We start from the raw sequence: 111,950 nt of genomic DNA, 5'->3' as shown, positions 1-111,950 counted from the left end.
TGTTGATGAGGACGACAGGACGGTTATTGTCGACAAAGAAGAGGCGACATTAACGTTAACGACGTGCTATCCTTTTGAATTCATTGGACACGCCGCTGAACGATATGTGATTCAATCGGAACTAGTGAACGTGATGGATATGTAGGTAACTCCGCCAGATAAACGAATGAAGCATATGAAAAAGTCCTGCCGTCTAGCAGGACTTTTTCATATGCGGGAAAGGGATGTAGAGGGTCGTAAACGCGGTCTGATCTCCTGGACAAGATGATCGCCTTTTCCTAATTCATTTAATTGTAATAAAGTATGCGCAATGTTTTCTTCTACTTCATACGTTAGTCCTGTGTTGTAATCAATTAGAAAATACATCTTTCCATCTTCAACTGTTCCGGATAAGAGCTCGTACTTATCGTATTCAAAATGGACCTCTGTTCCGTATTGCGTCATCTCAAGGTACGTTTCGAAAGGGGTGACGGGGAATACTTCTAGTTTACTCATGTTCATCCTCCAGCTATTTTAATAGATTTTAGTAAGCAGTCTATCCGAGTTTATCCTACTCTATACATGAAAAAGAGATTTAAAGAATGAAAGTTTTGTAGAGTGGGTTAAGCTCAGATATTTGGAGGTTAAAGCTAACATTTTGACTTATAGCTTATAGTGCTGTATCTTATTCCCTAGTAATTATATATGAATAATTAACATTCTTTTATTAGGAGGGAAATCATGAAGAATGTATTGAGAGGCTATTTGAATGCTTCGTTAATAGTAAAAATCACCGTTGCGCTAGTTCTCGGTATTATAGTTGGTCTTGCTTTTGGCAAGGATGCGGCCATTCTCGCTCCGCTTGGAGATTTATTAATTAAATTGCTATCATTTCTTATTATCCCATTAATTCTATTTACATTGATTGTTGGTGTCAATCAAACGAAATTGAATAATCTTGGCCGTATGGGAGGTAAGGTGTTTCTATACTATGTTTTGACGTCTGCTTTAGCTATCATCGTTGGACTAACAATAGCGACGTTATTTAATCCAGGTACAGGATTATCAATCGATCCTAACCAATCATTTGACGTTCCGGATAATCCTGGGATTGTAAGTGTTCTTTTAAATATCGTGCCATCAAATATCGTTACAGCGTTTAATGAGATGAACCTACTTGGTATTATTTTTACTGCTTTTGCTTTTGGTATCGCGATTTCTGCGCTGCGAAACTCAGAAGAACACGGTCAGCTCGGTGAGCACTTATATAAAGTAGTTGAAGGCTTGAATGAAGCGACTTTTAAAATTATGAATGTGATTCTGCAGTATGTTCCAATCGGGATTTTTGCAATCATTGCGAAAACAATTGGAAATCAGGGGTTGGATACAATTCTCTCGCTCGGAAACATGATCGCTGTCCTTTATATTGCTTTAATTGTACAGATCGGAATATATGTACTGTTCTTGTTATTATTCAAAGTAAGTCCGAAAGAATTTTTTAGTCATGCAAGTAAGCCGATGATCACCGCTTTTGTTACGCAAAGTAGCTCTGGCACATTGCCACTTACGATGAATGCGGCGAAAGGGCTAGGGGTTTCGAAAAGTTTATATAGTTTTAGTTTGCCACTAGGTGCCACGATTAATATGGACGGAGCGGCAATCCGAATTGCGATATCTGCGGTGTTCGCTGCAAATGTCGTTGGCTCACCGCTAAGCTTTACAGACATGTTGATGGTCGTCATCGTTGGAACACTTGCCTCAATTGGTACAGCAGGTGTCCCTGGTGCAGGAATCGTCATGATCGCCACCGTGTTTGCTCAGGTTGGGTTACCGATGGAAACCGTTGCTTTATTAACAGCCGTGGATGCCTTAGTTGGAATGGGTGCCACTGGTCTTAATGTAACGGGAGATCTTGTTGGTGCTTCGATTATTAATCGAAAAGAAAGATTGGCAAAAGGGAAGACAGCTGAGTAATAAAAAGTCGGGCGATGCCTGGCTTTTTTTTCTGCTAAATTTTATCTTAAAAAGGATAAAGACGATAGTGCCTGTATTTGTATCCGCTTCCTAAAAAAATTCAGGCTAAATCTCACCCCGTGTGTAAGAATAATCCATTTACTTTTAAGAATCTAAATATTAAGATAACAATAACTTTAGAGCTTTCATGCAGAAAAGGAAATGGGGGATACGGGTGTCAGATCAACTTAAGGGGATTTGGAAAGATTGGAGATTGCATTTACTTGTGTTTGGAATTGTTGCATTAACAGAATGGATTGGCGTTTTTCAATTTACAGTAGGGCCAGGCGTTATTCTATTATTGCCAATGCTGTACGCCATGCTTATTGGACTCGGTCTGTTTTTTACACCAGTTGTTAAAAAAACGCAGGCGCTTCATGCTGAACCGTTAATTGTGCTTGGTGTAACGTTACTTATCGCAAAAATCGGCGTGATTATTGGACCGTCTCTACCGAAATTAATCGAAGCAGGTCCCGCTTTGCTTCTGCAGGAATTCGGAAATTTAGGTACGATATTCATTGCTTTGCCAATTGCTGTTTTTCTTGGACTGAAGAGAGAAAGCATTGGCATGGCGCATTCTGTAGCAAGAGAGCCAAACGTTGGGCTGATTGTTGATAAATATGGCTTTAATTCACCTGAAGGACGAGGCGTTATGGCCATTTATATATTTGGCACAGTCTTTGGGGCAGTATTTATGGGAGTGATATCTGGGTTCCTTGCGACAATTACACCGCTCCATCCATTATCGTTCGCAATGGCTTCTGGGATTGGAAGTGGAAGTATGATGGCCGCTGCAAGTGGTTCGCTCGTTGCTGCTTTTCCTGCATTTTCAGACGACATTATTGCATTCGCAGGTGCGAGCAATTTGCTGTCGCTCTCAACAGGCTTATACATGAGCATTTTCATAGGTCTTCCTTTAACAGAAAAAATGTATCAGCTGCTAACAAAAGAAAAGTCACCTCAGGCGAGCGTGAGGAAAGGAGCATAGGATGCTATTAAAAAATGTACAAGAGTGGACGTTATTATTAGTGATTTTCGGCTTGATCGCAGCTGTGGGAAACTGGATTGGGTATAGTGTGTTTCCGGTTTCTGCTTTACCTGGTATGCTCGTTTTAATTGTCATTTGTTTAGCTGGACTTATTCTTCAGCACGTTCTCCCTATGAACATTCCAAGTGTTGCTTACATTGGAATTATTGGGATTCTTCTTTCGATGCCCATCATGCCAGGTTCTGAATATGTCGTAAAGTGGACGGAAAATATTAATATTCTCGCCCTTGCAACTCCAATTTTAGCTTATGCTGGTATAGCAATTGGACGCTCTTGGACAGATTTTGTAAAGCTCGGCTGGCGAAGTGTTGTGGTCGCTATGTTTGTCATGGTAGGAACGTTTCTAGGTTCTGCTCTCATTGCTGAAGTAGTTTTGAGAATGCAAAACATTATCTAATCAGAAAAAACTTCCCGTGCGGAAGTTTTTTTATTGGAGATGAGCAGGACTTTTATATACGACAGAGTTTTTCGAGGCATTCAATTGAGTGACAGTAGGTTTTCGCCACGTTTCCTGTTAAATCAGGAACGGGTAACGAAAATAGGGAGAGGGGTGAATCATTTGTAAACCAATCCTCTCGATTGGGAGGCTCATGACTGACGTCCTTCCAAACAGATAAAAGGGGGCTATAAATACGCGGCCCTTCTGTTATCATGCAATTTTCCATGGTGCGCTTTTCTCCCGGTATTCCTTCCTTTACTGGATGGAAAAAATGTGGCCAAAAGTCTTTTCGTGAACCAGTATGTGGATGATGTGATGCCCAATCTAAAATGGCATTGAAGATTTCTTGCTTAGAAAAGAGAAGCTGGTAGAGACGCTTTCCAAGATGGATCCGTTCCTTAACATAAAGAAAATGATTGGCTGTTTCCCCAATTAGCTGAATGGAGCTATTATCATTTCTTGGAAATAAAATCACGTTCATATTGAAAACATTTTGTAGTTGAAAAGGCAATGTTTTAAAAACTGATTGATGGAAGACGTTATCCTTTATTACGCGTGAATCGATGTAGTGTTGTTCATTAATAATGAGAGCTGTTGATAGGATATCACGGTCCTTTTCAATCCAGAACCTTCTCCAAACAACACTCATAAAAGAAGAGACGTGAAAAGTAGATAGTAGATGAAAAAGTGGTTTCCTTCTTTTAACACTTTCTTGATAAACAAGAAGTTGAGGATAGGCATCCTGAAAAATAAGCCAGTTTCCTCGTTCCAAAAAAGAGAAGAAGGATATCTGCTGATCTACAGATAATAGGTGAGGGAGATATTCTCCTTGTAGATCAGTCATTGTCCATCCTGCATTCCGAGATACGAGATGGGCAAGGAAAGCCCAATGGATTTCTGGGTGTTGGAAAAAGAAATTTAAATAAGCTCTTGTGCGAGTGACGTTATTCGCATTTGCACGCTCTGTTGTTTCACGAATGGCTTGAACGAGCTGCTGCTCCTCGGCAGATAATGACGAGGGAGTTGAATGAGTTTTGCTTGCGTTTTTTAACTCGTACTTGAGAGTAGCAGATAAACTCTTTTTCTTTTGTGGTGGAAAGAAAGGTAATAAGGACTTCACAATTTTTCCACTCCCTTGTTTGCCTTTCTATATACGTATGAATGTAGAATCAGAAAAGAAGAGAGTTTTTCGCATGATCTTAATAATAAGGGATACATACTCGGGTGAGTAAGATTAAATCTTTCATATTCGAAACACAAAAACTGGTGATGATTGTGGGGGGGTCATCTTCCTTTTTCTACCACTAAACTCTGGAAAAGTGTATGATAGAAGTATTCATATGATTAGCACTTTCGTATTTTACTATTTGGCTCATTCACATGAGTAGAAATGAGCACGTTGAGGGAGGCCTAATTGCTACATGTCTCATGGCCGATTGAATAGGGAGCTCCATTCTGAAGAGCTTCTCGAGATTATTTTTGATTATGCGGCTCGTATAACGATTGAGAACAATCTGGATCGACTCCTGATGCTTATGGAAAATATGGGAAGGGGTATGACCATTGCTGACAGATGTACACTCTGGCTATATGATGAAAAAACAGATGAATTGTTGGCGAGGATTCCTCATGGGATGGAAAAAATTCGTGTTCCTGCCACGAGCGGACTAGTAGGCTACGTCTATCAAACGTCAAAGCCACTCGTAATCGATGATGCTTATGAGGATAAGCGGTTTTGTCCGGAGTTGGATGTGAAGACAGGCTACCGAACAAAGTCTGTCATGATGATCCCTCTGACGAATAAGCAAAATCAAAGGCTTGGAGTCTATCAGGTCATCAACAAATTAACTGCTGATGAAGTATTTACAGCTCAGGACGTAAAGTATTTAAGCCTTGCAGCTTCTTATACAGCTCAAGCGCTCGAAGCTGTGTTAACGAACATTGAGATGGAAGAGGCTCAACGAGAGATCATTTTTAAAATGGGGGAAATTGGGGAAGTTCGTTCAAAGGAAACAGGAGCTCATGTTAAGCGAGTAGCGGAGTATGCAAAGTTTCTAGCGATGAAATGCGGATTGAGTGAAGAAGAAGCTGATCTTATTAAAGTAGCTTCACCAATGCATGACATCGGGAAGGTAGCCATTGCCGATGCGATATTGAATAAGCCTGGTAAACTATCAGAAGAGGAGTTCATGGCGGTAAGGGAACATGCTAATATCGGCTATAACCTTTTGAAAAATTCTAATCGCAGTATACTAAAGGCAGCGGCCGTTATTGCCAAGGAGCACCATGAGCGCTGGGACGGCAAAGGTTATCCAGATGGACTAAGTGGCGACGACATCCACATCTATGGACGGATTGTTTCTGTTGCTGATGTTTTTGATGCGCTTGCTACGGATCGTCCTTACAAAAAAGCGTGGAACGCAAAAAAAATTCTCGCTCATTTTAAAAAGGAGCGAGGAGGCCAGTTTGATCCCAATCTTATTGACGTTTTTTTAGCAAATATAGACGGTTTTCTCCAGATAAAAGAGCAATACAAAGATTAAGAAGCAAGAAGAGCGCCCGCGGCGCCCTTCTTTATTTTTGTAGAGAATGAAGGTTAGAAAGTTCCTGTGCGAGCGTTTCAGCGATGGCTTTCATCCCAGAAATACCTGCTTTTTTCTCTGCATCGGCATTGTAGTTCGTATTTGTATTCACATCATAAGTAAACAAATCGCCACGCTCATTTTGAATGCATTCAATTCCTGCAAAAGCGATGCCGTTGGCTTTTAAGAATGCTTCATAATTGGTCAAAACAGGATGATCGAAGTTTTCAATGATTTCAAATTTAGGAGCGGGTTCTTCTGTTGTCGGACAAAAAGAATCCCCAACTTGACAAGCATCAGCTGGACATAACTCAAAACCTTCAGACGTATCGACACGAACGGCATAGAGGAATTTCCCGCCGACGAACTCACAGCGAGTAATCGAAGCGTCAGGAGCCTGAATGTACTGCTGAAGCAATGTGATCCCATCAATTGAATCTTCAAAAGCATCACTCATCACATAGCCCTTCAACGTCTCTGGATTGTTAAATAGCTGAACGCCGAGACCTTTTCCAGCTCGGTTATGCTTCGTAATAAATGGCTCAGAAAATGCATCAGCTGCGTTCACAAGATGATCTTTTCCGACAGCGGCAATCGTTTTTGGTGTAACCACCCCATGTTTTCTAAGGGCTGCGTATTGGGCAACTTTACTGACTTCAAGGGCTAGTGCGCGGCTATCGTTTAATACTCTTCGCCCATGACTCTCAAGCCATGATAGTACTGCTGCAGTATATTCGGGTGCATAGCGATGATCACGAGTGTGGGAGGAAGCACTCATCCGATTATAGAAAACACCATCTGGTGGTACGTCACTTAAGTCAAAATTCCCTTCGCTCAGAAACCAGTCTTCATATGGGACGTTAAGCTGGTCAAGTTCATGCTTAAGGGGTTTTGTCCATTCCTCGTTCTCATGAATGATATATACTTTTGGGCTCATGTAATAACCTCCTTTTTTAATAACCGTTAAAACCTATCATTTTACTCAAGTATAAAGGAGTTTTCATAAGAATCCCAGTGAAAACGTTCACCTGCCTCAAAATAAAAAAGCAGAGCTCGTTGGCTCTGCTTTAAAAACTAAATTGCCCAGTTTCCTTTGCGGAACACTGGTTCACTTGTCCCGTCTTCTTTAATTCCGTCAATATCCATTTCTTTTGAACCGATCATAAAGTCGACGTGCGTTACACTTTCGTTAGCTCCTGCCGCTTTAAGCTCTTCTTTCGACATGTTTTTCCCACCTTCAAGACAGAAGGAATAAGCATTCCCAATCGCAAGGTGATTCGAAGCATTTTCATCGAAAAGCGTGTTGAAGAAAATGATTTCTGCATTCGAGATTGGTGAATCATGAGGAACGAGCGCTACTTCACCGAGATAGTGAGCGCCTTCATCCGTTTCGATCAGATGTTGAAGTGTTTCATTGCCGTTCTTCGCTTCTGCTTTTACAATGCGTCCTTCTTCAAATGTAAGCGTGAAGTCCTCAATGACTGTTCCGCCGTAGCTAAGGGGCTTTGTTGAGGAAACAACGCCGTTCACACCAGTTTTATTCGGAATTGTAAACACTTCTTCTGTTGGCATGTTCGCAACAAAATGATCGCCTTTCACATTCTCGCTGATTCCGCCAACCCACTGATGAGCCTTTGGAAGTTCAATAGTGAGATCTGTTCCCGGCGCACGATAGTGAAGTTTGCTGTAATGCTTATTGTTTAGATAATCCACCTTTTGTTCAAGGTTAGCACTGTGCTCTTTCCATGCCTGAACCGGATCGCCAGTTGAAACACGAGTGGCCTCGAAAATGGCTTCCCATAACTTGGCTTCCTGTTCTTCATCTGGTGCGTCTGGGAATACTTTCTGAGCCCATCCTTTAGAAGGAACGGCAACTACTGACCAACTATTATGATCAGACATCATATAGTTGCGGTACCCCTCCATCGCCTTGCCTGCTGTTTTGCTTGCATTCGAAATGCGTTCAGGGTCTACACCTTTTAAAAGGTCTGGATTAGAAGAGGTGATTGAGAGAAAAGCCGCTCCGTTCTCTGCCATCTCTTCAAAGCCCTTCGCTTTCCAGGTCGGAAATTCTTTGAATGCTTCGTCAGGTGCTTTGTCAAACTTAATACGAGTTAAGGTTTCATCGTTCCATTCAACGTGGACATTTTTAGCTCCAGCTTTATAAGCGCTTTCAGCAATGTTTCGAACAAATTCGGCTGATGTCAGAGGAGCGTTTACAACAAGAGTTTGTCCTTGTTGAATATTTACTCCTACTTTAACCGCTAAATCTGCGTATTTCTGTAAATTCTCTTGAAACGTAGCCATAGTCGAAGATCTCCTTTTTTCACGTAGTTATACTTCTAAATTGTAGCAGATTTCTTGATTTTTAGTAATTTATTCCCTGATTACCTACTCATAAAGCAAGTTTCTGGCAATAAACCGTCCATTTCGGATATGTTATATGTAAAGTGAAAACTTCCATCAAGAGGAGGTAGTTCATTTCCTTCTGATGGTTAGACGAACCAATCGAACCTTTGGTAGCACTTAAGGGTAGAATAAATCTTCTATATTGGAGTGGTAGAGAATGAGTACGAATTATGAGCTTGCAACATTTGCTGGAGGGTGTTTCTGGTGTATGGTTGAGCCATTTGAAGAAATGCCGGGCATTCAAAGCATCGTATCTGGCTATACAGGCGGAGAGAAGCCTTATCCAACATACGAAGAAGTCATTTCGAAAACTACCGGTCATGTTGAGGCCGTTCAAATTACATTTGATCCAAACGTCTTTCCATACACTAAACTACTTGATCTATTTTGGCGTCAAATTGACCCAACAGATGCAGGCGGACAGTTCTTTGACCGTGGTGACACGTACATCACAGCGATTTATTATCATAACCAAGAGCAAGAGAAACTGGCTGAAGAGTCTCGTAAAGAGCTAGAAGAAAGTGGACGCTTCTCCAAACCGATCGTGACAAAAATCCTCCCAGCCAAGCCATTTTACCCGGCTGAAGATTATCATCAGGATTACCATAAGAAAAATCCTGCCCACTACAATCGCTACAAAAAAGGATCAGGTCGCGCTGATTTCATAGAGAAAAACTGGGCATATGAGAAAAACGATGACGAACTTCGCAGTCGTTTAACAGATATTCAATACGAAGTGACACAAAAAAATGGAACAGAGCGTCCGTTCCAGAATGAGTATTACGATAATGCCAAACCTGGTATCTATGTTGACATTGTTTCTGGTGAACCATTATTTAGCTCAACGGATCAATATGATGCTGGCTGTGGCTGGCCAAGTTTTACGCAGCCGATCAACAATCATTTTGTGAAAGAAAAGAAGGATTTCAGTCATTTTATGATTCGAACGGAGGTGCGAAGCAAGGAAGCTGATTCTCATCTCGGTCATGTATTTAATGATGGTCCTTTAGAGAATGGTCTTCGCTATTGTATTAATTCAGCAGCAATGAAATTCGTTCCAAAAGAAAGTCTTGAAGAAGAAGGATACGGCGAATACCGAGTTTTATTTGAATGAGAAAAGTTGATGTTGCGATTGTAGGTGGCGGTATTGCTGGAATTCTTGCGGCAAGAAAATTAACCGAAGACGGGGTTAATGCCTTAGTACTTGATAAAAGCAAAAGTGTCGGTGGCCGGCTCGCAACGAGAAGAATAGGAGATGGTCGAGCTGATCATGGGGCACAATTTTTCACCGTTCGAACAGATCAGTTCCAGCAATTTGTCGATAAATGGGAACAGAACCAATGGATATCAAGGTGGTTCGGAGACAAACATGCAAGATACAAAGCAACAAACGGTATGAATCAATTAGTAAAGAACCTTGCTAGTGGAGTACCGCATCAATTAAATAGTAAAGTTGAGCGAATTGAGCGGTCTGAAGAAGAGTACGTCGTTATTTTGGAGAAGGGTGAGCGAGTCCAGGCAAGCCTTGTACTATTTACCCCACCTGCTCCCCAGACCCTACAGATACTTGAATCGAGTGACGTTCATGTATCGGATCAATCGCATCAGTCGCTCAACCAAATAACATTCAATCCTGCGGTAGTTGGCCTTCTGACTTTAAAAAAAGAAGACGAAACCAGGCTACCTCCTGAAGGGCATAAGGATTCAGATTTGCCTGACGGCATCGAGCGTATGGTTGATAATCGTGTAAAAGGTATTTCGGATGAACGTATTATAACGGTCTCTGCATCTCCTGATTTCTCAAAGAGTTTTTATCACTATGAGGATGAAGCTGTTTTGGCTGAACTGCTGAAAAGGATAGAGCACTTGCTTCCCTTTGAGTCGTTGGTGTCTCAACAATTAAAAAGATGGCGTTATGCTCAAGCAGTGCACTTTCATGATCATCCATTTCTCAACGTTTCAGAGAAAGAGGCTGTTTTTGTAGCAGGGGATGCATTCTTACATGAAAATGATCAAGCCGGACGAACGCGAATCGAAAGTGCTGTATTATCAGGGTTAGCTGTAGCAGAAGAAATAAAGCAGTTGATGAAAAGGAAGACTTCCACGTGAAGTCTTCCTTTTTTCTGTATTCATCTTGTTCGAAAGTTTTGAAAACAGCATCTTGTTTCGTAACTTTTGCGTTATAATGAATGCGGTGGAAAAATTTTCATACTTGAAATAAATCAAGGTGAAAAGGGTGAAATAATGAATGTAATAACAGAAAATGACCATATAATTGAAAAGATTTTATCGCTTTTTCGATGGGTTTTTCTCCTCATTGCAGGGGTATATTATTATATTTTATTACAGGGAAATAGCTTTGCTTTTTTGAGTTTGCTTATATTTGGTTTCGTTTATATGGCAGTCGCTGAATATGCGCTACATCGAACGCCTTTAAAGTCAAAACGATACCACTACATGACGAAAGTGAGTGTCGCTTTTGATTACGTCGCTTTTCTATGGCTTATTGTGTTAACTGGAGGCGGAGGGAGTCCGCTCTTTCCCATCGGATATTTAATTATCCTCCATGTTGCAGTGTATTGGAAATTTAGCGGAGGTATGATTGCAGCGCTGTGTCTAGGTGTAGGTTATACAGTAGTTCTTATCTTTAGCGGCTATTCGTTTAATGGGGATAATCTAATTTCATACCTTCTAGATTTTATGTTCCTTATATTTATGGGGATTCTTGGCGGGATTATCGTTTCGAGAGAACGGAAGATGCGCTCTAAGAATACTCAATTAGAAGATATTGCGCGGAAAGATTTTTTAACGGATCTATACAATCATCGCTCCTTTCAAGAAGATTTGCGTCACTGTGCTGAGCGAGAGAAGCCGATCCTCGTTGTTATTGCCGATTTAGACTATTTTAAATCAGTAAATGATCAATTTGGGCATCTAGTTGGCGATAATGTACTCCGTAAAATAGGCGAAGTATTAAACAAACAAATTGGAACAAAAGGCAGAGCGTATCGATATGGCGGAGAGGAATTAGCTATTTTGTTAGATGCTGAGGATGTAGAAGAAGCGCGAGAATGTTTGTTACATATTCAGGTAGTTATCAGAAATATGACCTTCACTGCAAAGGGTGAAGATTTTAGTGTGACAATGAGTTTTGGAACAGCACTTTATCCTTTAGAAAATGGCATTATTCCATGCATGAAGCTCGCAGATGAGCGGTTATATCTGGCAAAAAAACAGGGGAGAAATCGAATTTATTGGTATGATCAATATACAGAAAAGGATCACGTCTACTAGCGTGATCCTTCTTTATTTATGATCGAAGTAACGATATGTTTAGATGAATTTTCGAAAAGTGAAAAGTAGTTCAGCACATGCCGACTTGGAAACAATTCTTTCTGAATGACGGATGCCGGCTTGCCATCGTTATGTTTTGCAAGAACCTGGTCTTGAATGGAAAGAAGATAGTAAAGCTTTTCTTCTATTCGTCTGCGCCCGTTCTGTAATATACCAGCATGCGAACAAAAAACGGTCTTAAAGTCTTGTGATAATACTTTTTGGAGTGATTGAATGACGTCTGGAATTGATTCAAAAGGGAAAATGCTTTTTGGCTGACTCATAACGTAGAGATCCCCTGTAAACAGCCAGCCTCGTTCCTTCTCAAGAAGGACCATGTGATCTGGCGCGTGACCGGGCGTGTGAAGTAAATCAAATGTATGATGTTTTGTTTTGAATCGATGTTCGATTCCTTTAGCGTCGAATGGTTTTCGGGAGCCCCAGAAAACGCGGCGATAGAGGGGGAGATGAGGTCTCGCACGACACAAAGGAATGCCTTCAGGATGAATATACATCGGTATTTCTGAAGAAAGCATCGACGCATTGCCTGTATGGTCTTCATGATGATGCGTTAAGATTATTTGGGTATAGCTCTCCTTAGAGAGAAAATCCATTATTTCTTTTTGAAGGCGGCGAGGTCCGCAGTCGATCAATAGCTCATCTACAAGGTACATATACACGTTCATCCGAACGCCACCAAGCTGAAAAGTCCCTTTTACAGCCTTAACACTCTCAAATTCTGAAACGGTGAGCACGATCCATCACACCTTCCGCTAATCTACTTCCAGTATAGCGATTTTAGAAGAGAAAAAAACCTTTTCTCCTAGTTGGGTGATGTGTTTCTGGTGGAGTGGGGTGGATATTGGCTAAAATTTGATTTTATTGTCCAAGTTCCATTTTTATTGGCCAAACCGCCCCAACAGTAAAAAAGAGCTGCCGACTGTCGGTAGCTCTTTCTAGTGATTGAAGCTTACTTCGCGATTGCTTCTAGCTCCACTTCCATATTTCCGCGCGTTGCTCTTGAGTAAGGGCAAGTTTGGTGTGCCGCTTCAACAAGTTCGTTTGCTGTTTCTTGATCGACACCTGGAATTGTAACGTGTAGCTTCGCGCTAAGTCCGAATGCGCCGTCTTCTTCTTTTCCGATTGATACGTGCGCTTCTACTACCGTATCTTTGATTTTAATTCGCTTCATGCGTGCGACCATATTTAAGGCGCTATCGAAACAAGCTGCATAACCTGCTGCAAACAATTGTTCAGGATTTGTTGCTTCTCCTCCCTGACCGCCAAGTTCTTTTGGCATACGAAGGTCCATGTTGATGACGCCGTCGGTTGATTCTACTTTGCCCTGTCTGCCGCCGTGTGCCGATGCTTTTGCAGTATATAACGATTCCATAATAAAACTCCTCCTAATAATTTAAGTTGTGCACAATTTAATTTTACAAGATTAAATATATCTCATCGTTATTTATCTGTCAATAGAAAGCGATCATGTTGACATAACAGCCAAATCGGGATAAGTTGATTGTGCACAACTTATTGTAAAGAAGGGGTTATCATGAACCGTAACGAACAATTAAAACTAGAGAATCAGCTCTGTTTTTCTGTATATGCTTGTTCAAGGGAAATTACGAAGATGTATCGCCCTTATTTGAACCAGCTTGGTATTACGTATCCTCAATATCTCGTTCTCCTAGTTCTTTGGGAAAAACATGAAACAACCGTTAAGGCGCTTGGCGCGGAGCTTTATTTGGACTCAGGTACGTTAACTCCCCTACTAAAAAGAATGGAAGAAGCGGGTCTCGTGATGAGAGAGCGTTCGAAAGAAGATGAACGAAGAGTGATGGTTCGTTTAACACCAAAAGGGGAAGGGTTAAGAGAGGAAGCTTCGATCATTCCAGACGCTATGGCGGCAAACAGTGGTTTATCAAAAGAGGAATTCACGAAGGCGTTATCTGGCTTTCAACAGCTGTTGGACCATATTCATTCCGTGAATGAAAAATAGTAGCAATTTTCCAGATTAAGTTGACATAAGTTATTGGAATTAAGTATAATTATCTCGAATTCAAGATATTAGAAGTTAAGGGTGAACGTTATGAATGATAAAGATCGTGAGCTTTCACTAAAGCTATTCATTGTCCTGGCTAGATCGAATCGCTCTGTTACCGATCATATTAAAACGGATATTCAAAGCTATGGATTAAATCCAACGGAATTTGCTGTACTTGAGTTGCTTTATCACAAAGGAAATCAGCCGCTACAGCAAATCGGTGAGAAAATTCTACTTGCGAGTGGAAGCATCACCTACGTTGTTGACAAGCTTGAAGGAAAAGGGTATTTGAAGCGCAATCCATGTCCGAATGATCGAAGGATCACACATGCTGTTATCACGGATGAAGGTAAAAAGTTAATGGATCGAATTTTTCCTAACCATGAGAAACAAGTCCAGTCGATCTTTGCCGGTTTGGATGAGTCAGAGAAAGAAACGGCCATTACACTACTGAAAAAACTCGGTCACTATGCAGAGGAGCTATAAATTCCTCTTTATTTCTTAATATGATCCAAAAAACCAGCTTCTCACATTATGTAGAGAGGCTGGTTTTTTTGAGTACTTTTGTTTCCTGCATCGCGGTCACGCCAAGCAGGCCAAATAAAGAGAAGCCAAATGTGTTCACGAACCCATGGAAAAAGACCATTAAAGGGATACCGAGAATGACGGTTTCATTCACATGAGCAAACCCATAAATCATAGCGGAACTCATCGAGAATAGCAGAGAAGCGAATGAAATTGAGAGCAACATTTGAACGGAATAATCCAATGTTGGCACTAAATAGACGAGACAAAGAATCGAAAAAACGATGAGCGGTGTTACGAATTCAACGACTGAAATAAACTCAAGAACGGGCAACGAATCCGATAGTGTAATACCAACCGCAATGAAAGGTGGGCCGAATAGAACAAAGATCGCAATCGTTTTAAACCACGGCTGAATGGAAGGTGCTTTTTTTAGAAGCATTTTCCCGATGAACGCCATCGTAATGGGTGTAATGAAAGCGGCATAGTGGAAATGAATAGATGTGAGTAGGACGATTACATCACTAAAATGGAGAATCTGGATGCCTGTCCGATGTAGAATGAGCCAGAGTCCCCCAATGCTTATGTACATTAAACCCAGTTGAATGAGAACTTCAAAAATTGTGCTTCTCTTCCATGTTTGGAGGAGACGAGAAAATCCGTAGAGCGCAATTAAAATCGTTGTAAGAAACCACGGAACGGCTAGAAGTACAGCGAGCGTTCCCTGTTCAATAAAGAAGGAAACACCAGCAAGAACAGCTGATGGAAGCTGAATCCAGGTGGCATAACGATAAAAGGAGTTCTTTCCCTGTGGGACGAGATTTAAGGTTAACGGCACAAGTACAAGATAAGCGAACATTAATAACATCATGACATATTGAAGTGTATCGATTGGAGTAGTGAGTAATTTCGTGACAACGAAGGCTACCCAAAGAAATAGACCGGCAAAACTGCTTGTTTTCATTATGATTTCACCTCTCTTTTAGTGTACGATGAAGAGAAGTGATAGAAAAGGAAATTCTGGGAAGAGAGGCGATTGAAATGGATCGAAAGCCAGTACTAGGTTTTGTTGGGATTGGTGTAATGGGAGAAAGCATGGTTCGAAACTTGATTAACGCGGGATACCACACGCTTATCTCAACGCGAACAAAAAGTAAGGCAGAAGCGCTTATTCAAGAAGGGGCAGAATGGCAAGATGAAGTGAAGGACGTGGCAGCGCATGCTGACGTAATCATCACTATGGTCGGCTATCCTAAAGATGTAGAAGAGCTCTACATAGGTGAGAAAGGGATACTAGAACATGCTAAGCCACATTCGATTCTAATTGATATGACAACTTCTAGCCCGGCTCTTGCTGAAGAAATCTATCAGCATGCCCTATCAAAACAGCTCTACGCGCTTGATGCTCCTGTATCAGGAGGGGACGTTGGGGCGAAGGAAGGGCGACTCTCCATTATGGTTGGTGGAGAGTTAGAAGTGTTTGAAAAAGCTCAACCGATTTTCGAAGTAATGGGACAAAATATTGTTCTTCAAGGCCCAGCAGGCGCGGGACAGCACACAAAAATGTGTAATCAAATTGCCATCGCAAGTAACATGATTGGCGTTTCTGAAGCGATTGTTTATGCGGAAAAGGCGGGATTGAATCCGACAACAGTTCTTGAAAGCATTGAATCTGGCGCAGCTGGCAGCTGGTCGCTAAGCAACCTTGCGCCAAGAATGGTTTCAAATCGATTTGAGCCTGGCTTTTACGTGAAGCATTTTATTAAAGACATGACCATTGCTCTTGAATCTGCCAAGCAAATGGGTATGCTGACACCTGGCCTTGAGCTTTCGAAAAAGCTCTACGAAGATCTTGCTGAGCGTGGAGAAGAAGATAGTGGTACACAGGCACTTGTGAAACTATTTCGCGATGCCTAATTGAAAATGAAAGACCCGGAGCATATGCACCGGGTCTTTCGTTGATTATAAAGGGAAGTTTCCCTCTGCTATCGAATAAACTGTGGTAAACGCTTATTTATCTTCTTTTTGGCGTTTGTCGATTTCTTCTGTTACAACAAACGCAAGGTCATCATTTCCGAAAAGGGATAGGACGCCAATCACCGTTTGATCTGGGATATGCTCTGATTCTTCTTTTGGTACAACGAGTTCAATGCTTTGTTTAAGAGCAGGGTTATTCACCTGATCTGGATAAGCTTTTGCGTAAAGCGTTTCTGGATTTAAGTCATTGTTTACACACCACTGAGCAAAAACAAGAATCATCATGTTTTCATCGCGCTGATAGTTTTCAATAACTTTGTCTTGAATTTCTTTTTGGTCCATAGGACGACCTCCGTTTCATTACTCTACCGCTAGTGTACTCGCAGCTAGAATATGTAGCAAGTCTGTCATTTGTAAAATGATCATGAAGAATGTTCCAGCCTCAAGAAAGAGGTGTCACGACCTGCTATGCTGAAAGGAATTGAACATCATGGAGGCAAAAAGATGAGAAAAAAAGAGATTCGTAGCTGGATGATGTATGATTTCGCTAATTCTGCTTTTGCAACGACGATGATGGCAGCAGTACTCCCTGTCTTTTATTACGATGTCGCTGCCAAGAATATTGACCAAAGCCTTGCCACATCATATTGGGGCTATTCGCAATCCATTGCCGTTCTAATCGTAGCTTTTCTTGCCCCGATCCTTGGTGCTATTGCTGACTATTCTAATTCAAAGAAAACATTTTTGCGCTTTTTTGCTTATATGGGAATGATTGCAAGTGTTTTAATGGCTTTCGTTGGTGAGGGCGGATATTTATTTGCTTCTATTCTACTAATCTTTGGAACAATCGGTTTCTCAGGTAGCAACGTCTTTTACGATGCATTCCTACCCGAGATCGCAAAAGGGGAGGAGATGGACCGTATCTCAGCAAGAGGCTACGCTTTTGGTTATATTGGCGGCGGGCTTCTGCTTCTCGTTAACCTGATGATGATCCTAAATCCATCGTGGTTTTTCCTTCCGAGTACGCTTGTCGCGACGCAGCTTTCATTCGCAAGTGTTGGAGTCTGGTGGTTTGTGTTCTCGATTCCAATGTTCAAAAACGTGCATGAAGTTGAGCATAGTCAGCCGAGATTAAGCGGCTCCTATGTGACAATTGGTTTTAAAAGACTCCGCACAACGTTTAGGGAATTGAACCACTATAAACAGCTTCTTCTTTTTCTAGTCGCTTTCTGGTTATTTAATGATGGCATTTCCACTATTATTAAAATGGCGACGATCTATGGAAGAGATATCGGAATAGGAGCGAATGATTTGATTGCAGCGCTCCTCATTACGCAGTTTGTAGGCATACCGTTCGCCTTCTTATTTGGCTACTTAGCGAAGAAAATTCGCCCGAAACGAGCGCTTATGCTAGCGCTATGGATATATGTGGGCATCGTTTTACTAGGATACTTTATGACAACTGCTACGCATTTCTACCTACTTGCGATCATGGTCGGCTTCGTTCAGGGTGGTGCCCAAGCATTAAGTCGTTCGATTTTCGGAAGTATGGTTCCGGATCATCGCCATGCAGAATTTTACGGTTTCTATGGAATTTCAGCTAAATTTTCAGCGATATTCGGTCCGTTTCTCTTTGCCTTCGTTGGTCAGGTAACAGGCTCAAGTCGACTTGGGATCGTATCGCTAGTTGTCTTTTTTCTAGCAGGCATCTATTTACTTAGTAAAGTGAATATCGAAAAAGGGAAAGAGCAGGCGAAGGTTGTGATGGTGAATGAAGGAGTGGATATGTAATTAGCAGAATCGCGGAAATAAACTTATATTCGCGGAATTAATAATGGTTTTCGCGGAAAAAAGTGAGATATCGCGGAATTATTGAGAAAATCGCGGAATTAAGTGGTTTTCTCTACAGTTCCCACCAAGTAACAGACCACAAAGAAGTCTCTGAGCAGACACACTGCTCAGAGACTTCTTATGATATGAAACCCCTTACAAAATGGGGTCGAAGTGCTTTAACTCAAGTGAAAGCGTGCAATCTTTTCCTGTGTCATACGAGCGGTTGCCGATTTGTGTTTTTAATTCAGTTAGGCAGTTTTCTTCGTTGTGCCAGTAATCATAAATAAGAGGCAGGATACTTGTTGCTTCTTCTTCCGCTTGCTCAAGCAGCTCTTCAAAGGTCGCGGTGGATTCCTCGTCTTTAATAGCTGGATGGATCCAAGTGGTGCCTTCACGATTTAAATAATCTTCATTGCCAATTTGTTTTCGATAGGAAAAGGAAGAGACTTGTTTCTTTAAAAGTTGATTTTTCCATCCGTGTGGATCGAATAATATTTTTAGCGCAAGTACCATATCCCGATAAGATTGAGTAATATAGTCGTCTGGCATACGTTCAGCTGTTTCTGGATAAAAGGTTTGGATCAATTCATACAGCATGAGTTCAATAGGAGGATAGAGTGATTTGCCAATGTGAATCTCTTGGTAAACGGGTGTTTTCCACGTTTCTACATCTTTGTATTCTTTCATCAAAATGGTATCTATAATAATTTCAAGCTGTTGATGTCGGTTGCCTTCAAGACCGGCACGATAGTGGATATAAGGATGCGTGTTTCGATCAAGAATATGATGCGTCACAAAGCCAAGGATATATGCGCGAAGCATCGGATCGTCCTGCTTTCCGTATTCAATCATCTCCATGAGGAATGAACCGCAATGATCTTGATGAAGAACAGATCCCGCTTCTTGAACAGGCTTATTCTTTTTCCAGGGCCAGAAATTATGATAAAAGAAAGGGTCAGGTCCCTGTGCACCAAGTCGAAAGAAAGGCAGGTCACCTTTGATCGTATTCCATATGCCGGCTTCCATCGCAGCTTCTTCTCCGAATAAAATATGTGTCCAGACATTTGGCATCGATTTATCCCCTCCTTATATGTCTTTCTATTAGTATACCTGAAGAGAACTTGTCTTCTTGCCATAATCTTCAGAAAACATTTCTCTTTCTTTTTCCCTTAAATTCATAAATTCAAGCATATTAAAAGCCCGGCGCAGGCCGGGCTACACTTATTTCTTTATTTACTAAAAACGTCTTCAATATCATCAAGCATCAAGTTAGCCGAAATGACGCCACCAGACGTATTCCAGATCGCATCACTCACCTCATGAACGTTACCGTCTTTGACAACTTGAAGATTGTTCCATAATGGATCATTTGTCCATTCTTCCGCAGTGGAATTCGCTTCGCCATCTCCCGCTTCATACGTGAAGTAGAAGAGCACGTCGCCATCCATTTCTGGAATACGTTCTTTCGTTACTTCTTCAGCAAAATCTTCTTTTTGCTGTGATTTTGGACGATCAAAGCCTAGCTGCTCAAGGATAACGCCAGAGAACGAGTCTTTGTAATAAATTCTTGTTTGTCCAGCTAGAAAACGAACAACCGACACTTTTTGATCAAGCTGATCGCCAAGTTCTTCACTCATGGAGTCAATGCGGTCGGTGTAAGCACTCATCACTTCTTCGCCTTTGTCTTCCATATTTAGTGCTTTAGCGTAGAATTTGAAATTCTCCTGCCAGTCGCCTTTCAACGTTTCTGAGTAAACGGTTGGAGCGATCGCGCTAAGCTGATCATAGATGTCTTCTTGACGTAATTTATTTCCGATTATGAGATCAGGTTTAAGTGCAGCGACAGCTTCAAGATTCACTTCACTTTCTGTTCCAACGACTTCAACATCTTTCATATCGTCCGAAATATGCTCATACCACGGGTCGCCGAGCCATGATTGTACTGCCCCAACTGGTGTTACTCCCATAGCAAGTAGTGCTTCTGTTCCTTCATTAGTTAAAATGACAACTTTTTCTGGCTTCTCTGGCACCTCTGTTTCGCCCATTGCATGTGAAACTGTTCGAGTAGACTCTTCTTCTTGCCCACCAGAGTTAGTAGCGTTTTCATTATTCCCACCTGTGCCGCACGCAGCAAGGATCATAAGTACACTTAGACTAACGATGAGCCATCCTTTTTTTAACATATGTATATCCTCCTTGTCATTGATAATCGTTTTCATTTACGATGTAATCATACTGAATTGTCACAAATTAGTCAACAGGTAAATGAGAGTGATTCTCATATTCATTGACACGTTTTCATTCTTTTCTTAAACTTAAAAAGGATGATAAAGAAAGGGATTAACCTTTATGACGTATAAATTACACTCAATGAATAAAAAATGGTTCGGATTAGCAGTTGGCTTGTTGCTTGTCATAATACTGATGCTTGCGAGCGTGGTCTATGGCTTAACAAGTATTACATGGACAACGGCCTGGCAAGCCTTTACGCAGTTTAATGGAAGCAATGAACATATTATTATTATCGAAAATCGCGTTCCGAGAGCACTGATCGGGGCTGCCGTAGGCGCAAGTCTTGCTGTCGCTGGTGCTTTGATGCAGGCGATTACTCGAAATCCTCTTGCTTCACCATCCATATTAGGCGTAAATGCGGGGGCGAGTTTTGTGATAGTGATTGCGGTCACCTTTTTCTCTGTTACGTCACTCGCAGCATTTAGTTGGTTAGCGTTTCTTGGAGCTGCGTTCGCCTCCATCGTCGTGTACGTGCTTGGCTCATTTGGTAGAGAAGGGCTTACACCGATGAAGCTGACCCTTGCCGGTGCGGCCATTGCGGCGATGTTTTCCTCATTAACGCAAGGAATGCTTGTGTTGAATGAGAAAGCGCTTGAAGATGTTCTCTTCTGGCTTGCTGGCTCGATTGAAGGGCGCAGTCTAAATATGCTTTACTCGGTTATTCCTTATATTGGACTTGGCTTAGTCGGTGCGCTTTTGATCAGTCCGAAAATTAACACTCTGGTGATTGGAGAAGATGTCGCAAAAGGACTTGGGCAACGTACCCTGCTTGTCAAAGCTTTCGCAGCACTTTTTATCGTTTTTCTTGCCGGAGGATCAGTAGCCGTAGCTGGACCGATTGGTTTTATTGGCATCGTCGTCCCACACGTTGCTCGTTTTTTTACAGGACCGGATTATCGTTGGGTCATTCCGTACAGCGCAATCATTGGGGCGATTCTTTTGTTATCAGCTGATATTGCCGCTCGGTATGTGATCATGCCACTTGAAGCGCCAGTTGGTGTACTAACGGCTGTTATCGGAACGCCATTTTTCATTTATATTGCTCGAAGGGAGTTTAAACAGCTATGATGAAATACACTTCCTTTCGAATGAAAGCTGTTTCTTTTCTACTAGATCGCCGCTCGCTTTGGGTGATAGCGGGACTGACTGGCGCTGTTATCATCATCGCATTACTTAGTATTGGCCTTGGGGAGATATTTATGACCCCGGATGAAGTGGTGAAGGCGCTATTTGGTTATGGGAATGAGATGAATGAGCTTGTTGTGAAGCAGTTCCGCTTTCCTAGGATCGTCATGTCCATATTGGCTGGCGCGGCCCTTGCAGTATCTGGCGCTATTCTTCAAGGAATGATTCGGAACCCACTTGCGTCACCTGATATTCTTGGCATCACTTGGGGCGGTGCACTTGCAACGATTGGTTTTCTTACGATCTTTAGTGATAAAGCGAATGCCCTTACGGTAAGCATTCAATGGTTGCCGCTCGCTTCCTTTATCGGCGCTATTTTAGCTGGATTTCTTGTGTTTGGTTTATCATGGAAAAATGGTATTTCACCGATTCGTTTAGTATTGATTGGAATCGGGTTAACGGCATTATTGCAGGCGCTAACGACATTATTGATGATTATCGGTCCTATTTACAGAGCGTCTGATGCAAACATCTGGATTACGGGCAGTGTCCACGGAACGAACGGCCAGGATGTTCTGACGCTGCTGCCGTGGGTAGTCGTTCTGATGATTATTTTAATGGTTTACTCAAGAAGGGTGAATTTGCAAGAGCTTGGGGATGATGTAGCAAGAAGTGCAGGAGCGATGCTTTTAAAAGACCGCATTGCGTTACTGTTAATTAGCACGGCGCTTGCAGGAGGGGCTGTTGCATTTGCTGGTGGAGTCGGATTCGTAGGTTTAATGGCACCGCATATTGCGAGAAAGCTCGTCGGATCGTCTTTCGGTGTAGTTGTGCCGGTGGCTGCGCTTGTTGGTAGTATACTTGTGATGATTGCTGACTTAATTGGCCGCACGCTTTTTTCACCTTTGGAGGTTCCGGCTGGTGTATTCACAGCGGCGATTGGAGCACCGTATTTTATCTATTTATTGATTCGATCGAGAAACAAATGATGAGGAGGTGGCGACGTGTACGCACTGCAAACGAAAGATTTAACGCTTGGATATGGAGAACAAACCGTTATTGATCAGCTGAACTTATTGATTCCTAAAGGAGAGATGAGCGTTCTCATTGGTGGAAATGGATGTGGCAAATCAACGCTATTACGAAGTCTAGCTAGACTTCTAAAGCCGCATTCTGGAGGAATTGTTCTTGATGGGGAGGCTATTTCGAATAAGCCAACAAAGGAAATCGCTCGGAAAATGGCTATCCTTCCACAGTCACCAGTCGCACCTGAAGGCCTCACAGTTCTGCAGCTCGTTAAGCAAGGACGGTATCCTTATCAAACGTGGTTTAGTCAATGGTCTGAAGCGGACGAAGATGCCGTTCAAAACGCGCTAAAAGCAACGCACATGGAAGAGTTTGCTGAGCGTAATGTTGATTCCCTTTCTGGAGGACAGCGGCAACGTGCCTGGATTGCGCTTACACTTGCTCAGGATACGGATATTATATTACTTGATGAACCAACAACGTACTTGGACCTCGCTCACCAAGTGGAGGTACTCGATTTACTTTTTGAATTGAATAAAGAAGATAACCGGACCATTCTAATGGTTCTTCACGACTTAAACCTCGCTTGTCGCTATGCCGACCATATTATTGCTGTAAAGGATAAGGGCATTTATGATCAAGGAAAACCAGAAGAGATCGTGAATGAAGAGCTTGTGAAGCATGTGTTTGGGCTTCAATGTAACATTATAGAGGATCCGCTATTCGGTACACCGCTTTGTGTACCACATGGCAAAGGGAGGAAGGTAAATGGTCGCTGAGCACCCGGTGTTTACGAGAGAAGAGATAGAAAGACTGGAACAGTTTCGCCTGACTGTGGGTGAAAGCAGTGCAAGCTTTGTGCAGCTACACGATGAGCATCACTTAAAAGGTCTTCTTGAACAGCTCGTGGAGGAAAGCCATTTTCCATCTATAATTGTGGCGGGATCACAGTTTATGAAAAGATATGGTTTTATGACGGTTGTGCCGATACTGTATGCTTTTACGATGTGGGATAAAGCGATTCTGGCAGGACCTAATGAGCTTTGCTATGAAGTTGATACAGATGCGGAGCCCTGGATGATGAAGCTTATGATTGATAACGACGTAGACGTCACCATTATTCAGAAAGATCGTGTTGAAATAAGAGCAGCACTTGCCAATAAACTGATTAACGAGAACCTTGCTCCGTTTGTTGAAGCAATGGTGAAAGCGACGAAATTATCAGCGGCGATTTTATGGGAGAATGTGGCCATTTACTTGTTCTGGCTCTATGAAACTCTGATCCCATCTGAGGGAAATGAGGTACAAGTGCGTCGAGCTAAAGAAGACTTTCATTACCTTCTCAAGGAGTTCAACTGCACAAGTTTCACCTGCGGCGCAAACCCGTTCATGCCGTATTATTCAGAGAAAGTGAAGCGTGAAGAAGGAGAGATCCGCTTCCGACGTACATGCTGTTTGTACGATCAAATATCGGAAGGTGGCGCGTGCTGTAAGACGTGTCCTAAAGCGCGCTAGGAGTGGTGACAGGCACCACCCGGTTTAGCTCGAATACTGTCGAAATAGCTTGGCGTCCCCTGAAAGGGGACGCCAAGCTATTTTTTCGGTTTTCTTTTGTAGGTGTAGCTTCTTATAAAGAGATAAAGACCGGTAATGATAATTCCGCCACCAATCCATTGCATCGTATGCAATGTTTCGCCAAGGATAAAATAGGCGAGAATACTAGCCCCGATCGGTTCAAATAGGATGCTCATTGAAATGACATTTACGCTCACCCACTTCACAGCCCAATTTAATAGAGAATGACCGAGAAGCGTTGGGAATATCGCGAGCAAGATGAAATATCCCCAGTCTGTAGATGGATAAGTAAAGAACGGGTAGCGTAATACAACGTTATAGATGATAAGCGTAAGAGCAGCGATACCATACACGATAAAGGTGTATGGCATCAGATCCAGCCGCTTTCGAATGTTCTGACCGAACAAGAGGTATCCAGTTACCATGGCACATGCTGTCAGAGCTAAAAGATCCCCCCACAGAGCCATTCCACTAATCTTGAAATCCCCCCAGCTGATCACAATAGAGCCGGTCACAGCGGTCACCCCTCCAGCAATAGCTAGAAGGGTGAGTTTTTCTTTGAAGAAAAGATACGTACCGATAAAGGCAAACAGCGGCTGTAATGTGACAAGAACAACAGAGCTTGCAACGGACGTGTAGTTGAGTGACTCAAACCAGAGAATAAAGTGAAAGGCGAGACTAACGCCTGCAAGACTTCCGAATCCCCAATCAGAAGCTTTAATATGACTAAAGGCGTTTCGATAGCCTCGTAGGATAATTGGAAGCATAATAAGTATGGCAAAAACGAGACGGTACATCGCAATAATCGAAGCTTGAGCAGTTGCTAGCTTGACGATGACGGCGGAAGTGGAGATAAATAGGATTGCGATAATAATGGCGATGTATGGCTTCGTATGTTGGTTTTTAAACAATGGGATTCAATCCTCCATTACGACTTAAACGAGTTCTGCTTCAGCCTCGGCTTTTTGATCATGCTGCACACAGCGATTATACCCGCCGATGCGCTGTTCAATTTGCTCTCCTAGCTGAAAAAGCGCTTCTTCATGACCAATGCGGCTTACTAGCTGTACACCGATTGGAAGGCCTTCTTTACTAGTTCCAATTGGAATTGTAAGAGAAGGGAGCCCCCACACATTCGCATACGCAATGTAAGGCATATAGTTCAAGAAGGTTTTACGAATGGAGAAAAGTTCTTGATACAATTCTCCGTGAAGCGGTGCCGGTGAATGATAGACTGGCATAATTAAGATTCGGTCGTCCAAATAATCTTCTAAAATTTCATCTCCACGCTTTAGAGAAGCATGGATTTGTTTGATTTGTTTTTGGTTAGGCTTGAAAAGCTTCGTTCCAATAAGCGCCCACGATAAGTAGGGATGTACATCTGAACTACGGAAAAGCTTTTCCTTCATGTATTCACCGATTGGACTTGCTTTATCGTTTTCCAACATAAGCTTAGCCATATCGGCTCCCCCGTCAATCGACATCATTTGTTGCCACATGAGAGCGGCTTCTTCAAAAAATGGGGGATTTGCCTGCTCTTCAGAAAGCTCGCCATCAAACGCATCCCTTATGGTTGTGATCAATTGAAACGTTTCGCGATTAATCGGATAGCGATGGTGAGGAACTGGGTAGACGAGTTTAAAATCTGCAAGGTTACGTTCAGGTGGCTGTTTGTGGGCGATAATCTGGTTAATTAATCTCGCATCTTGGACAGACTTGCTCATCGCACCAATTCCTAGCATGCGTTCTTGCTCTGGCTTATCAACAAAAGGAAAATTTCCTTCTTGAGATACCTGACGATTGCCGGATTTAAAGCCAATAATGCCATTAAAATGGGAGGGAAATCGAATCGAGCCGCCGATGTCAGCACCGAGACCAACTGCGGCACCGCCTGCAGCGATCAAAGCGCCTTCCCCACCGCTAGATCCACCTGCTGTTCTTGAGGTGTCCCACGGGTTATTCGTTCTGCCGTAATGCTTATTATCCGTTTCCTGACAAAAACAAAGGGCAGGTGTATTCGTTTTTCCGAGTATAATGGCACCTTCTTCGCGAAGGCGTCTGACAACTTCAGCATCTTTCTTCTCGCGAGAGCCTGCACGATACCCGAGGCCTCCTGTTGTTGTCATGTTCGCTACATGAAAGCACTCTTTTACACTAATCGGAACGCCAAATAGTCGCCCTTTAGCATCTCCTGTAGTGAGGGTATAATCTGCTTTTCTAGCTTCTTCTATAGCTTGATCAAAGCGATCTTCTACAAGGCAATTTAAGGCTGGGTTAATGGCATTCAGATGATCAATATACGTTCTAACAGCATGGTACGATGAAATTTCTCTGTTGGAAATCTTCTTCGATAGGGACAAGGCATCCATTTCTAATAGTTTCATGCTATCCCTCCATATTTTACCGGCCTACCCTCCGGTATCAATACATTACTGTATTCGTCTTGAACGTACAAAATCCTTTAAATCGAGACGTCACTCAATAGAAAAGGCATTTCATCTATGTCGAAATGCCTTTTCCCTTCAGCTTTACAACGCAACGGAAGATTCTGAAGGAAGAACACCATAAAACACGTTACGCTCATTTGTTTTCGGATGATAGTAAACGAGTAAAATGGTTTTCTGTATTTGCCCGTCTTCTGAGCTCGGTAACAGATCGATTACTGTATGCTTATACAGGTCTCGTTCAGATAGGTTTAACGCTTGATAGTCTTCTCCAAGCAAAGCTGGTTGTTCATTTACAAGCTTCAATAGGGCGTTTTCTTCTTCTTTCTCAAGGCGATCACGCCACCACACCGTACGAGGCTTCTTTTTGGATTTTGATAAGTAATCGATTTTCATAAGTGATGTGACACGCTCATGATGAGCTGGAGCATGCTTCTCAATAAAGTCAGCCAGGCGTCGGAATAAATCTTCTAGCTGATGCCCAATTCGTGACCAGCCTTTTCCTTCCCAATGGCTGCCGAAACCTTGGAAGAAATCAAATGGAGATTGGAAAACTTCTGTGACAAGATACTCAATTGTTGCGTCCATACGATGATCATTCCAGTATTTTTCTAGCACGTCTTCTACCTGTTTAATGCGAATAACGTCATCAAAGGAAAGAACGTTATTTCCAAGAATTTCATAAGGTGCATGATCCATGTAAAGGTAGCCATGTTTCTCAGCGCTTAGACGGACACCTGTGCCGCGTAGCATTTTCAAAAAGCCAAGCTGCAGCTCTTCCGGACGGAAGGAGAAAACGTCGTTAAACGTTTTTCGGAAAGAAGCGTAGTCTTCTTCAGGAAGTCCAGCGATTAAATCAAGGTGCTGATCAATTTTGCCGCCGTCTTTCACCATTGTGACTGTTCGCGCAAGCTTCTCAAAGTTTTGCTTTCGCATCACGAGTTCATTTGTTGTATCGTTGGTTGATTGAATACCTATCTCGAATCGGAAGAGTCCGGGCGGAGCTTCGCTATTGAGAAATTCTAGTACTTCCGGTCGCATAATATCAGCCGTGATCTCGAACTGAAACACACAGCCCGGGCGGTGTTCATCAATAAGGAATTGAAACATATCAATCGCGTAGTTTCGTCTAATGTTAAATGTTCGATCAACGAATTTAATCGTTTTTGCCCCGTTATCCATTAAGAAACGCAGTTCTTCCTTCATTCGATCTACAGGAAAATACCTTACGCCAACTTCAATAGAGGATAAGCAGAATTGACAGGAATAAGGACATCCCCGACTCGTTTCAACGTAAGTGACGCGGCGACCAAGATCAGCAAGGTCTTCTTCGAATCGAAAAGGGGATGGAATCTCACTTAAGCTTAGTTTTGGTGCTGGTGGATTAATATGATTACTTCCATCTTTTCTGTAAACAATTCCTTTTACGTTTTCAACTGATTCTCCTGTTTCAATTGATCGAAGCAGTTCTTTAAACGTCACTTCTCCTTCTCCCATGACAATATAATCAGCTTGAGGTATACGGTCGAGCCACTCATACACATCATATGACACTTCAGGACCGCCAAGTACGATCGTGAGCGATGGATTTACTTTCTTTAACATTTCAATGACTGGAATCGTCTCTTCAATATTCCAGATATAGCAGCTAAATCCAATGACATCAGCCTTCATACTGTGGAGGTCACTTACAATATTCATAATCGGATCTTTAATCGTGTATTCTGCCATTTGTACATCATAATCTGGGGCAGCAGAGGCTTTCAAATACCTTAATGCGAGACACGTATGGATGAACTTCGCATTTAACGTACTTACTACAATCTTCATTTTTTTCCAACTCCTGATCGTTAATCTCTCTATTATATCACCTTCATTACAAATAATTTAGATAGGATAGCGTGATCGCTTGTGGGTACATTCGGAAAATATTTGAAATGAAAACGCTTTCGTGAGAAAATAAGTGAAAAAATAAGGAGTGAGCTAATTGGAACTTGCTTCAATAACGCCTGAACACCCTTTTTCGGAACAAGACTTTGAATACACAGCATTACTGCCGAGTTATCGTGTCGATTTAAGGAATCCGAGGAATGAACAGCTCGATCGCTTTGTGAATGCAAATATGGTAAGCGACTGGTCGCAAATGTCTTGGAAACAGGTAGGAAGGCCGTTTGAAGTGAAGAAGCTCGCGAAAGAGCGTCTAGATTGGGAATCTGAACATAAGCAGGTTATGCCTGTGAAAACCTCTTGGGAGTATTTTAATCGCTCATTTCACAATCTATTTATGCAAGATGTACCTGCCGAACAGCAGCGCTTGAAGTCTTCTCTAAAAGATAGCTTCAAAGGCTTTCATCTTCGTGATGTCAAGAATGGCCTGGGGGAGATGGTACGCTTATCTCTCTGGAATTATGTGCACCGCATCGAGGATGGGATTTGGGATCCGCGTGGAAAGCGAGCGCTTTTTGAAGGACTTGATGTAAAAAATCCTCGTATTCTCTTTCTTGGTGCTGCCGAAGGGTATGAAGCAATGCAGCTTCATGCGATGTATCCGGGTGGAGAAGTTGTCATGGTAGATTACGATGCCTTCTGTAAAACAGATCGTTTTGCTCATTTTCCGAATACGTATCCCTTCCTTGGAACGAATCCACAAACGGGCGGGCCAAAGGTTTGGTACAAAGATCAAATGAACATTAGCTATCTTGTAAAAGACATTCGTGAACTCGATTTTCATAAAGAGTTTGATATTGTTCTAAGTGTAGGGTTGCTTGAACATGTGCCGGATGGACATAAACCAGCTATTTTAAATTGGCATCGCAAATTTGTAAAAGATGATGGATACGTTATTATGACAACACCTCGAAATCAGATGAAGTCGCGTCTTTATTATCATGTGATGGCTGATATGATGAATCATACGTATCGTGAGCTAATGGATATCCGTCAAATGGGACTCTATGTGTATGAAAACGGCATGGATATTGTAAGGCACGGCTATATTAAAGTGCATAACGGCATTATTGCAAGAGCGCGCTGATTGCTAGCGATTCTTGCTTAACTATGATAAAAGTGAGGTGAGACAACGAATAGGAGGGATAAAATGAGTGTACATTCATTCACTGCAGAAACGCTTCAAGGGAAAGACATGCCGCTATCAGAATATAGCGGAAAGGCTCTTTTAATCGTCAACACGGCTAGTAAATGCGGATTAACACCACAGTATGAAGGACTTCAGGAGCTGTATACGTCGCTTGAGGACAAGCCGTTTGAAATTCTAGGCTTTCCTTGTAACCAATTTGGAGAGCAAGAGCCTGGATCGAAGGATGATATTGAGGAATTTTGCTCCATTAATTATGGCGTGAGTTTCCAAATGTTTGCGAAAATCGATGTAAACGGTAGCGATGCTCATCCTCTTTATCGCTATTTAACGCACGAAGCGCCAGATGTTGAACACGGCGACATTCCCTGGAATTTTACGAAGTTCCTCGTAAATCAAGATGGTCATGTCATGAAACGCTATGAGCCAAAGACAGAACCAGCTGCTATTAAGAAAGATATTGAGGGAATGCTCTAAAAAGGTTCGGAATTTGTCGAAACGGGGTATATCATTTCTGAGGTGATAAATCAAAATGAAATGGTGGATTCCGTTTTGCTATATGATTGGCACGTTTTCAGGAGCGATGCTCAGTGGATGGAGCATGGACCGTGAATGGGATGTGTTTCCTTCATTTGCGATGGCAATTACAGCATTTTTCTTAAGCACTTTATATATTGTCGTTCGCGACATCGTTCCAAAAGTCTTTGATGAGACCCTACGCAATTAGTGCGCAGGGTTTTTTAATACCCTATTAACAGCTCATGTCGAATGGATGGAAAGGTGGTTTGGCTTCGTATAGAAATTCCGATCGACCATGCTCCCACCTCCACGCTGCATAAGCAGCAAGACACGCATCAAAAGAATGCGATGATTCGAGTGCTTTTTCTGGAATTCCTGTTACCCCATCTTGTTCGAGAAAGTACTTTAGCTGATAGCGATGTTCTGTTTCTGATTTATAAGCGAGAATAGATTCGATATTGGGTTCTCGCAAACCGATCGCGGCTCCAGGATGCACTTCCACAATAGTAGCATGTGGTGAAAGCGTCCTCGAGAGTGAGATTCCTCTAAGCGTTAAATAAACCATTCGCGTCATCGTTGGCGTCATAATCGATCCGCTTCGCATCCCGATTTTAACGACCGCTTTTCTAAGTGCTCTGTCTGCAGGTCGATCGCCGCCACCTGGTTGGTAAGAAAGGGGGGCATCGATTCCAATGATTGTGTTATGTGTGAGCTTTCCTTGCTGATAAATGTCCTCATCTGTTGCCCCTTCGATGAGCTGATGAAAGGAAAGCGCGGAATCATCTCCATGAAAGATCGCTATAGAGGTATCTTTTGTATTAGATGGTCCTGATAAATCAATTCCGATAAAGCGTTTCATAACATCTCTCCTTTCGCTTAATTAAACAATAAGTGGAAAATGGGTTCATGTAAACGAGTAGTGTACGTTATAATGGGGGAATAGAAACGGACTGATTCGTATGATAGATATCAAGCAAAAAGTATTTAAATTTGTTGGTGGACGAATTCTTAAAACGGGACTGGCTGCATTTTTGACGGCGTGGATTTGTGATGCGCTCGGCCTTCCTGTTCTCTTTGCTGTGATTACAGCCATCGTAACGGTGGAGCCTACTGCATCGGACTCCATAAAAAAAGGGATCGTGCGTTTTCCAGCGGCTGCAATCGGAGCCGGATTTGCCATGTTATTTGAATCCATGCTTCATCAATCACCCTTCACTTATGCGCTAGCCGCAACCTTCACACTTATTGCCTGTCATAAGCTTGGACTTGATGACGGTATGCTTGTTGCAACGCTAACAGCAGTTGCGATGATTCCCGATACATCAGGAGAGTATATGATATCTTTTGTAGGAAGATTGAGTACGACGCTCATTGGGATTGTTGTTTCAACAGCAGTAAACTACTTTGTTATGCCACCGAAATTCCATACTATGATCAATCAAGGTGTAAAGCGACTGTACCGCAACGCTGGTGATTTACTAGATCAAATTATCGCAGATCTTCCGCATGCCAAAAGACAAACACTCGTATATCAGCGCTTAAGTCGTGACCTTGAACGAACATACAAATTAATTGCCTATCAGCGGGAAGAGTGGAAATACCGCAGGCACAGCATTCATGAAGTTCGCACCTTTTCTGTTGTTCTTAAAAAACTGGAATACTTGCAGAAGATCCTTTACCATCTTGGAAATATGCTATTTACCGATACGAAAAATGGCATTGATCCCGAAGATCATCGCATCATTATTGAAGCCGGTCGTTCGATCTCCAAAGCTTTTCATAACCCTTCCACGCAGCTGACACAGGAGCATATCGATAGCATTGAAAAGCTTGATCAGCTATTTCATGATCTCGATGATTCAAGAGATGAAGCGACAGATCCCCGCCATCATTTTACAGGAAAAATGATTGTGATATTTGAGTTGCTTTCCTTGAATGATGTGATTGATGATTTGTCGATTCTAGAAGAAAAAGAGAGTCGTTACATGAACAGAGGTGAAAAACGTGACGCTGATCTTTGAAGAAAAGTGGGACCGTACGATAGCTGACAAAGATCGTAAACGAATCCAGGACATTTACGACGAGAACCCGATCCAAGAAGGAAAGCTTCAGTTTGTTCCAATTCGAGTAGCTTTTAATCATCGTAATGAACTGCTGGCTTCTGTTTGTATTCTAAATGGTATGGGTGATTGGAAATTAGATGATCGCCTGCTCTCTTATTTTGAAGATAACAGCTTAGTGGCAACAGAACGGTTTACCCATAAGTTAACTGTTCCATCTCATTCAGCTGTACCATGGACGTTTATTTTTCCACCAGAGACAAGGATTCGACAGGCTTCTCTCAAGAACTGGAGTATTTCCTGATTATTTTACAAGCGAAAACAAATTTTAGGCCACTTTTTACTATATTTCGTTGTTATTCGACGTTATCGATCTGAATCGGTAAAGTCGAATGACAACGAACCGAGTAGAAATGTGGCTTTTTTTGTTTTATAACAGTTTTCCTTTTTGGAGGGTGTTCTAATAACCTGTACCAATTAAAGGAACAATATGGTATAGTAAATTTGAAATTTTCTAACTATTAAAGGGGGAGAAGTTGCATGGGAAAGAAAAGAAGACTTAGTTTATTCGTTATTGTACTATCTATAGCGATGGTGCTTGGAGCTTGTGGAGGTTCTGATTCAGACGGAAAAGCAAACGGATCTCCTTCAGAGCTTAGTTTATTAACGGGAGGAACGGGAGGAACGTATTTCCCACTTGGCGGTGAACTAGCAAATATAATTCAAGATGGAACCGATATTGAAAGTGCCAATGCTCAGTCATCAGGTGCTTCTGTTGAAAATATGCAAATTCTCCAGGATGGAGATGCGGATATCGCATTTACTCAAACAGATATCGCGGCATACGCAACAAACGGTGAGTTAATGTTTGAAGATGGAAAAGTGGACAACATCCAGGCGATTGGAACACTATATCCTGAAACGATTCAAATCGTAACTCTTCAGGAGAGTGGCATTGCTTCTGTGGATGATTTGAAAGGAAAGAAAGTTTCCGTTGGAGCACCAGGTAGTGGCACATACGCGAATGCGGAGCAAGTGCTAGCTGCTCATGATATTACGATGGAAGACATCGATGCTCAGCATCTTGCATTTGATGAGTCTACTGAAGGGATCCAGGATGGCACAATCGACGCTGCTTTTATTACTTCTGGTACACCGACTGGTGCAGTAGAAGGCTTGTCTGCAGTGAAGCCAGTGAACATTCTTCCAATCGAGCAAGATAAAATCGATAAGCTAATTGAAGAGCACCCGTATTATGCAGAAGATACGGTGAAAAGTGGAACGTACGGTCTTGAAAGTGATGTGAAAACTGTCGCAGTTCTTGCGATGCTTGTAGCTCGTTCAGACCTTGATGAAGATTATGTGTATCAAGTAACGAAAGCGATCTTTGATAACTCTGATAAAATTACGCACGCTAAAGGTGAGTTTATTACAGCTGATACAGCGCTAGAGGGTGTTGGGATTGACCTTCATCCTGGTGCTAAGAAATACTTTGATGAAAAAGGTGTCGAGTAAAGTAGCGAATCTACAAAAAAGGATGTGACGGACGCAGGTGAAAAGCCTGCGTCTTCTTACTATGAAACCTTCCGATTCAACGAAACAATTCATGTACCAAACGACAATTGCGGTTGCCCTTATTTTAGTCGTTTTTCTTTACCCATTTTTTCCTGTAATGGCGCTCGAAAAAGGAGAGTCAGGCAAAGTTCTGGCATATGTTCCTTTTGAGGATGATTCGGCTAACTTCGACATTCGCTATACGCATTCTGTGCACAAAACACCTGTTCAGGAGTCTTATTATGTATCTGAATCTGGTGAGATTGTGCAATACGAACTCTCATACGAGAATTTTGCCATCGGAATGCCTTCAAATGCGGATGCAGGGGAACGATTTGTACAGGATAAGGATGGATACAAAATTAAAGATATGAACAGGAAATTTCCGTTTATTGATATGAGAACGGGTCAGGTCGTCGCAAATCACGTGCTTCTTGTCCAAGATAAAGAGATTGAATTAAGTCGGATCATTGAGCCTGGTTCATGGCTTCACCTTGAATCAGAAACAATCAGTTTATGGCAGTGGATGAAAGGAGTGAACGTGCTTGAGTGAGAAAGATCAGCCTCCGAAAACGAAGCAAGACAAAGAGCAGATGACAGATGAACAAACGCAGGAATTAATGGCGAAATTCGATCCCGAAGCAGGTCATCGTAGGCTGACAGGTATAATCGGATGGATCTCACTTGCTGGTCTCGTAGGCTTCTCCGTTTTCCAATTATACACAGCTATTTTCGGCGTTTTTACAGCACAGCTTCAGCGATCCATTCATTTAGCGTTCGCGCTCGGACTAATTTTTCTATTATTTCCTGCTTCCAAAAAGAAGCTGCGTAATAAGACAAAAGGGAAGTTTCAAGTTGCCTGGTATGATGGTTTACTAGCCATTATTGGTGTTTACGTTGGGATGTATTGGCCTTTAAATTTCGATGAACTTGTGTATCGGATTGGACGCCTTACAACGCTTGATTTAATTGTAGGGCTTTTAGCTATCCTGCTTGTTCTTGAAGCAACGCGACGGGTGGTAGGGCTTCCGATTACCGTGATTACGTCTATTTTCTTGCTTTACTCTTATTTCGGACCTTATATGCCGGGATTTTTGCAGCATCGTGGATTGAGTATGGATCGCATTATTCGCTCGATGTACTACACGACAGAAGGAATTCTTGGAACGCCGCTTGGGGTGTCTTCCACATTTATTTTCCTTTTCCTCCTCTTCGGAGCTTTTCTCGTCAAAACAGGGGTTGGTCAGTACTTCAATGATCTTGCTCTCGTTATTGCAGGAAAACGGGTTGGAGGACCGGCAAAGGTAGCCATTTTCTCAAGTGCGCTTCAAGGAACCATTAGCGGAAGCTCAGTTGCGAATGTTGTGACCTCGGGTTCATTTACGATACCAATGATGAAGCGACTTGGGTATCGGAAGGAATTTGCTGGTGGAGTAGAGGCAGCAGCATCTACAGGTGGTCAGCTTATGCCGCCAATTATGGGCGCAGCGGCGTTTCTAATGGTGGAATTTATCGGTGGTGGCATCACCTACTGGGAAATTGCCAAAGCGGCTGCGATTCCTGCGGCCCTATATTTTACGGGTATTTGGATCATGACTCATTTTGAAGCAAAGCGCATTGGATTAAGAGGTTTGACGGAAGATGAAATGCCAAACCGAAAAGCTGTACTTGCGCGGATCTATCTTCTTTTTCCAATCGTCGCTGTTATCTTCTTCTTAATGTCAGGCACGTCCGTTACGCGTGCAGCTCTTTATGCGATTTTGTCAGCGATTATCGTTGGAGCAATTAATAAGGAAACTCGTATGGGAATCGGCGATTTCATTGATGCCCTCGCGAATGGGGCAAGAACCGCACTTGGAGTGGCGGCTGCAACCGCTGCAGCGGGGATGATCGTAGGTGTAGTTACTCTAACAGGACTTGGGTTAAAGCTTGCGAATAGTCTTGTTTCGCTTTCTGGTGAAAATTTGTTGCTCACCCTTTTCTTTACGATGATTGCCTCCCTTATTCTTGGGATGGGGTCTCCAACGACCGCAAACTATGTTATCACGTCAACAATTGCAGCTCCGGCATTGATTGTATTATCTGTCCCTGAGCTATCGGCGCATATGTTTGTGTTCTATTTCGGTATTGTCGCAGATATTACACCGCCGGTTGCGCTCGCTGCATTTGCGGCAGCAGGTGTATCGGGGGGTGAGCCGCTTCGGACAGGGGTTCAATCAGCTAAGCTCGCGATTGCGGCATTTATCATTCCATACATTTTTGTGCTCTCACCCGAGCTCATGATGATTGATACAACGTGGCAAAGTCTTCTTTGGGTACTTTTCACGTCATTAACGGGAATGATTAGCATCGGCGCAGGTATGATTGGTTATTGGTACCGCCGAACTGTTTTAGTTGAACGGATCGCTGCAGTAGCGGCAGGCGTAATGCTTATTTATCCAGATGGTTCTACAGATCTCATTGGACTCGGGCTATTTATCACTCTGTTAGCTCTTCAGTTCTTGATCAAGCAGGACGGTGGAAAGAAAGAAGTTGCGAATGCATAAATCGAAAAGTCGCTCCTACTAAGAGGGCGACTTTTTCTATGTAAAAAACGCTAAGATCTGCTGATTCCCGGTAGAAGAAGAGTGTGATATGATGAAAGCGTCGTCATAAATAGAAATTCGTTTGAAGAGAAAGGACTTCCCTTCTTTTTATCGAAGTGGAACCTGTTAGCTTATACTCTGAAGGAGGATCACAATGGATTATCGAATTGAACGAGACACAATTGGAGAAATCAAAGTACCAGCAGATAAAATGTGGGGTGCTCAAACTCAACGAAGCAAGCAGAACTTTAAGATCGGTGACGAACAAATGCCGCTTGAGGTTGTAAAGGCATTTGCGATTTTGAAGAAGAGCGCAGCACTTGCAAACCAGCGTCTTGGCAAGCTTGAAGATGAGAAAGCTGAAGCCATTGTGAAAGCAGCGGACGAAGTGATCAACGGCGATCATAATGAACATTTCCCACTTGTTGTGTGGCAGACTGGAAGCGGCACGCAGTCCAACATGAATATGAATGAAGTACTTGCATACCGTGCAAATGAACTTTTACAAGAACAAGGAAGCGAAGCACGCGTTCATCCAAATGATGACGTGAATAAGTCCCAATCTTCCAATGATACATTTCCAACAGCACTGCACGTTGCGGCAGTTCTTTCTGTTGAAGATCATCTTTATCCAACCCTTATTGAATTAAAAGAAACGCTTTATCAAAAAATGAAGGATAATGAACATATTATTAAAATCGGACGTACTCATCTTCAGGATGCTACGCCACTCACGCTTGGACAGGAAATTAGCGGCTGGCATCGCATGCTGGTAAAATGTGAAAACATGCTGCTTGAGAGCGTTAAGTATATGAAAGAGCTTGCGATCGGCGGTACGGCGGTTGGAACAGGATTGAACGCACATCCGAAGTTCGGTGATATGGTGGCCGAGGAAATTAGCAAAATGACGGACAAGACGTTCGCATCCGCTGAGAATAAATTCCATGCGCTTACAAGTCATGATGAAGTAGTGCATGTCCATGGCTCGTTGAAAGCTCTAGCGGCAGATCTTATGAAAATCGCAAACGATGTGCGCTGGCTTGCAAGTGGACCGCGCTGTGGTATTGGTGAAATTACAATTCCAGCTAACGAGCCAGGAAGTTCGATCATGCCAGGGAAAGTGAACCCAACACAAAGTGAGGCGCTCACAATGGTAGCGTCGCAAGTGATGGGGAATGATGCGACAATTGGTTTTGCGGCAAGTCAGGGGAACTTTGAGCTGAATGTCTTCAAGCCGGTCATTATTTATAACTTCCTACAGTCTTCTCGCCTCCTTGCGGACGGCATGAAGTCGTTTAATGATAACTGTGCAGTTGGCATTGAGCCTAATGAAGAAGTGATCCAAGATTATTTGAAGAATTCACTTATGCTTGTGACAGCTTTGAACCCACATATCGGTTATGAGAACGCAGCGAAAATTGCGAAGAAAGCCCATGAAAATGGAACAACGCTACGTGAATCTGCCCTTGAGAGCGGTTTGCTCACAGCGGAGCAGTTCGATGATATCGTACGTCCTGAAGATATGATTGCACCAAAAGAATAATAGGAAAAAGCGGGATCTCTGGGATCCCGCTTTTTTGTACGGCGAAAGCAGCCCAAAACCTCCGGCTGTTTCAGCCTTTAGATTGAGACAAAAAGCGTCTCATTCTAAAAGGTTCCACCATCCTACGGATTTTAACGGGCTGCTTTCGCTTTTCTTTCAGGAGTGGAAAGCGTTTACACTTTCCGAGGTAAAATGGCCATGATGCCTTTGTAGATCAAGACAAGTGCAAATAGCAGCGCTGCTAGAAAGCCAACAACTTCGAAGACCGGATTAAGACTTTCGAGGAATGAATCTGCCTCAGACAAACGAAGTAATGCAAACCCAGCAATCATAGCGGCTACGAAAAGCAATGTTCGATCCAACATATCAGCACTCCCTTTGAAAGAAATATTTTTAGTGCCCTACAAATATATGCAGTGTGAGACGAGCGAAGAACTATTTTATTTTGGGGTCTGACCCCTCTCTGTCCCCCTTTATGTACATTTATTCTCTTCCAACAAACAAAGAGTAAAATTCTTTTCATTTTGTTGACGGAATGAATGAGTGCGAGACGTCTATATAAGTGAAAGCAGTGAGGTGAGAGAAAGTGAAGCAAAAGCTTGTCGAATGGCAGACGGAAGAAGGATTTCGTGATGTGGTAAGCAACTATGCGAATGGACTTTATGCGGTCGCTTATAGTGTTCTTGGGGACTATCATCTTGCACAGGATGTTGCGCAGGAAGCGTTTATTAAGGCCTATTTGAAGCGAAAGACGTTGGAAAGTCCTGAGAAGGTGGGGAGCTGGCTAACAAGTATTGCTCGAAATTTGAGTCTGGATATGAAGAGGAGACGAAAACGAATGGTTCAACTACTGGAGCATTCATTTCATGAGAAGACACTTGCAAATATGCTTGAAAAGAAAGAGACAGAGACAAGCGATTTGGTTTGGCATGCGCTGAATGAATTAAATGAAGATATTCGCACCCCTGTCGTTCTTTACTATATGGGTGGCTATTCGATGGGGGAAATTGCTTCGATGTTAGAACGCTCCACCTCTGCAATTGAAAGTTGTATTCGAAGAGCTAGATCAAAAATGAAAAAGGAGCTGTTTGAAATGGTTGAAAAGAATATGAGCGAGCAAAACGTTGGGGAAGAATTTGAGCGAAAAGTGTTTAAGGAAATACGTCTCCGTAAGGCGCTTTTCGATCAAGTTGAATTAACGAACGCAAACTTCATGAATTCGAACTTAGCACAGTCAATCTTTTCTGACGCTTATATGGTAGAAGCGACCTTTACAAATATGAATATGAGCGGTATTTCTTTCCGAGATATTGACCTTAGCGATCTGAAAATCGAAGATGCACAAATGGGAGGGGCTGTTTTTCGTAATATCGGATTACCCCCTGAAGATCACTTTGCGGCAGGAAGAAGAGAGGAGCACATGCCAATTCTTTTCGAAAACTGTGATCTGCATGGGAGTAGGATAACGGATTGTAACTTAAAAGGTGTGAAGATCGAGAAATCTGAGGTAGAAGGTATGACAATTGATGGGATTTCGGTGGAAGAGCTGTTGAAGGTTTATGAGGAGAAGAACGAAAAATAAAAGAACCGTTGATCTCAACGGAGATCAACGGTTCTTTCTATATCAATCATTTATTCTTACTTCCACTCTTTCACTTTATCAGTGTCTGTTACAAATAAGAAAATCTTACCTTTATCCATTTCTTCTTCATAGCGTTCAGATTCATCTTTGGAAAAGCCGATTTCCTGCATTTTGGTGCGCAGTTCGTCGCCTTTCTTAATAAAGACATTTTTCAAGCTGCTGAGACCCATTTCCTTTTTGCCGATTGTATTCGCATCAACGCTGTCTGCTACGCGCTCTGTGCGGTCATCGTCATGGGAAAGCACGTAAATATCATCGTTAGCTACACCGATATTTTCTAACTCTTCAATGTCGCTTTTTAATTTCTCATCATTCTGGTATTCGCGTACTACTGGTCTACTCACAATATTGCCTCCTTCAAAGATTGTTCTGCTTTTTTTGATCTCACATGTACTATACACGCTCAGAAAAAGTTCTAAACGGGAAAATTACACATCAGTGTGCTGCGTGATTATAGCAATGTAAGGCATAATAAGTTCAAAAGGGATTGTGATAGGGTATAGAAAGAATAGAACAATCCAATCAGGAGGCGATCGAAATGAGTTCAGAACAATTAGGCGTAAAAAAAGGGAAGCTTGCTCCGTGTCCAGATAAACCAAATTGTGTGTCGAGCCAAAGCACGGATGAGAAGCATGGGATGAAGCCGATGCCATACAATGGGACGGCAGAGGAAGCAATCGCAAAATTAAAAACAATCCTAACCAATCGAAAGCGAACAGAAATTGTAGAAGAGGGGACAGACTACATAAGAGCAGAGGAGAAATCAAAGCTATTTAAATTTGTCGATGATATTGAGTTTTACATTGATACAGCAAATGAGAGCATTCACTTTCGTTCTGCTTCACGGACTGGATATTCAGATATGGGAGTTAATAAGAAGCGAATGAATGAAATTAAAGAAGAATTTCAGAAAGCATAAAACAACAGGTGCCTATGCGGCACCTGTTGTTGATTTATCAGAAGTCATTCGCTTCCTCATTTTCTTCTACTAGTGTATCTTCATTCTCATCTTCTCGGTCATCTTCTTCTCGTTCGGAAGAAAGGAACCAGCCTCCTAGTGCAATCGCAACAAGAACGCCCCAGAATGTGATTTTCCATGCGGGTTCTTTTGGGAAATCCTCAGCAAGAATGCCGAGGTTTGGATGAGCGAGCGTATAAATCGCAAGCTTTACCCCTACCCATCCAACAATCACGAAAGCAGCGGTTTCTAAACCTGGCTTACGGTGCAAAAGCTTCACAAAGTAATTAGCAGCGAAGCGCATAATGATTAGCCCGACAATTCCACCGGTTAAAATAACGAGGAATTGTCCACCATCCATACCGCCAATTTTCGGTAGCGTTGTATGAGGTAGCGTTAGCGCTAACGCCACAGCAGCTAGAATGGAGTCAACGGCAAATGCGATATCAGCAAGCTCCACTTTTAAAACCGTCGTCCAAAAACCAGGCCCTTCCTCAGACTTTTGATTTTCCTTCTCCTTCTCTTTTCGATCGCTGAGTAAAAATTTTTTCGCGATGTGATTTAAACTGAGAAACAAAAGATAAATCGCTCCAATGGCTTGAATTTGCCAAATATCAACGAGAAAGGAAATGATGAAGAGAGAACCGAAGCGGAAAACAAATGCTCCTCCAAGGCCATAAAACAACGCTTTTTTACGTTTTTGTGGGTCAAGATGCTTCACCATTATGGCCATGACAAGGGCGTTATCTGCTGCCAGCACACCTTCAAGACCGATCAGAACGACGAGCACCCACCCGTATTCCAGTAAAAGACCAACATCCATGGTTATCTCTCCTTTACCTTCTCATTAGTATTCCCAGTTGGACAGTCCCATACTAGAAAATACATGCTTTAAAAGGTAGATCTATCCTATAATCGATTTCATTCCGACAATCCTTGAAATCTTTTATCGTTTTGAAATGATGCCAAAATGGTATAAGGTAAAGAGTGGAGGTGGAAACATGCGTTTAGAAAATAAAAAAGTAATCAGTCTTGTTCATCATGAATTTGAAGATTTGGAGCTTACTTATCCGTACTATCGTTTAATTGAAGAAGGGGCCACGGTACATTACGTTGGTGAGAAAGCAGGAGAGAAGTATATTGGTAAATATGGTGTTCCCGTCGTTGCCGATTATGCTTATGAAGATATTAATCCTGCCGATTACGACGCGATCCTTGTTCCTGGTGGATGGGCGCCTGATAAGATTCGCCGTTTCCCTGAAGTATTGAAAATGGTTCAGCATATGGAAGAAAATAAGAAGCCAATCGGCCAGATTTGCCATGCTGGTTGGGTATTAATTTCCGCAAAAGTACTAGAAGGAAAGAAAGTGACAAGTACGCCAGGCATTCGTGATGATATGGAAAATGCCGGTGCGACTTGGATTGATGAGCCCGTTGTTATTGACGGACATCTTGTATCTGCGCGTCGCCCGCCAGATCTTCCACAGTACGGAAAAGCCTTTGCTGATATTTTAGCGAAATAATATAAAAAGCTCACTCTAAAAAAGGAGTGAGTTTTTTATATTATTCTGTTACGCGATCCAGTTTTCCAGTTGCAGGGTCAATCACAAGCCCGTGAACAGGAAGATCCTTTGGAAGAAGCGGATGATTCTCAATCATTGATACGCTACCGCGCACGCCATCTTGAACCGTTGTAAATCCTTGTAGCCATGAGTGAAGGTCAATCCCTACGTGCTTCATAGAAGAAACAACTTCTTTTGTTACACTGTCTTCCATTTTGTGTAGCAACGCATCAGGATCTACTTTGCCCATTCCACAGTCATGATGCCCAATAACCCAAACTTCTTCCGCCTGAAGTTCATATACGGCTACAAGAATACTGCGCATAATACTGCCAAATGGGTGACTCACTACAGCACCGGCATTTTTAACGATTTTCACATCACCGTTTTTTAGATTCATCGCACGTGGAAGAAGCTCTACAAGACGCGTGTCCATGCAAGAGAGGATCACGATTTTTTTATCGGGAAGACCTGTTGTTTCATAAGGGACATACTCTTTATTAGCGACAAATTCCTCATTAAATTTTAATACTTCATGAAGGGTATCCATAATATTATCTCCTTGTCCTTTTAATTTTTTTCATTTGGCATGCAGTTTGGTACACTAGTGATAAAGATCCTTCAGTTAAAGGAGTTTATCGATATGAAAGATATACCAATTGATCATCTGGTTCAACAAATGAATGCACGAATGAAACAGCTCACATACAATGTGGAAGAAAATGATGCAGATGTCGATGGCATTCGAGAAGAGCTGATTGCCATTAAAACTTATTGTGACATGCTGCTACAAGCATCGGGAAGTAATAGGTCTAAGCCTGCTGCCACCGCTGGAATTAAACCGATTCAGCAGCAAGCTGCCGCACCAGTTCAACAGTCGCTTTCATCAAAGCCGATGAAGGACGATGATGCGAACGAGGACTCGATTTTTGATTTTTAAGCGAAGCCGCCAAAGAGCGGCTTTTTTGTTTGCCGTTTTTAAACGCCGAACGCCTTCGGATAAACAACTTCTCCGCTAACATCTTTTAGCGCGTCTTTCTTAAGTTCTTTTACCATGAACGCATCTCCTGCATTAAAGGGACCAGAAATGTTCTGTTCAGAAGCAGGGACAAAGCCGAATCGTGGATAATAGTCTTGGTGACCAAGCACGACTACGTGACGATATCCAAGCGAAGTAGCTCTCATTATGCCATCATTGATCAACATGCCCCCAACTCCTTCCCCCTGTAATTCGGGAACGACTGCGACAGGAGCAAGGGCTAGGGACGTGAGATTTCCTTTTTCTGTTGAGATGGTGATTTCACTAAAAAGGATGTAACCAACCGGATTCCGTCGATTATGTAGCGCGACAAGCGAAAGCTCAGGAACAAAGTGCGCAGACTCCCGAATCCTACTGACTAGCTTAATCTCATCTTCTCCACCAAATGCTTTTTGTAAAATGGTTGAGATGTCCTCATGATCTTGTAACTTTTCTTCACGAACTTCAATCATGTTTCCATCTCCTTTTCTCTATCTTATTTTTTCAAAAATGAAAATAAAAAGCAACAATATTGCAAGAGATGTTTATTAGCATTCTGATAGGGAATTACCACCAATATTGGAAGGGATTTGTATAAAAGAGGGGGCCAGAAGATATGTTTCAGAAAGTGAACCGAGTTCTGGGAAAAGCCGAACAGGCCATCCTCAGCTACTCGGTTATTTTTATGACATTGATTCTTGTGGGAAACGTGATTAGTCGCACTGTTTTTCAAGCGAGCTGGACGTTTGCTGAAGAAACAGGACAGTTTTTTATAATTATTGTAACATTTATCGGTGTCAGCTATGCAGCGAGAAAGGGAAGGCACCTGAGGATGTCGGCCTTATTTGAGCTGTTGCCGAGAAAAGGTCAAAAAGTTCTTACCTTAGTAATAACGTTGCTTACATCACTTACATTATTTTATTTAACCTATATCGCTTTCGAATATGTAGGGACGGTACATGAACTAGAGCGCGTAACACCAGCGCTAAGAGTTCCCGTTTATTTAGTAGCGGCATTTATTCCAATCGGCTTCTTCTTTGGTGGATTGCAATACCTACATCAGTTTGTCCTTAACATGAAGCATGAAGAGATTATTCTAGCAACAGAAAAGGAAGAAGATTTTCAAAGTGAACTAGACGAGAGAGGTGACGGCGTATGATATGGGTGATGTTACTCATTATGTTTATTCTGTTATTCATGGGATTCCCAATGAAGATACCAATGATTGTTGCACCGATTGTGCTCCTCATCGTCTATTTTCCTGACCTCGATCCGATGGTGTTAACTCAACAGTACTTTAGCGGTGTTCAGCCGTTCGTGTTACTTGCTGTTCCGATGTTTATTTTTGCTGCCGATATTATGTCAGTTGGAACGACGGCTAATCGTCTTCTTGAATTTGTTGGTCGATTTATTGGTCACGTTAAAGGTGGCTATGCGATTACAACGGCTGCGACGTGCACGCTGTTTGGTTCCATATCAGGTTCTACGCAAGCAACGGTTGTAGCGGTCGGGAAACCGATGCGTCAGAAGCTTCTTCAATCAGGCTATAAAAATTCGCAAGCTATTCCACTTATCATTAATGCGAGTGACGTCGCCTTGCTCGTACCACCCAGTATAGGCATGATTATGTATGCCGTTGTAACGGGAACCTCGGTTGGAGAACTTTTCATAGCTGGTATTTTACCAGGTGTGATCATCTTTCTGTTTTTTGCTGTCTATAGCTACATACTCGCACGAAGAAAAGGAATTGAAGGACAAGAGAAAGCGACCTGGAAAGAACGTCTACAGGCAACAAGAAGAGCGCTTCTTCCATTAGGATTCCCGGTCATCATTGTCGGTGGTATTTATAGCGGCTTTTTCAGTCCAACGGAAGCAGCTGCAGTAAGTGTTTTATATGCGGTGGTTTTGGAAGTTTTTATCTATAAAAAAATCAAAATTACCGAGCTACCGAAAATTGCTGAGTCAACAGGTGTTGTAACGGCTGCAGTTTTTATACTCGTAGCTGCTGGTACCGCACTTTCCTGGGTGCTTTCTTATGCGAAATTGCCACAAGAGCTCACCAACGCTGTATTAGGAACAGCCCCAACGGCGATTAAGGTGCTGCTAATTGTCGCCCTCTTTTTCTTTATTGGGTGTATGTTTGTTGACCCTTTAGTCGTCATTATTATCTTAACACCGATATTCTACCCTGTTGCGATGGATGCTGGTATTGATCCGATTGTACTAGGGGTTCTCATCACTCTTCAGGCGGCTATAGGATCGGCAACACCACCGTTTGGAGTTGATATTTTTACGGCTGTTGCAGTGTTTAAACGGCCTTATCTTGAGATTATTCGGGGCTCTGGCCCGTATCTGTTAATGCTACTAGCAATCTCATTACTATTCATCTTTTTCCCAGAAATCATTACGTTCTACCGATATTTATAAAGGAGGGACAACATGAAGAATAGGCTCTGGCTTATTCCGGCTCTTTTGCTCGTTATTGCGGGCTGTTCCCAAGTTACAGAAGGGAAAGAAGCCGAATATATTTTCAGATTTGCTCATGAAGAATCACCTTCAAGTGTGCAGGCAGACTACGTAAAGGAATTTGCTGACAAATTAGAGAAAAAATCTAACGGTCGAATTAAAGTTGAAAGGTATCCGATCGGACAGCTTGGCAATGCCACAGAACAAGCCGAGCTTCTTCAAATTGGAGCTATTGACTTTGCGATTGCTTCCCCGGGAAATACAGGGACGATCGTACCTGAAAACCAGCTATTCTCTCTACACTTCTTATTTTCAGATGAGATGGATGTGAACAAGCAGGTGTTAAATGAAAGCGACGCGCTGTATGAAGACCTAAATAGCCTCTACCTAGAGAAAAACATAAAAGTTCTCGATTATTGGACAGAAGGATTTATGAATTGGACAAGCAATCAGGAGCTCGCGGTGCCGACTGATTTCAATGGATTTAAAATGCGCACCATGCCATCTCCGCTTATTGTCGCAGCATATGAAGCTTATGGCGCTAATCCAACGCCAGTACCATATATGGAGGTTTACAGCGGATTACAGTTGAATATGATTGATGGACAGGAAAATCCGATGTTTGCAATTGAAGAAATGAATTTCTATGAAGTGCAAAAATACTTAACGCTTTCGAAACACGGTTTATACATTACAACAACAGCTGTTAACCCTGACTTTTATGAAAGTCTTCCGAATGATATCCAACATATCGTTGATGAAACTACGGCAGAGATGCAGGAGCGTTCATTTGCCATTCAAAACGAGTTCAACCAGTCAGCACTGGATCACATTAAGTCAGATAGTGATATTAACGTTGCAGAATTAAATGAGGAAGAGCGCCAGAAATTTGAAGAGCAAAGTCAGGAAGTAAGAGAGTACTATAAGCGTCTTGTTGGGGAAGAAGGTGCAAAAATACTTGATAAATTAGAAAAAGATATCCAAAAAGCAGAGAAAAACTAATAAAAAAGCCCTCGAACGAATCGAGGGCTTTCGTGTGCTTATTGGAAAAATGGATATTGACGGCGTTCTTGTTGAACGGAAATCCATTTAACAGTTGTAAATTTATCGAGTGCCCATTCACCACCGAAACGGCCAAGGCCTGACTCTTTTTCACCACCGAATGCCATATGTGCTTCATCGTTCACCGGCTGGTCGTTAATGTGGACCATGCCCGTTTCGATTTGCTGAGCAACCTGAACACCGCGGTTTAAGTCGCGAGAGTGAACTGAGCCACTAAGGCCGTATGGAGAGCCATTTGCAATTTCGATCGCTTCGTCTACTGTGCTAAATTTAAGGATTGGCGCAACAGCACCGAAAATTTCATCTTTTGCGATCGGCATGTCATTCGTTACGTTTGTTAAAATAACTGGATGCATCACGTTACCTTCTACTTCGCCACCAAGAATCTTCTCAGCGCCCTGTTCAAGAGAAGCGTTTAGTGACTCTTGAATGCGTTCAACTGCGTCGTTGTTGATGAGTGGGCCAACAGCTGTTTTCGCGTCAGAGGGGTCGCCTACTTGAAGAGAAGCTACTTTTTCTTTGAAGGCTTCAACAAATTTGTCGTGAATGCTTTCATGCACGATAATGCGGTTGATCGCCATACAAATTTGACCCTGGTGCAAGAATTTACCGAACGCCGCTGATTCAGCTGCCTGATCGATATCCGCATCATCAAGAACGATAAACACGTTGTTACCGCCGAGCTCTAGCGCCGTTTCTTTAATGTTCTTACCTGCAAGCTCACCGATATGTTGACCAACTTCAGTTGAACCTGTGAAGGAAATCAATTTCGGAATCGGGTGTGTGACGAACGCATCGCCGATTTCAGAACCTCGTCCAGCTACGACGTTTAGTACGCCTTTCGGAAGTCCTGCTTCTTCAAATAGTTCAGCAATTAAGAACCCAGCAGTTACTGGCGTTTCAGATGCTGGTTTTAGAACAACTGTGTTACCTGTTGCGATCGCTGGTGCAACAGAACGCATAGAAAGGTGAAGCGGGAAGTTCCACGGTCCGATGACACCGATGACGCCTTTTGCGCTTTTATATATGCGGTTTTCTTTACCTGGTGTATCAGAAGGTGCGATTTGTCCCTTCATACGGTATGGGAACGATGCAGAGTCTTTTACAACGCGAGTAGCTGCTGCCCATTCAACATTTGCTTTGATTTTTGTACTGCCAGATTCTTTCACTAGCCAGTCAACGATTTCTTCTTTTCGTTCTGTCATGAGCGCCGCTACTTTATCAAGAATTTGCTGGCGCTTGCCTGGTGTTGTTTGTGCCCAGGATTTTTGTGCTTCTTTTGCCGTTTTATAAGCTTTATCTAGATCTTCTTCAGATGCTGAATTTAATGTAAAAATTTCCTCGCCTGAAAATGGATTATAATTTGTTACAGTTTTGTCACTAGAACCCTTAACCCATTCACCGTTAATATATTGCTTTGTATATGTGTTAGCCATGAGTCATCCTCCTTTAGTGTACGTTAGAGAAGGTTCCCGAATGCTTAAAGGATTAAACATACTAGCATACAAGAATGTTTTTCCAACATAAAAAAGGCGTGAAGGGACAAATTGATAGTAATCCCTAAAGAAAGGAGGGAGACAGAATGCCGGAACCAATCCCGTTTTTTTATCCAGCAGAGGCTGATGCTATAAAAAATGCACATGATGCTTATAACGTATATGTAAACGACGATTATGTGGGCGATAAAATTTTGTTCTCTCACTGTGAGAAAATTGAAGATCTAAGCGAATATTTGAATCAAAAAGGCTTCTATAATTTCCAAGCGGAGGTTGAAGGAGATCATTACCACCTGCAAATGAATGAGCAGGATCAGGGGGAGCTTGTGAAGGATGAGCTCCACAGCTACCTCCGACTGCACTAGCGATGGATTCGCTCCCAAATACGAAGCTTTCGTTCAGTCTGTCTCGCCGCTTCCTGTGCTTCTTCCACCGTTACTTCTATAAAACGGATCTTCCGACCAGGTGGTAGCTGAGCAATAAGTGGCAAATCAGGACCAATCACCGTTCCAATCCGTGTGTACCCACCTGTCGTCTGTCGATCCGCAAGCAAGATAATCGGCTGACCGTTCCCAGGCAGCTGGATGCCGCCAACCGGAACTCCATCAGAAATGACGTTCGCTTCATGATTTGTTTCCAAATCAGACTGAAGTCGATAACCCATTCGATTGGATTGAGGTGAAACTTCATGAGTGGAAGCGAAAAATTGTTCCACAATGTGAGCTGAAATCTGTTCATGGTGTGGTCCTTTCACGACGCGCACTTCAATATCACGATCATAATCAGGAATCTCGGTGAAAAAAAGCCCGGTTCCTGCTTTTTGTTTCGCAGGTTTACCAACGAGTTTATCTTCCTTTTGAAGGGGACGTCCGAGACCAGCTGGCTCATAAACAGAGCGACTTCCCATATATTTTTCTGAATGGAAGCCACCTGAAACGGTCAGATAAGCACGTACCCCTTGACGCGGCTGACCAAATTCTAGCACCTGTCCTTTTTTTATATGCACAGATTTCCAGAGCGGAATCCGTTTTCCGTTCACCATGGGAGACAAATCCCCTCCCGTTACAGCGACCACAAAAGACTCTTCTGCAATCAGTTCAGGTCCTTGCATCGTAACCTCAAGTCCTGCCGCATCGCGCTTATTCCCGACTAGAATATTGCCAACCTGAAGAGCAAAGCGATCGAGAGCTCCGGAAGCGGGCACCCCGTACTTCAAAAATCCAACCCGTCCTAAATCCTGATACGTCGTATACAGCCCTGGCTTTTCGACTGAAAATAACTTCATCGGTTTCCGATCCTATCCATCACGATGTTTTCTTCACTAAATCGTTTCCGAAGTGCTTTAATAAACGCAAGTGCCGACGGTTCATCACCGTGAACACAAACAGTATCAGCTTCGATCGGAATGATCGAACCATCCACAGCCGTTACCGTTCCTTCTTTCACCATTTGAATCACTTGTTCAATCGCTGCTTGCTCGTCTCGGATCATCGAATTTTTTTCAACGCGAGGGGTAAGCGACCCGTCAGGCTGATACGTTCGATCGGCAAAAACTTCAGAAGCATAAGGAAGTGCAGCGTCTTGCGCAGCGCGAATCAATTCTGAATTTGCAAGTCCGAATAGAATGAGCTCTGAATCAAAATCCTTTACGGCTTGCGCGATCGCATTCGCAAGCTCAGGATCCTTCGAAGCCATATTGTAAAGCGCCCCGTGCGGTTTCACGTGCTGAAGCGGCACTTGATGTGCCCTGCAGAACCCGTGCAGTGACCCAATTTGGTAAAGAACAAGGGAGTAAGCATCCTCTGGCGTGATGTTCATGTTTCGGCGTCCAAACCCAACTAAGTCTGGAAATCCAGGGTGCGCGCCAATCCCAACGTGGTGCTCCTTCGCCCACTCGACTGTTTTATTCATAATATGCGGGTCGCCGGCATGATAGCCGCAAGCCACATTCGCTGACGATACGAGTTCAAGAACCTGTTCATCCTGACCGGCTACATAAGTGCCAAAGCTTTCTCCAAGATCGCTGTTTAAATCAATGCGAAACGTCATTCGAACCCCTCCCTGTGTTCAAGTTCGTAAGTGCCATCTTCAACCTCCCGTTGAATTCGCTGGTATTCTTCTTCATTAATCGATTTAAAATGTAAATAATCTCCCTGTTCAAAAAGAAATGGCTCGTCTTCTTCAGGATCGAACAATCGAAGCGGCGTGCGGCCAATTAAGTTCCATCCTCCAGGGGAGTCAAGCGGATAAATGCCCGTTTGACTCCCCGCAATGCCAACAGATCCGGCTGGCACAGACTCCCTTGGACTCTCAAGACGAGGCATAGCGATCTGTTCATCAAGCCCGCTTAAATAGGGGAAACCTGGTAAAAAACCAATCATGTTAATAAGGTAGCTTGCACCTGTATGTAGATTAATGACGTCGGTAGGACTTAGGTTGTTGGTGTTGGCGAGATTTTCGAGATCAGGTCCATAGTCGCCACCATAAAAGGTTGGAATGGTGATCACTTTTTTTACTTGATGGCTCTTTGTGTCCATTCCAACCGCTATGTTTTGAAGCAATGTAGTGATCTTCTCATAAGAAGTATCCCATGGATCGTAGTAAACAGCGACAGAATCATAAGCGGGAACCCATTCTATAAGACCAGTACCTTTTTGTGAACGTAGCTTCCGACAAAACGCTTGAATTTGATCAGTAAGAGCAGGCGATATATCCTCCTGAAAACAGCATTTCACCGCCGCCTCACCGAGTGGATGAAAGGTGATCTCCATGATTAGTGCTCCTTTCGTTAATATCTTTTTATAAATTAAGAATAGAACTTCGAAGAGATTCCATTTTTTATACCAGTTGATTGAATTTCTGTCCCTTTAAGTTTACCGAAATTTCAAAAAGACAACAAATTATCCATGGAAAAAAGCGCCATAAGCCTTATAATGAGGGTAGACACTGATCAGCAAAGGAGATCGCTATGAAATTACATACTGCACGCTTTGGAGAAATGGACGTCACGGATGATCGTCTGATCACATTTGAAAGTGGCATTCCCGGCCTTGAGCACTTTAGAACTTACTGTCTTTTACCCGCCGACGACAAAGATGAGTCTCCTTTTTACTTTTTACAATCAACTGAAGAAAGCGGTCTTTGCTTCTTTCTCGCAGATCCGTTTTCCTTTTATCCAAATTATGAAGTAAACCTTGATGACAGCACGCTCGCTCAGCTCAATCTAACCGATCCATCCCATGCACTCGTACTCTCGATTCTTACTGTTCAAGGATCATTAAAAGACGCAACGATGAATCTAAAAGCTCCGCTCATCTTTAATACAGCGGAACACACAGGAAAGCAGCTCGTACTGAAGCAGGAGTATGGCATCAAAGAACCTCTTTTAAAGCAAGTAACGACAGAGGAGGGGGAGTAAATGCTTGTACTCGGACGTAAAAAGGGCGAATCGATTGTCATTAACGATGAGATTGAACTCAAGATTATTAGCATTGAAGGTGACACGGTGAAGCTTGGTGTAGAAGCGCCAAAGAATATCGCCATCCACCGAAAAGAAGTATATGAAGCGATTCAATCGGAGAATAAGCTTGCGGCGATGCAGGAGTTTAGCTTAGAGGATTTGAAGGAGTTTCAGAAGAGTAACAGTTCAAAAGGACCGAAGTCATAAGGCGTCGGTTCTTTTTTTATGTTTTAAGAATGACTCTCCATTTTAGGACTAAAACATTAGCAATACGATGGCTACCGCTAGAATGTGACACCAATCCAAGTTTTTCTAATTATTTTTCAGAAAACTATTAAACATCTAAAAACCCCTGCCGATAATAGTGGTGTTAGGAAGTCCAAACGGATGTGGATTTTCTTGATAAAACCAATTACATGGAGGTAGATTTAGGGATGATTATTAATCATAATATTTCAGCTTTAAACACGTATCGTCAAATGGGTGTAAACCAGAATGCGGCTAGTAGTTCAATGGAAAAGTTGTCTTCAGGTCTTCGTATTAATAAAGCTGGGGACGATGCGGCAGGTCTTTCCATTTCAGAGAAAATGCGTGGGCAAATTCGTGGTTTAGATCAGGCGAGTCGCAATTCACAAGATGGCGTTTCTATGATTCAAACTGCAGAAGGTGCACTTGGTGAAACTCAAGAAATGCTCCAAAGAATGAGAGAGCTTTCTGTACAAGCAGCAAGTGATACGAATACCGCTGATGACAGAGAAAGTCTTCAAAAAGAAATTACTCAATTAACAGAAGAAGTTGATCGAATTGCTAGTAATACAGAGTTTAACAATAAAAAAATATTGAATGGAGATTCAGGCCTTAGCGTAGGTAATGGAAGCATTGTTTCAAGTGCTTCGAGTACCGGTGATACTAAGTCTGGAACTTTTGACGTAACTATTACATCACTTGCTACAGCTGCTCAGAATGTAAGTGCAGGAACAGCGAATGCTACAGATACAGTTAATGGAGCAGGTAAAATTACTGTGAATGGTACTGATGTGAATGTTGCTAGTACAGATACTGTACAGGATGTAATTGATAAAATGAACACTATTTCTGGTGTGGAAGCGAAAATCAATGATTCTGGAAATTTTGAAATTTCATCTACTGATGTAGGGAATAATGCTTCTCTTAGTATTTCAGCAGATGTAGCTGGCATTGTAACTTCTACAGATGATTGGACAACTCTGGTTAATTCAAATGGTTCAAATGCCGCTGTAAGTACATTAAGTGATCCAGATGGTGATGATATTTCAGGAGCAATGGTTATCGATGGAAACAAAGTAACCCTTAATTCAGGAGATGGTAAAGGCTTATCTTTCACTGCTAAATCTGCCGGCTCAACAACAGTAGATGTTGGGGTAGCGTTATCCATTCAAACAGGTGCAAATTCTGGTCAGAAAATTAGTATGTCATTTAATGATGCTAGTTCTTCTTCTTTAGGAATTAGTAATATTGACGTTACGACAACTAAAGGTGCATCGGATGCTATTGATGCTCTAGATAGTGCTATAAATAACGTCTCCTCTGAAAGATCAAAGCTTGGTGCATATCAAAACCGTTTAGAACATACAATCAACAACCTTAATACATCTTCCGAAAACCTAACAGCTGCGGAATCTCGCATCCGTGACGTAGACATGGCAAAAGAAATGATGACAATGACGAAGGAAAACATCAAGGCTCAAGCAGCACAGGCAATGATGGCACAAGCCAACCAGGCTCCACAACAAGTTCTTCAACTTCTTCGTTAATTAACTAAATTCACCGAAAGACCTTAGATCTTCTTCTAAGGTCTTTTTCTATAAAAAGGAGTGACGCTCTATAGATATAGCTGCCCTTTCAATCGTATTAAACCAATCCAAAGTCCAACAGCAAGTCCAAACATCCCTGACGAAAACTGCTATGAATCAAGCTGAAAATCAATCCAATGACCTTATTAAAATGCTGGAGCAATCGGTTCAACCTCATCTCGGGAACAACGTTAACATCAAAAGGGTAGAACCTGGCCTCCTTAGATAGGGAGAGAACACGATGGAAGTATCCAAAATTCCACCTACTTCGGTGATGATACCCCACATAAAACAAACGGAAATTCCAACTGAGCCCCAAAGTCCCCAAAACACTGATAGTGAAGAAATTTTATTTACAAAAGAAGCTTTGGTTACTCGATTAAAAGAACTCAATGACTTTATAGAACCTGCAAAAACAAACCTCAAATTCCAGCTTCACGATAAATTAAATGAATACTACGTCCAAATCATCGACACGAACACGGACGAGGTGTTAAAAGAAATTCCTTCTAAAAAATTTCTTGATCGCTATGCGGCCACAGCTGAACTACTCGGTTTTCTAGTCGATCAAAAAATATAACTTCTCTAGAACTCTCAAGTTGAGAGTTCTTTATTTAGGTCTAATTACACCTTAAACTCTTAGGTTCCCCTGCCGATAGTATGAATAAGAGGAATGAACGGAGGAGATGTTCATGAGGATTTCCGGCTTAGCGACGGGAATGGATATCGATCAGATGGTGAAAGATCTGATGACGGCGGAACGGGTTCCGCTCGATAAGCTATCTCAACAAAAACAAACGTACGAGTGGCAAAAGGATTCGTACCGTGAGCTAAATACAATGATGTCTGATATGCGAACTGCAGCTTCATCGATGCGTTTGCAGTCTGGCTACAATGCGTATAAATCGACTTCATCTAGTACAGCTGTAAAAGCAACGGCAACATCGGCCTCGCTAGCAGGTTCCTATGACGTAACGGTGAATGAGCTAGCGCAAAGTGCGAAGCTAACTTCTGGACAGGCGATTATGAATGATGCAGGCACAGCAGCAAAAGGAACAGATAAAGTGTTGAAATCAACTGAGACAGCATCGTTTCAGATAACGAACAGCAAAGGTCAAACGGCATCGATCAACATTACCGCTTCTGATACGTTCAAAAGCTTTGCTGAAAAAATCGCTGGTGCTGTAGATGATGGCACAGGTGAATCGCTCGGTATGAGAGCGAGCTTCGATAATACAACGTCGCGCTTTTTCATTTCATCTAAAGCGATGGGTGGAGATGAATCGTTTACGCTAAGCGGGTTTAGCGACACAAATATAGAAAATCGTATCCTCGGTGGTGCAGCGAATGCAGCTCAGGGAAAGTACGGTTCTGTTACGTTTGATGGAATTACTGTCGATAACCTGAAAACAAATGCGACAACGATTAATAACCTGAAGCTCGATCTCGTTCAGAAAGGAACAGCAACTGTATCCGTTCAAAGTGACACCCAGGCGCCGTTCGATATGATTAAATCGTTCGTTGAGAAGTACAACGAGTTCGTTGATAAAACGCAGACGCTATTAACGGAAAAGAAGTATCGAGATTTTCCACCACTAACGGATGCGCAGCGAGAAGATTTAACGGATAAAGAAATTGAGCTTTGGGAAGAAAAAGCGAAAAGCGGGTTACTTCAAAGCGATTCGACCGTTCGAGGCATTGTAAGTGATTTGCGTAATGCCTGGATGTCTCCTGTAAGCGGTGTTCCTTCCGGTGAGCTAAATATGCTTTCGCAAATCGGAATTAACACCGGCGCTTATCAAGATGGCGGGAAGCTATTTATTGATGAGGCGAAGCTAAAGAGCGCACTTGAACAGAAGCCTGAAGAAGTAATGAATTTGTTTACGAGTGGGACTGATGGTATTGGTGACCGGCTTTACGATAGCGTCAACAAAGGCATCGATCAGCTTGGGAAGAAGGCTGGAACGCCGGGAACACTCATTGATAGTAGTTTTCTAACAACGAGATTAAAAAACTTAGATGAGCAAATGAATACATGGGAAGATAAGCTTGCGACAATTGAAAGTCGTTACTGGAAACAGTTTACGGCAATGGAAACGGCAATGGATAAAATGAATCAACAAAGTATGTGGGTACAACAAAACTTATTTGGTGGGATGTAGAAGATGAGAAGAATTGATGCACTAAATCAGATGCACGTTGTGACAAATCAAATTGCAAAATCGCTTGAAGAATTGAATCCTTCGATGGATGATAATGAACTAAATCAGCTTGAGGGGATTAATCATATGATTAACCGTCGAGAAGAGACGATTAAATTGCTTGATCTAGCTATGAAAAATGAAGGAGATCAGTGGTCAGAGGATGAGAAGCATTTACTTGAGCAACTAAGTGGTCTTGAAGAAACCATTCAACCAAAGCTTTCTGAGCTCTATGCTGCTTTTTCAGATCAGATGAGACGATTTCAGCAGAGCAAATCAGCTACGAGTAAGTATAAGAGCGGACAGGCTTACAGCGACGGCGCATTTTTCGATCAGCGTAAATAGGAGGAACGGATATGGCAATGAAAAATCCTTATCAAACGTACCAGCAGAATGCAGTGACAACGTCATCTCCACAGGAATTAACATTAATGCTGTACAACGGATGCATTAAGTTTATTCGTCTTGCAGCGATGGCGATGGAAAAGAAGAACATAGAAGCGAAGAATACGAACATCATTAAAGCGCAAAACATTCTTCAGGAGCTTCGGAGTTCGTTGAACATGGAAATTGAACTATCGTCATCGCTCGATCCACTCTATGAGTATATGATTTCGGAGCTCGTTTCAGCTAATATAGCAAATGATTTAGGTAAGTTAAAAGAGATAGAGGGATTAGCTGAAGATTTCCGCAACACGTGGAAAGAAGCAATGGAACAAATGAAATAACGAGAAACAAAGAGGGTGAATGCAATGGAAAAAACATCTCTGTTTGGAGTACTGCTTGGCTTTTTCGTTCTGATAGGAGGACTTATTCTAAAAGGAGCGAATCCAGCAGCTCTATTAAACCCCGCTGCCCTCGTCATCATTTTTGTTGGGACAGCAGCGGCCTTATTAATCGCTTTTCCATTCTATGAAATTAAGAAGTTTCCAACGCTGTTAAAAATTATTTTCTCAAATCAAAAGCTTGTAACCGAAAAAGAGCTGATTCCAATGTTTCGTGAATGGGCAACGGTTGCTCGACGTGAAGGATTGCTTTCACTTGAAAATAGTCTTGAGAAAATCGAGGATCCTTTTTTGAAACGTGGCTTTCAAATGGTGATCGACGGGCATTCTCATGAAGCGATTGAGGAAATTCTAGTAGAAGACATTGAAGCGATGAAAGACCGCCACAAAATGGGAGCGGGTATTTTTACACAAGCGGGTACATACGCTCCTACGCTTGGAGTACTCGGGGCTGTTGTTGGGCTTGTTGCTGCGCTTAGTCATCTTGGAGATATGGAGCTTCTTGGTAAGTCGATTGCGGCAGCTTTTATTGCAACGTTGTTTGGGATCTTCACAGGGTATGTGCTCTGGCATCCGTTTGCGAATAAGCTGAAGCGTAAATCAAGCGCAGAAGCGCACATTAAGATGATTATGTTAGAAGGATTGCTAGCTGTTCAATCTGGCGCTTCCCCTACAATGGTTGAGGATAAACTACTTGTCTATTTACCAAGTAAAGATCGTAACCTGGAAGAACTGAAGAAAGGAAATGAGGCCGGAGTAGGAGAAGGGGTAGGCGCTGATGCGTAAGAAACGGCATGAGGAGCATGAAGAACATGTTGACGAAAGCTGGCTCATTCCTTACGCAGATATGCTCACTCTTCTTCTCGCGTTGTTTATCGTTCTTTTTGCGGCAAGTACGGTTGATGTAAAGAAATATGAAGCGATCACCCAATCTTTTGAAGAAGTGTTGAATGGCGGAACTGGAATCATGGAAAGTGAGCCTTCAACAATGCAGCCACAGGATGGATCGTTCGTCGGGTTAACAGAAGACGAAGACCCGGATGAGAATGACGAGAAGGAAGAAGAGCGGGAGGAAGAAAAGCTAGAGCAGGATCTGAATAAGCTTGAAGCGCTTAAAGGGCGAATTGATGAGTATATCGCAGATCAAGAACTCGACTCGTTCCTTCAAACGAAATTAACCGAAGAGGGCCTATTGATTACGATTAAAGAAGCTGCATTATTTAAAAGTGGGAAAGCTGATTTAACCGGAAATGCGAAGGAGCTTGCGAAGGAAATCTCTTCTCTTCTTGTGACAGATCCACCTCGTCGTATTACTGTTACAGGTCATACGGATGATCGGCCCATTAAAACGTCTCAATATGAATCAAACTGGCATTTGAGCTCTGAACGAGCGCTGAATTTTATGACAGAGCTATTAGAAAATAATAAGTTAAACCCAAAGCTATTTAGTTTTACAGGTTATGGAGAGTATCGGCCGGTGACGACCAATCAAACACAAGAAGGAAGAGCGAAGAACCGTCGTGTTGAGGTTTTGATTCTTCCATATAATGTTCAGAATTAACATAATGGGGTGGATAAGGTGAAACGAGTCGTAATTATCCTCCTAGCGGCACTAGGAATCGTTGGTGCAGGAGCGATAGCAGCCGTGCTTTTTCTTGATATCAATTTAAAAGAAGTGATTGCACAGCAGGAGAAGGAACCAACTGCGGAAGAACTGGCAGAAAGAAGTTACAGTATGGAACCATTAACAACAAATTTATCTTCAGAAAACTATGCGGTTGTTCAATTAAATTTACTTGCGGATAACGAAAAAAGTTACAAGGAGTTAGAAGTACGTAACCCTGAATTAAAAGCTATCGTTATTTCGATACTGGCTGGTTTATCGAAAGAAGATCTCAAGGGTTCAGAGGGTCTGAAGCAGTTTACCTTAGCAGTTCAAGCAGAGATTAATACTGTTCTACAAGATGGAAAAGTAGAGCGTGTTCTTGTAACGGACTTTAAAATTCAGTAAGCGGTTAACTTTTTAAGAAATTTTCCGATAATAACGGTATAATCCTCAAATTAGGGTACGAATAATAGAATAGGAGTAGTATTATAAATTGTCGGAAAGAGGTGACCGGATATGAATGTAAATAAACCGTCAGCACCACCTATTGTAAACCCTTACCAGAAGCATAATCCTGTTACGAAAGTGGAGCAGGTCAAAAAGGCTCCTCGAGAAGATGAGCTTCAAATCTCAAACAAAGCGAGAGAACTATACGACATGAAAACGGAACAAGAGCGTGAAGCCAAAGTAACCGCAATAAAGAAGCAGATAGAAGACGGTACGTATCGTGTCGACAGTCAAAAAACAGCGGAAAAGCTGTTTGATCAGTGGTTCTAACAGGAGGCGGCACGATGGGGCAAAAATTAATTACGGTTTTGAGCGAAATGATTCAATTGCATGAGATATTAATACCGCTATCTGAACGGAAGCATGAAGCGATTATTGAACGGGACTTGGAGAGTTTAACAGATATTATGAAGAGTGAAAAAGATCTTCTTCTCCAGTTGAATTTATTAGAAGAACAACGCCAGCAGCTAACCTCTGAACTTGCAGGAGATCAGGAGCAAACGCTCAAAGAAGTATTGGGTAAGCTTAGCCCAGCTGTCAAACGAATGGTCGAAAGTAGAGCCAACGAGTTAAAGCAGCAAGCGGAGAAGCTAAAAGGATTAAATGAACAGAATGAGGAGCTCTTGAAAGACGCAATGGCTTTTATTCACCATATGATCGGTCATTTGACGACTCCGAGAGAACAATCGATCACTTACGGCAGGCCCAATCAAAAGAAGACAGCAGCACCAAGAGGTTACTTTGATACAAAGGCCTGACAGATCAGGTGAGGAAAGGGACGTGAAAGCATGACATCAACATTTCATGGTTTAGAAATTGGGAAAAGAAGTTTATATACGCAGCGGGCTGCTTTAACAACGGCAGGTCATAACATATCGAATGCAAATACACCTGGGTATTCAAGACAGCGTGTTGATATGCAGTCAACTTCTGCCCTCCCTTATTCCTATCAAACAGGAAGTGTTTCCTCTCAGCTTGGTACTGGTGTAAGTGTTCAATCGATTGAAAGAATTCGTTCCGAGTACCTCGATGGTCAATACCGCGAGCGGAACGCCATGCTAGGTTCTGAATCTATGAAGCTAGATACGCTGCAGCAGATCGAAGCGTTATCGGGTGAGCCAGGAGAAAATGGACTAAGCGCTTCATTGGATCGATTTTGGTCAGGGTGGGAAGATCTCGCTTCGAATCCAGATAGTAACGCAGCCAGATCCGTTGTTGTCAGTCGAGCTGAAGAGCTTCTTGATCAAGCGAAGTCATTTCAATCAGGACTAACAAACGTAGCAGATAGTTTAAGTAAACAACAAGCAGCTGTAAAAGACCAAATCAGCTCAATCAATTCTCAGATTGATAGTTTAAATAAAGAAATCGTGAAGAACGGAAACGCGAACGACTTAATGGATCATCGCGATCAGCTTATTGATGAATTATCCGGTCTTATCGACGTTAACGTTCAAAAACAACCGAATGGAGAAATGTCGGTTACGTTTGATCAAACTAATCCTACTGGCGGGAAATTGAAGGGCATTCAAGATTCCCTTACGACAACAAATCAGCTTAAAAATGACCTGAACGGAATGTTTGAACAGCTTGTTAAAGGACAAGATACGGTCGATGCAAGTGGGAAAACCGTTCATACTTCAGGAATGAATGAATTGTTATCTTCAGGGTTTTCGTTGGTTAGAAATGCAGATGGAACAATGCAACAAGGTAAGCCCCTCTTTGACACGAATGGGACTGGAAACACGTTTCTTGAACAAACGACCATCACGAAAGACGTGAAAGCGAATCCTGCTACGCTTGGCGCCTCTTCAAGAAACGATGCTCCGAGCAATGGTGACATTGCAATGGCGATCAGCAATTTGAAAGATCAGAGCTTTACGTTTGATATCTCTGGATCTAACGATAAGGTACAAACGAGTGTCAACGATTTTTATAGCACGCTTGTTTCACGTCTTGGCTCAAATGCGCAGTCTTCTGAGCGTACGGTGAATAATCATGAGTCCGTTCTTCAGTCCATCAATAACAATCGAATGTCAATCAGCGGTGTTTCACTTGATGAAGAAATGGCCAACCTCGTTCAGTTCCAACATGCTTATAACGCTGCAGCACGATATGTTAGTACGACTGATGAACTTCTAGATGTGATTATTAACCGGATGGGCGTCTAGCCGGAGAAGGAGTTATCGAATGCGAATTACTCAACAAATGTTATCAAGTAACATGGTGACACAAATGAATCGAAACCTTACCAATCTCGAAAAAGCCAATCAGCAGGTTTCGACTGGTACCCGTATCAACAAGCCATCTGATGACCCAATGGGTACGGAAAAATCACTGAAGCTATCGTCGCAGCTGGCTGATAATGAACAGTATGAGAGGAATACCGATTATGCGATGTCATGGATGGAGATGACGGAACAATCGCTTAGTAGTATTTCGAACTTGATGCAGCGAGCTAGTGAGCTTGGCGTACAGGCTTCGAATGGCACAAATTCAGCTCAAGAGCTGGAAACAATGGCAAAAGAATTTAAGCAGTTAATGGAAGAACTCAAAGGTTTAGCCAATACGAAACTTGATGGAAAATACATCTTTAATGGACAGAAAACGGATCAACCCGTCGGAATTGACCAGGATGGGAATGTATCTTTTGATAACCAGTCCATCAATCAGCGAATTTCTCCATTTAGCGATGTGAAGATTAACGTTAATGCGGGGGAAGTATTTGATGGTCAGGTAAATTTATTCAAAGTACTTGATGAATTTTCTACGGCATTATCAAGTGGAGATAAAGAAGGCATGAATACCGTCCTTGGAAAAATAGAAGAAGGCGCAGAACAGGTTCTGACAAGCTGGACCGGTATGGGCGCTCGTCAATCTCGAGTGGAAAGTATGAACCAGCGTCTGAAGGATGAGAATCTAGCCGTTCAATCATTCCTTTCTAAAAATGAAGATGTGGATCTTGCGGAATCCATCATGAAACTTAAAACGGAAGAAAGCGTCTATCAGGCCTCCCTTGCGGCAAGTGCCAAGATCATTCAGCCTTCTCTATTAGACTTTCTTAGATAACCAAAACCCCTCTCACATTTGTGAGAGGGGTTTTGGTTATCTAGTTCATTTATCTCTTAATCGTATTCGCAAGTCCCATCATTTCATCGGCCATCTTTATCGCCTGGCTCTGGAATTGAAGTAACCGCTGGGTTGAGATCATCTCGGTCGTTTCGTTCGCTAGATCAACGTTCGACATTTCGAGAAATCCCTGTCTCGTTTTAAATTCTTCCCCAGGAGCGACAAGCTCAAGCTGCTCATTATCTTGAAGAGAGAATTCATTTCCTCCCACATTGGTGAGAGCCTCGGGCCGATTAATCTTGACGATGCTAAGTTGATAGGTTTGTTCATTTCCAGTTGCATCCGTCGCCACAATTTCTCCAGTATCAGAGATGGCAAGTTTAGCCGGATCGCTGTTAAATGTAATCGCATTTCCGCTCGTGTCTAGAATCGGGTTACCGCTACTATTCACGAGTGACAAAGTCCCATTCTGATTTTGTAGTTCGAATGATCCGTCCCTTGTGTAGTGAATACTATCACCATTTTGAGTTCGGAAATAGACGTTCTCTCCTTCAAGCATGACGTCAAGATCTCTGCCAGTTTCTTGTGCTGATCCTTGTTCATTACGAAGGGTTGTTAAGCCGATTTTTGAGCCGAAACCAACTCGAAGATTTTCTGGTGTTTCTCTTCCAGGCTCCGTCGCCTCACCTGTTTGGTTCGCATACGTTTGAGTTAATAGATTTTGAAACGTCGCTTCACGGCTTTTGTACCCTGCTGTATTCACGTTCGCAATATTATTTGCGATTGTATCTATTTTCTTTTGTGTCTGACTAAGTGAAGAAGAGGCTGTGGCCATCTGGATATTCAATCGTAACCCTCCTAGTAAACGCGACCAACATCATTGACTGACTTGTCGATGCTTTGATCATAAGTTTGTAGTACTTTTTGGTTTGCTTCATATAAACGATAAGTATTCAGCATATCGGTCATCGTGGTCGTCATATCAACGTTCGATCCTTCGAGAAATCCTTGCTTAACGGCGTACTGGTTGATGTCTGTCGTCTGGATATTTCTCGGTGCATCATTTTCATTACCTTCCCATTCGAAGACACCATTTCCTTGCTGTGCTAGCTTGGATGGATCGCCCGTATAGCCAATCCATATTTGTTGCTCATTTCCGTTTCTTTCACGAATTGTTCCATCGTCGGTCATTGTAAAAGAATCATCATTGAGTTGAATTGGCTGAAGATCTTCCCCAAGAACTTGGTATCCTTCGCTCGTAGTTAGAAATCCATCTTCATTTACTGAGAAATTTCCATTTCGTGTATAGCGAATGTCATTATCTTCAAGGCGAACACCGAATAAAAGTAGGCCTTTTTTACCGGTTTCTGCATCAATTGGAAGGTTCTCATCGTTGAGAGCCATGTCTGTTTGTTTGCTCGTTTCTTTAAGGGAACCGTTTGAGAAATTAGGAATGCCTTCTTGTGTATAGACGCCTTGTTGAAGAGTGCCAATGGAAGAGTTAGGGGTAGGTGTGTTCGTATTTCTTTCTTTTAGTAGATATTCAGGGAAGGAACGGAAGGTTGCTTCATCCTGTTTGAAGCCCGGTGTTTCGGCATTTGATAAATTATTCGTTAAGAATTGTTGCTTTCGCTCACTTGCCATCATACCGGATGTTGCCGTATACATGCCTTTAAACATTATTTCGCTCCCATCGTAGTACTATCGAACGCGTACATTGAATTTTGTAACTCTATTATACCGTTTAAATATGGGAAAATTAAGTGAAAAAAGTCGTTTTTTAGGTTAAAACACTCATTTACTATTATTTTTGACAATGCTATGCTATCACTAACGAAAAAATTGTCGAATGAGTATAACTATGGTTTTGTATCCATTTTTTAACTTTAAAAACAGTTTTATACAAGGAGTGTGAAAAGCTTCGTGAACGTTTTTCAATCGATTAGACCGCTTGAACAAGCATTGAATGCGTCGATGGTGCAGCAGCGTACTATCACATCAAATATATCAAATGTTGACACCCCTAATTACAAACGTCAAACCGTTTCATTTCAAGACACCCTGCAGGATGCAACAAAGAATCTGCAGAGCTACAAATCCAACCCCAAACACGTCCCTTTTAGTAACGAAAATAATGCATCAAAGACCGTTGTCAAAACGGATCAAAATACACTTAATCAATCAAATGGCAATAACGTCGACACGGATGTTGAAATGGCCGAACTTGCCAAAAATCAACTCTGGTACAATGCGATGGTTGAAAAGACCAACAGCCAGTTCCGTGATTTACAGACAGCAATTAGAGGGAGCTAAATCATATGAATTTATTTAATGGGTTCAATACGAGTGCTTCAGCTTTAACTGCAAACCGTCTTAGAATGGATGTTGTTTCGTCCAATATCGCAAACGCTGAAACGACTCGCTCTGAGCTCGTCGATGGGGAATGGCAGCCATACAAGCGAAAAGTGGTAGAGCTTAAGGAAAATTCGTTCGAGAGTAAGCTTCAAGCCGCAATGGGAAATGGCAAAGCGCCAACAGGAGTGAAAGTGTCGAACATTAAAGAAGATAATGCTCCTAATAAACTTGTTTATAATCCCGCTCATCCCGATGCGAATGAAGAAGGTTATGTGGAAATGCCAAACGTGGATATGGTGAAAGAAATGGTTGATATGATGTCAGCATCTCGTTCCTATGAAGCGAACGTAACAGCGTTAAACGCAACCAAAAGTATGTATATGAAAGCGCTCGAACTTGGTAAGTAATGGTCGGGCATAGGAGGATCTTATGAACACAATTAGTGCACTTCAGCAGCTTCCAACACAAGCGAAGTCTCAGGTTACTTCGGGTGAAGCAACGGCTGATTTTGGTCAGATGCTTCAGGATGCGATCAAACAGGTGAACAACAATCAAGTGGCATCTGAACAGATGACGAATAAGCTTGTGACTGGAGAAGTTCAGGATGTTCACGAGGTTATGCTTGCAGCACAAAAAGCCTCACTATCTCTAAATTTAACGGTAGAAGTGAGAAATAAGGTTATTGAGTCATACCAAGAAATCATGCGTATGCAAATGTAGTATGTCAGGGATGGATAAGAGATGAACCAACAACTACTAAATTTTACAAGTCGCTGGAAAGAAACATGGGGTAGCTATTCAACGAAAACCAAATGGCTCATCGGAGGGACTTTTCTGGTCACTCTTCTTCTGCTTCTATTCCTTGTTTTTTGGATGTCTAAACCTAATTTAACGCCGATTTATTCTAATTTAACGCCGACAGAAGCTGGTGAGATCAAAGGGGCCATTGAGCAGAAGGGAATTCCGGTAGAAGTTTCAGCGGATGGAACCACGATCAGCGTGCCAAAGGATCAGGCGTCTGATTTAAAAGTAAGTCTAGCGGCTGAGGGTATTCCAAAAAGCGGTAACGTTAACTACAGCATCTTTAGTGAAAACATGGGCATGGGGATGACAGATCGCCAATTCGATGTTGTAGAGCGAGATGCGATGCAAAATGAACTGAGTTATTTAATTGAACAAATTGGCGGTATTCAGGAATCAAAAGTGATGATTACTCTACCGGCTGAAAGTGTTTGGCTTGATGAAACAGGTGAGACAGCTTCTGCCTCGATCGTCCTTACGAGGGATCCTGGTGCTCAGCTTGACCAGGGCCAAATCACAGGCCTTTATCATCTTATAAGTAAAAGTGTTCCGAATCTCCCTGTTGAAAACATTGTCATCATGGACCAGAACGGAACTGCTTTTGATTACGGCGAAAGTGGCGGCGTTGATACAACTTTATCCGCTTATCAGCAGCAAGAGGACATTCGTAACGGCATCGAAAAAGACATGCAGCAAGAATTACAGCAAATGCTTGGCATGATTCTCGGACAAGATAAAGTGGTTGTTTCTGTAATGGCTAGCGTGGATTTCACAAAAGAAAAGCGCACGGAAGATCTTGTCGAACCTGTTGATGAAGAAACAGGTGAAGGCATTGATATTAGCGTTGAGAAAATCATGGAATCCTATTCCGGTGATCAAGCTGCTGCCCAGGATGGAACGGGTACAGATGAAGGCGAGATTCCAAACTATAATGCAGATGACCCAGATGCCAAGGGCGACGGCTCTTATGAAAAAGTAGAAGATCGCATCAATCGTGAAGTGAATCGTATTCATAAAGAGATCGAAGAAAGCCCTTATATGATTGATGATATTACAATTAACGTTGGTGTAGAGCCACCTGTCGCTGACGATATGACTAGTTTAACAGCAGCTCATATAGAAGATATTCGCACTGTGCTCAAAAATGTTGTCCGTACGTCTTTGAGTGAAAGTGATGTTCCGCTTGAGGATGCTGCTCTTGAAGAACGTATCTCTGTATTTGCGAATGAATTTAGAGGGCGTGCGGACTATGAAGAGCCAAAGCCAGACATCTTTTCTTCTGTTCTAGACAGTGTTCCAAGCTGGGTGATTTATGCGGTAGCTGGTGGAGTTGGTATTCTTCTAATTGGTGGAATCATTCTTCTCTTCCGCCGAAAAGGAAATAAGGATGAGGACGACTTCATGGAATTTGAACAGGCGTACAGTGTACCAGAGGATCACTACTTGCCGAGGGAAAAAGAAGAACGTGAAGTGGATATGACACCTGATGCACTAATTGGAAAAGATGAAATTGAAACTCTCGCAAAAAATGATCCGGAAGAGTTTGTGAAACTACTAAGACTATGGATGAACGAAGAGTAGGGGGATTGGATGGTGAGTAGTTTAGAAGAATTAACAGGAACTCAGAAAGCAGCGATCCTTCTCACTTCTTTAGGTGCTGACCTTTCGATTCAAACATTTAAACACTTATCTGAGAAGGAAATTGATCAGCTTGCGCTTGGCATTTCAGAGCTTCGCAAAGTTGAGCCCGATGAGCGAGAAGCCGTCGTGGATGAGTTTATCCAGATGGTAAAAGCAAAGGATTACATTGCCGTCGGAGGAATTGAATACGCAAGACATATCCTTGAGCAAGCGCTAGGGCCGAAAAGGGCAGAAGAAATTTTGTCTCGCTTAAGCATCAATTTAAAGGTGAAGCCATTTGCATTCGCAAGAAAAGCAGATCCTGATCAAATTCTAAACATTTTACAGCAGGAGCATCCCCAAACGATCGCTCTTGTCTTATCTTATCTTGATGCGAAGCAATCTTCCAAAATTTTATCCTCGCTACCTCAAGAAAGTCAGGCAGATGTAGCAAGAAGAATTGCGCTGATGGATAGTACCTCACCAGAAGTGATTAGTCAGCTTGAAAAGATCATTGAAGGTAAGCTTAACGCTAGCGGTTCGCAGGACTATGCGTTTACTGGTGGTGTGGAATCAATAGTTCAAGTTCTAAGCAGCGTTGATCGAAGTACGGAAAGAACAATTCTTAGCTCGCTTGAGAAAGATGATCCAAGCCTAGCAGAAGAAATTAAGAAGCGGATGTTTGTCTTTGAAGACATTGTTACGCTTGATGACCGATCCATTCGCCTCGTCATTAGTGAAGTAAAAGATGAAGATCTTTCTATAGCGCTTAAGGTAGCGAGTGACGATGTGAAGGATACAATTTTCCGAAACATGTCTAACCGCCGGGTAGATACGGTGAAAGAAGAGATCGAATTGATGGGGCCACTTAGGCTTCGTGAAGTGGAAGAAGCGCAAACACGCATCGTTTCTGTCATCCGTTACCTTGAAGAAACAGGTGATGTCATGATTGCACGCGGTGGAGGAGATGATCTGATTGTCTAATATCATCAGAAAAACCTCTGGAGAGAAGCGAGCCGTTCCGAAAGTAATTGAGCAGCGAACGGTCGCAGAGCCAAAGCGAAATCGCATATTGCCTTCTCGTACTACTACAATTGAAGAAAAGAAATCGCAGCTTCTTGAGATGATGATCCGGCTAGAAGATCTTTATCATACCATTCGAACAAGACTTGGAGATGAAGAAGCGAACGTTCATCAAAATCTTGAGAAGAAGCAGGAACAAAAAGAGCTTGAGTGGCAGGAAATCACGAAGAAAACGTATCGAGAAGCAGAAGAAAGCGGATATGCAGCGGGTTATGAAGCAGGCATGCAGCAAATTCATTTCGAGCTCGATGAAAAGAAGAAGGAAATGGAACACATGGTAAAGGGCGCTTATGACAAGAAGGAAGAATTAATTCAGGATGCTGAACCGTTTCTTCTATCGCTAAGCACAGCCATTGCGAAGAAAATCATTTTAAAAGAAATGGAACAAAATCCAGAGACGCTGCTTGGCATGGTGAAAGATACGCTAAAGAAAGTAAAGGATCGTGGAGAAGTCATTGTTCAAGTTTCAACAGAAGATTATCAGCATGTGATACCAATGGTTGACGAGCTTGAAAAACAACTTGATGTGAATGCGAGCTTAAAGCTTGTGCCGATGAGTGACTTGGAAGTCGGTTCAGGACTTGTTCATACGCCGAGCGGGTCGTACGATATTTCGATTAACAGCCAGCTTTCTGAGATGAAGAAACAGCTGCTTGCTATGTTTGAGGAGCGAACTGTCGATGAGCATTAATGTTGAGCCATATCTTTCGCAGCTTCATTCGATGGAAACGGTCCAGAAGTATGGCAAGGTGACACAGGTTATTGGGCTAACGATCGAATCACTTGGTCCAGAGGTTAAAATTGGTGAGCTTTGCTACCTTTATCCAGGACCATCAAAGGAACCAATTGAAGCAGAAGTAGTTGGCTTTCGCGAAAATCGTGTTCTGCTCATGCCGATGCATGACCTATCAGAAATTGGTCCAGGTTGCCTTGTGGTGGCGACAGGACAGCCACTTGAAGTGAAAGTGGGCTATTCACTCCTTGGAACGATTCTCGATGGGCGCGGCAGACCTCTTGATTACTCGGATCTCCCTGGTGGACTGAAGGCTGTATCCACAAATCGAAAGCCACCAAATCCAATGACGCGTCCGCGCATTACGACACCCTTTCAGCTTGGTGTTCGCGCTATTGATGGGCTGTTAACAGTCGGTCAAGGACAGCGTATCGGTATTTTTGCCGGAAGTGGCGTTGGAAAAAGTACGTTAATGGGAATGGCGGCTCGAAATTCAGAAGCCGATGTGAATGTGATCGCCTTGATCGGTGAACGAGGACGGGAAGTAAGGGATTTTATTGAGCGTGATCTTGGTGAAGAGGGGCTTAAAAAATCGGTTGTCGTTGTGGCAACATCTGATCAACCCCCACTACAGCGGATCAAAGGAGCGCTTACGGCAACGTCGATCGCAGAGTTCTTTCGTGATCAAGGAAAGAACGTCATGCTAATGATGGATTCTGTGACACGCTTTGCCATGGCACAGAGGGAAGTTGGGCTGGCAATTGGAGAGCCACCAACTAGTAAGGGATATACGCCAAGCGTATTTGCTCTTTTACCCAAATTGTTAGAACGATCTGGCACAGCTGAACAGGGATCGATTACAGCTTTTTACACTGTTCTTGTTGATGGTGACGATATGAACGAACCGATTGCAGATGCGGTGCGAGGGATTCTAGATGGGCATATTGTCTTGGATCGGAAGCTCGCTCAAAAAGGCCAATATCCAGCGATTAACGTTTCAGAGAGTGTTAGCCGTGTGATGAAAGAAATTGTGACTCCAAAGCATATGAAGTCTGCAGAAGAATTTAAGCGACTTCTTGCTGTGTATGTTTCTTCTGAAGACCTTATTAATATTGGCGCTTATAAAGCTGGAACGAACAGCAATATTGATAAAGCAATCTCAATTCACCCGGAGATTGAGAAATATATTAAGCAGGGCATTGATGATCAAGCTTCATTTGAAGAAAGTCAGGACTGGCTTTTATCCCGATTTGGAAAGGATGACTAACCATCGCAGCTTTTCACTTCCCATTTCAACGAATTTTGGATGTAAAAGAAAATGAAAAATCACAGGCACAGCTAGAAATGGCTGAATCACTCAAAGCACAAGTGGATATCGAACGTTCCCTGCGTGATCTTGAGCAAGCGGTTCTTTCCATGCGTCAGAGACTGGAAGAGCGTCAACAAGAAGGGGTTTCCATTATAGATCTTCTTAAGGAAGAAGAGCATATTACCTATCTTGAGGGGCAGCTCAACCAGAAAAGAAATCAGCTGATTCAAGTTGAACATCAAGTGAGTGAGCAGCAGGACACGCTTGCTTCTAAAGTAAGAGAAGAGAAAACGTGGCAGTCAATCAAAGAGACGAGAAAAGAAGAGTTTTATCACGATATGAAAATGATTGAACAAAATGAGCTAGATGATTTGAATACCGTACGTGCGTATATGCTTGCAAGAAACGGCTAAGGGGTGAGGGGAATGCGAAAGCGACAGAAGAGTTCATGGAAAGAACGTATCATCCACGGTTTTCTCTTGCCGCTCGCGTTTATCGCTACGGTTATGCTTGTTGTTCTTCCGTTTCTTGGATACGATCTGTTCGCAATGGCCACTTCACTTAGTAAGAAGCCGATCGCATATGTGGAAGATAATTTTACCGCTGAGGCTACTGATCAAAATCAAGATGAAGTGCTAGAACAAGAAATCAATCAAAAGGATGGCGAAATCTCAGACTTGAAAAAGCAGTTAGATGAGCAAGAAATCGAGCTGAAGAAAAAACAGTCTGAGCTGGAATCGTTAGCTGAAGAAATGAAGAGCGAATTAGCTGACAAGGAAGAGCGTCAGAAGAAGCTTCAGGAGTTAGCAAAAACGTATGAAGGAATGTCAGCATCGAAGTCCGCTAGTATTATGGAAAACCTTACGTTAAACGAGGCAGCTCTCCTGCTTGATGCAATGGGAAGCACCGAGCAAGCAGCTGTACTAGGGAAAATGAATGCAGCTGTAGCAGCAGATTTAACGATCGCGTTAAGAGATATTGAAAAAGCGGACGATCCTGAGATTGCTGCAATGCAAGAGAGAGTAACGCTCCTTATGAATGCGATTGATCGTGAAGATAGTTCGCTTTCTGTTTCAGACGTAGCTGATAATTTGTCAGAAATGACTGACGAAGAAGCGGCACAAATCCTATCGGAGATGGCGCAGTCTAAAGAGGAGAAAGAAGTAGGGCTTTCCATTCTGAAAGAATTTGATGAAGAGAAGCGTACAGGGTTACTTGGAGAAATGGAAGAGTCGATTTCTTCTAGTTACATAGCTGATTTAGCCAATTAAAAGGAGGTGAAATAGTGAACGCTATCCAGTCACTTGGAAAAAACATAATTGTTCAGCCTAAGGTTCGAACTGAAAATGGTCCAACTGGATTTTCAACGTTATTAAGTGCTTTAGGAAAAAAGCTTAATGTGAGTGAAAGTGAGCAATCAGAGACACATAACGAAAGCGAGCTAGAAGAGGGAGACAATAAGCCAACAAATAGAAGTGGTGAACCCCCCGTGCACCTTCTCATGATGAGTGCTGTCAATGTTCCACCAGTTCAACATGATCAACAATCTTTATCGAAATCGCTTGCCCAACAAGGAACTGATTTGAGTGGTGAACTGCTACAAGTGAATGCTAATCGTATACAGGAGGAAGTAAGTCTACCCGGTTTTACAAAAAGTGAGTTTGTAGAAATCGAGCAAGCCTTTCAAAATGAAGAACAAGTTCTCTCTGAAACGTTTGCGGTAGAGACGAAACTTCCATCTGATGTTATGAAACTTATGCAAGAGTTGAAGCTGAAAGAGCCCAAAGAGCTCTATTCGCTTATGGAGAGAATGGCAACTGAATCGAAACAAGATCAGAAACTTGGTATGGACTCCGATCAAAACGTCCAGTTAGATGGAGAAGCTATTGAAATTCAAGTAGAGACACCAAAACATAGTGTTACTGAAGGAAAAGAAACTAAGGCACTCGTCGAAATGAACGTGTCTGGAGAAGTAGCTGACAATCAAGAGAAGCTTGTGACAGATCAAATGTCTGGAGATGAAACCCAGATAGACGAGAAGCCAGAAGCGCTACCGCTAGCAAAAGGTAATGAATCTCAAACAACCATCAAGGAATCGACTACACCAGTTCCGACTCGTTATGTTGCCTCGGAGCTAAGTGAAATGATTACCGAGCGCATGCAACTATCGAAAAATGGAGATGAAACAAACATAAGAATTAAGCTTTCTCCAGAAAATCTCGGTCAACTTGATATTCGGCTAACAACTTCTGATGGGAAAGTGACCGCGCACATTATAACAGCGACTTCAGGGGCAAAGGACATGATTGAATCACAGCTTCACCAGCTACGTCATACGCTCATTCAACAGGGCATCCAACTTGATAAAGTGGAAGTCGTTCAACAGCCGCAGGGCTCACAACAATCGTTCATGCAGGATAGTCGCCAGGATCAGGGTCAGGCGTTTCAACAAGGAAAGCACCGACAAGGGCGAAAAGGTGAATATGAATTAGAAGAGAATCCACTCGTAACGAATGAGCTAGAAGAAGGCGCATCTAGTGGGATTAATTACGCTATTTAGGAGGGGTGACATGAATACAGGTTCTGTCACAGCAACATCAGCTGTTCAAACACCAAAAACAGAGGCACCTGGTCAGTTAGGAAAAGATGATTTCTTGAAAATTCTCGTTGCTCAGCTCTCAAACCAGGACCCGATGCAGCCGATGCAAGATACTGAATTTATCGGGCAGATGGCACAATTTAGTTCACTCGAGCAAATGACAAACATGAATAAGTCGATGAATAAATTTTTCGATAGTCAGTTACAAAGCTCGATGACGGATTACGCACATTTAATTGGTAAAAGCGTTCAGTGGCAGGAGAATAACGAAGCGAACGCAGGTAAGGTAGAAGCTGTTTTATACAAAGAAGGCAAAGTACTCGCAGAACTTGATAGTGGCAAACAGGTAGATATCTCCCTATTAGAGCGTATCGAAACGGGGGAATAGTATGGTTCAAATCAATCAAGTTTATTATCCAAAGCAACCGATTCAACTAACTACAAAACAGGAGAATTTAAAAAATTCTTTTGCTGATCAACTAAAGCATTCGATCGATTCACAGATTTCATTTAGTCACCACGCACAGGTTCGACTTAAGCAAAATGGGATTTCCCTTTCGGACAATCAGCTCCAAAAGCTAAATGATGGAGTAGAAAAAGCGAGAGAAAAAGGATCAAACGAGTCGCTTATGTTAATGAAAGATCTCGCCTTTGTTGTTAGCGTCAAAAACAACAAAGTCATTACTGCTATGAAGCAGGATAGTATGGAGAATCAAATCGTCACAAACATTGACTCAGCACTTATTTTATAATGGCCGGACCGAGCAGGAGGCCGATTCGCTGTGGACCGATTGAAGCAGCGAAACAATTAGAGGGGGAAACAACTTGTTAAATTCAATGTACTCAGGCGTTTCAGGAATGAGAGGCTTTCAAACAAAGCTAGATGTTATCGGGAATAATATTGCGAACGTAAATACAGTAGGTTACCAGAAAAGTAGAGTGTTATTTGAAGATCTACTCAGTCAGAGCGTGGCAGGAAACTCCGTAAATTCGAAGCAGGTAGGTCTTGGTTCATCCGTATCGGCGATTAATATGGTAGATAGTCCCGGATCACCAATGACGACAGGGGTACAGACGGATTTGAGTATTCAGGGCAATGGGTATTTTACGGTAAGAAGTGACGGAACTGATTACCTTGCTCGTTCTGGGTCTTTTCAGGTTGATGCGACAGGAAATCTTGTGACAACACAAGGCTACGCAGTGTTAGATGATCAAGGTAACCCTATTCAGCAGATCGGTGAAATTAAAAGTATTGATCGTAATGGGGTTATCACTTATACAGATACTCAAGGAAATGAACAACAAACTTTGAATCTAGGGATAAGCACAGTGCCGAATCCAGGTGGGCTTAATAAAGTAGGTAACTCACTTTTTCGTGAAACAGAAAAATCTGGGGATGCAGTACCAGGGCTTCCTCAAGACTCACGCGTCGTCGCTGGTCAACTCGAAATGTCCAACGTTGACCTAACCGAAGAGTTCACGGAAATGATTGTAGCTCAGCGTGGCTTCCAGGCGAACTCAAGAGTGATTACAACTTCAGATGAGATCCTTCAAGAAATCGTCAATTTAAAACGATAGGGGGTAAGGGCTGAGGAGTTTCCTCGGCCTGCTCTGTTCATATGATACCGTTAACTAAATTAAACCGTGAAGCGATGATGTTGAATGCCATTTACATTGAAACGATTGAGTCAACGCCGGATACGATGATTCTATTAACGAATGGAAAACGCTACGTTGTGATGGAGACAGTCGAGGAAGTAAAACAGCTTGTTACGGAATTCTATCGTGATATTCACGTATTAGAGAAATAATAGAAGAACGGGGGTGACCATGTTGTCTGATATGCTATCGCCAGCAACAGTTGATGCACTTCTTTCTGCCATCGACGATAAAGGGCAAAAGAAGTCAATGAAGGATAGAAAAGTGCAAACATATGACTTTAAAAGAGCGCTTCGCTTTTCTCAAGATCACATCAGAATTTTAACTCGCATCCATGAGAACTACGCACGTCTCATGACGACATATTCATCGGCTCAGCTTCGGACGATCATTCAAGCCTCCGTTCATTCTGTTGATCAGATGCCATTTGAAGAATTTGTGCAGTCGATTACAGAGAATTCGATTCTTAGTCTCTTTGTTGCTTCACCATTGCAAGGACAAATGGTGCTTGAAGTAGCACCAGAGCTTGCCTATGCAATGCTGGATCGAATGCTTGGAGGTCAAGGGAGTCAGCCTGAAAAACTGACACACTTAACGGAAATTGAAACGGTCGTTATTGAGCGGATTTTCAGTAAAATCTTAGAAAGCTTTCAAGATGCCTGGACATCGGTACTGAAGCTAAAAACTGAGCTTAAAGAGCTTGAAGTTAATCCACACTTTCTTCAAATCGTATCTCCAAATGAAACAGTCGTCACCGTGACACTGGATGTAAAAGTAGGCGAAGTAACAGGTAATATCCGTCTTTGTCTTCCACATGTTGTACTTGAGCCGATTATGCCAAGGCTTTCAGCTCATCACTGGCTTTCGAATCAGAAAAAGGATCGGGAGCCTCAGGAAAGTAAGGAACTTGAGAAAAGGCTTAAGAAAACTAATTTAGGCATTATCGCTGAGCTAGGCCACTCTGAAATCACCATTGAAGAATTTTTAAATCTAGAAGATGGAGATGTGATTCGGTTGGATCAAACCGTCTCAGATCCATTGATTGTGAGGGTCGATAACCGAGTGAAGTTCCATGGACAGCCAGGGACTTCGAAAGGTCGGATGGCCGTACAAATTACAGAAGTGAAGGAAGAGGAGGAAGTAGGCCATGACGGATAATCGCCTTTCAAAAGATGAAATCAACGCATTATTTCAAGAGACAGCAGCAGGAAGGGAGGAACCTAACGTGTATTTTCATTCAATTGAAGAAGAAGCATTAAATGAACTTTTTAGCGTTGCGATCGGAAGCCTTACAACAACATTATCTTCCGTTTTCATGCATGACGTTTTTGTATCAAATGTTCAGATGAACATCCTTCCTGAAGATCGCTTTAAACAAGACTTAGCCCTTCCTTATGTCGAGGCCGCGATTCGCTATGAAGGGGCAGCTTCGGGCGAATCGATCATTATGCTCACACCACCTGATGCCCAAGATATGGCTGACATCTGGCTTGTGGCAAAGGGTGAGGAAGGTGACGAGAGTGTTGATAAGAGTTTAACTGCTGTTATGACAGGAATGATGGAGAGCATACATAAAGGACTGAGCATGGCATCAGGTTCTTCGTTTACAGGAACATTTACGAATCTTCAAGTTGTTTCAGAACCTGCTAATTCTATGTTATTGGAAAAATCCGCTGAATCAGTGTATATGAACGTTTCGTTTGAACTTTCCATAGGATCGATTGTTCAAACGGTTGTACACCATGTCCTTCCTGCATCTGTAGCAAAGCAAGTGAGTGAATTACTAATAAGTGAAGAAGATCTTCGGGAAGCCGTGCAGGAACAAGAGACACAGCAGGTAAAGGAGCATGAAGCTGAATTGCAGCAACAGCACCCATCGTCACATCAACAAAAGAATCATGAGGCAGAAGAAAGAGAATCGATGGATTCATTTGCGACGCGCGTGAAAGAACCTGAACCGAATATCCAAAACGTGCAGTTCACAAATTTTAGCCAGCAAGATCATCCGTACGGGGAACAAAGAAATTTGAACATGCTCCTAGATATTCCCCTTCAAGTAACGGTGGAGTTAGGGCGAACAAAGCGTATTGTAAAAGACATTCTTGAACTCTCACACGGATCGATTCTTGAGCTTGATAAGCTGGCAGGAGAGCCAGTTGATATTTTGATCAATAGTAAACTCATTGCCAAAGGTGGAGTTGTCGTTATCGATGAAAACTTTGGGGTGAGAGTAACGGATATTTTAAGTGCAGCAGAGCGTTTATCAAAGCTGCGATAGAAGGAGTGCTTAAAAGTGAGACATCTTGTGATTGGCATCATGACACTCCTCAGCCTTGTCTTAGTAATGCCACATAACGCCATCGCAGCGGCAGATAATGGAAGTGTGAAAGACTGGCTCACGGAAAACGGGGATGACCCTGCTGATATAGAAGAGCAGCCTGCTGAAGTGGAAGGAGCAAACACAAATATTTTCTTTCTACTAATCAAGCTCGTTTTCTATACGATCGTCGTGGTTGGCCTCATTTATTTGCTGATTCGCTTTCTGTCCAAACGCCAACAAAAGCTTCAGCACCATTCCGTTTTCACGCAAATTGGCGGTACACCGCTTGGTAACAATAAATCCGTTCAAATGGTCAAGGTCGGGGATTCCCTCTACATGCTTGGGGTTGGAGATAACGTGAACCTTCTTAAGGAAATTCAGGGTGAAGAAGTGAAGCGTATTTTAGATCAAGCTGAAGAACAGCGGTCGGGCTTTTCGTTTATGAATCAAAAGCAAGCAGGAATTCAAGAGATGATTCAGGCAAGTTTGAAGAAGCAAAGAAACAAACGTAAGGATTATTGGAATGACGGAAGCGGAAGGGACGAAAAGTGATGGATTTACTCATAAACTTAACGATCCCAGGACTAGATTTCGGTTCAAACGCAACAGAAGATGTTTCCGTTACGATTCAGCTTGTCCTGCTTCTAACTGTGCTATCGCTAGCTCCTGCCATTCTTGTATTGATGACGTGTTTTACACGAATTGTTGTTGTCCTCTCCTTCGTTCGCTCGGCGCTCGCAACACAATCTATGCCGCCGAATCAAGTGTTGGTCGGACTAGCACTCTTTCTAACCTTTTTCGTGATGTCCCCTGTTCTTTCAGAGATTAATAGCGAGGCGTTACAGCCTTATATAAACGAAGAGATTGGGCAGGAGGAAGCGCTCGATGCGGCAGAGCTTCCGATTAAAGAGTTTATGGCAGGACATACACGAGAGAAAGACCTTGCCCTTTTTTATAAATACGCTGAGCTTGAAAAGCCCGAGTCGATCGAAGATATTCGGTTAACCGCACTCGTTCCAGCTTTTGCGATTTCAGAACTGAAAACGGCGTTTCAGATTGGATTTATTATCTTCATTCCATTTCTTATTATTGACATGGTTGTGGCCTCAACGCTTATGGCGATGGGGATGATGATGCTGCCGCCTGTCATGATTTCACTACCGTTTAAAATTCTACTATTTGTGCTTGTCGATGGCTGGTATTTGGTCGTCGAATCACTTCTATTAAGCTTCTAAGGAGGACGACGATGACGCCGGATATGGTCATTTCACTTGCAGAAGATGCTGTTTATACCGTGATTATTATTTCAGCTCCGCTTCTCTTAATTGCACTTGGCGTTGGGTTAATCGTGAGTGTGTTTCAGGCGATGACGCAAATTCAGGAACAGACGCTTGCGTTCATTCCCAAAATCGTTGCCGTACTGTTAACGATCGTTCTGTTTGGACCGTGGATGCTCACAACGCTACTCGATTACACAACGAACTTATATCAAAATCTATATAGGTTTATCGGCTAGAGATGGAAAGTGTCATTAACGCCCTTCCCTTATTTTTGCTTGTGTTTATGAGGGCGACATCTTTTTTTATAACAGCGCCGATCTTCTCAACACGAAGCGTTCCAAACCGCTTCAAAATTGGACTTGGTTTCTTTTTTGCTTTAATCGTCACGGCTGGATTAGGTTCTGATGCAGAGCTAACGCTTGACCTCGCGTTCGTGATCTTTATTTTAAAAGAACTTTTTATCGGGCTATCACTTGGATTTATTGCCTCCCTTATCCTGTATACAGTTCAGGTTGCGGGAGCGTTTATTGATTTTCAAATGGGCTTTGTTATGGCAAACGTAATCGATCCCCAGACAAGAGCTCAAGTACCGATTATCGGGAATTTCAAATACATGCTTGCTCTTCTCTTTCTAGTCTCAGTTGATGGTCACCACATGATGCTAGACGGGCTTGTTAGAAGCTATGAACTTCTACCAGCTGATGAGCTGCTGAGTCAGGCGGATAGTCAGTCCCTTGCAAAGTTTATCGCTGAAGTATTTGCAGGGATGTTCTTCTCAGCATTTCAGCTCGCGCTACCGATCGTTGCTTCCCTATTTCTTGTGGATGTGGCGCTTGGGCTTCTTGCGAGAGCGGTACCTCAGGTGAATATTTTCGTTGTCGGTTTGCCCTTAAAAATCTTTGTCGGTTTCGTACTTATTCTAGTCACGATTCCTACATTTTTCTTTTTACTGCGAGGGGTTTTTCAAGAAATGCTCGCTACGATGGGGCAGCTTATTCAAATACTGGGTGGGTAGTACGATGCGAACTTATCGCTTACAAATGGATCTCCAGTTCTTTTCACAAGAAAAGACTGAGAAAGCAACACCACAAAAGAAGCAAGAATCTCGTAAAAAGGGTCAGGTGGCGAGAAGTGCTGAAATTCCATCCGCCTTTATGATGATTGGTGTGTTTCTGTTTATGTCTTTCATTGGTGGGTGGATGATTGAAAGCCTCGAGTCCATGATTCGAAGCAATCTTGTTCAGATTACAGATTGGACGCTCACAGAACAGAATGTTGATCGCATGCTGAAAGAAAATGTGTGGCAGGCGGCACTGATCGCAGCCCCGCTTATGGGAATTTCGCTCGTCATGGGAGTTCTAGGAAACTATATGCAAGTAGGATTTCTCGTTTCCACAGATCCCCTTCAGGCAAAGCTTGAAAGAATTAACCCATTAAAAGGCGCGAAACGAATATTCTCAGCTCGAACGCTCGTCGAACTATTAAAGTCGTTAATAAAAATTACGTTTATCTCAGCTTGCACCTTCATTGTTCTTTGGAATAAACGAGACGAAGTGATGCTCATTTCGCAAAAGTCGATCGGTGAAGCAATGGCACTTGTTGGTTCATTGATCGTTCAAACGGGCTTAGCTGTTGGAATTCTATTATTATTCCTTGCCCTATTAGACTATGTTTATCAGAAATATGACTTCGAAAAAAACATCCGAATGTCGAAGCAAGACATTAAAGATGAATATAAAAAGAGCGAGGGCGACCCGCTCATTAAATCAAAAATTAAAGAAAAGCAGCGCGCACTTGGAATGAACCGGATGATCTCGGAAATTCCCCATGCTGACGTCGTCATTACAAATCCAACACATTTTGCTGTTGCGCTTAAGTACGATCCAAAAGAAATGGATAAACCGACAGTTGTGGCAAAAGGAATGGACTTCGTTGCGCTAAAAATTAAAGAAAAAGCAAAAGAGCACGACATCATAACATCAGAGAACGTTCAGCTTGCTCGAGCGCTCTATCACCAGGTAGAGATCGGTGACGGCGTACCAGAGGATCTTTTCAAAGCTGTTGCAGAAGTGCTCGCGTACGTTTATAGCTTAAAAGGTTATCCGGGAGGAGGGAACTAACAATGAAAATAAAAGATTATGCTGTGCTCGTTTCTGTCATTATGATTGTGATCATGATGGTTATTCCGTTCCCTCCGCTTCTACTTGATTTTCTCATTATGCTGAATATTAGTCTTGCTTTAACAATTATCCTTGTCGCAATGAATACGAGAGAAGCGCTCCAATTTTCGATTTTTCCATCGCTTTTATTGCTAACTACGCTCTTCCGACTTGGTTTGAACGTCTCGACTACAAGATCCATTCTGACGAATAAAACAGGTGGACAGGTTATTGAAACGTTTGGTTCCTTCGTGGTTGGCGGAAGTGTTGTCATCGGACTCCTTGTTTTTCTTATTCTAGTTATTATTCAATTTATCGTTATTACAAAAGGATCCGAACGAGTAGCAGAGGTTGGTGCTCGATTTACACTTGATGCCATGCCGGGGAAACAGATGAGCATTGATGCTGATTTAAATGCAGGTATGATATCAGATCGCGATGCAAAAGAAAGACGTCAGAAAATTGAGCGCGAAGCTGATTTTTATGGGGCAATGGACGGGGCCAGTAAGTTCGTAAAAGGGGATGCGATTGCTGGAATCGTCATTACGTTGATTAACATTATTGGCGGATTGATTATCGGCATGGTTGTGCACGGCATGCCGGTTGGTGATGCGGCAACTACCTTTACGCTGCTGTCGATTGGTGATGGTCTTGTCAGTCAAATCCCAGCTCTTCTTATTTCGACTGCTACAGGTATCGTCGTAACGAGAGCGGCATCAGACGGCAATCTAGGTTCAGATATTACTGCACAAATTTTTGCATATCCAAAGCTGCTTTACGTTGTTGGAGCGGTTATTACGCTCCTTGGACTTGCAACACCCATAAACCCGCTTCTCACCTTTCCAATAGCAGGATTACTCGTCTATGGCGGCTGGACGATGCAGAAGAATCTTGATCAGACTAAGGAAGTTGAGCTAGCCGCTGGTCAAGAAGAAGTAGAAGAAATGAAGAAGCCTGAAAGCGTGACAAGTCTTCTTCAGGTCGATCCGATTGAGTTTGAATTTGGCTACGGGTTAATTCCTCTTGCTGATCAAAAGCAAGGCGGTGATCTTCTTGATCGCGTGATTATGATTCGAAGACAAATCGCACTTGAGTTTGGAATTGTTGTTCCAGTTATTCGCATTCGCGATAATATTCAGCTTGAACCAAACGAATACGTTATTAAAATCAAAGGAAACCGTGTTGCAGGTGGAGAGGTGCTATTGAACCAATATCTTGCAATGAGTAGCGGACTTGAAGATGAAACAGTCTCAGGGATCGAAACAGTTGAACCAGCCTTTGGACTTCCTGCTTTATGGGTAACAGAAGAAATGAAGGATCGCGCTGAGCTATCAGGATATACGATCGTGGATCCACCTTCTGTAGTATCAACACACTTAACGGAAGTCATTAAGCGTCATGCGCATGAGCTATTAAGTCGCCAAGAAGTGAAGCATCTTCTTGATAATGTCAGGGAATCGTCTCCTGCAGTGCTCGAGGAGCTAATCCCCAATATCCTTACAATCGGGGATGTTCAAAAGGTGTTGATGAGACTACTGAAGGAGAAAGTATCCATTCGTTCGCTTGATATGATTCTGGAATCGCTAGCTGATAACGGAGTTCGAACGAAAGATACGGATGTGCTAGCTGAATACGTGCGGCAGTCGCTATCACGTCAAATCACTTCTCAGGTCGCCGTTCCAGGCGAAGCGGTTAAAGTGTTAACAGCTGGAGCCAGATTGGAGAAGCGATTCGCAGAATCTGTTCAGCAATCTGATCAGGGAAGTTATCTTGCGCTTGATCCTGAAACGTCACAGGCCATTTACCAGGAAGTACTTCAACAAGTAAGCCGCCTGCAGCAGTCAGGTATTCAGCCAATTCTACTAACGTCACCAGCGATACGGATGTATTTACGTCAGTTTCTCGAACGTTACATGCCGGAGCTGATGATCCTTTCCTATAGTGAATTAGAACCCGATGTAGAAGTCCAAAGTGTAGGAGTGATTAATCTACCATGAAGATTAAACGCTATGTAGTCAGCCATCTTCGCGAAGCAATGCCACTGATAAGGCAGGAGCTTGGTCAGGAAGCCGTTATTTTAAATACAAAAAAGGTGAAAGTGGGCGGGGTCTTTGGTTTTTTCCAAAAACAGCGTCTAGAAGTGCTCGCTGCCCTTGATGAAAAAAAGGTAGAGAAGGAAGAAACTCGAGAATTTGCCACGCTATTGCAATCTGAAAAAAAGCGTCGTGAAGAAACGCCTGAACGGGTTGAAAAAAGTCCAGAGGTGATTCAAGAGAAACAAACGCCGCCACGACGGGAGGCGCTTGAAGCCAATGTACTTGATGAGCTGAAGTCTATGAAAGAAATCATGATGCAGCTGATGGAAAATGAACGGCTACCAAAACAATTAAAGCCAGTTCAAAGGTATTTAGAAGCACAGGAATTCTCTCATGCGATTCGTTCGGGAGTGATGGCGGAACTAATGATTAAATCAAAATCATACCCTACTTACACGAAAGAAGATGCTTTTGAGTGGATGAGACAGGAATTCGCAAAGCGAATCAAGAATTATCCTGATATAGGAATAAAAAAGAAGAAGCTAAGATGCTTCGTTGGCCCGACAGGCGTAGGGAAAACCACAACGATTGCAAAACTAGCAGGTCATTTATTATTAAAAGAGCGTCAATCTGTGGGACTGATTACATCAGATACTTATCGGATTGCAGCAGTTGAACAGCTTCGGACGTATGCTGATATTCTCGGTATCCCACTAGAAGTCGTTCAGTCTCCTGCGGATTTGGGTCAAGCTCTAGCGAACCTTTCATCATGTGATGTGATTCTAATGGATACAGCGGGCCGCAATTATCAGCAGTACAGCTACGTTTCACAGCTTGAAGAACTGCTATCCGGTCAAGAATTATCGATCACGCTTATGTTAAGCCTCACACATCGCTATTCTGATATGAAATCGATCACCGATAATTTTCACTCTCTTGGTATTTCTGAGGTGATGATGACAAAGATGGATGAAACAAAAGTTCGCGGCCCCATTTTTAACTTGATGGAAGAATACAAACTTCCGATCTCGGTTCTAACGACAGGACAAAATGTACCTGATGATATGGTGACAACAACACCGGATTTCCTTCTTGATCTGGTCATGAGGGAGCGAGTGAATGTCTGATCAGGCAAACCAATTGCGGGAAGAAGTGATGAAGCGAATTCATCCGAATGCTAGTGGGAAAAAGACGAAGGTTATTGCTGTGACAAGTGGAAAAGGCGGCGTGGGGAAGTCGAATGTATCACTGAATTTTGCCCTCAGTCTTGCTGCGCTTAATAAGAAAGTGATGATTTTTGATTTAGATGTTGGCATGGCGAATATTGATGTGCTCATGGGTGTAACGCCTAAAGAAACGCTTATTTCCATGCTGGAAAAAAAACTCTCTTTAAATGCTGTCATTGAAACAGGAGTAAATGGTATTCAATACATTGCTGGTGGAAACGGAATTGGAAAAATCCTAACTTTAACAGGCAATCAGCTGAATCACTTTTTCCAAGAATTTGGCTCTCTTCAAGGCAAAGTCGATTACATTATTCTCGATACGGGAGCGGGCCTTTCCTATGAAGGGATCAGGTTTTTGCAGGCAGCGGATGACGTTTTTCTTGTGATTAATCCAGAGCCACCGTCTATTACAGATGCCTATGGGGTTGTAAAAGCATTACATACAAGAAATGCTCAGTTACCTGTTAAGTTAATTGTGAATCGATCTACTAATTCTGAGGAAGCAGAGCGTACAGCGCGCAATTTCCAAAAAGCCTCTGCAAAATTTCTGAATAAGTCGATTGATGTACTCGGATGGATTCCAGATGATCCTATCGTTCGTAAAGCGGTGATTGCTCAGTCGCCTTATCTACTAGAGTATCCAAATTCCAGAGCAGCGAAGGCCATAGATGATTTAGTTCATGCTTATCTAGATTTTCCTTCAAATTATAAACTTGGTGTAAAAGGATTTCTAACAAAGATGCTGTTTCATAAATAAGTGGGAAGAATTTTTCAGGTGGTGAACTTCATGAAACCCAAAATGGATAAACAGACAATCGAATATTGGAGAGCATGGAAAGAGGAGAAGAATGAAGAGGCTGGCAACAAATTAATTGCTCTTTATCGTCCGCTCGTTGATTTCGCTGTACAGCGCTATGCGGCAGCTCTTCCGTCATCCGTTCAGCGTGATGATCTTAATAGTTTCGCGTATCAAGGGCTTCTTGATGCACTTGAAAAATTCGAGCCAGAACGTGATTTAAAATTTGAAACTTATGCCAGCTGGCGCATTAAAGGTGCCATAATTGATGGTCTTAGGCAGAATGATTGGGTGCCACGCTCCGTTCGTGACAAAGCACGTAAAATTGAAGAGGCTTACGCTGCTTTAGAACAGCAAAATCAAACGTCAAGTAGCGACCATGATGTAGCAGAGTATCTTGGTATGACAATTGAAGAAGTACAGCGGGTGATTCAAGATGCTTCTCTGTCTACAATGGTTTCCGTAGACGAGCCCGTGCACGATGACGATCAGCAGCAAATTGAGCGTTATAGTGTAATCGAAAATGACCAAGCTGATTTACCAGAAAAGCATTTGCACCAACATTTTATTAAAGAGTTACTAGCTGAAACGATTGAACGTCTACCTGAGAAAGAAAAACTTGTTGTCTCTCTTGTTTATTTTGAGGAGTTAACACTTACAGAGATTGCAAGAATCTTAGGTTTATCGACAAGCCGAATTTCGCAACTACACTCGAGAGCGCTCCTTCGGATGAAGGGTGTCCTCCGAGCTAATAAAGAACACGTTCAATCAATGTAATCGGAGTGATTTCCATGTATCCATTCATCTTTATAAGTATTGCCCTTCATCTCGTGAGCTTTCTATGTATTGTTCTCTTGTTTCTAAAGCAAACGAAGAGTTCAGATGTAAGTGAAGAGATCGCCACGGGGATGGAAGTGTATATTGAACAGCTAGAGGAAGAAAATGATCGACTGATGACTGAAGTTAAATCTTACGTCGATAAACGTGAAAACCAGCTTGATACGCGCCTTCGTGTGTTAGAACATGGGAAGACCGTATCCCCTGAGGTGGAGGAGCAACAAAAGCCGGTCATCATCCAGCACCCTTCAGCTAACAACGAACGAAATCAAAAAGCTCTTCAGCTTCATTCACAGGGTTTTTCGGTGACGGATATTGCAAGAATCCTTAATTGCGGTGTCGGCGAAGTTGAGCTGATTGTGAATATTCACGGAAGGTCTGAACAGCGATGAAAATTCAGCAGCATGGCAAGACGTCACTGGAATCTTTAAAGATGGATCTCCCAAAAGGTAACAAGCAGGTAGCGTTTCAATCGGTGATTCAGGAAGCATCAAAGGAACTGAAGGGAGCAGAACTAAAGCGACTGCTACAGCAAATTGATCGTCAGGGGGAGCTGCTTGGAAAGGAACGAACGTTTCAGAACTTATCGGCATACAAGCGAATGGTGAAACAGTTTCTTGAGGAAGCAGTAAGTCAGGGGCTAACGCTATCAGAGAAAAACAGCATGGACCATTATGGAAGAAATCGAACGTATAAGCTTGTGGAAACAGTAGAGAACAAGCTGGTTGAACTGCAAGAAGAGATGAGAGAAAAAGAGAAGAATGGAATGACCTTATTATCGCTTGTTGGTGAAATAAAGGGACTACTTGTTGATCTTTCTCTCTAGTTCAAACGACCCACCTAAAAAAGGAAGTATTGACTCATGGTCATTTGCATGAGTTTTTTCTATAATTAAAATAAGAACATACGTTCGAAATGATGGTTGTGATTTCTTGCTTTCAGGATACTTTCATTCCTACAGACAGAGAAAGGAGAGGTGAGGATGAAGAATGGATGCCGTTTAACAAATGAGATGTATGATGATTTAAAAGGAAATCTCCTATTTAAGTCATTCATTCAAGAAGAGAAGCATTGGACAAGTTTTATGGAGGCATATGTATCAGAGGATCGTGAGGCGGTAAATAAGCTCAATTCACTTTTTCAAAAGTACTATACAGAAATTCGTTTTATTGCTTACGTCACGAAGCTGATTCGCTACACGGCCATCAACTTTGACCGAAAGCGAAGACTTGGGCACCTTCGCTTTCCTCTTATGCTAGATCAGCCTGTAGGTATGTCTGGTGATGCCTGGATTGATTTTATTGAAAGTACGGAAACGTGTGGTGAAACGAATTCATTTGCAGAAAGCTTTCAGCAGAAATCACTTTATTTAGGATACACCCGATTAACGCCAAAACAGAAGGAAGTTCTTGAACTTTTTTATCGATATGAAGCTTCTGATACGGAGATTGCAAAAATGGCGGGGATTTCTCAACAGGCAGCGAGCAGAAGGCGTAAACGTGCGCTTGAGAAGCTAAGAGAAGCAGGAAAGGAGGGGGGTAAATGAGCATAACTACGGTAATTAACGCCATTATTGGAGATCTTGGATTTCCGATCGTCGTTTCACTATATTTACTCGTGCGGCTAGAAAAGAAAATTGATGATTTAACAAGTGCGGTGGCGGATCAGGAGACTGATAAGAAGGGATGACTATGGAGAAAAGACTATATACGCTTTTACAACAGGCAAAGCAGGAAGAGAAAAAAGGACTCGGCGCCATTATTCATCAATTTGAGAAGAAAATTGAAGCAGAGCTAAGGCAAACTTCCCCTCAAAACAGAGATGATTTGCGTCAGGAATTAGTATTAAAAGTTCTTGAAGCGGTGGAAAAATACAATATGGAGGATGTGCCAAACTTTGAACAATTTATTGAAGATCAAAAGGGGAAGGAATAAGAAACTATTTCCCTTTTTCTTCCGTATAAAGAGGTAGAGGTGAAGCGGATGCTTAAGGTTGAAATCGAACAAGCAGGTTATGAAAAGAAAGATAGCGCCATTCGTCTGATCGAATTTGAAGTGAAAAGCGGCGAACTTCTGGGGTTATTAGGGTCAAATGGAGCTGGTAAAAGCACAACAATCAAGACGATATTAGGGCTCATGAAAGAGTGGAAAGGAAGCGTGACGTTTGAGAAAGGGTCGCGCTATGCGTATGTACCAGAGCAACCCGTTTTCTATGACAGCTTAACGCTTTGGGAGCATTTGGAGCTTGCGGCAGCGGCAGTTCTTGGAGACGAGGAATGGGAAGAGCGAGCTCAAGAGCTGATTCGCTATTTTCAACTGGAGCACGTAATCCATAACCTACCGTCAAGCTTTTCAAAAGGAATGCGACAGAAGGTGATGCTCATAACGGCTTTTATGCTCAAGCCGGATGTTTATATCATTGATGAGCCTTTTCTTGGACTAGATCCGCGCGCTACGAAGGATTTTCTCGCGCTTATTGAAAAGGAGCGGTCTCGTGGAGCAGGTATTTTAATGTGTACGCATGTGCTTGATACGGCAGAGCGAATTTGTGATCAATTCGTTCTGCTCGCAAACGGAACGCTTCTTGCTCAAGGTACGCTTGAAGACATGCGAGAGCAGTCAGGCGCACGGGAAAGTTCACTTCTTGATTGTGTTGATGCCTTTATGGAGCAACGAATATGACGTCGTTCCAGCTATGGTGGCAGCGCGAACGTGACGATCAGCGTTATAAAATCCGAGATCTTCGCTCAGCACTAGATTGGACGGTATGGCTATATATTCTTATCCCAGGTCTCATGATAGGAGTGGCGTACTACCGTTCCTGGTGGATTCTTCCGCCTGAATGGCTCTCGGAAGTACCTGAACAGTTGGCGGTTCTTCCGTTATTTATAGTTGCAACTTTCTGGTCATTACGACTGTACACAGAAGAAGCTGATCAAGTATATTTGTTGCAAAATGCGACTCTTATGGGCGGTTTAAAGAAGTGGGGAATATTCTATTCTCTTCTAAAGGGACTGGTCGTGACGATCATTGGAATGACCCTCGTTTTACCCTTGCTTATTACGGGGTGGGGATGGGGCATAGAGCGATGTGCTGTCACAGTCCTATTTGTCCTTTTAGTCAGTTGGAATATAAAAACTAGCCGGTATTTTATAGAGTTATTTGTTCCTTCTATTTGGGTGAAATGGCTCCCGATCGGCTTAGTGAACCTGATCTCGATCATCGTATTGCTTCTGATGAGTGGGATAGGATGGCGGTATGAATGGGCAGTTGCTGTCGGAGGAGGAAGTTTGCTTCTCCTTTTACTCGTTCAGTTACGAACACGAATGAATATGCAGGGGACTTTTTTCCATGATGTGGTGAAGGAGCGTGGGCATAAGCAGACCGTGACGAAATTTTTGATGGGGCGAGTAGGTGTTACGCCAATGCCCCTTTTCACTCGAAAGCAGCCTATGCTTTTTCGAGGCTCTAGGCGAATCAGTAAGAAAAATTCTCCAGAAGCTAGAATGAGAGACGTTTATTTGAAATGGCTTCTTCGATCAATGGGGAAGGTTCAGTACTATTTACAAGTCATTGGCTGGGGTACAGCGGCGATATTACTGTTACCTCTTATTGTCAAAGTGGTCGTGCTTCTATTTGCGCTCTATGCGCTGATTGGCCTTTCGAGGGCAGACTGGAGTGAATTTACATCTAGTAGCTATGCCAATCTATTTCAATGGCACCAATCGATCCAAGAGAAAGCGGGGAAACAAGCATTAAAACTAGTGTCGATGCCATGTTTTCTTCTACTGTGTATCGTGACGGGGGTTGCCTTCCCAGGTTGGCTAGGAGTTGTACTCTTTCCGCTAGGCGGATGGTTTGTTCTTAAGGAAAGTCTCCAGATCGTTCATAGAAACATGCAATCACATAGAGGTTTTTTGTCATAAATCGAAAGGTGTATGAACAATTCGCGAATTCGTTGCTTCGATCAAGCGCTTTCCGCTATGATGGGAGAGTAGATTCAGATGAAGGAGCGGATAACGAGATGAAGTTATTTTTAATTATCGGTGCGATAAATGCGGCCCTTGCAGTTGGACTAGGAGCATTTGGGGCACATGGATTAGAAGGAAGACTATCAGAAAAAATGTTAGAGACGTTTAAAACAGGTGTACAATACCACATGTATCACGCACTTGGTTTAGTTGGTGTAGCCATTGCTGCTGACAAGCTTCAATCAGCAGGGCTCATGCAATGGGCTGGTTGGCTCATGTTTGCTGGGATCGTCCTCTTTTCCGGAAGCTTGTACGTGCTTAGCTTGAGCGGAATTAAGATCCTTGGTGCAATTACTCCACTAGGCGGCGTCGCGTTTATTACAGCCTGGATTTTAGTTGTTGTGGCGGCGTTTAAGGCGTAGTGGTGCGGCGGTCGGCGGTTGATGGTGCCTGTCACCGCCCGCTATTTGTCGAACCGGGGCAGGCTGGTGCGGTTTATTGGCCAAAATCAAAATATATTAGCCAAATTCCATTTTTATTGGCCAAAACAAAAAGCTGCCGGAAATCCGGTAGCTTTTTGTATACCCGCTAACGCGGAGAATATTGCGTCGTTTGTTGAAGAGGGTAGTTGTATTCAAGCTCTTCATCAAATGTAATATAGTCCAAATAAACCATGAGTAGAATATACCGCTTGCCTGTTTGAGGATCGGATAGAATAATATGATCTCTTCCGGCTGCTTCTACAATTCCTTTAAATACTTTGGCGTTCCATTTCTCATTGTTCTCGAAAGTCATGTACACGGTGGCGATTTTTCCAAGGTTTAGGCGCAGGATGTTTTCAATGTATGATTGCTCGACGGGTAGCTGTCCTGGAAAGCCTCCGCCTCCCTGTGTTGATGCTCCCTGAACCTGCTGGCCTTGAGGATAGCCTGAAGGATACTGTGCCATCTGTCCGCCTTGCCCTTGCTGCGGCATTTGACCATAGCCGCCCCCCTGGTTTTGTGACGGTGAAGTGTTCCAGTATTGATTGTTCATCATAACCCTCCTTAAGCATTCTCTTAGAAGCTGTTGTACACGTCTGCACATTCACTTTCGGTAGGCTTGTAGAAACAGTGGGATTTGAAGCGTCCTGCATTCCACTGGTTATACCACTGGTCAGGGCAGGTGCCGCCTGGTTTAAAGAACCAGAGCGAGTTGCTGGCAGGATGGTATTTCATCCCTTTGATGGCTTTGCGAGCAAGACGCTTATCTTTTTCGCGCGCTCGTTGGTAAAAGTAGCCTTTCTGAGTCGCTTCAAAACCGCCGGGACTCTGATAAACCATGTTGTTCATCGTGTTGATGTTCTTAAAATCAAGGCATCTCACCTTTACACGGTTTACTCCTACATTGCCTACCATCAGCATACCTAACTGCCCCTCACCTTCTGCTTCTGCACGCATCAAGCGAGCCAAAAGGTTTACATCATTTTCGTTCGTCTGAATCACTGCCATAGCCACACCTCATCTCAGTTGGACCCAATGTGCAAGAAGTAAGGAAGATGCCATGACTCTACGTAACTCATTGTATGTACGATTTGAAGGAATATGACTTTGACATAGACCACTCAAATACACAAAAAATCCCTTCGGACAATAAAGCGTCAGAAGGGATTTTCTTTATTAAACGTATAGGAATTGAGGCAGGCGTTCTTTCGGGAGGTGCGTTCCAACGTAGAAGCTACCAAATTCACCGAAACGAGCGCTTACTTCATCGAAGCGCATTTCGTAGACAAGCTTTTTAAACTGAAGTACGTCGTCTGCGAAAAGCGTAACGCCCCATTCCCAGTCATCAAAGCCAACAGAGCCTGTGATGATCTGCTTTACTTTGCCAGCATAGCTACGTCCGATCAGTCCGTGACTACGCATCATTTCACGACGCTCGTCCATTGAAAGCATGTACCAGTTGTCGTTTCCTTCGCGTTTTTTGTTCATTGGATAGAAGCACACGTAAGGAGCTTCTGTTAATTCTGGCTTCAAACGGGCCTGAATGCGCGGGTCATTATCAGGGTCGCTATCTTTTCCAGCCATATAGTTACTAAGCTCAACGACAGATACGTATGAGTATTCTTTCACCGTATATTCAGCTAAAGTCGTTTTGTTAAAAGCATTTTCAATTTCATTTAACTCTTCCATAGTCGGACGGAGAAGCATTAACATAAAGTCCGCTTTCTGACCAATAATGGAATAAAGCGTATGACTTCCTTGTTTATGGCCTGCTGTGACTTCCCATTTTTCAAGGAACGTTAGAAATTCATTCATCGCAAGATCACGTTCTTCGCTTGAAAGCTGTTTCCATGCCGTCCAGTTCATAGTACGGAAATCATGAAGGCAATACCAGCCATCGAGAGTAACTGCTGCTTGATTCATATCTGATTCACTCCTTATCTTTTATCACACCAATAAGGCAGGTTACGTTTATACAGCAACTGCTCCTAAAGGTCCGATTGGTTCAACTAACCATCAGAGCAAATCAAACAATGCCCACTTTGATGGCAGTTTCCCTATATCCACTACCTACTATACCAATACTTGTACCTCTTTAAAAGCGATTGAGAGTGACGATTGGATGAAAAAGATATTCAGAAATCCGATGGTAAATCAGTACCAATGTTTAAATACGATTACGTTAGCTTATATTTAGAAGAGAATTAAGATTAAAAACTTCTATAGTCCCTTTTGATTCGTCTGAAAAATAGAACTTTTGCATGCAAAGGCTTACACTTACGGATTTATTTTCGTTTTTAGGGAAAAAGGGTTATCGTAGGAGTTGGATATTAAAAATAATGAGGTGAAACCAATGAGTGATCTTTTTACAAACATGAAAGACCAGGTTAAAGCAGGTTATCCGACAATCGTTTTCCCTGAAGGAACAGATGAGCGAGTATTAGCAGCAGCAAACCGCCTAGCAGAGGATGGCATTCTTAAGCCAATCGTCATTGGAGGAGAAAATGCAATTCAGGATAAAGCGTCAAGCCTAAGCCTTACATTGCACAGCGAACTTACAATTATGGATCCAGCAACGTATTCTGAAATGGATGCCCTTGTGGAATCATTTGTTGAGCGTCGTAAAGGTAAAGCAACAGCTGAACAAGCGCAGGATATTCTTCTTAACGTGAACTATTTCGGTACAATGCTCGTTCACACAGGCAAAGCAGATGGCCTTGTTAGTGGTGCGGCTCATTCTACTGGTGATACAGTTCGCCCAGCGCTTCAAATCATCAAAACAAAAGAAGGTGTAAAGAAAACATCTGGTGCTTTTGTAATGGTAAAAGGTGATGAGAAATACGTTTTTGCTGACTGTGCGATTAACATTTCCCCCGACAGCAATGATCTTGCTGAAATCGGTGTAAGCAGTGCTGAAACTGCAAAAATGTTTGGAATGGACCCTAAAGTAGCGATGTTAAGCTTCTCTACTAAAGGTTCTGCAAAATCTCCTGAAACAGAGAAAGTTGAAGAAGCAACACGTCTAGCGAAAGAAATGGCACCAGATCTAGTGATCGATGGCGAATTCCAATTCGATGCTGCTTTCGTTCCAGAAGTAGCACAAAAGAAAGCACCTGAATCACCACTTAAAGGGCAAGCAAATGTATTTGTGTTCCCAAGTCTTGAAGCAGGTAACATTGGCTACAAAATGGTGCAACGTCTTGGTGGATTTGAGGCCGTTGGTCCAGTCCTTCAAGGATTAAATAAACCAGTAAACGACCTATCTCGCGGATGTAGCGAGGAAGACGTGTACAAGCTAGCATTGATTACAGCAATGCAGAGCCTATAATAAACGAAAGCCCCTGAAGGCACGCCTTCAGGGGCTTTATTTATTAACCAAGTGCTTTTTCATTACGAATAAACACTCGCTGGTAGTTGAAATCGTAAAGAGACAGCTCTGGAATGGAAAGCTGTGCCGTTGTTAATGATTCGGTATACTGCTTAAGTGTTTTAAGAGTTTTCATCATGATGTCGGAAACGCTTAGCTCTTCCCCAATGAGTTCACTTAACGAAGCCATCGTTTCGGGAACAATTTCAGGATAAGTGAATTTTGTTGGTTCTCCGTTCACGCCCCGCTTATAGAATTCCTGAATGACAGATGCGCGCTCTGATCCACTTCCATCGACACAAAGGTAAACTTGAACAGCGACTCCGCCGCGAAGTCTGCGTTGCGAAATGCCGGCGAATTTTTTGCCGTTAATGCTTAGGTCATATCGACCTGGACAATAAGACCCTACAATTTCCCTATCTTCAATTGTCACGTTATATGGCGACAAAATTTCCTGAATGAAATTGACCATGGCTTCGTACCCGGTATCAATATCTATATGCTGCTGCTTTTCAGCTAAAACAAGTGAGAGGTTTAATACCCCTGCATCAAGGACAACAGCAAGACCTCCGGAGTTTCTCACAATTACACGATAACCTAAACTTTCTAAATAGTGAACGGCTTCCTCAAAGTTTGGAAGGCGTGTATCTTGTATGCCGAGAACTATCGTATTGTGATGCACCCATGAGCGCAGAATCGGTGGGGATTCACCACTTCCAGCAGAATTGCAAAGGGTATCATCCATCGCAAAAGATTGCAGCGCATCAAAGGATGGGCCGAGTGTTGATTGATCTATAATCCGCCATTTTGGCTGAAAAAGTATGGTATCATTTGTTGGCATTTTCTTATCCCTTCTTCACTAACTAATCTTATTTATTATAGCAGAAGAAATGAGACATAAGACATCATCCGACAGTATTTCCCGGGTGATGACAAAACACTCGTCCTTTTTTCCTAATTTACTACTTATTTTCCCTTTAAAACTTTGATTTTATAAAGAAATACATCTATTACGAAAAAAAGGAAATTGCGAGAATTGTCTAAAATGATATAATCATAATTACGGTAGTTTCAAGTTAGCGAGCGAGCGGGTATATACAGTAAAGAAATGGGAATGTATGTAAGAGCTTTCATATATGACTAAGATCATACGAAGAATCTACATATAGGAGAAACAACCAGCGTTGGATCGTTCTTTATGAACAGGAAACGGTGGTATTTACGTCGATTTGACGAAAGGGGACATGTTTATGAAGCTAACAGTTAAAATTATTGCAGGTCTTGTTCTAGGTATTATTGTTGGTGTTATCTTTAACTTATTTGCACCAGATGCATTTGGACCTGTCGATCAATATCTATTTGGTCCTGTTGGACAAATCTTTCTTAACTTAATTAAGATGCTTGTTGTACCAATTGTATTCTTCTCAATCGTGGTAGGAACGGCTGGAATAAGCGATCCGAAGAAGCTTGGACGTATGGGTGGGAAAACCGTTGCGTTTTTCCTTGTCACAACAACCATTGCTATTTCAATTGCGATGGCGCTTGCTTACTTAATTAAACCGGGTGTTGAAGGTTCATTCTCAGGAAATGCTGATTTTAAGGCAGAAGAAGCACCTCCTGTATTGGATACAATTATTAATATTATCCCAACGAATCCGATTCAGGCCATGGTTGAAGGAAACATGCTCCAAATTATAGCGTTTGCTATCTTTGTAGGTTTTGCTCTTGCAATTCTTGGTGAGCGTACGAAGGCTTTAAGTAATCTTTTTGAACAGGGTAACGACGTTATGATGTATCTTGTTAAGATTATTATGGAAACAGCGCCATATGGTGCGTTTGCACTTATTGCTTCCGCTGTTGGTGGACAAGGTAAAGAAGCGTTACAGTCAATGGGAATGTATTTCCTAGTAGTACTTGGCGCACTCCTCATCCATTTTCTCTTCACATATGGTAGTGCGATTTATTTCCTTTGTAAAGAGAATCCAATTAAATTCTATAAAGCTTTTGCACCAGCCATGGCTGTGGCCTTCAGTACATCTTCAAGTAGCGGTACGCTTCCTGTTTCTATGAAAACCGCTCAAGAAAATCTGAAGATTCCTAAGCAGGTGAGTAGTTTTGTACAACCGCTTGGGGCAACCATTAACATGGACGGAACGGCAATTATGCAAGGTGTAGCTACGATCTTTATCGCTCAAATTACCGGGGTTGATCTTACCTTTACACAGCTCGTCATTGTTGTCGTCACAGCAACGCTCGCTAGTATAGGTACAGCTGGTGTGCCGGGTGTAGGGCTTATCATGCTCGCAATGGTTCTAAAGCAAGTTGGATTGCCAGTAGAGCCAATTGGATTGATCCTAGCAGTTGACCGTCTTCTTGATATGACACGTACTGCTGTTAATATTACAGGTGACGCGGCTTGTGCGATGTATATTGCAAAATCCGAAGAGAAGCGTGAAGGAAAAGAAGCAGAGACTGTTCTATAACATCATAAAGTATGAGATTCGAACCTTTTAAATGAAAAAAGGAAACATTTTCTCGTATATATAGCTATTGTTAGTCGTTCCATTCTTTCCATATGCTCGCTCAACAGAACCCTTCCCTCATGATGTGTTTGATCACAAAGTGGGGGAAGGTTTTCATTTTGGAATGGGTGTTATATAATGAATGAATGATTTTGACGGAAGGAGCCTATCGCGGAATGCTCGAACGATTAAGCGAAGAAAAAGTATTTAAAGACCCTGTCCATCGTTATATTCATGTCCGATACCGTTTAATCTGGGAGCTAATTGGTACTAAGGAATTTCAGCGTTTGCGAAGGGTTCGCCAGCTCGGAACAACATACCTAACTTTTCATGGAGCAGAACATAGTCGCTTTAGTCACTCGCTCGGTGTATACGAGATTGTAAGGCGTATTAACGAGATTTTCTCCCAATATGATAGCTGGAACGAAGAGAATAGGCTATTAAGTATGTGTGCTGCGCTGTTACATGATGTAGGTCATGGACCTTTTTCACATTCATTTGAAAAAGTATTTAACCTGGACCATGAAGACTTTACTCGGATGGTTATCCTTGGGGACACTGAAATCAATCAAGTGCTTCGAAAAGTAAGCGATGATTTTCCGATGGAAGTGGCTGATGTAATCGCCAAAACACATAGCAACAAGCTTGTTGTTAGCTTAATTTCAAGTCAAATTGACGCGGATCGAATGGATTATCTTCTTCGTGATGCCTATTTTACTGGAGTGAGCTATGGACAATTTGATATTGAACGAATATTACGCGTCATGCGACCTGGTGATGATCAAATTGTGATTAAACAAAGCGGTATGCATGCAGTTGAAGACTATATTATGAGCCGTTATCAAATGTACTGGCAAATTTATTTCCACCCTGTGACACGAAGTGCAGAAGTGATTCTAAGTAAAATTCTCCATCGTGCGAAAAGACTGTTTGAAGAGGGTTATCATTTTCAACACGATCCGATTCACTTCTATTCACTATTTAAAGAAGATATTCGTCTAGAAGACTTTCTTAAGCTAGATGATTCTGTCGTTATGTTCTATTTCCAGATCTGGCAGGAGGAAAAGGATGATATCCTAAGAGACCTTTGTGAACGATTTATGAATCGAAGACTGTTTAAGTACATTGAATTTAACCCTATGCAGCAAATGAATGCATGGAGAGAGCTTTATGACTCTTTTCATGAAGCAGGTATTGATCCAGATTACTATCTTGAGGTTGATTCATCTTCTGATTTACCGTATGATTTCTATCGGCCTGGAGAAGAGGAAGAACGTCTGCCGATTCATTTGTTGAAACCAGGTGGAGATTTGCGTGAGCTTTCTCGTGAATCTGATGTGGTTGAAGCGATTTCTGGTAAGAAGCGAACAGACCACAAATTATATTTCCCTGCAGATTTTATTATTGAAGGAAATACAGATGCAACTCGTCGTATTAAGTCATTGCTTCAAATCGATTAGCTGTTCAAAAAGAAAAGTGATCCTGGAATGAAGATGACTTCCGCTACAGGCATCGCTAAATAGTGGTGTTCAAATCGTTGAGTATAATGTGGGAGTGATCTCCCGTTTCAACTGAACGTTTAAGCATCTTCTAATAGATAAGAAAGCTTTTTGGACAACCTGTAAAAAGTACATGGGAGGGGTGCAGGTTGCTAGAAGATCACGCGAAAGTGATAGCTGTGTTGAAGGAAGCCGGAGAGGTCATTGGACGTAAGAAACTACAAAAAATCATTTACATTTGTAAGAAGCTGCAGTTTCCATTTAATGAGAAGTATCAATTCCATTTCTATGGCCCGTATTCAGAAGAATTGACGCTACGAGTGGAAGAGCTTTGTAACCTTGGTCTTGTTACAGAGGTGAAGGAAAGCAAAGGTGGCTATTACCAATATAAATACACAGTAACAGATGAAGGTCATGAATTTCTCGGTCATTATGATTTCCAAATGCCGGAATTACATCAGTGTATCGATGAAATTAATCGTCAGAGTTCACGTTTTCTTGAGCTTGTTTCAACCATTCTATTCTTCGATCGTCTTTCAAAGGAAGAAGTGGTTGAGAAGGTTCATACCATTAAACGTAAACAGAATTATTCTGATGATGAAATTACTGAGGCCTATACATTTATAGAAAAGCTAGGATGCTAATGGTCACTTGTATCTAGTTTAATAGAATAAGATATTTCTACAAAGAAAAGGTGCCCTTAGGGGCACCTTTTGTTGCAGAAATTAACTTTTTATCGAAAATTTCTTCTGACTCATTTCAGAGAGTTTTGTAAGGTCGACTTTTGAAAGGATGACACCAGTAACAATGATTCCAATCATTAGGAGAAAAGAGAATACCAGTGTAGTGAGATAAGGAAATAGAAGTTCGGATATGTTGGGTAAGGTTCCTGCCATCATAAAGACTAGCGTAAAAGAAGAGATGGTATGGAAGGTTACCCCTGATATCAATGCAATTGTATGTCTCGTTTTAAGAAGGGTAGGCAGCCAGAATGTCGAAAGTAGAAAGTAGCCGACTAGGATAATAAGTAGTGAAAAGAACCCTGCTAGTCCCGTATACTGATAGCCTCCGGCTGCTAAAATAATTGAATAAACGAAGGATGCTAGTAAGCCAAGTGAAAAGCCAATTGCGGGGGAAGAATAAAGATATTTTTTCATAATCATACCACCTTTTACAAATGCTTCGAGTTCACTATGTAAATACCCGTTTGAAGATTAGTATAATCGTTTCTCTATATCAAAATTTGGAAAAACAAGTCGAGAAAATAGAACTTATTTGTCGAATCAAAAAAAGGGTTCAAAAGTCTTACATTATTGAAATGGAGTGAGGGAGATGAAGGAAGTGAAGGTAGGGTTAGTTGGATTTGGTTTTTCGGGAGCAACTTTTCATGCACCAGTGATTGAATCTGTACAAGGGTTAACCATCACAAAAGTGGTTTCTTCTAATCCGAAGAAGGTAATTGAGAAGTTTCCAAAAATGGAAGTGGTCGCTTCAATAGACGAGCTTTTAAATGATAGAGAAATAGAGTTAGTCATTATTACGACACCTAATGAATTTCATTTCTCAATGGCGAAGCAGGCTCTTGAAGCAGGGAAACATGTTGTTCTTGAGAAACCATTCACGGTAAGTGTAGAAGAGGGAGAACGATTAATTGAAATAGCTGACAAGCATGGTAGCTTGCTAAGTGTGTATCATAACAGAAGATACGATAATGATTTTCTTACGATTCAGAAGCTCATAAAAGAAGAGGAGCTTGGAACGGTCGTTTCGTATGAGGCGCATTATGATCGGTACAATGCGGAGGTGCATGATGATGGTTGGCGAGAGCAGAATAAGAAGGGATCTGGTATTCTCTTTGACCTGGGTTCTCATTTAATCGACCAGGCACTGACTCTATTTGGCGAGCCTGAGGCCGTATATGGAGATGTTTTGACTCAAAGAAAAGAAGGGAAAACGGACGATTATTTTCACCTGGTTTTGCATTACGGAAAAAGAAGAGTGATTCTCCACGCTGGCTCTCTCGTAAAAAAACACGGACCTCGCTATCAAATTCATGGAATAAAGGGCTCATTTATAAAATGGGGTATTGATCCTCAGGAAGAAGCGCTGAAAAAGGGACAATTACCAGGTGATGAGTACTGGGGAGAAGACGAGAGCGATCAGTACGGCGTGCTAACGAAAGATAATCGCGATAGAGTGATTCCAACCATACCTGGTTCTTATCAAACATACTACATAGAACTGCACCAAGCGATTTATGAACAAAGTACTGCGCCTGTAACAGCAAGAGAAGCCCTTACAGTGATCAAAGTGATCGAGCTTGCATTAAAGAGTAGTGAAGAGAAAAGATTAGTGAAATGGGATTGAAAAAAGACTGGCGCAATTTAGCCAGTCTTTCTAATGAGCAGGAGTAGCAGTAGCGAAGGATCCGATAATGGTATTGGCCCATACTACTGCTTCAAAGTAATCCTCTTGTAAGGAAGGGATGGAAACACCAACTTGAGTAAGTAATTGATCGACGGCATGCCAGTCACATCGTTCAATGGCTTTTACGAGCTGAAGAAGCTGAGCATGTGGATCGTTGTGATGTTCATTCGTTAAGATCTTGACGACATGGTCCTCAATCGGCAGTTCAGAAAGTATATCATTCATCGAACGCTGCAAGAGAGACTCTAGAAGTGAAAACATTCCAATGAAAGAAGCGTCAGTCGCATTCATTTTCACTTTTTTGGCGATACGTTCGGATAATCGAGAGCGAATGAGAGAAAGTTGAATGATCTTAGTCGATTGATTTGTGTCCTTCGTTAACATGAGAATCAGAATCCACTTTTTCACTTCGAATAATCCAAGAAGCACAACCGCTTGCTTGATGTTACTAACCTTAACTGGAAGACCTAGAGAATTAATAAGTCTTAATAGTTTATAGGAAAGCGCAAGGTCTCTTTCAACTAGTTTTGATACTAATGTAATGTCAGGGTCGGGTTTATTAATTTCTTCAAGCATATAGACGTATTGCTGAGGAATTGGTTTCATATCTTTAGTGGCGAGGATAACGGGCTTACTGAAGAAGTATCCTTGGAAAAGCGTATAGCCAAGTCTTTTTGCTTCTTCGTAGTCTTCTTGCGTTTCGACCTTTTCTGCTAGAAACGTAATGTGTCGGTTAGCATACTGTTTTATTATTCCTTCCCGACGATGTTTCGATATTTGAAGGAAATCCACTTTCATAATATCCACTAGGTCGATTATTTGATCGTAATACCGTGGATCAATGACGTCATCGATCGCAATCACGTAGCCTAGATGCTTTAACTTTTTGCAGGCAGCAACGATTTCATCACTTAATTCAACTGACTCGAGGATTTCTACTATAATCGCTTCAGGTGAGAAAAATAATGGTACTTCTTCAAGTAATAATTGTTCGGTGAAATTAATAAAGCATCGCTTTCGATCTGATAATTTCTCTATTCCAAAGCTTAAATAGGAGTTTGAAATAACAGCAGCGGTTGCCTGTGTACCGTCGAATCCCCTATAAGCATTCATGTTGCTCGTTCGGTGCAGCAATTCATAACCATAAAGGTCTTGATTTATATTTAAAATTGGTTGACGACCAATAAAAGTGTCCATATCCATCCTCCAAAGCGAACTGTTATTTCTTAAGTATAATCAATCTGGGAAATAATACAAATGATTTTTGTTGGTTTGAAAGGTAAGAATGTTTCCTTATAAATAAAAAAGATCTGCCCTGAATGGGCAGATCTTTTAGTTAAGCATGTGGTAGGAAAGCGAGCTGGTAGAAGAATAACACAGCGAAAAGATAAAGAAGCGGATGAACCTCACGCCATTTCCCTTTTACGATCTTTAAAATGGGGTACGTAATAAACCCAAGCGCGATTCCTGTAGCAATACTTGCCGTAAGTGGCATTGTGAGAATGATCAAGAAGGCAGGAAACGCCTCATCAAATTCACTCCAATCAATTTTACCAACGGCGCCAATCATTAAGCTTCCGACGATGATAAGGGTAGGAGCTGTAATGGCGGAAAGTCCAGATAGAGAACCGACAAGTGGTCCAAAGAAAGCTGAGACGATAAAGAGTACAGAAACGACGACTGATGTTAAGCCAGTCCGCCCGCCGGCAGCAACACCAGCAGAGGATTCAAGATAAGCACTAGTGGGGCTTGTCCCAAAGATCGCTCCGACAGTTGTTCCGATCGAGTCAGCAAGAAGTGCCTGACGTGCACGCGGCATTTTCTTTCCTTTCATCAAACCTGCCTGTTCTGCAACACCGACCATTGTTCCTGTCGTATCGAAGAGTGTAACGAGTAGGAATGAGAAGACAACGGCATATAATCCGTACTCAATCATATCCTTAAAGGCCTGAAGTGGACTTCCGAAGATGAAAAGTTCGGGAGCAGATGGAGCTTGCATGAAGCCTTCCTTAAATTCAAGCTGTCCTGTAAAAATAGCAATGATAGCTGTGATGATCATTCCGAAGAAGAGTGCACCTGGAACATTTCGAGCCATTAGAATAAGTGTGATCATAAGTCCAACAAGCGCTAGAAGAACTTCAGGGGAATGAAGATTTCCTAGACCAACAAGGTTTTCTTCATCTGCGATGATAATCCCTGTCATGCGAAGTCCGATAAACGCGATGAAAAGTCCGATACCTGCTGTAATACCAAGCTTCAAATTCGTAGGAATGGCTTCGATAAGCTTTTCACGAAACGGTGTTAATGAAAGAATAATGAACAGTAGTCCGGCAATAAATACGGCACCAAAGGCAACCTGGTAGGATACGCCTGCTTGTCCACCTACTACGGAGAACGCAAAATAGGCGTTCAGCCCCATACCGGGAGCGATCGCTATTGGATAATTGGCGAAAAGTCCCATCCAGAGTGTTCCAACAACAGCTGCAATAATCGTGGCGATGAAGACGGTATCGAATGGCACGCCAGTTGAAGATAGTATAATTGGGTTAACTATTACAATATATACCATTGTCAGGAATGTCGTTAATCCTGCAAGGAATTCTGTTTTAACGTTAGTTCCATTTTCTTTTAACCGGAAAAAGGAGTTAAACATGATAATACCTCCATTAAATACGAACGTTTTTTAAACACAAATACTATAATATTCGTAATAAAGCTGTTTGGCAAGGGGTAATCCAAAATAGTTGATGATAAAAGTGTGAATGGCTGTCGGATGAATACACAAGTGTAATTGTGATAAAATGATAGCGGACAATTGTGAATGAAGGAGGTACAAAGAATGGCAAATGAAGAAGAACAAAAACCAAAAAAGAAACCTTCAACAGGTTTTAATATTTTAAGTGGGGACTCCACAGATGGACACGGCGGTTATGGAGTAGGAACGATCAACCTCGATAACGTTTCTCCAGTGATTATCGATCCGACAACGGATGAAATTTATGTTGATGTTGGCGCATTGCATGCACGTAGTGCCCTTGAGAAACGGAAGAAGCTCGTTAAGACGCGTGAAGAAGTACCTGATGGCCATACTGCTTGGATCGTATGGGTTACCCTTCAACGAAGTGAAGAAGGTCCTTTCTATTATGGCATTGGTGCCTGTGAATTCTTCTTAAATGCCGAAGCGAAGCGGGCATGGAAAAGCATGCCAGAGCATGTGAATAATATGGATAAATCCATGAAAGGTAAAGTGGTCGTGGACCATATGGATGACAAATCCAAGAAAATGCTTCGTGAGTATTTGATTGAGTTCGATAAAGACGTCTATGAGCGTTCAAGTGATGACGTGAAATTAGGACTTCAAGACTAACTTTCAGATCGTTTTCTGACTAATTGATAAAATTACTTGAGGTTTCTTAAAACTGAGCGTAAACTTATGTATACGCAACACATATAGCTAGGACCCAAAGCAGCCCGGGGAATCTTCCCCGGGCTGTTCTGGTTGTCTGGGAGAATGAAGTGAGCGCTTCCATGTTATACTCATATATGTAGAAAGGGTGAGCTAAATGTGGAATCAAATCCCTCGTGAGAAAAAGAAAGAGCTTATTGAGCGCATTCAATCATATTTCTATGATGAACGTGATGAAGAAATAGGTGAGCTCGCAGCAGAGAATTTTCTCCATTTTGTTATGGCAGAGATCGGGCCAACTCTATACAATGCCGGTATCTCAGATGCAATTGGCATGACAGAGCAGAAGTGGATGAGTATTGAGCAAGACCTTGAAGCATTAAAGAAAACAGATCCAAAATAAAGGGCTAATCAAAAGACGGATGACACATCCGTCTTTTTTAACGGACCCATTGGAAGAAACGCTCCAAAAGTCCTTTCTGTTCATTTTCTTTTCCATTAGGGACCGTTCCGGGATGATCTTCACAAAGGTGAGTTGGTTCGGTTCCTTCTATATAATAAGTTAAGCGTTTCACAGGACAGTTTTCAGTAGCGATTAAACCTGTTTGCGCATCAATTTCGATACCGACAACATTTTCAGGCTCCTCAAAATCGGTCGCTTTTTCTTCCGCCAGTGCATCCTCAATGAAATTCACCCAGATTTTCTTCGTATACGAACCATCGTTTCGATGATTTAGCTTCTCTCCTTTGTCATAACCAACCCAGACGGCCGCTGTTAACTGAGGCGTAAATCCAACCATCCAGCTATCAGTTGAAGTAGAACCTGTTTTAGCGGCAGCTGGACGTGTTAATAGATGATCGACGCCTGAGCCTGTTACGCGCGTATAATCATTTAAGGATTCATCGAAAACACCCGTCATCATGCTTGTCGTGACAAAGGCAGCATCAGGATCCAAAATAAGTTCAGGTGCAGATTTGTGTTCGTAGATGACCTTTCCATCTCGATCCGTGACTTTTTCAATATAATAAGGTGAGAGGCCATATCCACCGTTTGCAAGCATACTATAGGCTTCCGTCATTTCCATCATGCCTACAGGCTTAGTGCCGAGAGCTAATGAGGGAATAGCAGACAGCTTACTTTTAATGCCGAATGATTTGGCTGTATTCACGAGCGTTTTTTCTTCTAGAAACATGTGTGTTTTCACAGCAACTATATTATCTGAAAGGGCAAGTGCCTGGGCGAGTGTGATTTCATCATTCGCATAAACATCCCCATAATTATGCGGTGAGTAAGTTTTGCGTTCATTATCATAGTAAAAAGTTGTAGGTTCACTGCGAATAAGCGTAGACGGCGTAAAGCCATTTTTGATTGCGGCATAATATAGCAGCGGCTTAAACGTCGATCCTGGTGTCCTTTTGGCCATCGTTGCACGGTTGAATTTACTTTCTGTATAATCGCGGCCACCAATCATCACTTTTACAGCTCCTGATGTAGGCTCCATCGCTACGAGTGCAGCTTGTATGTCGCTTTTTTTATCAATACTTGATTCTACCCATTTTTCGGCAGCTTTTTGCATTGATGCATCAAGCGTTGTATAAACGTGTAATCCTCCTTGCTCAATAACACGTTCATCAAGTGAAAGTATGGACTTTAATTGCTTCTTAACCTCCTGTGCAAAATATGGAGCAATTTCAGGCTTAGTTTCTTCTGTAAAGGTTTCGAGAGCCATCTTTTCCATTTCTGCCTGGTTTGCTTCTGATTCGGTTAGAGCATGATTAGTTACCATCGCTTGAAGTACCGTGCTTTGTCGTTCCTCTGCTCTTTCTGCATCAGCATAGGGAGAGTAATAACCTGGTCCTTTTGGAATGCCGGCGAGCATGGCAGATTCAGCAACCGAAAGATCCTCAGCTTTTTTTCCGAAGTACGTCCTTGCGGCTGATTCTATTCCGTATGATCCGTGACCATAATAAATCGTATTTAAATATCCTTCTAGTATGTCTTCCTTTGAATAATGAACTTCAAGTCGATAAGCATAGAAAGCTTCTGCGATTTTTCGTTTCCACGTCTTATCATGTTCCAAAAATAGATTACGGGCGTATTGCTGCGTAATCGTGCTTGCTCCTTGAACCTTCGCCATCGCTTTTATGTCAGCGAGAATAGCCCCGCCAATGCGTTTGAAATCAAAGCCCATATGATCATAAAAATGCCGATCTTCAATGGCAATCGTGGCATCTATGACATGAGGAGAAATGTGATCAAGGTCAACCCAGTAGCGATTCTGACCGTCTTTATTACTCTCACTAATTACATTTTCTTTATGATCATAATAAATCGTTGTTTGCGGTACTTGAAGCTTAGGAGCTCCCATGAAAACAGTTAACAAATAGAGCGATCCAACGGATAGCCCGATTATTACAATACATATCATCATTAGCCTACTTAGAAGCATTGTCCAACGCTTCCAATAATGGAATCGCTCAGATCTGAGCCATTTCAAGTGGTTCACCCCCACATCATCTTAAATCTAGTATGTGACAATCTAGAAACTCTTAAACACGTTTCTCTTCGGTAATTGTCCTTTTTATCTAACGTGGATAGGCTAGATTGGGCGAATGCATTTCTTCAGATGAACAAGGGAAAATATTTGTCCAGCTTTTGAATAGGATGAACTATAATGAATGTTACTGAGAGCAGGGAGAGAAGAGTATGGAGATGATGATGGCGATTATCCTTGGAATTGTAGAAGGGATAACGGAATTTCTGCCCGTTTCATCTACAGGTCATTTGATTTTAACGGGATATTGGCTTGGTTTTACTGGTGAACGCGCAAAAACATTTGAGATTGTGATTCAACTTGGCTCTATTTTAGCTGTGGTCGTGATGTATCGGCATCGATTTGCGGATTTATTATCACCAAATAGCGAGAGAAAAGGATTAACCCTGATTCATCTTATGCTTGGAATGATTCCAGCTGTCGTAGCAGGATTTCTTCTTCATGGCTTTATTAAAAGTTATCTTTTCTCCCCTTACACGGTTGTGATCGGACTTGTGATTGGTGGTGTGTTAATGATCCTAGCTGACTTAAAGAAGGGGACGACAATTAGCTCGAGCCTGGATGAATTAACATGGAAGCAGGCTTTTTCTATTGGAGTATTTCAATGTCTTGCTCTCTGGCCTGGATTTTCAAGGTCAGGTGCAACGATTTCAGGCGGCGTCTTGCTCGGAACAACGCATAAAACAGCTGCTGAATTTTCATTTATTCTAGCTGTACCAATGATGGTAGCTGCGAGTGGGTATGATTTATTGCAAAGTTATCAGTATTTATCTGTATCCGACATTCCTGTATTCCTAACAGGCTTTTTAACAGCGTTTTTGGTGGCGCTTTTGGCTATTGTAACATTTATTAAATTCATTGAACGCGTCCGTCTCATCCCTTTTGCGATATACCGATTTGTGCTTGCTTTTTTTGTTTGGATGATTTTATTTTAGTGTTAATAGAGTTGTTCACTTAAATAACTTTTTGAACCGACAGTTGAAAGTATAAAATTCTCTTGCTTTTTACACAGAGTCGACTATACTTTTCTTGTACTTTAAGAATGCTTAGATACATTTTTTTGCTACATACTAATGGTGTTTGGACCTATGTGGTTCGGGAACGGACTTAGTGTAGCAATGACATAGAGGAGTGGTTTACATGGAATTATGGTACACAGAGAAACAAACAGAACGCTTCGGCATTACGGCGAAAATTAAGCAGACGCTGCATACGGAACAAACGGACTTTCAGCGTCTTGATATGATTGAAACAGAAGAATTCGGTAACATGCTCGTACTCGACGGTATGGTTATGACAACGGAGAAGGATGAGTTTGTTTACCATGAGATGGTCGCACACGTGCCCCTTTTCACACATCCTAACCCGAAACACGTTCTTGTTGTTGGTGGCGGTGATGGAGGCGTTATTCGTGAAGTATTGAAGCATCCATCTGTTGAAAAAGCAACGCTTGTTGAAATTGATGGCAAAGTGATCGAGTATTCGAAAAAGTACTTGCCTACTATCGCAGGAGCGCTAGATGACGAGCGCGTTGAGGTTCTTGTTGATGATGGCTTTATGTATATCGCGAAAAGCGAAGGCGATTATGACGTGATCATGGTTGATTCTACTGAGCCGGTAGGACCAGCTGCAAAGCTTTTTGAACGTGGTTTCTATGAAGGTATTTCAAAAGCACTAAAAGAAGATGGTATTTTCGTTGCACAGACGGACAACCCTTGGTTTAAAGCGGACTTAATTACGCAAGTATCAAAAGATGTAAGAGAAATCTTCCCGATTACGCGCGTATACACAGCGAACATTCCAACTTATCCGAGTGGCCTGTGGACATTTACGATTGGATCTAAAAAGAATGATCCGCTTGAAGTACCTGAAAGTCGCTTCCACGAGATTGAGACTAAGTACTATACGAAAGAGCTTCACAATGCTTGTTTCGCACTTCCGAAATTCGTACAGGACCTTGTAAAATGAGCATGAAATTCGATGAAGCTTATTCAGGTAACGTGTTTATTCTAAGTAACCCATCCTTCGACGAAAGTAATGTGGTTATCTATGGTATGCCAATGGACTGGACAGTTAGCTTTCGTCCCGGATCTCGCTTTGGACCAGGTCGTATTCGTGAGGCTTCATTAGGACTTGAAGAATATAGTCCTTATGCAGATCGTCATCTTGAAGAAATTCGTTATTTCGATGCAGGGGATATTCCACTTCCATTCGGTAATCCTCAGCGAAGCATTGATATGATTGAGGAATATCTTGATTCTTTGCTTGAAGCGGGAAAATTCCCACTTGGTATGGGTGGGGAGCACCTTGTAACGTGGCCTATTCTAAAAGCTTTTCACAAAAAATACGATGATCTTGCGTTGATTCATATCGATGCACACGCGGATTTACGTGAAGAGTATGAAGGAGAGCCTCTTTCTCACTCCACACCTGTTCGAAAAATTTGTGGATTGATTGGTGCTGAGAACGTATACTCATTCGGCATTCGTTCTGGTATGCGTGAAGAGTTTCAATTCGCAAAAGAATCCGGTATGCACATGCACAAATTTGAAGTAGCAGAACCACTTAAAAAAGTCCTACCAACGCTTAAAGGACGCAATGTGTATGTAACGATTGATATCGATGTTCTTGACCCTGCTCATGCGCCTGGGACAGGCACTGCTGAAGCAGGTGGGATCACATCCAAAGAGTTGCTCGAAGCGATCTCAGCCATTGCTGGTTCTGAAATAAACGTCGTTGGTGCGGATCTTGTTGAAGTTGCACCAGCTTATGACCCATCCGAACAAACGCCGATTGCGGCTAGTAAATTTATCCGTGAAATGCTTCTCGGCTGGACTCACAAAAAATAATCCAGAGAGGCTGTATTCATTTTGAATACAGTCTTTTTTGTTTTGATGCTCTGTATGTTCGGTGCGCGACTTTTAGCTTATTCCAGTGAAACCTTAGTTTCCCACTGCAAATATGAGCTAAAAATCAACACAGAAAATGAGTTGGGGTGGACAAGGCGCTTCCGCTTTTGATGATCTAGCTTCAGCGCCTACCCCCTCGAGGTCTTAAGTCATCTCTCATTGTGACAAAGAACGTCACATTGAGAGTCGCCTTAAGCTGGTCGGGGGTGGACAAGGCGCTTCCGCTTTTCTTATAATAAGAAAGTTAATGATTTAGTAAGGACGTGAAGTGATGAGTGATCATCCGATTGAAATAACCATTGATTCCCGTATCCAATCGGGAAAAGAAAAAGAATCTACAAACTATTCCGTGCAGGGAAACCTCGTTGAAAAGGGAGAGGCGCTTTATTTACGCTATGAAGAAAGCCTTGAGATTGGCAAGGTTTCAACTACTGTTAAAATAGATAAAGAGCAAGTGACCGTCATTCGAAGAGGGGCGCTATCGATGCGTCAGCAATTTGCGCCAGGACAAGTGTCAGAATCTCTATATAAAACGCCGTTCGGATCGATGCCGATGCAAATCCGGACAGAACGAATTGAGCAATTGGTGGACAAGGAGAAGCATAAAGGACGTCTAACGCTTCGCTATTTGCTTAATCTCGAGGAAGATGAAACGCAGCGACACGAACTGTCGCTAAGCTGGAAAGGAGCAAGTCAATGAACAGTGTGGAACAAAAGAAAGAACAGCTAAAAGAAGAAATCAAGCAGGCCGTATTAAAGGCTAGCCTTGCATCAGAGAGTGAAATGCCGGAAGTGATTTTAGAATCACCTAAAGACAAGGCTCACGGTGACTATGCGACGAACATGGCGATGCAGCTTGCTCGTATTGCGAAAAAAGCGCCGAGAGCTATTGCTGAGGATCTTAAAGCAAATCTTGATATGACAAAAGCAGGGATTAAGCAAATTGATATCGCTGGTCCTGGGTTTATTAACTTTTTTATGGATACTGCTTATTTAACAGAGCTCATTCCAACGATTCTGGATAAAGGAAACAACTATGGCCGATCTGCAGACAAGAATGAAAAAATCCAAGTAGAGTTCGTTTCAGCGAACCCAACCGGAAGTCTGCACCTTGGTCATGCACGAGGAGCGGCGGTAGGTGATACGCTTTGTAATGTGCTTGATCGTGCCGGTTATGATGTTTCGCGTGAATATTACATTAATGATGCTGGGAACCAGATTCATAATTTAACGGTTTCTCTTGAAGCTCGCTACATGCAAGCACTTGGAAAAGAAAAGGACATGCCTGAAGATGGCTATCAAGGTCAGGATATCGTTCAGTTCGGGAAAGATCTTGTCGAGAAGGAAGGCGACCGTCTACTTCAGCTCGATGAGAAAGAGCGCTATGCTTACTTCCGCGAGTACGGTCTTGAGCGCGAGCTTGAGAAGCTAAAGAAGGATTTGAAAGAATTTGGTGTTGAATTCGATGTCTGGTTCTCTGAGACTTCTCTTTATCAATCAAGCAAAATCGATGATGTTCTTGCGAAGCTAAATGAGCGCGGTGAAACATTTGAGCAGGACGGTGCTACGTGGTTCCGTTCGACTACTTACGGCGATGACAAAGATCGCGTCTTGATTAAAGGCGATGGTTCTTATACGTATCTAACTCCGGATATTGCTTACCACCAAGATAAACTTTCTCGTGGATTCGATAAGCTGATCAACATCTGGGGAGCTGACCACCACGGCTACATTCCAAGAATGAAAGCGGCAATCGAAGCACTTGGTTATAAGCGTGAGCAGCTAGAAGTGGAAATTATTCAGATGGTGAACCTCTTTAAAGATGGCGAAAAAATGAAGATGAGTAAGCGAACAGGTAAAGCTGTTACGCTTCGTGAATTGATGGATGAAGTCGGTATCGATGCAATGCGCTATTTCTTCTCAATGCGCAGCTCAGATTCTCACCTTGATTTTGATATGGACCTTGCCGTATCACGCTCGAATGAAAACCCTGTCTATTACGTGCAATATGCGCACGCTCGCGTATGCAGTATTCTTCGTCAAGGAGAAGAGATGGGGCTAACAGAAGATGCGGATCTATCTCTCATTACATCTGAGAAAGAAATGGACCTTCTTAAGAAGCTCGGTGAATTGCCTGAAGCGATTGCGGAAGCAGCGGATAAGCGTATGACGCATCGCATTACAAACTATTCATTTGAACTTGCTCAAGCACTACACAGCTTCTACAATGCTGAACGAGTTCTTGATCCAGAAGATCTTGCGAAAAGTGCGGCTCGTTTCAAACTTATGAAAGCCGTTCGTCAAACGATTCAAAACACGCTTGAAATCATTGGCGTAACTGCACCAGAGAAAATGTAATAAAAAAATCCTATCGCATGAGCGATAGGATTTTTCTATTTATGCGAATGATACGTTGATTAATTTTAAACTGGTTTCGTAGGTTAAAAACTCTTACACGCTCACATTTTTTATAATGAATCGGTCATTCGGTCATACTTTAAAAAAGGGGTGATGTGATGAAGACAGTTTTGATTGCAACATTAACAGGATTTTTGGTCGGGTTAATTTTTGCGTTTTTGAAGCTACCCATCCCAGCTCCACCTGCATTCGCTGGCATTGCTGGGATTGTTGGGATATACCTTGGATTTAAGGCGTATGAATGGTTATCAGGGTTCTGGTCACTATAGATTGAGCTTTTTGGTAGCTGCATCGATTGCGAAATGATTTCTTATTTCCATAATACAGAACCTCCACTAAGTCTTTTGACGCCACGTATCGCTGAAAGATCGTCGACAAGCTGCAGAGCTGCGAGGTCTTTTTTCTTTGCTTCAATCATGATGTCAGCATCTTCTCCGTATTCCTTCAACATGTCTATAAACGGAATGGCGAACTCACTGTCCACATAATCTGCATGACTCCGGTAGGCGCTAGCAGATTTGGGAGAGGAAAGGTGGTATTTCGGTAGAAGTCCTTTTGGCTTCCATGTTTCATGAACGCGTTCAAAAAAGCGCTCAGGTAGTCCGTCGCCTGGATTCGCTAGATGATGATGGTAATCGAAAATAAACGGGACGCCTGTTTGCTCACATGCCTCGAGCGTTTCTTTCGCATTGTATGTTTTATCATCATTTTCAAGCGTCACATGCGAGCGAAGATGAGAAGGAATGGAATCAAAATTCTCGTAAAAACGCTTAAGGGTTTCCTCTTTATCTCCGTAAGCTCCACCAATATGTATATTAACGATGGAGCGAGAGTCTAGTCCCATCGCATCTAGCATAGCAACATGATAGTCCAAGTCACCTATCGCATTGTCCGTTACGTGTTGTTTTGGACTTGTAAAAAGAGTGAATTGGTTCGGGTGAAAGCTCACACGAAGGCGGTGCTTTTGAACAAGCTCACCGATCTCTTCAAACATGTCACGGAAAGGCGTAATGTAATCCCACTTTGCTTCAGGATGCGTCGCAAGCGGAACAATGGAAGAAGACATACGATACAAATCAATTTCATGTGCAACATTGTAGTGCAGCGCACGTAACGTGCTCTTTAAATTCGTTTCTGTAATTGTATGAAGCTTCTCTGAACGTTCTTCTTCAGAAAGCTTTGACCAGGTGGAAAAAGTCATTGTACGCGCCGGTGAAGCTTCGTGCAACGCAAGTGCGTTTGATACATATCCAAATCTGAGCTTCATAATAAGTGGTCTCCTTTCAAAAAAAGGGCTGGTCATTTCTTTCCCTGTGCAAGCGAATTGAAACAAAGGAAAGCACATCGAACTTTTTAAAGAAACGGACTGAAGAGTCTTGCTAGTGGGGCAAGCACTCGGTTTCCGATCGTTCGATCTTGAAGTCTCTTCAAGTCGAGACGTTCACATTGTAGAATGTCTTTTTGGATCGCTTCTTTGATTTCAACAATGAGAGAAGGAGTGCTGATAATGCAGTTGATTTCGCCATTAATGTGGAAACTTCGTTGATCAAAATTCGCTGTACCAATGTCACACAATGTCTCATCAATGATCATAACTTTGGCGTGGTAGAAGCCATTCATATATTGATAAACTTCTCCACCGGCACGAATCAGTTCAACGAGGTATTCATATGAAGCTTCTTTTACAAGAGGATGGTCGGCACGCATTGGCAAAATAACCTGGACTTTAATACCGCATTTCAGGGCGCGTAGCAGGCTCGTTTGAACAGTTTGTCCTGGAATGTAATAGGGGGAGCCAATGATAATAGATGTTGTAGCTTTATCAATATACGAGGCAAAAGCTTCCTCTACGCTATTACCATTCGTAATATGAAACGAGACTTTATGCTGACCTGTTTCGAGCGGCGGTATATAAACGT

129 protein-coding genes (2 of these 129 cut by a window edge) are annotated in these 111,950 nt (G+C 42.4%); 94 read left to right on the top strand and 35 right to left on the bottom strand.

The genetic code is table 11. From position 1 onward, the window contains the following. Positions 1-145, top strand: partial view of a class D sortase gene (locus tag Q4550_RS11070; RefSeq protein WP_303532690.1) — the end only. Its footprint begins 488 nt before the window's first position; only the last 145 of its 633 coding nucleotides appear in the window; its start codon lies off the left edge, out of view; the stop codon is at positions 143-145. A gap of 62 nt (positions 146-207) precedes the next feature. Here the strand turns inward: Q4550_RS11070 and Q4550_RS11065 are convergent, their stop codons facing one another. Beyond that, positions 208-495 (bottom strand): hypothetical protein, encoded by a 288-nt coding sequence (locus tag Q4550_RS11065; protein ID WP_194218238.1) that lies wholly within the window; start codon positions 493-495, stop codon positions 208-210. 225 nt (positions 496-720) lie between these two features. Here Q4550_RS11065 and Q4550_RS11060 point away from each other — a divergent pair, with 225 nt between their 5' ends. From Q4550_RS11060 to Q4550_RS11050, 3 genes are all read left to right on the top strand, one after another. Continuing rightward, positions 721-1,953 carry a dicarboxylate/amino acid:cation symporter gene (locus Q4550_RS11060; protein ID WP_303532687.1) on the top strand — a complete coding sequence of 411 codons (1,233 nt, stop codon included), beginning with the start codon at positions 721-723 and terminating at the stop codon, positions 1,951-1,953. 214 nt (positions 1,954-2,167) lie between these two features. Further along, positions 2,168-2,980 (top strand): DUF3100 domain-containing protein, encoded by an 813-nt coding sequence (locus Q4550_RS11055; RefSeq protein WP_303532685.1) that lies wholly within the window; start codon positions 2,168-2,170, stop codon positions 2,978-2,980. A gap of 1 nt (position 2,981) precedes the next feature. Then, the gene (locus tag Q4550_RS11050) at positions 2,982-3,437 is read left to right on the top strand and encodes a hypothetical protein (protein ID WP_303532683.1); all 456 of its coding nucleotides are present in this window, start codon (positions 2,982-2,984) and stop codon (positions 3,435-3,437) included. 52 nt (positions 3,438-3,489) lie between these two features. Here the strand turns inward: Q4550_RS11050 and Q4550_RS11045 are convergent, their stop codons facing one another. Next, positions 3,490-4,599 carry a DUF2515 family protein gene (locus Q4550_RS11045; protein ID WP_303532680.1) on the bottom strand — a complete coding sequence of 370 codons (1,110 nt, stop codon included), beginning with the start codon at positions 4,597-4,599 and terminating at the stop codon, positions 3,490-3,492. Between the two features lie 301 nt (positions 4,600-4,900). Here Q4550_RS11045 and Q4550_RS11040 point away from each other — a divergent pair, with 301 nt between their 5' ends. Beyond that, positions 4,901-6,022: an HD domain-containing phosphohydrolase gene (locus Q4550_RS11040; protein ID WP_303532678.1), complete on the top strand. Its 1,122-nt coding sequence runs from the start codon at positions 4,901-4,903 to the stop codon at positions 6,020-6,022. Between the two features lie 31 nt (positions 6,023-6,053). Here Q4550_RS11040 and Q4550_RS11035 read toward each other — a convergent pair whose 3' ends face one another. Together Q4550_RS11035 and Q4550_RS11030 are read right to left on the bottom strand one after the other, a co-directional pair. After that, the gene (locus Q4550_RS11035) at positions 6,054-6,998 is read right to left on the bottom strand and encodes an ATP-grasp domain-containing protein (protein WP_303532676.1); all 945 of its coding nucleotides are present in this window, start codon (positions 6,996-6,998) and stop codon (positions 6,054-6,056) included. Between the two features lie 137 nt (positions 6,999-7,135). Then, entirely contained in the window at positions 7,136-8,368 is a 1,233-nt protein-coding gene (locus tag Q4550_RS11030; protein WP_303532674.1) for an aminopeptidase, read from the bottom strand. A 259-nt stretch (positions 8,369-8,627) separates the two neighbouring features. On the opposite strand from Q4550_RS11030, the gene msrB reads away from it, so the two are divergent. The 3 genes from msrB to Q4550_RS11015 all read left to right on the top strand — a co-directional run bounded on the left by msrB (position 8,628) and on the right by Q4550_RS11015 (position 11,764). After that, positions 8,628-9,584 (top strand): peptide-methionine (R)-S-oxide reductase MsrB, encoded by a 957-nt coding sequence (gene msrB, locus Q4550_RS11025; protein ID WP_303532673.1) that lies wholly within the window; start codon positions 8,628-8,630, stop codon positions 9,582-9,584. Then, positions 9,581-10,579 (top strand): NAD(P)/FAD-dependent oxidoreductase, encoded by a 999-nt coding sequence (locus Q4550_RS11020; RefSeq protein ID WP_303532671.1) that lies wholly within the window; start codon positions 9,581-9,583, stop codon positions 10,577-10,579. The genes msrB and Q4550_RS11020 overlap by 4 nt, the downstream gene beginning before the upstream one ends. Before the next feature lie 135 nt (positions 10,580-10,714). Continuing rightward, a complete protein-coding gene (locus Q4550_RS11015; RefSeq protein WP_303532669.1) occupies positions 10,715-11,764 on the top strand; it encodes a GGDEF domain-containing protein in 1,050 nt (349 codons plus the stop codon). Here Q4550_RS11015 and Q4550_RS11010 read toward each other — a convergent pair. Both Q4550_RS11010 and Q4550_RS11005 read right to left on the bottom strand, forming a co-directional pair. Next, complete coding sequence (locus Q4550_RS11010; protein ID WP_303532666.1) at positions 11,761-12,558, bottom strand: MBL fold metallo-hydrolase; 798 nt, start codon at positions 12,556-12,558, stop codon at positions 11,761-11,763. The two genes, Q4550_RS11015 and Q4550_RS11010, sit on opposite strands and share 4 nt — an antisense overlap. Before the next feature lie 215 nt (positions 12,559-12,773). Next, positions 12,774-13,196: an organic hydroperoxide resistance protein gene (locus tag Q4550_RS11005; protein ID WP_303532665.1), complete on the bottom strand. Its 423-nt coding sequence runs from the start codon at positions 13,194-13,196 to the stop codon at positions 12,774-12,776. Positions 13,197-13,358: 162 nt separating this feature from the next. On the opposite strand from Q4550_RS11005, the gene Q4550_RS11000 reads away from it, so the two are divergent. Both Q4550_RS11000 and Q4550_RS10995 read left to right on the top strand, forming a co-directional pair. Continuing rightward, positions 13,359-13,805, top strand: a complete 447-nt coding sequence (locus Q4550_RS11000; protein ID WP_303532663.1) for a MarR family winged helix-turn-helix transcriptional regulator — start codon at positions 13,359-13,361, stop codon at positions 13,803-13,805. Positions 13,806-13,886: 81 nt separating this feature from the next. Further along, positions 13,887-14,336, top strand: a complete 450-nt coding sequence (locus Q4550_RS10995; RefSeq protein WP_276511785.1) for a MarR family winged helix-turn-helix transcriptional regulator — start codon at positions 13,887-13,889, stop codon at positions 14,334-14,336. 46 nt (positions 14,337-14,382) lie between these two features. Here the strand turns inward: Q4550_RS10995 and Q4550_RS10990 are convergent, their stop codons facing one another. Then, the gene (locus Q4550_RS10990) at positions 14,383-15,339 is read right to left on the bottom strand and encodes a YndJ family protein (RefSeq protein WP_303532659.1); all 957 of its coding nucleotides are present in this window, start codon (positions 15,337-15,339) and stop codon (positions 14,383-14,385) included. 77 nt (positions 15,340-15,416) lie between these two features. Here Q4550_RS10990 and Q4550_RS10985 point away from each other — a divergent pair, with 77 nt between their 5' ends. Continuing rightward, on the top strand, positions 15,417-16,292 hold the full coding sequence (locus tag Q4550_RS10985; protein ID WP_303532657.1) for an NAD(P)-dependent oxidoreductase: 876 nt from the start codon (positions 15,417-15,419) through the stop codon (positions 16,290-16,292). 93 nt (positions 16,293-16,385) lie between these two features. Here Q4550_RS10985 and Q4550_RS10980 read toward each other — a convergent pair whose 3' ends face one another. Next, positions 16,386-16,694 carry a hypothetical protein gene (locus Q4550_RS10980; RefSeq protein WP_194218254.1) on the bottom strand — a complete coding sequence of 103 codons (309 nt, stop codon included), beginning with the start codon at positions 16,692-16,694 and terminating at the stop codon, positions 16,386-16,388. 162 nt (positions 16,695-16,856) lie between these two features. On the opposite strand from Q4550_RS10980, the gene Q4550_RS10975 reads away from it, so the two are divergent. After that, on the top strand, positions 16,857-18,143 hold the full coding sequence (locus Q4550_RS10975) for an MFS transporter (RefSeq protein ID WP_303532655.1): 1,287 nt from the start codon (positions 16,857-16,859) through the stop codon (positions 18,141-18,143). A 195-nt stretch (positions 18,144-18,338) separates the two neighbouring features. Here Q4550_RS10975 and Q4550_RS10970 read toward each other — a convergent pair whose 3' ends face one another. Both Q4550_RS10970 and Q4550_RS10965 read right to left on the bottom strand, forming a co-directional pair. Next, the gene (locus Q4550_RS10970; RefSeq protein WP_303532653.1) at positions 18,339-19,256 is read right to left on the bottom strand and encodes a zinc dependent phospholipase C family protein; all 918 of its coding nucleotides are present in this window, start codon (positions 19,254-19,256) and stop codon (positions 18,339-18,341) included. A gap of 158 nt (positions 19,257-19,414) precedes the next feature. After that, positions 19,415-20,368 carry an ABC transporter substrate-binding protein gene (locus Q4550_RS10965; protein WP_303532651.1) on the bottom strand — a complete coding sequence of 318 codons (954 nt, stop codon included), beginning with the start codon at positions 20,366-20,368 and terminating at the stop codon, positions 19,415-19,417. Between the two features lie 166 nt (positions 20,369-20,534). On the opposite strand from Q4550_RS10965, the gene Q4550_RS10960 reads away from it, so the two are divergent. The 4 genes from Q4550_RS10960 to Q4550_RS10945 are packed head-to-tail and all read left to right on the top strand — an operon-like array spanning position 20,535 to position 24,143. Then, positions 20,535-21,545, top strand: coding sequence for a FecCD family ABC transporter permease (locus tag Q4550_RS10960; RefSeq protein WP_303532650.1), 1,011 nt, complete (start codon positions 20,535-20,537; stop codon positions 21,543-21,545). Then, a complete protein-coding gene (locus Q4550_RS10955; RefSeq protein WP_303532647.1) occupies positions 21,542-22,591 on the top strand; it encodes a FecCD family ABC transporter permease in 1,050 nt (349 codons plus the stop codon). The genes Q4550_RS10960 and Q4550_RS10955 overlap by 4 nt, the downstream gene beginning before the upstream one ends. A 15-nt stretch (positions 22,592-22,606) precedes the next feature. Further along, positions 22,607-23,407 (top strand): ABC transporter ATP-binding protein, encoded by an 801-nt coding sequence (locus tag Q4550_RS10950; RefSeq protein ID WP_303532645.1) that lies wholly within the window; start codon positions 22,607-22,609, stop codon positions 23,405-23,407. Next, positions 23,397-24,143: an IucA/IucC family C-terminal-domain containing protein gene (locus tag Q4550_RS10945; RefSeq protein WP_303532643.1), complete on the top strand. Its 747-nt coding sequence runs from the start codon at positions 23,397-23,399 to the stop codon at positions 24,141-24,143. Before Q4550_RS10950 ends, Q4550_RS10945 begins: the two co-directional genes overlap by 11 nt. A 77-nt stretch (positions 24,144-24,220) precedes the next feature. On the opposite strand, the gene Q4550_RS10940 is transcribed toward Q4550_RS10945, so the two are convergent. From Q4550_RS10940 to Q4550_RS10930, 3 genes are all read right to left on the bottom strand, one after another. Further along, the gene (locus Q4550_RS10940) at positions 24,221-25,114 is read right to left on the bottom strand and encodes a DMT family transporter (RefSeq protein ID WP_303532640.1); all 894 of its coding nucleotides are present in this window, start codon (positions 25,112-25,114) and stop codon (positions 24,221-24,223) included. Between the two features lie 24 nt (positions 25,115-25,138). After that, positions 25,139-26,587, bottom strand: coding sequence for an amidase (locus Q4550_RS10935; RefSeq protein ID WP_303532637.1), 1,449 nt, complete (start codon positions 26,585-26,587; stop codon positions 25,139-25,141). Between the two features lie 144 nt (positions 26,588-26,731). Then, the gene (locus Q4550_RS10930; protein WP_303532634.1) at positions 26,732-28,477 is read right to left on the bottom strand and encodes a B12-binding domain-containing radical SAM protein; all 1,746 of its coding nucleotides are present in this window, start codon (positions 28,475-28,477) and stop codon (positions 26,732-26,734) included. Positions 28,478-28,634: 157 nt separating this feature from the next. Here Q4550_RS10930 and Q4550_RS10925 point away from each other — a divergent pair, with 157 nt between their 5' ends. The 3 genes from Q4550_RS10925 (at position 28,635) to Q4550_RS10915 (ending at position 30,468) form a co-directional block, all read left to right on the top strand. Continuing rightward, entirely contained in the window at positions 28,635-29,681 is a 1,047-nt protein-coding gene (locus Q4550_RS10925; protein ID WP_303532632.1) for a class I SAM-dependent methyltransferase, read from the top strand. A gap of 63 nt (positions 29,682-29,744) precedes the next feature. Continuing rightward, positions 29,745-30,218, top strand: coding sequence for a glutathione peroxidase (locus Q4550_RS10920; RefSeq protein WP_303532630.1), 474 nt, complete (start codon positions 29,745-29,747; stop codon positions 30,216-30,218). 55 nt (positions 30,219-30,273) lie between these two features. Then, a complete protein-coding gene (locus Q4550_RS10915; protein ID WP_303532627.1) occupies positions 30,274-30,468 on the top strand; it encodes a hypothetical protein in 195 nt (64 codons plus the stop codon). A 24-nt stretch (positions 30,469-30,492) separates the two neighbouring features. Here the strand turns inward: Q4550_RS10915 and Q4550_RS10910 are convergent, their stop codons facing one another. Next, the gene (locus tag Q4550_RS10910; RefSeq protein WP_303532624.1) at positions 30,493-31,119 is read right to left on the bottom strand and encodes a DUF429 domain-containing protein; all 627 of its coding nucleotides are present in this window, start codon (positions 31,117-31,119) and stop codon (positions 30,493-30,495) included. Between the two features lie 100 nt (positions 31,120-31,219). Here Q4550_RS10910 and Q4550_RS10905 point away from each other — a divergent pair, with 100 nt between their 5' ends. The 6 genes from Q4550_RS10905 (at position 31,220) to fumC (ending at position 38,002) form a co-directional block, all read left to right on the top strand. Beyond that, on the top strand, positions 31,220-32,281 hold the full coding sequence (locus Q4550_RS10905; protein WP_303532623.1) for an FUSC family protein: 1,062 nt from the start codon (positions 31,220-31,222) through the stop codon (positions 32,279-32,281). Next, positions 32,265-32,624, top strand: a complete 360-nt coding sequence (locus tag Q4550_RS10900) for an SLAP domain-containing protein (protein WP_303532622.1) — start codon at positions 32,265-32,267, stop codon at positions 32,622-32,624. The genes Q4550_RS10905 and Q4550_RS10900 overlap by 17 nt, the downstream gene beginning before the upstream one ends. 236 nt (positions 32,625-32,860) lie before the next feature. Continuing rightward, positions 32,861-33,835: a TAXI family TRAP transporter solute-binding subunit gene (locus Q4550_RS10895; RefSeq protein ID WP_303532620.1), complete on the top strand. Its 975-nt coding sequence runs from the start codon at positions 32,861-32,863 to the stop codon at positions 33,833-33,835. A 37-nt stretch (positions 33,836-33,872) separates the two neighbouring features. After that, entirely contained in the window at positions 33,873-34,427 is a 555-nt protein-coding gene (locus Q4550_RS10890) for a DUF1850 domain-containing protein (RefSeq protein ID WP_303532619.1), read from the top strand. 40 nt (positions 34,428-34,467) lie between these two features. Next, positions 34,468-36,420, top strand: a complete 1,953-nt coding sequence (locus Q4550_RS10885; RefSeq protein WP_303532837.1) for a TRAP transporter permease — start codon at positions 34,468-34,470, stop codon at positions 36,418-36,420. Between the two features lie 193 nt (positions 36,421-36,613). After that, positions 36,614-38,002, top strand: coding sequence for a class II fumarate hydratase (gene fumC / locus Q4550_RS10880; protein WP_303532617.1), 1,389 nt, complete (start codon positions 36,614-36,616; stop codon positions 38,000-38,002). Between the two features lie 173 nt (positions 38,003-38,175). Here fumC and Q4550_RS10875 read toward each other — a convergent pair whose 3' ends face one another. Then, a complete protein-coding gene (locus Q4550_RS10875) occupies positions 38,176-38,367 on the bottom strand; it encodes a hypothetical protein (RefSeq protein WP_098445502.1) in 192 nt (63 codons plus the stop codon). Between the two features lie 221 nt (positions 38,368-38,588). On the opposite strand from Q4550_RS10875, the gene Q4550_RS24575 reads away from it, so the two are divergent. Then, complete coding sequence (locus Q4550_RS24575) at positions 38,589-39,584, top strand: sigma-70 family RNA polymerase sigma factor (RefSeq protein ID WP_303532615.1); 996 nt, start codon at positions 38,589-38,591, stop codon at positions 39,582-39,584. A 56-nt stretch (positions 39,585-39,640) separates the two neighbouring features. On the opposite strand, the gene Q4550_RS10865 is transcribed toward Q4550_RS24575, so the two are convergent. After that, positions 39,641-39,988 (bottom strand): YflT domain-containing protein, encoded by a 348-nt coding sequence (locus Q4550_RS10865; RefSeq protein WP_303532613.1) that lies wholly within the window; start codon positions 39,986-39,988, stop codon positions 39,641-39,643. 194 nt (positions 39,989-40,182) lie between these two features. Here Q4550_RS10865 and Q4550_RS10860 point away from each other — a divergent pair, with 194 nt between their 5' ends. Next, a complete protein-coding gene (locus tag Q4550_RS10860; RefSeq protein ID WP_303532612.1) occupies positions 40,183-40,563 on the top strand; it encodes a DUF1499 domain-containing protein in 381 nt (126 codons plus the stop codon). A gap of 37 nt (positions 40,564-40,600) precedes the next feature. On the opposite strand, the gene Q4550_RS10855 is transcribed toward Q4550_RS10860, so the two are convergent. Further along, positions 40,601-41,425 (bottom strand): TerC family protein, encoded by an 825-nt coding sequence (locus Q4550_RS10855; RefSeq protein WP_303532611.1) that lies wholly within the window; start codon positions 41,423-41,425, stop codon positions 40,601-40,603. Positions 41,426-41,603: 178 nt separating this feature from the next. Between Q4550_RS10855 and Q4550_RS10850 the strand changes: the two genes are divergently transcribed. Next, positions 41,604-42,125 (top strand): type 1 glutamine amidotransferase domain-containing protein, encoded by a 522-nt coding sequence (locus Q4550_RS10850; protein WP_303532609.1) that lies wholly within the window; start codon positions 41,604-41,606, stop codon positions 42,123-42,125. 40 nt (positions 42,126-42,165) lie between these two features. Here Q4550_RS10850 and Q4550_RS10845 read toward each other — a convergent pair whose 3' ends face one another. Beyond that, entirely contained in the window at positions 42,166-42,714 is a 549-nt protein-coding gene (locus tag Q4550_RS10845) for a beta-class carbonic anhydrase (RefSeq protein WP_194218277.1), read from the bottom strand. 93 nt (positions 42,715-42,807) lie between these two features. On the opposite strand from Q4550_RS10845, the gene Q4550_RS10840 reads away from it, so the two are divergent. Further along, complete coding sequence (locus Q4550_RS10840; RefSeq protein WP_303532608.1) at positions 42,808-43,104, top strand: DUF5327 family protein; 297 nt, start codon at positions 42,808-42,810, stop codon at positions 43,102-43,104. 38 nt (positions 43,105-43,142) lie between these two features. Here the strand turns inward: Q4550_RS10840 and Q4550_RS10835 are convergent, their stop codons facing one another. Beyond that, entirely contained in the window at positions 43,143-43,655 is a 513-nt protein-coding gene (locus Q4550_RS10835) for a GNAT family N-acetyltransferase (RefSeq protein WP_303532607.1), read from the bottom strand. Positions 43,656-43,798: 143 nt separating this feature from the next. Here Q4550_RS10835 and Q4550_RS10830 point away from each other — a divergent pair, with 143 nt between their 5' ends. Genes Q4550_RS10830 through Q4550_RS10820 form a run of 3 tightly spaced genes read left to right on the top strand, consistent with a single transcriptional unit; the run spans position 43,799 to position 46,650 of the window. Further along, positions 43,799-44,341 (top strand): TRAP transporter small permease, encoded by a 543-nt coding sequence (locus Q4550_RS10830; protein ID WP_303532606.1) that lies wholly within the window; start codon positions 43,799-43,801, stop codon positions 44,339-44,341. After that, positions 44,338-45,609 carry a TRAP transporter large permease gene (locus Q4550_RS10825; protein WP_303532605.1) on the top strand — a complete coding sequence of 424 codons (1,272 nt, stop codon included), beginning with the start codon at positions 44,338-44,340 and terminating at the stop codon, positions 45,607-45,609. The genes Q4550_RS10830 and Q4550_RS10825 overlap by 4 nt, the downstream gene beginning before the upstream one ends. A 12-nt stretch (positions 45,610-45,621) precedes the next feature. Further along, positions 45,622-46,650, top strand: a complete 1,029-nt coding sequence (locus tag Q4550_RS10820; RefSeq protein ID WP_303532604.1) for a DctP family TRAP transporter solute-binding subunit — start codon at positions 45,622-45,624, stop codon at positions 46,648-46,650. A 38-nt stretch (positions 46,651-46,688) separates the two neighbouring features. On the opposite strand, the gene Q4550_RS10815 is transcribed toward Q4550_RS10820, so the two are convergent. After that, positions 46,689-48,146, bottom strand: coding sequence for an aldehyde dehydrogenase family protein (locus Q4550_RS10815; protein WP_303532602.1), 1,458 nt, complete (start codon positions 48,144-48,146; stop codon positions 46,689-46,691). Between the two features lie 146 nt (positions 48,147-48,292). On the opposite strand from Q4550_RS10815, the gene Q4550_RS10810 reads away from it, so the two are divergent. After that, positions 48,293-48,571: a hypothetical protein gene (locus Q4550_RS10810; RefSeq protein ID WP_194218284.1), complete on the top strand. Its 279-nt coding sequence runs from the start codon at positions 48,293-48,295 to the stop codon at positions 48,569-48,571. Here the strand turns inward: Q4550_RS10810 and Q4550_RS10805 are convergent. The 3 genes from Q4550_RS10805 to pxpB are packed head-to-tail and all read right to left on the bottom strand — an operon-like array spanning position 48,568 to position 50,977. Beyond that, a complete protein-coding gene (locus Q4550_RS10805) occupies positions 48,568-49,491 on the bottom strand; it encodes a 5-oxoprolinase subunit C family protein (RefSeq protein WP_303532600.1) in 924 nt (307 codons plus the stop codon). The two genes, Q4550_RS10810 and Q4550_RS10805, sit on opposite strands and share 4 nt — an antisense overlap. Beyond that, the gene (locus Q4550_RS10800) at positions 49,488-50,255 is read right to left on the bottom strand and encodes a LamB/YcsF family protein (protein ID WP_303532598.1); all 768 of its coding nucleotides are present in this window, start codon (positions 50,253-50,255) and stop codon (positions 49,488-49,490) included. The genes Q4550_RS10805 and Q4550_RS10800 overlap by 4 nt, the downstream gene beginning before the upstream one ends. Next, positions 50,252-50,977: a 5-oxoprolinase subunit PxpB gene (gene pxpB, locus Q4550_RS10795; RefSeq protein ID WP_303532595.1), complete on the bottom strand. Its 726-nt coding sequence runs from the start codon at positions 50,975-50,977 to the stop codon at positions 50,252-50,254. Before pxpB ends, Q4550_RS10800 begins: the two co-directional genes overlap by 4 nt. A gap of 197 nt (positions 50,978-51,174) precedes the next feature. Between pxpB and fliW the strand changes: the two genes are divergently transcribed. The 15 genes from fliW (at position 51,175) to flgL (ending at position 61,663) form a co-directional block, all read left to right on the top strand. Then, positions 51,175-51,624: a flagellar assembly protein FliW gene (fliW, locus tag Q4550_RS10790; RefSeq protein WP_226615821.1), complete on the top strand. Its 450-nt coding sequence runs from the start codon at positions 51,175-51,177 to the stop codon at positions 51,622-51,624. After that, positions 51,625-51,873: a carbon storage regulator CsrA gene (gene csrA / locus Q4550_RS10785; protein WP_194218289.1), complete on the top strand. Its 249-nt coding sequence runs from the start codon at positions 51,625-51,627 to the stop codon at positions 51,871-51,873. A 227-nt stretch (positions 51,874-52,100) separates the two neighbouring features. After that, positions 52,101-53,459, top strand: coding sequence for a flagellin N-terminal helical domain-containing protein (locus tag Q4550_RS10780; RefSeq protein WP_303532591.1), 1,359 nt, complete (start codon positions 52,101-52,103; stop codon positions 53,457-53,459). A 70-nt stretch (positions 53,460-53,529) separates the two neighbouring features. Next, complete coding sequence (locus Q4550_RS10775; protein ID WP_308809527.1) at positions 53,530-53,727, top strand: YjfB family protein; 198 nt, start codon at positions 53,530-53,532, stop codon at positions 53,725-53,727. Between the two features lie 12 nt (positions 53,728-53,739). Beyond that, complete coding sequence (flaG, locus tag Q4550_RS10770) at positions 53,740-54,078, top strand: flagellar protein FlaG (protein ID WP_303532589.1); 339 nt, start codon at positions 53,740-53,742, stop codon at positions 54,076-54,078. 112 nt (positions 54,079-54,190) lie between these two features. Then, complete coding sequence (fliD, locus tag Q4550_RS10765) at positions 54,191-55,660, top strand: flagellar filament capping protein FliD (RefSeq protein WP_303532587.1); 1,470 nt, start codon at positions 54,191-54,193, stop codon at positions 55,658-55,660. A gap of 3 nt (positions 55,661-55,663) precedes the next feature. Then, a complete protein-coding gene (locus tag Q4550_RS10760) occupies positions 55,664-56,044 on the top strand; it encodes a hypothetical protein (protein WP_303532584.1) in 381 nt (126 codons plus the stop codon). A gap of 11 nt (positions 56,045-56,055) precedes the next feature. Beyond that, positions 56,056-56,427 (top strand): flagellar export chaperone FliS, encoded by a 372-nt coding sequence (gene fliS / locus Q4550_RS10755; RefSeq protein ID WP_303532581.1) that lies wholly within the window; start codon positions 56,056-56,058, stop codon positions 56,425-56,427. Between the two features lie 24 nt (positions 56,428-56,451). Continuing rightward, positions 56,452-57,270, top strand: coding sequence for a flagellar motor stator protein MotA (gene motA / locus Q4550_RS10750; RefSeq protein ID WP_303532580.1), 819 nt, complete (start codon positions 56,452-56,454; stop codon positions 57,268-57,270). After that, on the top strand, positions 57,260-58,045 hold the full coding sequence (gene motB / locus Q4550_RS10745; RefSeq protein WP_226615935.1) for a flagellar motor protein MotB: 786 nt from the start codon (positions 57,260-57,262) through the stop codon (positions 58,043-58,045). The genes motA and motB overlap by 11 nt, the downstream gene beginning before the upstream one ends. A gap of 18 nt (positions 58,046-58,063) precedes the next feature. Then, complete coding sequence (locus tag Q4550_RS24570) at positions 58,064-58,495, top strand: flagellar basal body-associated FliL family protein (protein ID WP_226615815.1); 432 nt, start codon at positions 58,064-58,066, stop codon at positions 58,493-58,495. Positions 58,496-58,606: 111 nt separating this feature from the next. Further along, positions 58,607-58,867 (top strand): flagellar biosynthesis anti-sigma factor FlgM, encoded by a 261-nt coding sequence (flgM, locus tag Q4550_RS10735; protein ID WP_226615814.1) that lies wholly within the window; start codon positions 58,607-58,609, stop codon positions 58,865-58,867. A 14-nt stretch (positions 58,868-58,881) separates the two neighbouring features. Continuing rightward, positions 58,882-59,355 carry a flagellar protein FlgN gene (locus Q4550_RS10730; protein ID WP_303532573.1) on the top strand — a complete coding sequence of 158 codons (474 nt, stop codon included), beginning with the start codon at positions 58,882-58,884 and terminating at the stop codon, positions 59,353-59,355. A gap of 30 nt (positions 59,356-59,385) precedes the next feature. Further along, complete coding sequence (gene flgK, locus Q4550_RS10725) at positions 59,386-60,765, top strand: flagellar hook-associated protein FlgK (RefSeq protein ID WP_303532571.1); 1,380 nt, start codon at positions 59,386-59,388, stop codon at positions 60,763-60,765. Between the two features lie 19 nt (positions 60,766-60,784). Continuing rightward, positions 60,785-61,663 carry a flagellar hook-associated protein FlgL gene (gene flgL, locus Q4550_RS10720; RefSeq protein ID WP_303532569.1) on the top strand — a complete coding sequence of 293 codons (879 nt, stop codon included), beginning with the start codon at positions 60,785-60,787 and terminating at the stop codon, positions 61,661-61,663. Between the two features lie 49 nt (positions 61,664-61,712). Here the strand turns inward: flgL and Q4550_RS10715 are convergent, their stop codons facing one another. Beyond that, a complete protein-coding gene (locus Q4550_RS10715) occupies positions 61,713-62,510 on the bottom strand; it encodes a flagellar hook-basal body protein (protein WP_303532566.1) in 798 nt (265 codons plus the stop codon). 11 nt (positions 62,511-62,521) lie between these two features. Further along, positions 62,522-63,343 (bottom strand): flagellar hook-basal body protein, encoded by an 822-nt coding sequence (locus tag Q4550_RS10710; protein ID WP_303532564.1) that lies wholly within the window; start codon positions 63,341-63,343, stop codon positions 62,522-62,524. A gap of 243 nt (positions 63,344-63,586) precedes the next feature. On the opposite strand from Q4550_RS10710, the gene flgB reads away from it, so the two are divergent. The 33 genes from flgB (at position 63,587) to Q4550_RS10545 (ending at position 88,868) form a co-directional block, all read left to right on the top strand. Next, positions 63,587-63,976 (top strand): flagellar basal body rod protein FlgB, encoded by a 390-nt coding sequence (gene flgB, locus Q4550_RS10705; RefSeq protein WP_303532562.1) that lies wholly within the window; start codon positions 63,587-63,589, stop codon positions 63,974-63,976. A 5-nt stretch (positions 63,977-63,981) separates the two neighbouring features. After that, on the top strand, positions 63,982-64,425 hold the full coding sequence (gene flgC, locus Q4550_RS10700) for a flagellar basal body rod protein FlgC (protein WP_303532560.1): 444 nt from the start codon (positions 63,982-63,984) through the stop codon (positions 64,423-64,425). 22 nt (positions 64,426-64,447) lie between these two features. Further along, positions 64,448-64,738, top strand: a complete 291-nt coding sequence (gene fliE / locus Q4550_RS10695) for a flagellar hook-basal body complex protein FliE (protein WP_303532558.1) — start codon at positions 64,448-64,450, stop codon at positions 64,736-64,738. Positions 64,739-64,759: 21 nt separating this feature from the next. Beyond that, the gene (gene fliF, locus Q4550_RS10690; RefSeq protein ID WP_303532556.1) at positions 64,760-66,400 is read left to right on the top strand and encodes a flagellar basal-body MS-ring/collar protein FliF; all 1,641 of its coding nucleotides are present in this window, start codon (positions 64,760-64,762) and stop codon (positions 66,398-66,400) included. A 9-nt stretch (positions 66,401-66,409) separates the two neighbouring features. Continuing rightward, positions 66,410-67,423, top strand: coding sequence for a flagellar motor switch protein FliG (gene fliG / locus Q4550_RS10685; RefSeq protein WP_226615804.1), 1,014 nt, complete (start codon positions 66,410-66,412; stop codon positions 67,421-67,423). Next, the gene (locus Q4550_RS10680; protein ID WP_303532553.1) at positions 67,416-68,213 is read left to right on the top strand and encodes a FliH/SctL family protein; all 798 of its coding nucleotides are present in this window, start codon (positions 67,416-67,418) and stop codon (positions 68,211-68,213) included. Before fliG ends, Q4550_RS10680 begins: the two co-directional genes overlap by 8 nt. Then, positions 68,203-69,522: a flagellar protein export ATPase FliI gene (fliI, locus tag Q4550_RS10675; RefSeq protein WP_303532550.1), complete on the top strand. Its 1,320-nt coding sequence runs from the start codon at positions 68,203-68,205 to the stop codon at positions 69,520-69,522. The genes Q4550_RS10680 and fliI overlap by 11 nt, the downstream gene beginning before the upstream one ends. A gap of 2 nt (positions 69,523-69,524) precedes the next feature. Then, a complete protein-coding gene (fliJ, locus tag Q4550_RS10670; protein ID WP_303532833.1) occupies positions 69,525-69,977 on the top strand; it encodes a flagellar export protein FliJ in 453 nt (150 codons plus the stop codon). Between the two features lie 12 nt (positions 69,978-69,989). Further along, complete coding sequence (locus Q4550_RS10665) at positions 69,990-70,835, top strand: MotE family protein (protein ID WP_303532548.1); 846 nt, start codon at positions 69,990-69,992, stop codon at positions 70,833-70,835. 14 nt (positions 70,836-70,849) lie between these two features. Beyond that, a complete protein-coding gene (locus tag Q4550_RS10660) occupies positions 70,850-72,124 on the top strand; it encodes a flagellar hook-length control protein FliK (protein ID WP_303532546.1) in 1,275 nt (424 codons plus the stop codon). Positions 72,125-72,134: 10 nt separating this feature from the next. Beyond that, positions 72,135-72,551 carry a flagellar hook assembly protein FlgD gene (gene flgD / locus Q4550_RS10655; RefSeq protein WP_303532545.1) on the top strand — a complete coding sequence of 139 codons (417 nt, stop codon included), beginning with the start codon at positions 72,135-72,137 and terminating at the stop codon, positions 72,549-72,551. Between the two features lies 1 nt (position 72,552). Next, the gene (locus tag Q4550_RS10650) at positions 72,553-72,915 is read left to right on the top strand and encodes a TIGR02530 family flagellar biosynthesis protein (RefSeq protein ID WP_303532542.1); all 363 of its coding nucleotides are present in this window, start codon (positions 72,553-72,555) and stop codon (positions 72,913-72,915) included. A gap of 73 nt (positions 72,916-72,988) precedes the next feature. Beyond that, the gene (locus Q4550_RS10645) at positions 72,989-73,741 is read left to right on the top strand and encodes a flagellar hook-basal body complex protein (protein WP_303532539.1); all 753 of its coding nucleotides are present in this window, start codon (positions 72,989-72,991) and stop codon (positions 73,739-73,741) included. 41 nt (positions 73,742-73,782) lie between these two features. Continuing rightward, entirely contained in the window at positions 73,783-73,974 is a 192-nt protein-coding gene (locus Q4550_RS10640; protein WP_303532536.1) for a flagellar FlbD family protein, read from the top strand. A 22-nt stretch (positions 73,975-73,996) separates the two neighbouring features. After that, complete coding sequence (fliM, locus tag Q4550_RS10635) at positions 73,997-74,980, top strand: flagellar motor switch protein FliM (protein ID WP_303532534.1); 984 nt, start codon at positions 73,997-73,999, stop codon at positions 74,978-74,980. Then, a complete protein-coding gene (fliY, locus tag Q4550_RS10630; RefSeq protein ID WP_303532531.1) occupies positions 74,970-76,100 on the top strand; it encodes a flagellar motor switch phosphatase FliY in 1,131 nt (376 codons plus the stop codon). The genes fliM and fliY overlap by 11 nt, the downstream gene beginning before the upstream one ends. 15 nt (positions 76,101-76,115) lie before the next feature. Continuing rightward, positions 76,116-76,694 carry a flagellar biosynthetic protein FliO gene (locus Q4550_RS10625; protein ID WP_303532529.1) on the top strand — a complete coding sequence of 193 codons (579 nt, stop codon included), beginning with the start codon at positions 76,116-76,118 and terminating at the stop codon, positions 76,692-76,694. Beyond that, positions 76,694-77,377, top strand: a complete 684-nt coding sequence (gene fliP / locus Q4550_RS10620) for a flagellar type III secretion system pore protein FliP (RefSeq protein ID WP_226615792.1) — start codon at positions 76,694-76,696, stop codon at positions 77,375-77,377. Before Q4550_RS10625 ends, fliP begins: the two co-directional genes overlap by 1 nt. A gap of 11 nt (positions 77,378-77,388) precedes the next feature. Beyond that, positions 77,389-77,658 carry a flagellar biosynthesis protein FliQ gene (gene fliQ / locus Q4550_RS10615; RefSeq protein WP_098445458.1) on the top strand — a complete coding sequence of 90 codons (270 nt, stop codon included), beginning with the start codon at positions 77,389-77,391 and terminating at the stop codon, positions 77,656-77,658. Between the two features lie 2 nt (positions 77,659-77,660). After that, complete coding sequence (fliR, locus tag Q4550_RS10610) at positions 77,661-78,437, top strand: flagellar biosynthetic protein FliR (protein WP_303532519.1); 777 nt, start codon at positions 77,661-77,663, stop codon at positions 78,435-78,437. A gap of 4 nt (positions 78,438-78,441) precedes the next feature. Further along, complete coding sequence (flhB, locus tag Q4550_RS10605; RefSeq protein WP_303532518.1) at positions 78,442-79,542, top strand: flagellar biosynthesis protein FlhB; 1,101 nt, start codon at positions 78,442-78,444, stop codon at positions 79,540-79,542. Positions 79,543-79,544: 2 nt separating this feature from the next. Then, positions 79,545-81,578: a flagellar biosynthesis protein FlhA gene (gene flhA / locus Q4550_RS10600; RefSeq protein ID WP_303532516.1), complete on the top strand. Its 2,034-nt coding sequence runs from the start codon at positions 79,545-79,547 to the stop codon at positions 81,576-81,578. Next, the gene (gene flhF / locus Q4550_RS10595) at positions 81,575-82,744 is read left to right on the top strand and encodes a flagellar biosynthesis GTPase FlhF (RefSeq protein ID WP_303532515.1); all 1,170 of its coding nucleotides are present in this window, start codon (positions 81,575-81,577) and stop codon (positions 82,742-82,744) included. Before flhA ends, flhF begins: the two co-directional genes overlap by 4 nt. Beyond that, positions 82,737-83,600, top strand: a complete 864-nt coding sequence (locus Q4550_RS10590) for a MinD/ParA family protein (RefSeq protein WP_303532514.1) — start codon at positions 82,737-82,739, stop codon at positions 83,598-83,600. Before flhF ends, Q4550_RS10590 begins: the two co-directional genes overlap by 8 nt. 30 nt (positions 83,601-83,630) lie before the next feature. Then, entirely contained in the window at positions 83,631-84,416 is a 786-nt protein-coding gene (locus Q4550_RS10585) for a FliA/WhiG family RNA polymerase sigma factor (RefSeq protein WP_303532512.1), read from the top strand. A 14-nt stretch (positions 84,417-84,430) separates the two neighbouring features. After that, complete coding sequence (locus Q4550_RS10580; protein WP_303532510.1) at positions 84,431-84,868, top strand: DUF6115 domain-containing protein; 438 nt, start codon at positions 84,431-84,433, stop codon at positions 84,866-84,868. After that, positions 84,865-85,302 carry a YaaR family protein gene (locus Q4550_RS10575; RefSeq protein ID WP_303532509.1) on the top strand — a complete coding sequence of 146 codons (438 nt, stop codon included), beginning with the start codon at positions 84,865-84,867 and terminating at the stop codon, positions 85,300-85,302. The genes Q4550_RS10580 and Q4550_RS10575 overlap by 4 nt, the downstream gene beginning before the upstream one ends. Before the next feature lie 156 nt (positions 85,303-85,458). After that, the gene (locus tag Q4550_RS10570) at positions 85,459-86,022 is read left to right on the top strand and encodes a sigma-70 family RNA polymerase sigma factor (RefSeq protein WP_303532507.1); all 564 of its coding nucleotides are present in this window, start codon (positions 85,459-85,461) and stop codon (positions 86,020-86,022) included. After that, on the top strand, positions 86,019-86,165 hold the full coding sequence (locus Q4550_RS10565; RefSeq protein ID WP_194218329.1) for a YvrJ family protein: 147 nt from the start codon (positions 86,019-86,021) through the stop codon (positions 86,163-86,165). The genes Q4550_RS10570 and Q4550_RS10565 overlap by 4 nt, the downstream gene beginning before the upstream one ends. Before the next feature lie 2 nt (positions 86,166-86,167). After that, positions 86,168-86,410, top strand: a complete 243-nt coding sequence (locus Q4550_RS10560) for a helix-turn-helix domain-containing protein (RefSeq protein ID WP_303532505.1) — start codon at positions 86,168-86,170, stop codon at positions 86,408-86,410. Positions 86,411-86,458: 48 nt separating this feature from the next. After that, the gene (locus Q4550_RS10555; protein WP_303532504.1) at positions 86,459-87,157 is read left to right on the top strand and encodes an ABC transporter ATP-binding protein; all 699 of its coding nucleotides are present in this window, start codon (positions 86,459-86,461) and stop codon (positions 87,155-87,157) included. Further along, complete coding sequence (locus tag Q4550_RS10550; RefSeq protein WP_303532502.1) at positions 87,154-88,401, top strand: ABC transporter permease; 1,248 nt, start codon at positions 87,154-87,156, stop codon at positions 88,399-88,401. Before Q4550_RS10555 ends, Q4550_RS10550 begins: the two co-directional genes overlap by 4 nt. Positions 88,402-88,499: 98 nt before the next feature. Further along, positions 88,500-88,868 carry a DUF423 domain-containing protein gene (locus Q4550_RS10545; protein WP_165998723.1) on the top strand — a complete coding sequence of 123 codons (369 nt, stop codon included), beginning with the start codon at positions 88,500-88,502 and terminating at the stop codon, positions 88,866-88,868. A gap of 166 nt (positions 88,869-89,034) precedes the next feature. Here Q4550_RS10545 and gerQ read toward each other — a convergent pair whose 3' ends face one another. The 3 genes from gerQ to hemQ all read right to left on the bottom strand — a co-directional run bounded on the left by gerQ (position 89,035) and on the right by hemQ (position 90,851). After that, positions 89,035-89,484, bottom strand: a complete 450-nt coding sequence (gene gerQ / locus Q4550_RS10540; protein WP_283153318.1) for a spore coat protein GerQ — start codon at positions 89,482-89,484, stop codon at positions 89,035-89,037. 20 nt (positions 89,485-89,504) lie between these two features. Beyond that, entirely contained in the window at positions 89,505-89,936 is a 432-nt protein-coding gene (locus Q4550_RS10535; RefSeq protein ID WP_283153319.1) for a cell wall hydrolase, read from the bottom strand. 168 nt (positions 89,937-90,104) lie between these two features. Then, the gene (gene hemQ, locus Q4550_RS10530) at positions 90,105-90,851 is read right to left on the bottom strand and encodes a hydrogen peroxide-dependent heme synthase (protein ID WP_303532493.1); all 747 of its coding nucleotides are present in this window, start codon (positions 90,849-90,851) and stop codon (positions 90,105-90,107) included. 430 nt (positions 90,852-91,281) lie between these two features. Here hemQ and pta point away from each other — a divergent pair, with 430 nt between their 5' ends. After that, a complete protein-coding gene (gene pta / locus Q4550_RS10525; protein WP_303532491.1) occupies positions 91,282-92,256 on the top strand; it encodes a phosphate acetyltransferase in 975 nt (324 codons plus the stop codon). Positions 92,257-92,299: 43 nt separating this feature from the next. Here pta and lipL read toward each other — a convergent pair whose 3' ends face one another. After that, the gene (gene lipL, locus Q4550_RS10520) at positions 92,300-93,136 is read right to left on the bottom strand and encodes an octanoyl-[GcvH]:protein N-octanoyltransferase (protein ID WP_303532488.1); all 837 of its coding nucleotides are present in this window, start codon (positions 93,134-93,136) and stop codon (positions 92,300-92,302) included. 409 nt (positions 93,137-93,545) lie between these two features. Here lipL and Q4550_RS10515 point away from each other — a divergent pair, with 409 nt between their 5' ends. The 3 genes from Q4550_RS10515 (at position 93,546) to Q4550_RS10505 (ending at position 96,960) form a co-directional block, all read left to right on the top strand. Then, entirely contained in the window at positions 93,546-94,778 is a 1,233-nt protein-coding gene (locus tag Q4550_RS10515; protein WP_303532487.1) for a dicarboxylate/amino acid:cation symporter, read from the top strand. Between the two features lie 215 nt (positions 94,779-94,993). Beyond that, positions 94,994-96,277, top strand: coding sequence for an HD domain-containing protein (locus tag Q4550_RS10510; protein WP_303532485.1), 1,284 nt, complete (start codon positions 94,994-94,996; stop codon positions 96,275-96,277). 188 nt (positions 96,278-96,465) lie between these two features. Further along, positions 96,466-96,960 (top strand): YwgA family protein, encoded by a 495-nt coding sequence (locus Q4550_RS10505; RefSeq protein WP_303532483.1) that lies wholly within the window; start codon positions 96,466-96,468, stop codon positions 96,958-96,960. 81 nt (positions 96,961-97,041) lie between these two features. Here Q4550_RS10505 and Q4550_RS10500 read toward each other — a convergent pair whose 3' ends face one another. Beyond that, the gene (locus tag Q4550_RS10500; RefSeq protein ID WP_303532481.1) at positions 97,042-97,473 is read right to left on the bottom strand and encodes a hypothetical protein; all 432 of its coding nucleotides are present in this window, start codon (positions 97,471-97,473) and stop codon (positions 97,042-97,044) included. A 175-nt stretch (positions 97,474-97,648) separates the two neighbouring features. Here Q4550_RS10500 and Q4550_RS10495 point away from each other — a divergent pair, with 175 nt between their 5' ends. Beyond that, positions 97,649-98,683: an oxidoreductase gene (locus Q4550_RS10495; RefSeq protein ID WP_303532478.1), complete on the top strand. Its 1,035-nt coding sequence runs from the start codon at positions 97,649-97,651 to the stop codon at positions 98,681-98,683. 30 nt (positions 98,684-98,713) lie between these two features. Here Q4550_RS10495 and Q4550_RS10490 read toward each other — a convergent pair whose 3' ends face one another. After that, positions 98,714-99,940, bottom strand: coding sequence for an EAL and HDOD domain-containing protein (locus Q4550_RS10490; protein WP_303532475.1), 1,227 nt, complete (start codon positions 99,938-99,940; stop codon positions 98,714-98,716). A gap of 139 nt (positions 99,941-100,079) precedes the next feature. Beyond that, a complete protein-coding gene (locus Q4550_RS10485; protein ID WP_303532473.1) occupies positions 100,080-101,396 on the bottom strand; it encodes an NCS2 family permease in 1,317 nt (438 codons plus the stop codon). A 186-nt stretch (positions 101,397-101,582) separates the two neighbouring features. Between Q4550_RS10485 and Q4550_RS10480 the strand changes: the two genes are divergently transcribed. Next, positions 101,583-102,110: a YwhD family protein gene (locus Q4550_RS10480; protein WP_303532471.1), complete on the top strand. Its 528-nt coding sequence runs from the start codon at positions 101,583-101,585 to the stop codon at positions 102,108-102,110. Between the two features lie 196 nt (positions 102,111-102,306). Then, on the top strand, positions 102,307-102,552 hold the full coding sequence (locus tag Q4550_RS10475; RefSeq protein ID WP_303532469.1) for a DUF2164 domain-containing protein: 246 nt from the start codon (positions 102,307-102,309) through the stop codon (positions 102,550-102,552). Between the two features lie 37 nt (positions 102,553-102,589). Here the strand turns inward: Q4550_RS10475 and Q4550_RS10470 are convergent, their stop codons facing one another. After that, a complete protein-coding gene (locus Q4550_RS10470; protein WP_303532467.1) occupies positions 102,590-104,647 on the bottom strand; it encodes a transglycosylase domain-containing protein in 2,058 nt (685 codons plus the stop codon). A gap of 209 nt (positions 104,648-104,856) precedes the next feature. Between Q4550_RS10470 and bacA the strand changes: the two genes are divergently transcribed. The 6 genes from bacA (at position 104,857) to Q4550_RS10440 (ending at position 110,300) form a co-directional block, all read left to right on the top strand. Continuing rightward, positions 104,857-105,639, top strand: coding sequence for an undecaprenyl-diphosphate phosphatase (gene bacA, locus Q4550_RS10465; protein WP_303532464.1), 783 nt, complete (start codon positions 104,857-104,859; stop codon positions 105,637-105,639). A gap of 205 nt (positions 105,640-105,844) precedes the next feature. Then, complete coding sequence (speE, locus tag Q4550_RS10460) at positions 105,845-106,672, top strand: polyamine aminopropyltransferase (protein ID WP_303532462.1); 828 nt, start codon at positions 105,845-105,847, stop codon at positions 106,670-106,672. 2 nt (positions 106,673-106,674) lie between these two features. Beyond that, on the top strand, positions 106,675-107,553 hold the full coding sequence (gene speB / locus Q4550_RS10455; protein WP_303532832.1) for an agmatinase: 879 nt from the start codon (positions 106,675-106,677) through the stop codon (positions 107,551-107,553). Positions 107,554-107,884: 331 nt separating this feature from the next. Continuing rightward, positions 107,885-108,313 (top strand): YwiB family protein, encoded by a 429-nt coding sequence (locus tag Q4550_RS10450; protein ID WP_194218347.1) that lies wholly within the window; start codon positions 107,885-107,887, stop codon positions 108,311-108,313. Continuing rightward, complete coding sequence (gene argS, locus Q4550_RS10445) at positions 108,310-109,971, top strand: arginine--tRNA ligase (protein ID WP_283153326.1); 1,662 nt, start codon at positions 108,310-108,312, stop codon at positions 109,969-109,971. Before Q4550_RS10450 ends, argS begins: the two co-directional genes overlap by 4 nt. Before the next feature lie 158 nt (positions 109,972-110,129). After that, the gene (locus Q4550_RS10440; RefSeq protein ID WP_194218349.1) at positions 110,130-110,300 is read left to right on the top strand and encodes a XapX domain-containing protein; all 171 of its coding nucleotides are present in this window, start codon (positions 110,130-110,132) and stop codon (positions 110,298-110,300) included. Positions 110,301-110,341: 41 nt separating this feature from the next. Here Q4550_RS10440 and uvsE read toward each other — a convergent pair whose 3' ends face one another. Next, complete coding sequence (gene uvsE / locus Q4550_RS10435; RefSeq protein WP_303532454.1) at positions 110,342-111,298, bottom strand: UV DNA damage repair endonuclease UvsE; 957 nt, start codon at positions 111,296-111,298, stop codon at positions 110,342-110,344. Positions 111,299-111,384: 86 nt separating this feature from the next. After that, on the bottom strand, positions 111,385-111,950 hold the final stretch of the coding sequence (gene cls / locus Q4550_RS10430) for a cardiolipin synthase (RefSeq protein WP_303532451.1). The gene runs 622 nt beyond the window's last position; only the last 566 of its 1,188 coding nucleotides appear in the window; its start codon lies off the right edge, out of view; it ends in the stop codon at positions 111,385-111,387.

Origin of the sequence: Anaerobacillus sp. 1_MG-2023 (genome assembly GCF_030547345.1) — a bacterium.
Classification (GTDB): domain Bacteria; phylum Bacillota; class Bacilli; order Bacillales; family Guptibacillaceae; genus Guptibacillus; species Guptibacillus hwajinpoensis_B.
This window is presented reverse-complemented; position numbering and strand designations above follow the sequence as displayed.

What these genes read in the sequence shown, in the direction of transcription:
- Q4550_RS10970 (WP_303532653.1), bottom strand. Translation starts at nt 19,256, where the DNA reads ATGCCAAATGTCTGGACACATATTTTATTCGGAGAAGAAGCTGCGATG.
- Q4550_RS10855 (WP_303532611.1), bottom strand. Translation starts at nt 41,425, where the DNA reads ATGGATGTTGGTCTTTTACTGGAATACGGGTGGGTGCTCGTCGTTCTG.
- msrB (WP_303532673.1), top strand. Translation starts at nt 8,628, where the DNA reads ATGAGTACGAATTATGAGCTTGCAACATTTGCTGGAGGGTGTTTCTGG.
- Q4550_RS11000 (WP_303532663.1), top strand. Translation starts at nt 13,359, where the DNA reads ATGAACCGTAACGAACAATTAAAACTAGAGAATCAGCTCTGTTTTTCT.
- Q4550_RS10565 (WP_194218329.1), top strand. Translation starts at nt 86,019, where the DNA reads ATGAGCATAACTACGGTAATTAACGCCATTATTGGAGATCTTGGATTT.
- bacA (WP_303532464.1), top strand. Translation starts at nt 104,857, where the DNA reads ATGGAGATGATGATGGCGATTATCCTTGGAATTGTAGAAGGGATAACG.
- Q4550_RS10760 (WP_303532584.1), top strand. Translation starts at nt 55,664, where the DNA reads ATGAGAAGAATTGATGCACTAAATCAGATGCACGTTGTGACAAATCAA.
- fliY (WP_303532531.1), top strand. Translation starts at nt 74,970, where the DNA reads ATGACGGATAATCGCCTTTCAAAAGATGAAATCAACGCATTATTTCAA.
- fliF (WP_303532556.1), top strand. Translation starts at nt 64,760, where the DNA reads ATGAACCAACAACTACTAAATTTTACAAGTCGCTGGAAAGAAACATGG.
- uvsE (WP_303532454.1), bottom strand. Translation starts at nt 111,298, where the DNA reads ATGAAGCTCAGATTTGGATATGTATCAAACGCACTTGCGTTGCACGAA.
- Q4550_RS11030 (WP_303532674.1), bottom strand. Translation starts at nt 8,368, where the DNA reads ATGGCTACGTTTCAAGAGAATTTACAGAAATACGCAGATTTAGCGGTT.
- Q4550_RS11005 (WP_303532665.1), bottom strand. Translation starts at nt 13,196, where the DNA reads ATGGAATCGTTATATACTGCAAAAGCATCGGCACACGGCGGCAGACAG.
- Q4550_RS10910 (WP_303532624.1), bottom strand. Translation starts at nt 31,119, where the DNA reads ATGAAACGCTTTATCGGAATTGATTTATCAGGACCATCTAATACAAAA.
- Q4550_RS10560 (WP_303532505.1), top strand. Translation starts at nt 86,168, where the DNA reads ATGGAGAAAAGACTATATACGCTTTTACAACAGGCAAAGCAGGAAGAG.
- gerQ (WP_283153318.1), bottom strand. Translation starts at nt 89,484, where the DNA reads ATGATGAACAATCAATACTGGAACACTTCACCGTCACAAAACCAGGGG.
- Q4550_RS10960 (WP_303532650.1), top strand. Translation starts at nt 20,535, where the DNA reads ATGACGTATAAATTACACTCAATGAATAAAAAATGGTTCGGATTAGCA.
- Q4550_RS10945 (WP_303532643.1), top strand. Translation starts at nt 23,397, where the DNA reads ATGGTCGCTGAGCACCCGGTGTTTACGAGAGAAGAGATAGAAAGACTG.
- pxpB (WP_303532595.1), bottom strand. Translation starts at nt 50,977, where the DNA reads ATGGAGATCACCTTTCATCCACTCGGTGAGGCGGCGGTGAAATGCTGT.
- Q4550_RS10590 (WP_303532514.1), top strand. Translation starts at nt 82,737, where the DNA reads ATGTCTGATCAGGCAAACCAATTGCGGGAAGAAGTGATGAAGCGAATT.
- Q4550_RS11060 (WP_303532687.1), top strand. Translation starts at nt 721, where the DNA reads ATGAAGAATGTATTGAGAGGCTATTTGAATGCTTCGTTAATAGTAAAA.
- fliG (WP_226615804.1), top strand. Translation starts at nt 66,410, where the DNA reads ATGGTGAGTAGTTTAGAAGAATTAACAGGAACTCAGAAAGCAGCGATC.
- Q4550_RS10450 (WP_194218347.1), top strand. Translation starts at nt 107,885, where the DNA reads ATGAGTGATCATCCGATTGAAATAACCATTGATTCCCGTATCCAATCG.
- flgM (WP_226615814.1), top strand. Translation starts at nt 58,607, where the DNA reads ATGAATGTAAATAAACCGTCAGCACCACCTATTGTAAACCCTTACCAG.
- flhA (WP_303532516.1), top strand. Translation starts at nt 79,545, where the DNA reads ATGAAAATAAAAGATTATGCTGTGCTCGTTTCTGTCATTATGATTGTG.
- flhB (WP_303532518.1), top strand. Translation starts at nt 78,442, where the DNA reads ATGCGAACTTATCGCTTACAAATGGATCTCCAGTTCTTTTCACAAGAA.
- Q4550_RS10800 (WP_303532598.1), bottom strand. Translation starts at nt 50,255, where the DNA reads ATGACGTTTCGCATTGATTTAAACAGCGATCTTGGAGAAAGCTTTGGC.
- Q4550_RS11040 (WP_303532678.1), top strand. Translation starts at nt 4,901, where the DNA reads ATGTCTCATGGCCGATTGAATAGGGAGCTCCATTCTGAAGAGCTTCTC.
- Q4550_RS10875 (WP_098445502.1), bottom strand. Translation starts at nt 38,367, where the DNA reads ATGTTGGATCGAACATTGCTTTTCGTAGCCGCTATGATTGCTGGGTTT.
- speE (WP_303532462.1), top strand. Translation starts at nt 105,845, where the DNA reads ATGGAATTATGGTACACAGAGAAACAAACAGAACGCTTCGGCATTACG.
- Q4550_RS10480 (WP_303532471.1), top strand. Translation starts at nt 101,583, where the DNA reads ATGGCAAATGAAGAAGAACAAAAACCAAAAAAGAAACCTTCAACAGGT.
- Q4550_RS10850 (WP_303532609.1), top strand. Translation starts at nt 41,604, where the DNA reads ATGCGTTTAGAAAATAAAAAAGTAATCAGTCTTGTTCATCATGAATTT.
- flgD (WP_303532545.1), top strand. Translation starts at nt 72,135, where the DNA reads ATGAATACAGGTTCTGTCACAGCAACATCAGCTGTTCAAACACCAAAA.
- Q4550_RS10730 (WP_303532573.1), top strand. Translation starts at nt 58,882, where the DNA reads ATGGGGCAAAAATTAATTACGGTTTTGAGCGAAATGATTCAATTGCAT.
- hemQ (WP_303532493.1), bottom strand. Translation starts at nt 90,851, where the DNA reads ATGAATCAAGCAGCAGTTACTCTCGATGGCTGGTATTGCCTTCATGAT.
- Q4550_RS10515 (WP_303532487.1), top strand. Translation starts at nt 93,546, where the DNA reads ATGAAGCTAACAGTTAAAATTATTGCAGGTCTTGTTCTAGGTATTATT.
- Q4550_RS10570 (WP_303532507.1), top strand. Translation starts at nt 85,459, where the DNA reads ATGAAGAATGGATGCCGTTTAACAAATGAGATGTATGATGATTTAAAA.
- Q4550_RS10895 (WP_303532620.1), top strand. Translation starts at nt 32,861, where the DNA reads ATGGGAAAGAAAAGAAGACTTAGTTTATTCGTTATTGTACTATCTATA.
- Q4550_RS10835 (WP_303532607.1), bottom strand. Translation starts at nt 43,655, where the DNA reads ATGATTGAAGTTCGTGAAGAAAAGTTACAAGATCATGAGGACATCTCA.
- argS (WP_283153326.1), top strand. Translation starts at nt 108,310, where the DNA reads ATGAACAGTGTGGAACAAAAGAAAGAACAGCTAAAAGAAGAAATCAAG.
- lipL (WP_303532488.1), bottom strand. Translation starts at nt 93,136, where the DNA reads ATGCCAACAAATGATACCATACTTTTTCAGCCAAAATGGCGGATTATA.
- speB (WP_303532832.1), top strand. Translation starts at nt 106,675, where the DNA reads ATGAAATTCGATGAAGCTTATTCAGGTAACGTGTTTATTCTAAGTAAC.
- flgK (WP_303532571.1), top strand. Translation starts at nt 59,386, where the DNA reads ATGACATCAACATTTCATGGTTTAGAAATTGGGAAAAGAAGTTTATAT.
- Q4550_RS10710 (WP_303532564.1), bottom strand. Translation starts at nt 63,343, where the DNA reads ATGTTTAAAGGCATGTATACGGCAACATCCGGTATGATGGCAAGTGAG.
- Q4550_RS11020 (WP_303532671.1), top strand. Translation starts at nt 9,581, where the DNA reads ATGAGAAAAGTTGATGTTGCGATTGTAGGTGGCGGTATTGCTGGAATT.
- pta (WP_303532491.1), top strand. Translation starts at nt 91,282, where the DNA reads ATGAGTGATCTTTTTACAAACATGAAAGACCAGGTTAAAGCAGGTTAT.
- Q4550_RS10915 (WP_303532627.1), top strand. Translation starts at nt 30,274, where the DNA reads ATGAAATGGTGGATTCCGTTTTGCTATATGATTGGCACGTTTTCAGGA.
- Q4550_RS10930 (WP_303532634.1), bottom strand. Translation starts at nt 28,477, where the DNA reads ATGAAGATTGTAGTAAGTACGTTAAATGCGAAGTTCATCCATACGTGT.
- Q4550_RS10815 (WP_303532602.1), bottom strand. Translation starts at nt 48,146, where the DNA reads ATGGCTAACACATATACAAAGCAATATATTAACGGTGAATGGGTTAAG.
- csrA (WP_194218289.1), top strand. Translation starts at nt 51,625, where the DNA reads ATGCTTGTACTCGGACGTAAAAAGGGCGAATCGATTGTCATTAACGAT.
- Q4550_RS10845 (WP_194218277.1), bottom strand. Translation starts at nt 42,714, where the DNA reads ATGGATACCCTTCATGAAGTATTAAAATTTAATGAGGAATTTGTCGCT.
- Q4550_RS10440 (WP_194218349.1), top strand. Translation starts at nt 110,130, where the DNA reads ATGAAGACAGTTTTGATTGCAACATTAACAGGATTTTTGGTCGGGTTA.
- Q4550_RS10825 (WP_303532605.1), top strand. Translation starts at nt 44,338, where the DNA reads ATGATATGGGTGATGTTACTCATTATGTTTATTCTGTTATTCATGGGA.
- Q4550_RS10510 (WP_303532485.1), top strand. Translation starts at nt 94,994, where the DNA reads ATGCTCGAACGATTAAGCGAAGAAAAAGTATTTAAAGACCCTGTCCAT.
- flaG (WP_303532589.1), top strand. Translation starts at nt 53,740, where the DNA reads ATGGAAGTATCCAAAATTCCACCTACTTCGGTGATGATACCCCACATA.
- Q4550_RS10805 (WP_303532600.1), bottom strand. Translation starts at nt 49,491, where the DNA reads ATGAAGTTATTTTCAGTCGAAAAGCCAGGGCTGTATACGACGTATCAG.
- Q4550_RS10920 (WP_303532630.1), top strand. Translation starts at nt 29,745, where the DNA reads ATGAGTGTACATTCATTCACTGCAGAAACGCTTCAAGGGAAAGACATG.
- Q4550_RS10485 (WP_303532473.1), bottom strand. Translation starts at nt 101,396, where the DNA reads ATGTTTAACTCCTTTTTCCGGTTAAAAGAAAATGGAACTAACGTTAAA.
- Q4550_RS10475 (WP_303532469.1), top strand. Translation starts at nt 102,307, where the DNA reads ATGTGGAATCAAATCCCTCGTGAGAAAAAGAAAGAGCTTATTGAGCGC.
- fliP (WP_226615792.1), top strand. Translation starts at nt 76,694, where the DNA reads ATGGATTTACTCATAAACTTAACGATCCCAGGACTAGATTTCGGTTCA.
- Q4550_RS10665 (WP_303532548.1), top strand. Translation starts at nt 69,990, where the DNA reads ATGCGAAAGCGACAGAAGAGTTCATGGAAAGAACGTATCATCCACGGT.
- Q4550_RS10935 (WP_303532637.1), bottom strand. Translation starts at nt 26,587, where the DNA reads ATGAAACTATTAGAAATGGATGCCTTGTCCCTATCGAAGAAGATTTCC.
- Q4550_RS10990 (WP_303532659.1), bottom strand. Translation starts at nt 15,339, where the DNA reads ATGAAAACAAGCAGTTTTGCCGGTCTATTTCTTTGGGTAGCCTTCGTT.
- Q4550_RS11065 (WP_194218238.1), bottom strand. Translation starts at nt 495, where the DNA reads ATGAGTAAACTAGAAGTATTCCCCGTCACCCCTTTCGAAACGTACCTT.
- fliQ (WP_098445458.1), top strand. Translation starts at nt 77,389, where the DNA reads ATGACGCCGGATATGGTCATTTCACTTGCAGAAGATGCTGTTTATACC.
- Q4550_RS10580 (WP_303532510.1), top strand. Translation starts at nt 84,431, where the DNA reads ATGTATCCATTCATCTTTATAAGTATTGCCCTTCATCTCGTGAGCTTT.
- Q4550_RS10955 (WP_303532647.1), top strand. Translation starts at nt 21,542, where the DNA reads ATGATGAAATACACTTCCTTTCGAATGAAAGCTGTTTCTTTTCTACTA.
- Q4550_RS10780 (WP_303532591.1), top strand. Translation starts at nt 52,101, where the DNA reads ATGATTATTAATCATAATATTTCAGCTTTAAACACGTATCGTCAAATG.
- Q4550_RS10490 (WP_303532475.1), bottom strand. Translation starts at nt 99,940, where the DNA reads ATGGACACTTTTATTGGTCGTCAACCAATTTTAAATATAAATCAAGAC.
- Q4550_RS10650 (WP_303532542.1), top strand. Translation starts at nt 72,553, where the DNA reads ATGGTTCAAATCAATCAAGTTTATTATCCAAAGCAACCGATTCAACTA.
- Q4550_RS10985 (WP_303532657.1), top strand. Translation starts at nt 15,417, where the DNA reads ATGGATCGAAAGCCAGTACTAGGTTTTGTTGGGATTGGTGTAATGGGA.
- flgL (WP_303532569.1), top strand. Translation starts at nt 60,785, where the DNA reads ATGCGAATTACTCAACAAATGTTATCAAGTAACATGGTGACACAAATG.
- fliI (WP_303532550.1), top strand. Translation starts at nt 68,203, where the DNA reads ATGAGCATTAATGTTGAGCCATATCTTTCGCAGCTTCATTCGATGGAA.
- Q4550_RS11015 (WP_303532669.1), top strand. Translation starts at nt 10,715, where the DNA reads ATGAATGTAATAACAGAAAATGACCATATAATTGAAAAGATTTTATCG.
- motA (WP_303532580.1), top strand. Translation starts at nt 56,452, where the DNA reads ATGGAAAAAACATCTCTGTTTGGAGTACTGCTTGGCTTTTTCGTTCTG.
- Q4550_RS10975 (WP_303532655.1), top strand. Translation starts at nt 16,857, where the DNA reads ATGAGAAAAAAAGAGATTCGTAGCTGGATGATGTATGATTTCGCTAAT.
- fliW (WP_226615821.1), top strand. Translation starts at nt 51,175, where the DNA reads ATGAAATTACATACTGCACGCTTTGGAGAAATGGACGTCACGGATGAT.
- fliR (WP_303532519.1), top strand. Translation starts at nt 77,661, where the DNA reads ATGGAAAGTGTCATTAACGCCCTTCCCTTATTTTTGCTTGTGTTTATG.
- fliD (WP_303532587.1), top strand. Translation starts at nt 54,191, where the DNA reads ATGAGGATTTCCGGCTTAGCGACGGGAATGGATATCGATCAGATGGTG.
- Q4550_RS10575 (WP_303532509.1), top strand. Translation starts at nt 84,865, where the DNA reads ATGAAAATTCAGCAGCATGGCAAGACGTCACTGGAATCTTTAAAGATG.
- Q4550_RS11050 (WP_303532683.1), top strand. Translation starts at nt 2,982, where the DNA reads ATGCTATTAAAAAATGTACAAGAGTGGACGTTATTATTAGTGATTTTC.
- Q4550_RS10555 (WP_303532504.1), top strand. Translation starts at nt 86,459, where the DNA reads ATGCTTAAGGTTGAAATCGAACAAGCAGGTTATGAAAAGAAAGATAGC.
- Q4550_RS10965 (WP_303532651.1), bottom strand. Translation starts at nt 20,368, where the DNA reads ATGTTAAAAAAAGGATGGCTCATCGTTAGTCTAAGTGTACTTATGATC.
- Q4550_RS10585 (WP_303532512.1), top strand. Translation starts at nt 83,631, where the DNA reads ATGAAACCCAAAATGGATAAACAGACAATCGAATATTGGAGAGCATGG.
- Q4550_RS10545 (WP_165998723.1), top strand. Translation starts at nt 88,500, where the DNA reads ATGAAGTTATTTTTAATTATCGGTGCGATAAATGCGGCCCTTGCAGTT.
- Q4550_RS10980 (WP_194218254.1), bottom strand. Translation starts at nt 16,694, where the DNA reads ATGGACCAAAAAGAAATTCAAGACAAAGTTATTGAAAACTATCAGCGC.
- Q4550_RS10550 (WP_303532502.1), top strand. Translation starts at nt 87,154, where the DNA reads ATGACGTCGTTCCAGCTATGGTGGCAGCGCGAACGTGACGATCAGCGT.
- Q4550_RS11035 (WP_303532676.1), bottom strand. Translation starts at nt 6,998, where the DNA reads ATGAGCCCAAAAGTATATATCATTCATGAGAACGAGGAATGGACAAAA.
- Q4550_RS10885 (WP_303532837.1), top strand. Translation starts at nt 34,468, where the DNA reads ATGACAGATGAACAAACGCAGGAATTAATGGCGAAATTCGATCCCGAA.
- Q4550_RS10820 (WP_303532604.1), top strand. Translation starts at nt 45,622, where the DNA reads ATGAAGAATAGGCTCTGGCTTATTCCGGCTCTTTTGCTCGTTATTGCG.
- Q4550_RS10830 (WP_303532606.1), top strand. Translation starts at nt 43,799, where the DNA reads ATGTTTCAGAAAGTGAACCGAGTTCTGGGAAAAGCCGAACAGGCCATC.
- Q4550_RS10495 (WP_303532478.1), top strand. Translation starts at nt 97,649, where the DNA reads ATGAAGGAAGTGAAGGTAGGGTTAGTTGGATTTGGTTTTTCGGGAGCA.
- Q4550_RS10905 (WP_303532623.1), top strand. Translation starts at nt 31,220, where the DNA reads ATGATAGATATCAAGCAAAAAGTATTTAAATTTGTTGGTGGACGAATT.
- fumC (WP_303532617.1), top strand. Translation starts at nt 36,614, where the DNA reads ATGGATTATCGAATTGAACGAGACACAATTGGAGAAATCAAAGTACCA.
- flgC (WP_303532560.1), top strand. Translation starts at nt 63,982, where the DNA reads ATGAATTTATTTAATGGGTTCAATACGAGTGCTTCAGCTTTAACTGCA.
- flhF (WP_303532515.1), top strand. Translation starts at nt 81,575, where the DNA reads ATGAAGATTAAACGCTATGTAGTCAGCCATCTTCGCGAAGCAATGCCA.
- Q4550_RS10840 (WP_303532608.1), top strand. Translation starts at nt 42,808, where the DNA reads ATGAAAGATATACCAATTGATCATCTGGTTCAACAAATGAATGCACGA.
- Q4550_RS10640 (WP_303532536.1), top strand. Translation starts at nt 73,783, where the DNA reads ATGATACCGTTAACTAAATTAAACCGTGAAGCGATGATGTTGAATGCC.
- fliS (WP_303532581.1), top strand. Translation starts at nt 56,056, where the DNA reads ATGGCAATGAAAAATCCTTATCAAACGTACCAGCAGAATGCAGTGACA.
- Q4550_RS10500 (WP_303532481.1), bottom strand. Translation starts at nt 97,473, where the DNA reads ATGAAAAAATATCTTTATTCTTCCCCCGCAATTGGCTTTTCACTTGGC.
- fliE (WP_303532558.1), top strand. Translation starts at nt 64,448, where the DNA reads ATGAACACAATTAGTGCACTTCAGCAGCTTCCAACACAAGCGAAGTCT.
- Q4550_RS10535 (WP_283153319.1), bottom strand. Translation starts at nt 89,936, where the DNA reads ATGGCAGTGATTCAGACGAACGAAAATGATGTAAACCTTTTGGCTCGC.
- Q4550_RS10810 (WP_194218284.1), top strand. Translation starts at nt 48,293, where the DNA reads ATGCCGGAACCAATCCCGTTTTTTTATCCAGCAGAGGCTGATGCTATA.
- Q4550_RS10860 (WP_303532612.1), top strand. Translation starts at nt 40,183, where the DNA reads ATGAGTTCAGAACAATTAGGCGTAAAAAAAGGGAAGCTTGCTCCGTGT.